Origin of the sequence: Corynebacterium parakroppenstedtii (assembly GCF_019754935.1) — a bacterium.
Lineage (GTDB): Bacteria > Actinomycetota > Actinomycetes > Mycobacteriales > Mycobacteriaceae > Corynebacterium > Corynebacterium parakroppenstedtii.
On the sequence record NZ_JAGSOA010000001.1, the window covers coordinates 634,385 to 749,727 of the forward strand.

95 protein-coding genes, 6 tRNA genes, 1 other RNA gene and 2 pseudogenes (2 of these 104 running past the window's edge) are annotated in these 115,343 nt (G+C 55.4%); 39 read left to right on the forward strand and 65 right to left on the reverse strand.

Annotated features, from left to right (window positions below; all coding sequences use genetic code 11):
* Positions 1–440: the 5' portion of a ribose-5-phosphate isomerase gene (locus KCQ76_RS02640; protein ID WP_046202577.1), read on the reverse strand. The gene continues 37 nt to the left of window position 1, outside the view; the window shows 440 of its 477 coding nt (coding positions 1–440); the start codon lies at positions 438–440; its stop codon lies off the left edge, out of view.
* Between the two features lie 4 nt (positions 441–444).
* Positions 445–1,086 carry a mycothiol-dependent nitroreductase Rv2466c family protein gene (locus KCQ76_RS02645; protein WP_046202578.1) on the reverse strand — a complete coding sequence of 214 codons (642 nt, stop codon included), beginning with the start codon at positions 1,084–1,086 and terminating at the stop codon, positions 445–447.
* Positions 1,087–1,234: 148 nt separating this feature from the next.
* Here KCQ76_RS02645 and pepN point away from each other — a divergent pair, with 148 nt between their 5' ends.
* A complete protein-coding gene (gene pepN / locus KCQ76_RS02650; RefSeq protein WP_046202579.1) occupies positions 1,235–3,955 on the forward strand; it encodes an aminopeptidase N in 2,721 nt (906 codons plus the stop codon).
* Between the two features lie 66 nt (positions 3,956–4,021).
* Here the strand turns inward: pepN and KCQ76_RS02655 are convergent, their stop codons facing one another.
* From KCQ76_RS02655 to KCQ76_RS02680, 6 genes are all read right to left on the reverse strand, one after another.
* Entirely contained in the window at positions 4,022–4,738 is a 717-nt protein-coding gene (locus tag KCQ76_RS02655) for a DUF8185 domain-containing protein (RefSeq protein ID WP_046202580.1), read from the reverse strand.
* A gap of 26 nt (positions 4,739–4,764) precedes the next feature.
* On the reverse strand, positions 4,765–5,277 hold the full coding sequence (locus KCQ76_RS02660; RefSeq protein WP_046202581.1) for an acyl-CoA thioesterase: 513 nt from the start codon (positions 5,275–5,277) through the stop codon (positions 4,765–4,767).
* Positions 5,278–5,298: 21 nt separating this feature from the next.
* Positions 5,299–6,969 carry an energy-dependent translational throttle protein EttA gene (gene ettA, locus KCQ76_RS02665; protein WP_012732008.1) on the reverse strand — a complete coding sequence of 557 codons (1,671 nt, stop codon included), beginning with the start codon at positions 6,967–6,969 and terminating at the stop codon, positions 5,299–5,301.
* A 232-nt stretch (positions 6,970–7,201) separates the two neighbouring features.
* Entirely contained in the window at positions 7,202–7,819 is a 618-nt protein-coding gene (locus tag KCQ76_RS02670; protein ID WP_046205119.1) for a single-stranded DNA-binding protein, read from the reverse strand.
* A 477-nt stretch (positions 7,820–8,296) separates the two neighbouring features.
* On the reverse strand, positions 8,297–8,824 hold the full coding sequence (locus KCQ76_RS02675; protein ID WP_102215086.1) for a Dps family protein: 528 nt from the start codon (positions 8,822–8,824) through the stop codon (positions 8,297–8,299).
* Positions 8,825–9,024: 200 nt separating this feature from the next.
* On the reverse strand, positions 9,025–11,247 hold the full coding sequence (locus KCQ76_RS02680; RefSeq protein WP_046202583.1) for a bifunctional copper resistance protein CopD/cytochrome c oxidase assembly protein: 2,223 nt from the start codon (positions 11,245–11,247) through the stop codon (positions 9,025–9,027).
* A gap of 127 nt (positions 11,248–11,374) precedes the next feature.
* Here KCQ76_RS02680 and KCQ76_RS02685 point away from each other — a divergent pair.
* A tRNA-Arg gene (locus KCQ76_RS02685) sits at positions 11,375–11,451 on the forward strand.
* A 98-nt stretch (positions 11,452–11,549) separates the two neighbouring features.
* Here KCQ76_RS02685 and KCQ76_RS02690 read toward each other — a convergent pair.
* The gene (locus KCQ76_RS02690; RefSeq protein ID WP_046202584.1) at positions 11,550–11,747 is read right to left on the reverse strand and encodes a hypothetical protein; all 198 of its coding nucleotides are present in this window, start codon (positions 11,745–11,747) and stop codon (positions 11,550–11,552) included.
* Positions 11,748–12,342: 595 nt separating this feature from the next.
* Here KCQ76_RS02690 and KCQ76_RS02695 point away from each other — a divergent pair.
* Entirely contained in the window at positions 12,343–13,278 is a 936-nt protein-coding gene (locus KCQ76_RS02695; protein ID WP_046202585.1) for a sugar-binding transcriptional regulator, read from the forward strand.
* 66 nt (positions 13,279–13,344) lie between these two features.
* Here the strand turns inward: KCQ76_RS02695 and KCQ76_RS02700 are convergent, their stop codons facing one another.
* Positions 13,345–14,559, reverse strand: coding sequence for a NupC/NupG family nucleoside CNT transporter (locus tag KCQ76_RS02700; RefSeq protein WP_046202586.1), 1,215 nt, complete (start codon positions 14,557–14,559; stop codon positions 13,345–13,347).
* 2 nt (positions 14,560–14,561) lie between these two features.
* Positions 14,562–15,014, reverse strand: coding sequence for a cytidine deaminase (locus tag KCQ76_RS02705; RefSeq protein WP_180962445.1), 453 nt, complete (start codon positions 15,012–15,014; stop codon positions 14,562–14,564).
* A gap of 223 nt (positions 15,015–15,237) precedes the next feature.
* On the opposite strand from KCQ76_RS02705, the gene KCQ76_RS02710 reads away from it, so the two are divergent.
* Together KCQ76_RS02710 and deoC are read left to right on the forward strand one after the other, a co-directional pair.
* A complete protein-coding gene (locus KCQ76_RS02710; protein ID WP_046202587.1) occupies positions 15,238–16,533 on the forward strand; it encodes a thymidine phosphorylase in 1,296 nt (431 codons plus the stop codon).
* 67 nt (positions 16,534–16,600) lie between these two features.
* On the forward strand, positions 16,601–19,153 hold the full coding sequence (gene deoC / locus KCQ76_RS02715; protein WP_082090316.1) for a deoxyribose-phosphate aldolase: 2,553 nt from the start codon (positions 16,601–16,603) through the stop codon (positions 19,151–19,153).
* A 183-nt stretch (positions 19,154–19,336) separates the two neighbouring features.
* On the opposite strand, the gene KCQ76_RS02720 is transcribed toward deoC, so the two are convergent.
* Positions 19,337–19,409 (reverse strand) — tRNA-Lys (locus KCQ76_RS02720).
* A 497-nt stretch (positions 19,410–19,906) separates the two neighbouring features.
* Here KCQ76_RS02720 and KCQ76_RS02725 point away from each other — a divergent pair.
* Positions 19,907–21,109 (forward strand): L,D-transpeptidase, encoded by a 1,203-nt coding sequence (locus KCQ76_RS02725; RefSeq protein WP_046202588.1) that lies wholly within the window; start codon positions 19,907–19,909, stop codon positions 21,107–21,109.
* Positions 21,110–21,247: 138 nt separating this feature from the next.
* On the opposite strand, the gene KCQ76_RS02730 is transcribed toward KCQ76_RS02725, so the two are convergent.
* A complete protein-coding gene (locus tag KCQ76_RS02730) occupies positions 21,248–22,165 on the reverse strand; it encodes an HAD-IIB family hydrolase (RefSeq protein ID WP_046202589.1) in 918 nt (305 codons plus the stop codon).
* Positions 22,166–22,312: 147 nt separating this feature from the next.
* Here KCQ76_RS02730 and orn point away from each other — a divergent pair, with 147 nt between their 5' ends.
* Positions 22,313–22,981: an oligoribonuclease gene (orn, locus tag KCQ76_RS02735; protein ID WP_046202590.1), complete on the forward strand. Its 669-nt coding sequence runs from the start codon at positions 22,313–22,315 to the stop codon at positions 22,979–22,981.
* Positions 22,982–23,073: 92 nt separating this feature from the next.
* Positions 23,074–23,149 (forward strand) — tRNA-His (locus tag KCQ76_RS02740).
* A gap of 147 nt (positions 23,150–23,296) precedes the next feature.
* On the opposite strand, the gene KCQ76_RS02745 is transcribed toward KCQ76_RS02740, so the two are convergent.
* Positions 23,297–23,581, reverse strand: coding sequence for a DUF3618 domain-containing protein (locus tag KCQ76_RS02745; RefSeq protein WP_046202591.1), 285 nt, complete (start codon positions 23,579–23,581; stop codon positions 23,297–23,299).
* Between the two features lie 285 nt (positions 23,582–23,866).
* Between KCQ76_RS02745 and bcp the strand changes: the two genes are divergently transcribed.
* Positions 23,867–24,394, forward strand: coding sequence for a thioredoxin-dependent thiol peroxidase (bcp, locus tag KCQ76_RS02750; RefSeq protein ID WP_046202592.1), 528 nt, complete (start codon positions 23,867–23,869; stop codon positions 24,392–24,394).
* Positions 24,395–24,456: 62 nt separating this feature from the next.
* Here the strand turns inward: bcp and KCQ76_RS02755 are convergent, their stop codons facing one another.
* A complete protein-coding gene (locus KCQ76_RS02755; RefSeq protein ID WP_052722192.1) occupies positions 24,457–25,335 on the reverse strand; it encodes a glutamine amidotransferase in 879 nt (292 codons plus the stop codon).
* Positions 25,336–25,461: 126 nt separating this feature from the next.
* Here KCQ76_RS02755 and KCQ76_RS02760 point away from each other — a divergent pair, with 126 nt between their 5' ends.
* Entirely contained in the window at positions 25,462–26,625 is a 1,164-nt protein-coding gene (locus KCQ76_RS02760) for a DUF4272 domain-containing protein (protein ID WP_046202593.1), read from the forward strand.
* A 90-nt stretch (positions 26,626–26,715) separates the two neighbouring features.
* On the opposite strand, the gene KCQ76_RS02765 is transcribed toward KCQ76_RS02760, so the two are convergent.
* Positions 26,716–26,797, reverse strand: a tRNA-Leu gene (locus KCQ76_RS02765).
* Positions 26,798–26,990: 193 nt separating this feature from the next.
* Here KCQ76_RS02765 and KCQ76_RS02770 point away from each other — a divergent pair.
* Both KCQ76_RS02770 and KCQ76_RS02775 read left to right on the forward strand, forming a co-directional pair.
* Positions 26,991–27,488 carry a hypothetical protein gene (locus tag KCQ76_RS02770; RefSeq protein WP_052722191.1) on the forward strand — a complete coding sequence of 166 codons (498 nt, stop codon included), beginning with the start codon at positions 26,991–26,993 and terminating at the stop codon, positions 27,486–27,488.
* A 24-nt stretch (positions 27,489–27,512) separates the two neighbouring features.
* On the forward strand, positions 27,513–27,977 hold the full coding sequence (locus tag KCQ76_RS02775; RefSeq protein ID WP_306421798.1) for a DUF3817 domain-containing protein: 465 nt from the start codon (positions 27,513–27,515) through the stop codon (positions 27,975–27,977).
* 12 nt (positions 27,978–27,989) lie between these two features.
* On the opposite strand, the gene KCQ76_RS02780 is transcribed toward KCQ76_RS02775, so the two are convergent.
* The 6 genes from KCQ76_RS02780 to clpS form a co-directional block, all read right to left on the reverse strand.
* Positions 27,990–28,793, reverse strand: coding sequence for a non-canonical purine NTP pyrophosphatase (locus KCQ76_RS02780; RefSeq protein ID WP_231725264.1), 804 nt, complete (start codon positions 28,791–28,793; stop codon positions 27,990–27,992).
* A gap of 33 nt (positions 28,794–28,826) precedes the next feature.
* Positions 28,827–29,591 (reverse strand): ribonuclease PH, encoded by a 765-nt coding sequence (gene rph / locus KCQ76_RS02785; protein ID WP_046202594.1) that lies wholly within the window; start codon positions 29,589–29,591, stop codon positions 28,827–28,829.
* 35 nt (positions 29,592–29,626) lie between these two features.
* Positions 29,627–30,397: an MBL fold metallo-hydrolase gene (locus tag KCQ76_RS02790; RefSeq protein WP_046202595.1), complete on the reverse strand. Its 771-nt coding sequence runs from the start codon at positions 30,395–30,397 to the stop codon at positions 29,627–29,629.
* Between the two features lie 108 nt (positions 30,398–30,505).
* A complete protein-coding gene (gene murI, locus KCQ76_RS02795; protein WP_046202777.1) occupies positions 30,506–31,372 on the reverse strand; it encodes a glutamate racemase in 867 nt (288 codons plus the stop codon).
* On the reverse strand, positions 31,369–31,926 hold the full coding sequence (locus KCQ76_RS02800; protein ID WP_046205118.1) for a DUF2017 domain-containing protein: 558 nt from the start codon (positions 31,924–31,926) through the stop codon (positions 31,369–31,371). Before KCQ76_RS02800 ends, murI begins: the two co-directional genes overlap by 4 nt.
* Positions 31,927–32,000: 74 nt before the next feature.
* Complete coding sequence (clpS, locus tag KCQ76_RS02805; RefSeq protein WP_041629461.1) at positions 32,001–32,300, reverse strand: ATP-dependent Clp protease adapter ClpS; 300 nt, start codon at positions 32,298–32,300, stop codon at positions 32,001–32,003.
* A gap of 134 nt (positions 32,301–32,434) precedes the next feature.
* Here clpS and KCQ76_RS02810 point away from each other — a divergent pair, with 134 nt between their 5' ends.
* Together KCQ76_RS02810 and KCQ76_RS02815 are read left to right on the forward strand one after the other, a co-directional pair.
* A complete protein-coding gene (locus tag KCQ76_RS02810) occupies positions 32,435–33,763 on the forward strand; it encodes a nicotinate phosphoribosyltransferase (protein ID WP_046202597.1) in 1,329 nt (442 codons plus the stop codon).
* Between the two features lie 18 nt (positions 33,764–33,781).
* Positions 33,782–35,788: an ATP-dependent DNA helicase gene (locus tag KCQ76_RS02815; protein ID WP_082089767.1), complete on the forward strand. Its 2,007-nt coding sequence runs from the start codon at positions 33,782–33,784 to the stop codon at positions 35,786–35,788.
* Here the strand turns inward: KCQ76_RS02815 and KCQ76_RS02820 are convergent.
* From KCQ76_RS02820 to nrdF, 4 genes are all read right to left on the reverse strand, one after another.
* Positions 35,778–36,581: an aminoacyl-tRNA hydrolase gene (locus KCQ76_RS02820; protein ID WP_046202598.1), complete on the reverse strand. Its 804-nt coding sequence runs from the start codon at positions 36,579–36,581 to the stop codon at positions 35,778–35,780. The two genes, KCQ76_RS02815 and KCQ76_RS02820, sit on opposite strands and share 11 nt — an antisense overlap.
* Positions 36,574–37,860 carry a phosphoserine phosphatase SerB gene (gene serB, locus KCQ76_RS02825; RefSeq protein ID WP_221914783.1) on the reverse strand — a complete coding sequence of 429 codons (1,287 nt, stop codon included), beginning with the start codon at positions 37,858–37,860 and terminating at the stop codon, positions 36,574–36,576. The genes KCQ76_RS02820 and serB overlap by 8 nt, the downstream gene beginning before the upstream one ends.
* A 189-nt stretch (positions 37,861–38,049) precedes the next feature.
* Positions 38,050–39,747, reverse strand: coding sequence for an aa3-type cytochrome oxidase subunit I (gene ctaD / locus KCQ76_RS02830; protein ID WP_046205117.1), 1,698 nt, complete (start codon positions 39,745–39,747; stop codon positions 38,050–38,052).
* A 364-nt stretch (positions 39,748–40,111) separates the two neighbouring features.
* A complete protein-coding gene (gene nrdF / locus KCQ76_RS02835) occupies positions 40,112–41,122 on the reverse strand; it encodes a class 1b ribonucleoside-diphosphate reductase subunit beta (RefSeq protein ID WP_046202600.1) in 1,011 nt (336 codons plus the stop codon).
* Positions 41,123–41,529: 407 nt separating this feature from the next.
* Here nrdF and KCQ76_RS02840 point away from each other — a divergent pair, with 407 nt between their 5' ends.
* Positions 41,530–42,018, forward strand: a complete 489-nt coding sequence (locus KCQ76_RS02840; RefSeq protein ID WP_041628867.1) for a ferritin — start codon at positions 41,530–41,532, stop codon at positions 42,016–42,018.
* Positions 42,019–42,175: 157 nt separating this feature from the next.
* Here KCQ76_RS02840 and nrdE read toward each other — a convergent pair whose 3' ends face one another.
* The 4 genes from nrdE to ykgO form a co-directional block, all read right to left on the reverse strand.
* Entirely contained in the window at positions 42,176–44,332 is a 2,157-nt protein-coding gene (gene nrdE / locus KCQ76_RS02845; protein WP_046202602.1) for a class 1b ribonucleoside-diphosphate reductase subunit alpha, read from the reverse strand.
* A gap of 97 nt (positions 44,333–44,429) precedes the next feature.
* Positions 44,430–44,861 carry a class Ib ribonucleoside-diphosphate reductase assembly flavoprotein NrdI gene (nrdI, locus tag KCQ76_RS02850; protein ID WP_046202603.1) on the reverse strand — a complete coding sequence of 144 codons (432 nt, stop codon included), beginning with the start codon at positions 44,859–44,861 and terminating at the stop codon, positions 44,430–44,432.
* A gap of 187 nt (positions 44,862–45,048) precedes the next feature.
* A complete protein-coding gene (gene nrdH, locus KCQ76_RS02855; protein WP_046205115.1) occupies positions 45,049–45,282 on the reverse strand; it encodes a glutaredoxin-like protein NrdH in 234 nt (77 codons plus the stop codon).
* Between the two features lie 827 nt (positions 45,283–46,109).
* Complete coding sequence (gene ykgO / locus KCQ76_RS02860; protein WP_012732041.1) at positions 46,110–46,232, reverse strand: type B 50S ribosomal protein L36; 123 nt, start codon at positions 46,230–46,232, stop codon at positions 46,110–46,112.
* Between the two features lie 261 nt (positions 46,233–46,493).
* On the opposite strand from ykgO, the gene nadE reads away from it, so the two are divergent.
* Entirely contained in the window at positions 46,494–47,330 is an 837-nt protein-coding gene (gene nadE / locus KCQ76_RS02865; protein WP_221914784.1) for an NAD(+) synthase, read from the forward strand.
* Between the two features lie 6 nt (positions 47,331–47,336).
* On the opposite strand, the gene KCQ76_RS02870 is transcribed toward nadE, so the two are convergent.
* The 4 genes from KCQ76_RS02870 to KCQ76_RS02885 form a co-directional block, all read right to left on the reverse strand.
* Positions 47,337–47,789 carry a pyridoxamine 5'-phosphate oxidase family protein gene (locus KCQ76_RS02870; protein WP_046202606.1) on the reverse strand — a complete coding sequence of 151 codons (453 nt, stop codon included), beginning with the start codon at positions 47,787–47,789 and terminating at the stop codon, positions 47,337–47,339.
* Between the two features lie 104 nt (positions 47,790–47,893).
* Positions 47,894–48,745: a hypothetical protein gene (locus KCQ76_RS02875; protein ID WP_082089766.1), complete on the reverse strand. Its 852-nt coding sequence runs from the start codon at positions 48,743–48,745 to the stop codon at positions 47,894–47,896.
* Entirely contained in the window at positions 48,729–49,625 is an 897-nt protein-coding gene (locus KCQ76_RS02880; RefSeq protein WP_052722190.1) for an ABC transporter ATP-binding protein, read from the reverse strand. Before KCQ76_RS02880 ends, KCQ76_RS02875 begins: the two co-directional genes overlap by 17 nt.
* A 51-nt stretch (positions 49,626–49,676) precedes the next feature.
* On the reverse strand, positions 49,677–50,693 hold the full coding sequence (locus KCQ76_RS02885; protein WP_052722189.1) for an MTB12 C-terminal domain-containing protein: 1,017 nt from the start codon (positions 50,691–50,693) through the stop codon (positions 49,677–49,679).
* A gap of 204 nt (positions 50,694–50,897) precedes the next feature.
* Here KCQ76_RS02885 and KCQ76_RS02890 point away from each other — a divergent pair, with 204 nt between their 5' ends.
* Positions 50,898–52,061 carry a Gfo/Idh/MocA family protein gene (locus KCQ76_RS02890; RefSeq protein ID WP_046202608.1) on the forward strand — a complete coding sequence of 388 codons (1,164 nt, stop codon included), beginning with the start codon at positions 50,898–50,900 and terminating at the stop codon, positions 52,059–52,061.
* Positions 52,062–52,101: 40 nt separating this feature from the next.
* On the opposite strand, the gene KCQ76_RS02895 is transcribed toward KCQ76_RS02890, so the two are convergent.
* The 3 genes from KCQ76_RS02895 to KCQ76_RS02905 all read right to left on the reverse strand — a co-directional run bounded on the left by KCQ76_RS02895 (position 52,102) and on the right by KCQ76_RS02905 (position 54,820).
* The gene (locus KCQ76_RS02895; RefSeq protein ID WP_046202609.1) at positions 52,102–52,752 is read right to left on the reverse strand and encodes a CE1759 family FMN reductase; all 651 of its coding nucleotides are present in this window, start codon (positions 52,750–52,752) and stop codon (positions 52,102–52,104) included.
* A 61-nt stretch (positions 52,753–52,813) separates the two neighbouring features.
* Complete coding sequence (locus tag KCQ76_RS02900; RefSeq protein WP_046202610.1) at positions 52,814–53,941, reverse strand: LLM class flavin-dependent oxidoreductase; 1,128 nt, start codon at positions 53,939–53,941, stop codon at positions 52,814–52,816.
* Between the two features lie 111 nt (positions 53,942–54,052).
* Positions 54,053–54,820 (reverse strand): (S)-acetoin forming diacetyl reductase, encoded by a 768-nt coding sequence (locus KCQ76_RS02905; protein WP_046202611.1) that lies wholly within the window; start codon positions 54,818–54,820, stop codon positions 54,053–54,055.
* A 282-nt stretch (positions 54,821–55,102) separates the two neighbouring features.
* Here KCQ76_RS02905 and KCQ76_RS02910 point away from each other — a divergent pair.
* A tRNA-Ala gene (locus KCQ76_RS02910) sits at positions 55,103–55,175 on the forward strand.
* A 55-nt stretch (positions 55,176–55,230) separates the two neighbouring features.
* Here the strand turns inward: KCQ76_RS02910 and pgm are convergent.
* From pgm to KCQ76_RS02925, 3 genes are all read right to left on the reverse strand, one after another.
* A complete protein-coding gene (gene pgm, locus KCQ76_RS02915) occupies positions 55,231–56,862 on the reverse strand; it encodes a phosphoglucomutase (alpha-D-glucose-1,6-bisphosphate-dependent) (RefSeq protein WP_046202612.1) in 1,632 nt (543 codons plus the stop codon).
* A 312-nt stretch (positions 56,863–57,174) separates the two neighbouring features.
* The gene (locus KCQ76_RS02920; RefSeq protein ID WP_046202613.1) at positions 57,175–57,948 is read right to left on the reverse strand and encodes a DsbA family protein; all 774 of its coding nucleotides are present in this window, start codon (positions 57,946–57,948) and stop codon (positions 57,175–57,177) included.
* Positions 57,949–58,077: 129 nt separating this feature from the next.
* Entirely contained in the window at positions 58,078–58,575 is a 498-nt protein-coding gene (locus tag KCQ76_RS02925; RefSeq protein WP_046202614.1) for a MauE/DoxX family redox-associated membrane protein, read from the reverse strand.
* A gap of 262 nt (positions 58,576–58,837) precedes the next feature.
* Between KCQ76_RS02925 and KCQ76_RS02930 the strand changes: the two genes are divergently transcribed.
* The 3 genes from KCQ76_RS02930 to KCQ76_RS02940 all read left to right on the forward strand — a co-directional run bounded on the left by KCQ76_RS02930 (position 58,838) and on the right by KCQ76_RS02940 (position 61,848).
* Entirely contained in the window at positions 58,838–60,256 is a 1,419-nt protein-coding gene (locus tag KCQ76_RS02930; protein WP_046202615.1) for an alanine/glycine:cation symporter family protein, read from the forward strand.
* Between the two features lie 89 nt (positions 60,257–60,345).
* Positions 60,346–60,975 carry a DNA-3-methyladenine glycosylase I gene (locus KCQ76_RS02935; RefSeq protein ID WP_046202616.1) on the forward strand — a complete coding sequence of 210 codons (630 nt, stop codon included), beginning with the start codon at positions 60,346–60,348 and terminating at the stop codon, positions 60,973–60,975.
* A gap of 75 nt (positions 60,976–61,050) precedes the next feature.
* Positions 61,051–61,848, forward strand: a complete 798-nt coding sequence (locus tag KCQ76_RS02940; RefSeq protein WP_046202617.1) for an HdeD family acid-resistance protein — start codon at positions 61,051–61,053, stop codon at positions 61,846–61,848.
* A 35-nt stretch (positions 61,849–61,883) separates the two neighbouring features.
* Here the strand turns inward: KCQ76_RS02940 and KCQ76_RS02945 are convergent, their stop codons facing one another.
* The 7 genes from KCQ76_RS02945 to prfB all read right to left on the reverse strand — a co-directional run bounded on the left by KCQ76_RS02945 (position 61,884) and on the right by prfB (position 68,665).
* The gene (locus KCQ76_RS02945) at positions 61,884–63,365 is read right to left on the reverse strand and encodes a glycosyltransferase 87 family protein (protein ID WP_052722188.1); all 1,482 of its coding nucleotides are present in this window, start codon (positions 63,363–63,365) and stop codon (positions 61,884–61,886) included.
* Between the two features lie 119 nt (positions 63,366–63,484).
* Positions 63,485–63,862, reverse strand: a transfer-messenger RNA (tmRNA) gene (gene ssrA / locus KCQ76_RS02950).
* A 50-nt stretch (positions 63,863–63,912) separates the two neighbouring features.
* Positions 63,913–65,118 carry a hypothetical protein gene (locus tag KCQ76_RS02955; protein WP_152646997.1) on the reverse strand — a complete coding sequence of 402 codons (1,206 nt, stop codon included), beginning with the start codon at positions 65,116–65,118 and terminating at the stop codon, positions 63,913–63,915.
* An 87-nt stretch (positions 65,119–65,205) separates the two neighbouring features.
* Positions 65,206–65,757, reverse strand: coding sequence for an SsrA-binding protein SmpB (gene smpB, locus KCQ76_RS02960; RefSeq protein WP_046202618.1), 552 nt, complete (start codon positions 65,755–65,757; stop codon positions 65,206–65,208).
* A gap of 96 nt (positions 65,758–65,853) precedes the next feature.
* On the reverse strand, positions 65,854–66,756 hold the full coding sequence (ftsX, locus tag KCQ76_RS02965) for a permease-like cell division protein FtsX (RefSeq protein ID WP_046202619.1): 903 nt from the start codon (positions 66,754–66,756) through the stop codon (positions 65,854–65,856).
* An 11-nt stretch (positions 66,757–66,767) separates the two neighbouring features.
* Positions 66,768–67,457: a cell division ATP-binding protein FtsE gene (gene ftsE / locus KCQ76_RS02970; protein ID WP_046202620.1), complete on the reverse strand. Its 690-nt coding sequence runs from the start codon at positions 67,455–67,457 to the stop codon at positions 66,768–66,770.
* A 68-nt stretch (positions 67,458–67,525) separates the two neighbouring features.
* Positions 67,526–68,665 carry a peptide chain release factor 2 gene (prfB, locus tag KCQ76_RS02975; RefSeq protein WP_046202621.1) on the reverse strand — a complete coding sequence of 380 codons (1,140 nt, stop codon included), beginning with the start codon at positions 68,663–68,665 and terminating at the stop codon, positions 67,526–67,528.
* A gap of 89 nt (positions 68,666–68,754) precedes the next feature.
* Between prfB and KCQ76_RS02980 the strand changes: the two are divergent.
* A pseudogene (locus KCQ76_RS02980) lies at positions 68,755–69,543 on the forward strand (inositol monophosphatase family protein); the annotation flags it as partial.
* Positions 69,544–69,651: 108 nt separating this feature from the next.
* The gene (gene hisN, locus KCQ76_RS02985; RefSeq protein ID WP_046202785.1) at positions 69,652–70,482 is read left to right on the forward strand and encodes a histidinol-phosphatase; all 831 of its coding nucleotides are present in this window, start codon (positions 69,652–69,654) and stop codon (positions 70,480–70,482) included.
* A gap of 83 nt (positions 70,483–70,565) precedes the next feature.
* Here the strand turns inward: hisN and KCQ76_RS02990 are convergent, their stop codons facing one another.
* Positions 70,566–71,495, reverse strand: coding sequence for a chymotrypsin family serine protease (locus KCQ76_RS02990; protein WP_052722186.1), 930 nt, complete (start codon positions 71,493–71,495; stop codon positions 70,566–70,568).
* 347 nt (positions 71,496–71,842) lie between these two features.
* Between KCQ76_RS02990 and KCQ76_RS02995 the strand changes: the two genes are divergently transcribed.
* Together KCQ76_RS02995 and chcB1 are read left to right on the forward strand one after the other, a co-directional pair.
* On the forward strand, positions 71,843–75,082 hold the full coding sequence (locus KCQ76_RS02995; protein ID WP_052722185.1) for an acyltransferase family protein: 3,240 nt from the start codon (positions 71,843–71,845) through the stop codon (positions 75,080–75,082).
* Positions 75,083–75,171: 89 nt separating this feature from the next.
* A complete protein-coding gene (gene chcB1 / locus KCQ76_RS03000; RefSeq protein WP_046202622.1) occupies positions 75,172–75,942 on the forward strand; it encodes a trans-4-hydroxycyclohexanecarboxylate dehydrogenase in 771 nt (256 codons plus the stop codon).
* 198 nt (positions 75,943–76,140) lie between these two features.
* Here chcB1 and KCQ76_RS03005 read toward each other — a convergent pair whose 3' ends face one another.
* Complete coding sequence (locus KCQ76_RS03005; protein ID WP_102215068.1) at positions 76,141–76,632, reverse strand: MarR family winged helix-turn-helix transcriptional regulator; 492 nt, start codon at positions 76,630–76,632, stop codon at positions 76,141–76,143.
* A 229-nt stretch (positions 76,633–76,861) separates the two neighbouring features.
* On the opposite strand from KCQ76_RS03005, the gene KCQ76_RS10950 reads away from it, so the two are divergent.
* The 6 genes and pseudogenes from KCQ76_RS10950 to KCQ76_RS03025 all read left to right on the forward strand — a co-directional run bounded on the left by KCQ76_RS10950 (position 76,862) and on the right by KCQ76_RS03025 (position 81,902).
* Positions 76,862–76,984 (forward strand): hypothetical protein, encoded by a 123-nt coding sequence (locus KCQ76_RS10950; protein ID WP_257994309.1) that lies wholly within the window; start codon positions 76,862–76,864, stop codon positions 76,982–76,984.
* A gap of 283 nt (positions 76,985–77,267) precedes the next feature.
* The gene (gene ribB, locus KCQ76_RS03010; RefSeq protein ID WP_046202624.1) at positions 77,268–78,020 is read left to right on the forward strand and encodes a 3,4-dihydroxy-2-butanone-4-phosphate synthase; all 753 of its coding nucleotides are present in this window, start codon (positions 77,268–77,270) and stop codon (positions 78,018–78,020) included.
* A gap of 78 nt (positions 78,021–78,098) precedes the next feature.
* A pseudogene (locus tag KCQ76_RS10750) lies at positions 78,099–78,482 on the forward strand (lysophospholipid acyltransferase family protein); the annotation flags it as partial.
* A gap of 597 nt (positions 78,483–79,079) precedes the next feature.
* On the forward strand, positions 79,080–79,268 hold the full coding sequence (locus tag KCQ76_RS10755) for a hypothetical protein (protein WP_231725312.1): 189 nt from the start codon (positions 79,080–79,082) through the stop codon (positions 79,266–79,268).
* A gap of 3 nt (positions 79,269–79,271) precedes the next feature.
* The gene (locus KCQ76_RS03020) at positions 79,272–81,428 is read left to right on the forward strand and encodes an MMPL family transporter (protein WP_046202626.1); all 2,157 of its coding nucleotides are present in this window, start codon (positions 79,272–79,274) and stop codon (positions 81,426–81,428) included.
* Positions 81,429–81,566: 138 nt separating this feature from the next.
* Positions 81,567–81,902: an SDR family oxidoreductase gene (locus KCQ76_RS03025; RefSeq protein ID WP_231725323.1), complete on the forward strand. Its 336-nt coding sequence runs from the start codon at positions 81,567–81,569 to the stop codon at positions 81,900–81,902.
* 99 nt (positions 81,903–82,001) lie between these two features.
* Here KCQ76_RS03025 and KCQ76_RS03030 read toward each other — a convergent pair whose 3' ends face one another.
* The 7 genes from KCQ76_RS03030 to KCQ76_RS03060 form a co-directional block, all read right to left on the reverse strand.
* Complete coding sequence (locus KCQ76_RS03030) at positions 82,002–83,474, reverse strand: MATE family efflux transporter (protein ID WP_231725325.1); 1,473 nt, start codon at positions 83,472–83,474, stop codon at positions 82,002–82,004.
* Entirely contained in the window at positions 83,464–84,630 is a 1,167-nt protein-coding gene (locus tag KCQ76_RS03035) for a PLP-dependent cysteine synthase family protein (protein ID WP_082089765.1), read from the reverse strand. Before KCQ76_RS03035 ends, KCQ76_RS03030 begins: the two co-directional genes overlap by 11 nt.
* Complete coding sequence (locus tag KCQ76_RS03040) at positions 84,627–86,183, reverse strand: type III PLP-dependent enzyme domain-containing protein (RefSeq protein ID WP_052722184.1); 1,557 nt, start codon at positions 86,181–86,183, stop codon at positions 84,627–84,629. The genes KCQ76_RS03035 and KCQ76_RS03040 overlap by 4 nt, the downstream gene beginning before the upstream one ends.
* Positions 86,174–87,175, reverse strand: coding sequence for an ornithine cyclodeaminase (locus tag KCQ76_RS03045; protein WP_046202628.1), 1,002 nt, complete (start codon positions 87,173–87,175; stop codon positions 86,174–86,176). Before KCQ76_RS03045 ends, KCQ76_RS03040 begins: the two co-directional genes overlap by 10 nt.
* Before the next feature lie 102 nt (positions 87,176–87,277).
* Entirely contained in the window at positions 87,278–88,099 is an 822-nt protein-coding gene (locus tag KCQ76_RS03050; protein ID WP_082089764.1) for an ABC transporter ATP-binding protein, read from the reverse strand.
* 14 nt (positions 88,100–88,113) lie between these two features.
* Positions 88,114–89,214 (reverse strand): FecCD family ABC transporter permease, encoded by a 1,101-nt coding sequence (locus KCQ76_RS03055; RefSeq protein WP_221914785.1) that lies wholly within the window; start codon positions 89,212–89,214, stop codon positions 88,114–88,116.
* Complete coding sequence (locus tag KCQ76_RS03060) at positions 89,211–90,326, reverse strand: ABC transporter substrate-binding protein (protein WP_052722183.1); 1,116 nt, start codon at positions 90,324–90,326, stop codon at positions 89,211–89,213. Before KCQ76_RS03060 ends, KCQ76_RS03055 begins: the two co-directional genes overlap by 4 nt.
* Positions 90,327–90,743: 417 nt before the next feature.
* Here KCQ76_RS03060 and KCQ76_RS03065 point away from each other — a divergent pair, with 417 nt between their 5' ends.
* Genes KCQ76_RS03065 through KCQ76_RS03080 form a run of 4 tightly spaced genes read left to right on the forward strand, consistent with a single transcriptional unit; the run spans position 90,744 to position 96,099 of the window.
* Positions 90,744–92,423, forward strand: coding sequence for an ABC transporter substrate-binding protein (locus KCQ76_RS03065; protein WP_052723058.1), 1,680 nt, complete (start codon positions 90,744–90,746; stop codon positions 92,421–92,423).
* A gap of 3 nt (positions 92,424–92,426) precedes the next feature.
* Complete coding sequence (locus KCQ76_RS03070; RefSeq protein WP_231725327.1) at positions 92,427–93,503, forward strand: ABC transporter permease; 1,077 nt, start codon at positions 92,427–92,429, stop codon at positions 93,501–93,503.
* Positions 93,496–94,341, forward strand: coding sequence for an ABC transporter permease (locus KCQ76_RS03075; protein WP_046202632.1), 846 nt, complete (start codon positions 93,496–93,498; stop codon positions 94,339–94,341). The genes KCQ76_RS03070 and KCQ76_RS03075 overlap by 8 nt, the downstream gene beginning before the upstream one ends.
* A 3-nt stretch (positions 94,342–94,344) precedes the next feature.
* The gene (locus KCQ76_RS03080; RefSeq protein ID WP_052722181.1) at positions 94,345–96,099 is read left to right on the forward strand and encodes an ABC transporter ATP-binding protein; all 1,755 of its coding nucleotides are present in this window, start codon (positions 94,345–94,347) and stop codon (positions 96,097–96,099) included.
* Between the two features lie 62 nt (positions 96,100–96,161).
* Here KCQ76_RS03080 and KCQ76_RS03085 read toward each other — a convergent pair.
* Both KCQ76_RS03085 and KCQ76_RS03090 read right to left on the reverse strand, forming a co-directional pair.
* Positions 96,162–96,235 (reverse strand) — tRNA-Met (locus KCQ76_RS03085).
* Positions 96,236–96,321: 86 nt separating this feature from the next.
* Positions 96,322–99,381: a UPF0182 family protein gene (locus KCQ76_RS03090; RefSeq protein ID WP_046202633.1), complete on the reverse strand. Its 3,060-nt coding sequence runs from the start codon at positions 99,379–99,381 to the stop codon at positions 96,322–96,324.
* 287 nt (positions 99,382–99,668) lie between these two features.
* Here KCQ76_RS03090 and KCQ76_RS03095 point away from each other — a divergent pair, with 287 nt between their 5' ends.
* The gene (locus tag KCQ76_RS03095; RefSeq protein ID WP_046202634.1) at positions 99,669–100,196 is read left to right on the forward strand and encodes a PPA1309 family protein; all 528 of its coding nucleotides are present in this window, start codon (positions 99,669–99,671) and stop codon (positions 100,194–100,196) included.
* A 129-nt stretch (positions 100,197–100,325) separates the two neighbouring features.
* On the opposite strand, the gene KCQ76_RS03100 is transcribed toward KCQ76_RS03095, so the two are convergent.
* From KCQ76_RS03100 to KCQ76_RS03110, 3 genes are all read right to left on the reverse strand, one after another.
* Complete coding sequence (locus KCQ76_RS03100; protein WP_046202635.1) at positions 100,326–102,767, reverse strand: YhgE/Pip domain-containing protein; 2,442 nt, start codon at positions 102,765–102,767, stop codon at positions 100,326–100,328.
* The gene (locus KCQ76_RS03105) at positions 102,767–103,717 is read right to left on the reverse strand and encodes an ATP-binding cassette domain-containing protein (RefSeq protein ID WP_052722180.1); all 951 of its coding nucleotides are present in this window, start codon (positions 103,715–103,717) and stop codon (positions 102,767–102,769) included. The genes KCQ76_RS03100 and KCQ76_RS03105 overlap by 1 nt, the downstream gene beginning before the upstream one ends.
* 474 nt (positions 103,718–104,191) lie before the next feature.
* Entirely contained in the window at positions 104,192–105,235 is a 1,044-nt protein-coding gene (locus KCQ76_RS03110) for a YlbL family protein (RefSeq protein ID WP_046202636.1), read from the reverse strand.
* Between the two features lie 97 nt (positions 105,236–105,332).
* Between KCQ76_RS03110 and KCQ76_RS03115 the strand changes: the two genes are divergently transcribed.
* Entirely contained in the window at positions 105,333–107,003 is a 1,671-nt protein-coding gene (locus KCQ76_RS03115; protein WP_046202796.1) for a zinc-dependent metalloprotease, read from the forward strand.
* Between the two features lie 48 nt (positions 107,004–107,051).
* Complete coding sequence (gene bluB / locus KCQ76_RS03120; protein WP_197416782.1) at positions 107,052–108,857, forward strand: 5,6-dimethylbenzimidazole synthase; 1,806 nt, start codon at positions 107,052–107,054, stop codon at positions 108,855–108,857.
* A gap of 79 nt (positions 108,858–108,936) precedes the next feature.
* Here bluB and KCQ76_RS03125 read toward each other — a convergent pair whose 3' ends face one another.
* Positions 108,937–109,491, reverse strand: coding sequence for a M48 metallopeptidase family protein (locus KCQ76_RS03125; protein WP_046202637.1), 555 nt, complete (start codon positions 109,489–109,491; stop codon positions 108,937–108,939).
* A 116-nt stretch (positions 109,492–109,607) separates the two neighbouring features.
* On the opposite strand from KCQ76_RS03125, the gene KCQ76_RS03130 reads away from it, so the two are divergent.
* On the forward strand, positions 109,608–110,555 hold the full coding sequence (locus KCQ76_RS03130) for a bacteriocin biosynthesis cyclodehydratase domain-containing protein (RefSeq protein WP_146003192.1): 948 nt from the start codon (positions 109,608–109,610) through the stop codon (positions 110,553–110,555).
* Positions 110,556–110,607: 52 nt separating this feature from the next.
* Here the strand turns inward: KCQ76_RS03130 and KCQ76_RS03135 are convergent, their stop codons facing one another.
* The 3 genes from KCQ76_RS03135 to KCQ76_RS03145 all read right to left on the reverse strand — a co-directional run.
* A complete protein-coding gene (locus KCQ76_RS03135) occupies positions 110,608–112,725 on the reverse strand; it encodes a UvrD-helicase domain-containing protein (RefSeq protein WP_046202639.1) in 2,118 nt (705 codons plus the stop codon).
* Positions 112,726–112,765: 40 nt separating this feature from the next.
* Positions 112,766–113,908 (reverse strand): potassium channel family protein, encoded by a 1,143-nt coding sequence (locus KCQ76_RS03140; RefSeq protein WP_046202640.1) that lies wholly within the window; start codon positions 113,906–113,908, stop codon positions 112,766–112,768.
* A gap of 150 nt (positions 113,909–114,058) precedes the next feature.
* Positions 114,059–115,343 carry the final stretch of an ATP-dependent helicase gene (locus tag KCQ76_RS03145; protein WP_060941912.1) on the reverse strand. Its footprint extends 2,321 nt past the window's final position, so only the last 1,285 of its 3,606 coding nucleotides appear in the window; its start codon lies off the right edge, out of view; the stop codon is at positions 114,059–114,061.

Here is a 115,343-nt window from a genome sequence, read left to right on the forward strand (position 1 = left end):
CGTTCATACTCCGCGAGAATGTCAAGCCGCCGCTGGTGGCGTTCCTCATTCGACCACGGCGTTTCGATGAAAGCGTCGACAATCTCAAGGGCTTCCTCCTCGGAGTGCTGACGAGCCCCTAAACCGATGAGCTGTGCATTGTTGTGCTCCCGGGCAAGCTTGGCCGTCTCCACGGACCATGCCAAAGCACAACGGGCTCCCTTGACCTTGTTGGCAGCGATCTGCTCACCATTCCCAGAACCGCCGATCACGATGCCCAATGATCCGGGATCATTCACGACCCGGGCAGAGGCCTCGATGCAGTAAGCAGGGTAATCATCCTTGGGATCAAAGGAATGAGCCCCGCAATCGACGATCTCGTGGCCGTTCTTTTCCAAATGAGCAGCAATAGTATTCTTCAACTCGAACCCAGCGTGGTCCGCACCAAGATAAACGCGCATAGTTCTAGGGTAGCTCAGCAGTCGTGTTTTCTGGCATCTCTGTGCGAGATCGTTTCAATTCGAAGAAGTGCGGGAACGCCGCCAAGGCCACTGCCCCATCAAAGATTCGTCCAGCGTCTTCCCCGCGCGGTACACGGGTGATCACGGGCCCAAAGAACGCGTTGTCGCCCAACTTCAGCACGGGCGTCCCCACGTCGTCGCCGACCGCGTCCATCGCACCCTGGTGGTGACGGCGTAGCGAATCGTCCTTCTCCGTGGAGTGCGCCACGTCGAGGTACGACGCCGGAAGACCAATCTCGTCCAGGGCGTCTCGGAGCACGTCGTCGAATCCCTCACCGGCGTGCGCGTCGACTTCTTTCTTATCGTGAATCCGCGTGCCCATTGCGGTGTAGTACGCGTCTAACTTCTCCGGATTCTCATCGGCGATGAGGGCAGCAACGCGAGCGGGGCCCCACGTCTGCTTCATCATCTTCTTGTAATCGTCGGGAAGATCATCATTGTTTTCATTGAGAACCGACAAGCTCATAGGATGCCAAACAACAGTGATATCCCGGACTTTTTCTACCTCTTTAATCCACCGGGATGTTACCCAGCAAAACGGGCACGAGACATCAAACCAAAAATCGACTCGTTGTTTATCGGCCATGTCATTACCTCCATGATCTGTACGTTGGCGCTGTGCTCACCGAGAGCTCATTGCTCCCGCGATTCTTCATCACCTAGTAGTCTCAATATCTGGGAACTTTATGCTCTCGCATATCCAAAGCCCTCCAGTGAAAGGACACAACGCAGGAATGTCATCAACTAATCTCACCTGGCAAGAGGCCAAGGACCGGGCCGCACTCATTGGAGTGGACCGGTACTCCATAATTTTAGACCTCACTAACGGACATGGGCTTCCTGGAGAAAAAACCTTTACATCGAAGACCACAGTGTGGTTCCACACACGCGACGGTGTGTCGGAGGGCGATCTGGAGCAAGGAACCTTCCTGGACCTCCGCGCCTCGCGGGTAACATCTGTGCAGCTCAACGGGACCGATGTCACGACCGACGCGATCCGTTATTCGGATAACCAGTATGACGAAGAAGCCGGCATTCAGCTTCGCAATCTGGAACCTGGCGACAACCGCGTCACGGTGTGCGCCGAATGCCGCTACTCAACCTCAGGTGAGGGACTTCACCGTTTCGTCGATCCATCGGATAATGCGGTCTACCTGTACACACAATTTGAAACTGCCGACGCCAAACGCGTCTTCGCGTGCTTTGACCAGCCGGATCTCAAAGCGAGGTACCGAGTGCAGGTCATCACGCCCGATTCGTGGCGGCTCATTACCAATGGCCCTATCAGCACAACTGTGACGTCTCCCCGCGCGGGAATTCTGACGACCGATGGCGAAAACTCTCAGACGACGGTCGCTATTCATGAAGCTGAGGTTGACTACCCTCTCTCTACCTATTTAATTGCGTTTATGGCGGGGCCGTACACCGAGGCCACCGATGTGTGGCGCGGAACCATTACCCCGCACCCCGAAACGTCGGACGATTCAGCCAGCCAGGAAGTCGAAATTCCACTCGGACTTTATTGCCGGCGGGCGTTAGCCGAGCACCTCGATTCTGAAGAACTGTTTAAGGAAACAAAACAGGGATTCGATTTCTACGCTAAGCACTTCGGCATCCCGTATCCATTTAAGAAATACGACCAGGTTTTCTGCCCCGAATACAACATGGGGGCAATGGAAAACGCCGGCGCCGTCACTATCCGTGAGGATTATGTGTTCCGGTCGGCCACTACTCGATATCTCTACGAGCGCCGCAATGACACCATCCTCCACGAGATGGCGCATATGTGGTTCGGAGATCTCGTCACCATGAAGTGGTGGAATGACCTCTGGCTCAATGAATCGTTCGCCACCTGGTCTTCAGCGCAGGCACAAACTGAGGTCAGTGAATACACCACTGCTTGGGTCACATTTGCCCACGTCGAAAAGGCTTGGGCGTACGCGCAAGACCAGTTGTCGTCTACGCACCCGATTTCGACGGACGCGTCGGATATCGAAACTGTTGACCAGAACTTCGACGGAATCACCTATGCCAAGGGCGCATCTGTTCTCAAGCAGCTAGCCGCTTATGTCGGGCTCGACGAATTCTTCGCCGGGGTGCGGCTCCACTTCCAGCGGCATCAGTACGACAATGCCACGTTCGACGATCTCCTCGACGCGCTCGAGGAATCGTCGGGACGCGATCTGTCCCAGTGGGCTGACCAATGGCTCAAGACCACCGGCGTCAATACCTTGTCCGTAGATGCGCATACTAAGGACGGGGTCTACGCCTCCGTTGCTGTCAAACAAAGTGGCGCGCAACCGGGTGAAGGCGAACACCGCGATCACCGCATCGGCGTCGGCGTCTATTCCCTCAAGGATGGTGAGGTCGTTCGCACGGCTCACACCGAGCTGGATATCCACGGTGAGAGCACCGAGGTTCCTGAGCTGGTCGGCACTCCCGTGGGCGATCTCATTCTGCCCAATGATGGGGATCTGACGTATGCGCTCATCGATCTCGATGATGCTTCCAACGAGTTTGTCCTGAATCACCTGCCGACAATTAAGGATCCCATGGCTCGCGCTCTGTGCTGGTCGGCGGAGTGGGAGCGTCTGCGCGCTGGTCGTTTGCGCGCACGCGATTTCATCGCGTTGGTTGAACGCGGCCTGCCTCACGAGACCGAGACCGCCGTCGTTCAGCAATTAGTTCGACAAGTTGTGGCCGCAGCGAGGAACTATGCCGACCCGACGTGGCTTGCCGACGAAGGCTGGGATGCGGTTGCCAATGCTTTGGTATCGACGGCACGCGCGGCTGCTCCGGGGAGCGATACCCAGCTCGCGGCGGTCAAGGAGCTGTCTAATGTGGAGCCCACCGCCGAGACTGTTGCTATTGCGCGTGCGATTGTCGATGGCACTCCGGAGGCTGTCGAGCTGGACGGTCTCTCCATCGATACCGATATGACGTGGCTTGCTATCAAGATGCTCGCTGCTGCCAGCGGTTCCCACGGAGTGTCAGAGGACGAGGTCACAACGCTTATCGACGAAACCTCAGCGAACGACCGTTCATCCTTGGGCGAACAAGCAGCCATTGCGGCGCGGGCCCTCGTACCGACGGCCGACAACAAGTCTCGCGTGTGGGATGACATCATGAGCGAGGATGCGTCGACGCTGTCGAACCGCCAGCTGTTGTCGAATGTCGCTGGATTCAGGACTGCCGGCAGTGATGAGCTCTTAGCCGGTTACCGCAATCGTTACTTCGATGAAGCTCTCGGCGTCTGGGAGAACCTCAATGGCGAAATGGCTTTGCGGGTGCTCGCGGGGATGTATCCGTCATGGGATACCTCGGACGAGGCCATCGCTCGAGCCGAAAAACTGGTTGCCGACGAAGACCTGCCTGCTGGTTTCCGCCGACTGATCACGGAGGGTAAGGATAATCAGCGCCGCTTCGCTGCAGCGCGCGAGCACGACCGGAGCTAAAGGCTACGGCCTCGATAAATCCTGCAACTGGGGACGCCGAGGCCTCTTCGGATATACCGGCTGGGCCTACATATTAAGTAGGTTCAGCCGGTTCCTGCGTTGTGCAAGGACCGTTCCCAGCCTTGTGTCCGTCCTCACCCACAGAGGCGATACGGAAACCCGCATGACATCGCCTCCAATGAACCCGAGGCTCCCCAGGGCGATAATGGCTCGCGACGTCAACTGAGCCGTCTGTTCCGCCGTCGGCGATTCGACGGTCATAATCTTCTGGTCCAACAGCGATTGGGCTATCCCCGCTGGCCCCGATTCTGCCGTGGCTGTGTCACGGACGTCGTTATATAACGCGGCAACGGTGTCTATCGCTACGTCATCGATGTGGGTAAATGTCTCGGTCAGGGGCACAGGCCCGGGCCACATTCCCGGCGTACCGGGATGCTCCAGCGACAGGGTTATGGGACCACCCTGCGTCGAATGAAAATCGGTCGACGCATCTATAGCTCGCCGCACATTCGAACAGTGGGTGATGACGTCACGGACTGAATCATCACCCCACACTGCGCGGACTCGTCGCAGCCCAAAAGGGCCAAGCGGAGTGGTGACATAAACATCGAACCACTGATGGCGCTGGTCACGAGACTCTACCGCAGCACCCGCGGCATTAGGTTGACGCGACCGGGTATCCGAGGGATGAATCCGGACCAGCGCCGTCGAATCGAGGCGCTCAGCTCGAGACATGAAGGTGAAGAGGTCCCGAGCAACGCCGTGCTCAATAGTTATCGGCATGGTGTCCCCTGGATGAGGCCGATGGATTACTCGGTGGAATCCGGAGGCACGAGTTGGTCGATATCGGGTTCATTATCTTGCCCGCGTTCGATCTCTTTCACGGGGCGGGTGATCATGGACTCGAGGACCTGCCGTTCGCTATCCGTAATTTCGCGCGGGGAACTTGACCGCAGGTCGACGGCAACCTGCGTGATCTTCACTTCGCAACACACGATCCCGTCGCTATCGAGGATCAGTTGGCGAACACCAAACGACGTCCGGCCAATCCGGGTCACTTCTGAGTTCACGGTCACGGTGCGGCTGGATGGCGAAATCCCGCGTCGGTAATCCAATTCGGCATGACGCACGAACACCTGGGGCACCGACCCTTTACCGGCGATCGACTCCATTTCTTTCAGGAATGCGACGCGGGAATCCTGCGAAAACTCAAGATAAGCCGAGTTATTAACGTGCCCATACATATCGAAGTCGGACCAACGGAGCGGCAGTGACAGTGTATGAACCCGGCCTGTGCGTCCGAGTACTTCACGAAACGGCATATTTCACCACGACCTAACGAGTTAGCGAGTTAACTTCCGGTGAGTCACACGGTGGGGACGCGCAGCTTCTTCACCGAGCCTATCGACCTTGTTCTTCTCATAATCCTCGAAGTTGCCTTCAAACCAATACCACTGGCCTTCGGCAACATTGCCTTCCCAGGCGAGAATGTGCGTACACGTGCGGTCCAAGAACCACCTATCGTGGGAGATCACAACAGCGCACCCTGGGAATTGTTCGAGAGCGTTCTCCAAGCTGGAGAGAGTTTCGACATCCAGATCGTTGGTGGGCTCATCCAATAGGATCAGGTTACCACCCTGTTTAAGGGTCAGCGCCAGGTTCAAACGGTTACGCTCACCGCCGGAGAGCACCTTGGCTGGCTTTTGCTGATCGGCACCTTTGAAACCGAAAGCCGAAATATAAGCGCGCGATGGCATTTCGTTCTGGCCGACGATAATGTAGTCCAGCCCGTCAGAGACGACTTCCCACACGGTCTTTTCGGGGTCAATGTTCTCACGGTTCTGGTCCACATAGCTGATGTCGACAGTTTTACCGACCTTCACCTCGCCGGAATCCGGCTCTTCAAGCCCCACAATCGTCTTGAACAAGGTGGACTTACCCACACCGTTCGGACCGATAACACCGACGATGCCGTTACGAGGCAGGGTGAAGGACAAGTCCTTAATCAGGGTACGGCCGTCGAAGCCTTTGTTGAGGTGGCTGACCTCCACAACCTGGTTACCCAGACGCTGCGGGGTCGGAATCTGGATTTCCTCAAAGTCGAGCTTCTTGTACTTCTCGGCCTCCGCAGCCATCTCCTCATAACGCTGCAAACGAGCCTTATTCTTCGCCTGACGTGCCTTCGCACCCGAGCGCACCCACTGCAGTTCTTGCTTCAACCGCTTCTGCAGCTTGGCGTCCTTCTTACCCGCAACCTGCAGACGCTCGGACTTCTTCTCCAGGTACGTGGAGTAGTTACCTTCGTAGGGGTACAGCTTCCCGCGATCGACCTCACAAATCCACTGGGCAACGTGGTCGAGGAAGTAACGGTCGTGGGTAACAGCCAACACGGCACCTGGATAGTTACGCAGATGCTGCTCCAGCCAGAGCACAGATTCGGCGTCCAAGTGGTTGGTGGGCTCATCGAGCAGCAATAGATCTGGCTCAGCCAAAAGAAGCTTGGCCAGTGCCACACGACGACGCTCACCACCGGATAGCGTCGTCACTGGCGAGTCTGACGGCGGACACCGCAGCGCATCCATGGCCTGGTCAATCTTCGAATCCAATTCCCAGGCATCGGCAGTGTCAATCTTTTCCTGCAGGACAGTCATGCGTTCCATGAGCTCATCGGAATAATCCGTCGCCATTTTTTCGGCGATTTCTTCATATTCACGCTTGACTTCCCAGATCTCTCCGAGGCCTTCTTCCACGTTGCCGCGGACGGTCTTTTCCTCGTTGAGTGGAGGCTCCTGGAGCAAGATCCCCACAGAAGCGCCGGGATCGAGGAACGCCTCACCATTGGACGGCTGATCAATCCCCGCCATAATTTTCAAGATCGACGATTTTCCGGCACCGTTTGGTCCCACCACGCCGATCTTGGCCCCCGGATAAAAAGCCATGGTGACGTCGTCAAGAATGACTTTTTCTCCATGCGCCTTGCGCACGTTTTTCATTGTGTAAATGAATTCACCCATACAGTCCTCAACTCATTTTTCTATGCCGCACGAACCTAGCATTCTCTGCCCACCTACTATGGCCGATAACCATAGGGTTCACCACCTCGGGAGTTAATCTCAAGGATCAACCTCGAGAGTTAAGAGGTGGGACGGTCCCCGCGCCAGTTCCTCAGCAAAGTCTAACCGTTGAGGGTACGCAAGCACGGTGCTAACAACAACCAGCTACGACGGCTCACTCGCGGGAGCACGCTCATGCGCTAGCCAAGGCAGCCTCCTGGCTGTATGGTTCTCGCTGTTCGGTCAGAGTTGCGGAGTCTCTCAGGGATGTGGAGTCAGAGGAAGTGCTCGAATTTGCCGACGACCCCTCGGGGAATGGATTTTCGTCCGCAACTACGGTCCCGTCCCAATCTGTGGAGATACTCGTGGCCTCCCCTGATCCCTTGGCTGCTCCGGAAGCGGAGCCGATTTCCAACGGAACCAAACGTCCTAGACGACTCGCCATCGCGGAAGTGATGACGATCTTGTTGAGGTCAACCCCAACGTGTGAGGCCTTAATCCTCACCGAGCTCCGCGTGATTTTCTCCCCCGAATCCAGCGTCGCCTCCCACGAATGAGTGATCAGGCGGCCGTATATAACGACTGGCATCCCCTTCGTTACCGATTTCAGGCAGTGTGTGGCCAGCGAGCCTGACATCTGGACGTCGATAAATAATGAATCGGATGACTGCCATACGCCGTCGTCGTCACGCCATCGACGATCCGACGCAACGCGCATGGTTGCGAAAGGGGTTCGACCTGATGGTGTTCGATCAACTGGGTCACTGACGACGTTTCCCACGACGGTGACCATTGCAGAATTTTGTGCCATGACGTACCTACTCTCCCTCCCACGAAGGGCGCTCCCGGTAGAGGCTGCTTAGCGCGATACCGTGAAGTCCGCATCGATAGAGACGACCTGAAAATGACACACTCAGAGTGGCACACCGTGATCCGGAAATTGGACCCGTGAAGGGCTCATCGCGTGGACGCTGTGGATAACCAAAGTTATCCACAGATTTTTATACGCCCGGTTTTTAACCGCACCTTTTCTTACCCTCACGTTCTTACCCTCACGGTGAAACCAACGATCGCCCCAAGGTGAAAGACGAGATACGGCCGACGGGAAACGTCGTCGATACTAACGAGTAACGGCATAACGATAAAGAAAAACCGGACCGCGCTATCGCACAGTCCGGCTCGTGTCATTTGTGAGGCCTCGTCATGACCTCCAGTGACAAACAGGGAAACACCCTGCTGGAGCCCGGTTCACGGGTTCAGCTAGGCGCACAGTGATAATCGATGCGTACTACTTTCCGGAAGGAGTACGGGTCTCGGCGCTGATGAACCAAGCCTGCTGCTCGAGCTGCTTGATGTATTCGTGCAGCAGATCAGCACTCGTCGGGTCAGCCTCGTCAACGCGATCGTGAACTTCACGCATGGTGTTGGTCGTAGCGTTAATAGCCTCGACGACGTGGGAAATAGCGTCGTGAGTAAGGATTTCTCCTGCCGGGAACTCCGGAAGGGAAGAACCTGCGGCTACAACGGCCGTGCGACCATCAGGAATGCCATTCAAAGCACGCATACGCTCAGCGATCTCATCGGTGCCTTCACGGGCAACCGAAACAAGCTCGTCAAGGTTCAAGTGCAGGTCGCGGAAGTTCGGTCCGAGAATGTTCCAGTGAGCTTCCTTAGCAACCAGGCTCAAATCGATGAAATCAACGAGAACCTTCTGCAGATCAGAAACAACGTCGCTAGGAGCGGTAAAAGCTGGGGTTGTTTGAATGGTGCTTTCAGCAGAAGCTGAACGCCCAACAGATGCTTGCGCGGAAGTCATGTCCTTTTCCTTCTCTCGATAAGTTGGTTTGTCGTCTCAGAGCTACGTGGGCTGTGCCCGCTACCGGGCTTTTCCTTCGCTCTACCCCTAGTTATACACCCTTCCTATACGCGTGGCAACTATTAATAAGCTGGCTTTAGATAGGGCTTAGCTATTGCCGACTTCGGGCCCCGGCCAGGCTAATCCAGCCGGTTACCAGCTCAGTCCCCTTCGCCGGACCTACCGTTCCCTGACCTATCTCCGGTGCCTTCCTGCTGCTCAGTGTCAACACTGCCGGTTGGTTTATCAGCGGAAGTTTTCGCTGATGAACGCCGTTTCTTCGGTACGTTATGGTGCTCAAATTTCTTCTGGTGGAAGTAACTCCGTACCTCGTCAGAGGAATAATCTGAGCCGTAATAGTCCTGTAGTTCCCGGTCCCCCGCGCCGGAGTGCAGCGCTGCAAGCATCTCGTTGTAGGCATTGAGTTCGGCCTCGTGGGTGCGGTCAGCCCGACGCTCATAGCGTGCTGTTTCTTTACTATCTTCCCGACGCCACTGCAAGAAGTGTGCTGCCGTAACGATCAATAATGGGATCTCGCCGGTTGCCCACGCGATCTTGCCTCCCAGGTTCTGGTCAGCCATGTAATCGATATGCCAGGGAATACCGAAGGTTTCATACATCGGTTGCCCGAGCGGGTAATTCAACTGCATGAGGGCAATCGCAAACCAAGCGTGGAACGGCATTGTTCCTAAGATGGTTACCATTTTGATGAACGGAGAGGTGTGGCGAGGTGCCGCGTCGATACCAATTGATATCCAGTAGAAAATGTATCCGGAGACCAAGAAGTGGGCGATCATGAATAGGTGACCGAAGTGATACTTCATCAAAGCCTCAAATAGAGGTGTGAAGTACATAATGTAGAACCCAATAACGAATTGCGCAGCAGCCACAACGGGGTTCGTTAAAAACCGCGACACCGGGTTATTGATAAAAGCCACAATCCATTCACGTGGCCCCGGGACGCCATCGCGTCCTGCAACGGGTAAGGCGCGGAGGAATAAGGTCACTGGACCAGCCAAAACCCAGGCGATGGGAATCGCCATCGACAAAATCATGTGCTGGATCATGTGCATCGAGAACGACACCATCGCGTACATCCCGAGTCCCGACGACGTCGCGAAAAGTAGAAGAATATTCCCTAACGTCCACCACAACACTCGGCTAAACGGCCACTCCCCGCCCTTTTTCCGGAGATGGACGTAGGCCCACACATATAAAACTTCAGCGATGATTGCGACGGTGCCGTAAATCATGTCGAACCGCACCATGCCAAACAGACCACCCCACGACGGTGGTTTCGTCAGGCTGAAGCCCAGCTCGAGCTCCATGACGTTGAGGTTCAGCTCTTTCGGCAACGGTGGCGGAATGCGAGACAAAGACACTGCGACGCCGATCGTCGCTGCCATCACAATCAGTTCCACGATCGCGATTTGCGAGAAGGCAAGTCGGTCTGACGGATCCTTTTCGAGCTTCGGAATCGTCATTCGTCGGTGGAGGAATCCAAAAATCCCCAGGACGATGAGCAAAACCGCTTTGGCTGTAATTACTCGGCCATAATTACTGGTCAGGAGTTCATCGACGCGAATGCGGAGCAACGCATTAACTACTCCTGAGATTGCCAAAACAATAATCGACACCAATGCTAAGAAGCTGTATCGCTTGACAATAACGTCCATGTGAGGCCCTTTGCGCAGGGCGTGCTGGATCATTGCCGCCAGGCCGCCGACCCACAATGCACAAAACACGAAGTGCCACAGGTACGAATTAACGCCATAGTCGTGGTTACCGCCGGCCGCTGAGTGCCCCTCGAGGCTGATAGGAATCAGCGTCACCAGGGAGAACGCGAAGAACAGCATCTGGAAAATCCAGCGCCGCGTGCCCAAGGACCACACCACAGTGATCAGCGCGAAGATAGCGACCCACATCCAGGAACGCGCCACGGATACTTGGTCAATCGCTTCGCCCCAGTGTGCTGGGCTGAGCGTCGTCGATAATGGGGCTCCGGAAACGTCCGACAAACTCATCGGTATGAGGAGCAGCGCGAGAACGGCCCATATAAATAAGCACCATGTGCCGGTTCTGCTTGCTTTATATCCGTCGACGTCGAGGAAACCATCTTTTCGTGGAGGGGTACCAAATGCCGACATCAAGAATGATCCGACCCCGATGAAGCCGAACATCGTGGCTAAACCACGGACAAACGGGAGGCCGAACGATACCGAGAAACCCGGATCGGGAATTCCTAGAGCAGACAGTGATTCGCTGTACAAGGAATATCCAATGGCCGCCCCCACTATTCCGGCCACAAGTCCGGCGAGTACAAAGTAACCGGTAGCTGACCGGACAGGCACCGAAGAACCAGCTTTCGTCTTTACCTCCGTCATACTCCCAACACTACCCAGCGCGGAGACAATCTCATCAACCCGAAGGACCAGTTATCAGCAAAGAGTTCAGTACTGTTATATTCGTCTAGTGGATTGCGACGAAAGCGCAACCCACGATTGATAAAATGCCCCTGTAGCTCAGTGGATTAGAGCATCCGGCTTCTACCCGGAGTGGCGCGGGTTCGAATCCTGCCAGGGGCACCACACTACCCCGTTATGACCGAGTACACGGTCTGGACGACGTGGTTTTATTTATGAGGCTTGACGAGTTCCGACAATCATTGGCCTACATATGGATAGCCCTATTTCTTAGGTCGGCTATAAATCCAATATAAGACCCCGACGAGGGTTCCGAACAAGACCGTTTTGCCCCATTCCTCCCATGAAAACGAGTCATCTTTGAAGACCAAGGACCACAGGTAGAAGAAAACCAAGAGTCCGACGGCCATTCCAATCCACCATCGAATAGCTTTCAGAACCTCACCGGTTCGCTTCTGCATCGAACTCTCCTTTCGGCTAAGCCGCCTACGTCGAAAAACCGCAGCTAGCCCTGTCAATGAATGTTGAGAGCATAAGGCATGGACTACTTTAACCTTAGGTAAGAAGCCTAAGCTGTCTATATAGATGTCAAACGAGTTTTTATTGAATCCTGGAATGGAAACCCCCCTTAGCCTTCCTTAGTGGCTTTCTGATTGTCCCTTGACACACATCAACCGGACAATGACGCTCGCCACGGCGCTGTTATCTAGTTGAGAGTGGAAGCACTCCAGCGAGATCACGCAACAGAAGATCCTCCTGCTTGGGAATAATTGTCGGTCGTGCCGCAACACCGATAAATGCCCGCATTGTGAAAGCTTCCCTTCTCGTGGCACCCATCCGTATAGTGCTCAGAGGCGGATCGATACTAGGCGTGCGCCTTGCCCTCACGATTGGGTTGGAGGAGTAAACCACGCCCGGAAAGCTATTCGCTGTGAGTACCCGTCGATCACCGTAAACCCAGCTATATCAGGCAAAATGGCTTTATCAGGAAAAATAATGGCAAGTTAAATAAAGCATGCGTACAAGCACTCAGCATTAACTGATTGAGGTTGAACTGTGGACAGTCGTGATGAGCAATCCCTACGCGCGGCAAAAATGTACTACCGCGACAACCTTAGCCAAGCAGAGGTTGCTTTGGCTTTAGGTATTTCGCGACCAACAACATCCAAGCTCATTCAGCATGCCCGCGACCGCGGCTTCGTAAGCATTACCATTCGAGATCCACGTGAAGCATCGTCCACCACAGCTACAGCATTAGCAACAAAATACGGCTTAACATCTGTGCGGCTCGCGCAACCGGTATCGCAGACCACCGACGATATCGTCGATGCCCTCGGTCATGTTGGTGCGCAAGCCCTCCGCTCCCTTGTCGTCGATGGGTCCAGTGTCGGTGTGTCGTGGGGACGAACAATGTATTCCATTGCCCAGCATCTCACCGAGAAAAACGTTCACGATGTAACGATCGTTCAGCTTAAAGGCGGGATGTCATATACCGACCGGAAAACGAACGATATCGAAACGATCACGTTGTTTTGTAAAGCCTTTCACGCGTATGCGCATACCCTACCCCTCCCCGTCATTTTTGATAATGCCGAGACGAAAGAACTTGTAGAAAAGGACCGGTTTATTGCCAATGTTCTCGAGCAAGGGAGGAAAACTGACATCGCCGTTTTCACGGTGGGATCAGCGGGAGAAAACAGCCTTGCTCTCAATCTTGGCAGCGTTACGCCCTCTGAGCGCGCCCTGCTTCGTCAACGGGCGGTGGGTGATATTTGCTCGCGGTTTTTCGACGCCGACGCATCCATCGCGGTGCAGTCGGTGGACGACCGTACCGTCGGAATCACTATGGAAGATCTGGCGCAGCGCCCGGTTCGACTGCTCGTCGCGGGCGGATTACACAAAGTGCGCGCCTTGAAAGTTGCGCTCCACGCTGGAATGGCAACGCACTTAGTCACTGATCAAGCATGCGCAGAACGCCTACTTGAGGAATGATTGCCGATCGTGGGGCCGGATCCTGATGTACTTTCGGAATCTCGCGGCCCCAGCGTCGGTTGACCATTAACTTGCGACGACTCCCACGATTGCAGCGTTAATCATGTTGACGCAGAAACCTGCAAGAAGGGCAAACAATCCGAATTTGGCTATCTCACCGCGACGTTCTGGTGCTAATCCACCCATCGATCCCATTTGGATTGCAATGGAAGAGAAGTTGGCAAACCCAGCCAGTGCAAAGGTTGAGATCATGACAGCCTTGTCGGAAAGCTCATCAACGTGCTTACCGAACGAGGTGTAGCCCACGAACTCGTTGAGCACCGTCTTCTGCCCGATAAAATTACCGACGTCAACGGCGTCGTGCCATGGAACGCCGATAGCCCAGGCGAATGGGGCCAGCGCCCAACCGAATATTCCTTCTAGGCTCCATTCAGAATGGCCGAACCAGCTACCTATTCCCCCAATAATTGCTGACAAGAATGCAATGACCGCGATAAAGGCGATCAAAAGGCATCCCACTGTGACAGCGATGCGTCCACCATTCATGGCACCGCGGCCAAGAGCATCGATGACGTTCTTTGATTCCTCATCGCGGACATCTCGGACGGTTGCGTCCAGTTGGCTCTCTTCTGTCTCAGGGAAGAATGCCTTAGCCATGAGTAGCGACCCTGGGGCGTTCATAACGCTTGCAGCCAAGAGGTATGGGAGTGGAGCACCCAAGAGGGAGTAGCCAATCAAGGTTGATCCCGCGACGGAGGCAAAACCACCAGTCATACAGGTGAATAATTCGGACTTCGTCAGCTTCTTGATATACGGCTGAATGAGGAGCGGTGCTTCACTCTGCCCCAAAAAAATAACAGTTGCGGCGAAAACCGATTCAACCTTGGACGTACCCATAAGTTTCCCGAGGGCACCACCAACGTATTCAACAACAATTTGAATGACCCGGAGATAGTACAGAACACCAATGATCGCACCGAGGAAAATAATGACTGGGAGAACATTGAGTGCAAAGACGAACCCGATTTTGTCCCCAAACAATGGCCCAAAAACGAATTCTGTTCCTTTGTCGGTATAGCCGATGAGCTGGTCGATGCCCTCAGCCAACCACTTGAGAGCGTGATATCCGGGCCCCCACTTCAGGACTAAGAGAGCCAGAATTACTTGGAGAGCAAGGCCGGTGCCCAGGGTCCGCCAGTTAATTTTGGATCGGTGTTTAGATAACGCAATGTCGAGAGCAAGGATAATGGCAATACCAATTAGCCCTTGAAATCTTTCCATGATTACCCCTCCAGGTCTTCAGGGCCGAAGGAAAATGGGAGAATTGATTCAAAGGGTAATACAAATGGACGCGATTCTTTCTCCACGATGACACGGGAACAGCCGAATTCCCTCAAAACCTGCCGGCACGCACCACAAGGCCAACACGGTTCAGCCTTAAGACCGACGATGGCAACTGTGTCGATACGGGGAACGTCTCCACTTTCCGCAATCATACGAAAGGATGCTGTTCGTTCCGCGCAGTTCGTTAAACCATAGCTGGCGTTTTCTATGTTGCACCCAGTGATGGTCTTCCCCTCCGTGGTGCGAATAGCAGCACCGACGGGGAACTCACTGTATGGCACATATGCACCTTTGGCAGCGTCACGCGCTTGTTCTAGCAGTGCGATATCCGCTGCAGCATCAGAAAATTCACCCCGAGAACTGCCGACGTCGGAAGCGTTCTTTTCAATCATGATGTGTCCTCACGATCAAGGAGCCACGAAGGGTGGCATCGTCAAGTAAGCCTGCGAACATATGTAAAAAAAGATATTGACATACGTTCCGACTGTTATGATAATTGAGATCACAACGGGGAAACAAGAGTTGGTTACGTCACACTTTATGCCTTATGACTCATCCCCACTCCCGCCTCACAGGTGACCTCACGGTACACCGGAACACTGATTGGAGTACTACATGGCTGAGCATTTCGATGCCGTCGACGTTATCCGCACCAAAAGAGATAAGGGGGAGCTTTCCCAAGACCAAATAAATTGGGTTATCGACGCATATACCCGCGGAGTCGTCGCTGATGAACAAATGTCCGCTCTCGCAATGGCTATCTTCCTCAATGGGATGAACCGGCGAGAGATCGCGCAATGGACTCAGGCGATGATTAACTCCGGTGAGACGATGTCCTTTAGCTCACTGTCGCGTCCAACAGCGGATAAGCACTCGACCGGCGGTGTGGGTGACAAAATCACCCTCCCCCTCGCTCCACTAGTGGCATCGTTCGGAGTCTCCGTTCCACAGCTCTCCGGACGAGGGCTCGGCCACACTGGCGGCACGCTAGACAAATTGGAATCGATCCCAGGCTGGCAGGCAAACCTGTCTAACGATCGCATGATGCAGATGCTCGAAGACCCCGGATGCGTCATCTGCGCCGCCGGCTCAGGGCTCGCACCAGCGGATAAAAAGCTCTACGCACTGCGTGACATCACCAGCACCGTCGATTGCATCCCTCTGATTGCAAGTTCAATCATGAGCAAAAAGATCGCGGAGGGCACGGGCGCGCTCGTCCTCGATGTCAAAGTTGGTTCAGGAGCTTTCATGAAAACTCTTGACGACGCTCGCGAACTGGCTCAAACAATGGTGAACTTAGGAACTGACGCCGGAGTCAAAACCGTCGCACTGCTCACCGATATGTCCACGCCACTAGGAAAGACCGTGGGAAATGCCCTTGAGGTTAGAGAATCGCTAGACGTTCTCGCCGGTGGAGGCCCTACTGACGTCGTAGAGCTCACCTGTGAATTAGCCCGTGAAATGCTGAGCCTGGCCGGAGTTCACGACGCTGACGTTGAAGAAGCTTTGAAGAATGGCCGTGCAATGGACACCTGGAAGTCCATGATCCGCGCCCAAGGTGGTGATCCCGATGCTCCGCTGCCCACCGCGAAACACACAGAAACTGTGTACGCGGATGCAGATGGCGTGATCACCGAACTCGACGCTCTTGCCATCGGTGTGGCTAGCTGGCGATTGGGTGCCGGCCGTGCACGCAAAGAAGATCCGGTTCACGCTGGCGCTGGGATTGAAATCTTGGTGGACCGCGGCCAAAAGGTCACGAAAGGCACACCCTTGTTCACGCTTCATTCTGACGACACGGACCGGTTCGAACGCGCTCTGGAATCACTCAACCAAGGCTGGAGTATCGCTCCTAGCGAGGAGGGCGTTCCTACACCACGTCAGTCCGTCGTTATCGAAAAAATCAACTAGCCACCAGCCGTTGTTCAGTGCCCATAAGGGGCATTGAACACCTTTTGTTCAATCTTTAGGAGAAACTGTGCCTACTACGCCAGACAGTCTTTCATCTGGTACGAACACACCCTCGCGCGACGAGGTCGCCTCCATCGTCGACCACACTCTTCTCAAACCTGAATCAACGCATCACGACGTCGACGAGCTGATCCACGAGGCAATTGAACTCGGGACGTATTCCATCTGTGTCTCCCCATCGATGCTTCCCGTCACCGTTCCCGACAAACTCCATGTGGCAGCGGTATGTGGCTTCCCTTCCGGAGCCCACGCCAGTGAGATCAAAGCCGATGAAGCCCGCCTGGCAGTTAACAATGGCGCAGATGAAATCGACATGGTCATCAACCTGGCAGCAGCAGCCGAAGGTGATTGGGCCACCGTCGAAAAGGACATTCGCGCTGTCCGGGATGCCGTTCCCTCGCCCACTGTCCTTAAAGTCATCCTAGAAACTGCTCTTCTTTCCGACGACGATATTATCGCCGCATGTAACGCTGCGAAAAATGCAGGCGCGGATTTCGTCAAGACATCGACAGGTTTCCACCCGAGTGGTGGTGCGAGTGCTCACGCCATTCGCCTCATGCGCGAGACCGTCGGGCCTGACATGGGAGTTAAAGCGTCTGGCGGAATTCGAACAGCAGAAAAAGCACTAGAAATGATTGCTGCGGGAGCAAACCGCCTAGGGCTTTCTGGAACACGAGCTGTTCTGGATGGCCTCGCGACGTCTCCTGAAAGTGAAGACGCTACGCACAACGACATCCTCGCCCACGCGGAAAAATGGGCAGATAGCGACGTTGATTCCACAGACGCTGAGACGATCCGTGAACTCGTCAAAACTCGGAGCTTCGACGAATTAACCGCTCGCTTCTCTGGACCACTGCAATTCGGAACCGCTGGTTTACGTGGGGAAATCGGCGCCGGGGAATCACGGATGAACCGGTCCGTCGTCATCAAAGCCACCGCCGGTCTCGTATCGTATTTAACCGAATCCATCGGATCCGCACCTGTCGTCGTTATTGGCCATGATGCTCGCCACGGGTCGGCAGAATTCGCTACCGATGCGGCTGAGGTCATTAGTGCTGCTGGGGGCCATGCGCTACGTTTACCGAGCCATTTGCCTACCCCGTTACTCGCGTTCGCAGTTCGGCATTTGAAGGCTGATGCCGGCATTATGGTGACCGCTTCTCACAATCCACCACGGGATAATGGATACAAGGTCTATCTAGGTGGACGCATGACCGACCAGTGGGGCAACGGCGTACAAATCGTTCCGCCGGACGACAGCAATATTGCTAACGCAATCGCACAAACGGGTCCGGCGAAGGACATCCCGCGTTCGTCAGAGGGTATTACCTTCCTTGGTGAGGAAGTACGTGAAGCCTATCTCGCGGCTCTCGAGACAGAAACGGAACCATTCCGCACGTCGGAAACCGCCAGCAAGGGCGATGACTTCTCCACATCCGACGAATCCCACAGTTCGTTCCACAGTGATATTTCCATCACGCTCACCGCAATGCATGGCGTTGGGGCCGAAACCGCCACAAAGGCGCTCAACAAAGCGGGGTTCACCAATATCACCCTCGTCAAGGAACAAGCTGAACCAGACCCGGACTTCCCCACCGTTTCATTCCCCAATCCGGAAGAAAAGGGAGCCCTGGATCTCGCTCTCAGCACCGCTCAACGCAGTCACGCTGACGTCGTAATCGCCCTGGACCCCGACGCTGATCGATGCTCCGTCGCCATCCCGACGCAGACCAGCGACGCCAACGCAACGGATGAGGCATCGACGAAACCGACGTATCGCCAGCTGACTGGCGACCAAATTGGTGGTCTGCTCGGTGACTTCGTCGCACGCACAAAGTTGCGCCCGGTTCACCAGGATTCAGGCTCGGATGCAGACACAGCGTCAGACGATGCCACCGCTGAGACGTCGGATCCAGTCTTTGCCAACTCCATCGTCTCGTCTCGTCTATTGGGAGCTATTGCAAGCAAGTATGGCCTCAATTACGGCCCTACCTTGACGGGCTTCAAATGGATCGGGCGTACCCCGGACTTGGCATTCGGTTACGAAGAAGCCATTGGCTACTGCACCTACCCACGCATCGTCCGGGACAAAGATGGGGTGTCGGCAGCCGTTACCGTCGCTTACCTCGTCGATTCTCTGCATCGGGAAGGCAAAACGGTAGACGATCGGCTCACGGAGATTGCTCGCGACAACGGCGTCTACGCCACGACTCAGGCCGCGTTCCGGGTTGAGAACCGCCAACGAATCGTCGATGGCATGTCCAAGCTAAGGACAACCCCGCCGGCTGAATTTGCGGGATCACCCATCACGGAGTCCGCGGACCTCGCGGACGGTTACCACGGTTTGCCGGGGACAAATGGTGTCCTGTTCCTCACGGAGGACAACACACGCGTCATCTGTCGGCCTTCTGGGACTGAGCCGAAACTCAAGTGCTATCTCGAGGTTGTCTTACCCGTCGAGGAGGACGCGACCGCAACCAAAATCACGGCACTACAGACTAAAGCTCAGGCAAAGCTCGAGCAGGTCCGGGCAGAAATAACCGTAGCGACCGGGTTCTAAGCACCCGCCTGAATGAAGGCCTTTATGGGTTTCCGGTCCCCGCCGACAACAGGTTTCGCACCGATTGTTTAATCAATCGGTGCAATCCGGTGCATGTCGTATAACCCCCATATTTTATGGAGACTTTTGGGTATAAAGAATCCCCAGCTAGAGGCTTAAACGCTGTTCTAGCTGGGGTTTTCGTGCGCCATCAGGGACTCGAACCCCGAACCCGCTGATTAAGAGTCAGCTGCTCTGCCAGTTGAGCTAATGGCGCAGAAAAACAACGATCACCTTGGTGATAAACGTCGCATTGTTGCATTACAAGAACCGGGTAAATCCGCGGTGTTGCAACGAGGAAGAACTATAGCAACCTCTCCCAAAACCAACAAATGTCCAGCTCATTACGATATAAAACGACACCGAACAATCGTCGGCAACAAAAATCATACCGGCTATGTAGCCCATCTCGCTCGCGGGAAACTCAACAGACCGATCAATCATGAGCCCCACACAGAGTGTTTGAGCAACCACATTGAATTCCACACAAAGCGTTATGGAGTCGTTCAAGGATTGTTCCCAAGTTGTTACCGCGCAAACACCCCGATTCTTCACGACGCCGCTTAAAGTTCTCTAGTACGATAAGAATCAACTTTATGGACACATCACTGAAGGCGAGTGATCCAGAAGGTGTAACGCGAGAACCCCTCGCTGATATATCGTGTATGAACGGCTGCACACACGCAGCGAATGACGAATGTGTAAGGGTGGAAAATGCCACAACGTAGGTTCATGCGTAGCAAGCACGCACGCATGATCATTTCCGCTTTGGTGGTCACCGGAGTGATCGGAGTATCGGGCTGCACACTCCAAAAGGTTGAAAGCGGAAGTACGTCCAACAGAGCGAAAACCTCTGAGATGAAAGAGGACGCCAAGCCTGTTGCCAGCGTCTCCGACGGCGATACCGATGTTTCGGTCATTGATCCCGTCACCGTTAAGGCTGGTAGCAAGCTATCCGACGTCTCACTCACCTCTTCGGATGGGACAGAAGTTAAAGGTCAATCAGAAAACGACGGAAAGTCGTGGAAAACTGACGAGGACCTTGGCTACGGCAAGACCTATACCTTGACCGCCACGGCCAAAGACAAGAAGCTTAATTCGACGTTCACGACGGTGTCTCCAACCTATCCAATGTCTCCAACCGTCACCCCTGGTGATGGCATGAAGGTCGGCGTTGGACAGCCCTTGAGTATCGACTTCGGTGACTACGTCACCAACAAGAAGAAGATCGAAGACAACGTTGAAGTCACTACAGAACCCCACGTCGACGGGTCCTTCTATTGGGTGAACGAACGCCTCCTGCGTTGGCGCCCGAAGGATTACTGGCAGCCAGGCACAAAAGTCACCGTGAAAACCAAGCTCTACGGTAAAGATCTCGGCGAAGGCTCCTATGTCAACGACGATGTCAGCTCCAGCTTCACCATCGGCGATCAGATTATTGCCACTGCCGACGACAACACCAAAGAAATGGTTGTCAAGAAGAACGGCGAAGTTGTGAAGACGATGCCCATCTCCATGGGTTCGGCCTCCTACCCCACTCCGAATGGCGTGTACTTCCTGGGAGACCACAACCCCTCCATGATCATGGACTCCTCGACGTTCGGTCTGCCGACCACTGCGGCTGGCGGATACCGCAGCACGGTGAACTACGCGACCCAGATGTCGTTCTCCGGCATCTACGTCCACTCGGCACCGTGGTCGATCGCGCAACAGGGAAATACGAACGTTTCCCACGGTTGCTTGAACGTTAGCCCCGAGAACGCGAAGTGGTTCCTCGAGAACACCACCATTGGTGACATCGTCGAGGTAAAGAACACACAAGGCGGACAACTTTCTGGTACCGACGGACTCGGCGACTGGAACATTCCTTACGACAAGATCGTGGAAAGCGGTAAGAACGGGACAGTAGTCCAGTAATTACCTATTACCCTTCACCCTAAAGATGGCCGACAGCTACGCCCCCTAGCTGCCGGCCATCATTGCATTCGTACGCCGTGCAGACTGTTCCTCGCACAGTCTGCAGGCATCTCCGCGCATCACCCGCCCACGGGTGAACTAGTGCGCCTCAGAGGTGTCGTCGAAAAGATGACGAAGGACCTGAACAACCCCCGCCTCCGTATTTGCCGGAGCGCAATAGTTCGCTTCCTCCATGATCGTGGGATGCGCGTTCTCCATCGCGAACGAGTACTGCCCCTCGGCGATCATTTCGCGGTCATTGAGATAATCACCAAACACTGCCGTCTGCTCGCGAGTCACCCCCAAAGACTCTTGTAACCGACGCAGCGCCACCCCCTTATTCACGCTGCTATCCATAACGTCGATCCAATGCTGCCCGGACACCACCGGTCGGTAACGGTCATCGAGCGCCCCAAAGACGCTCTCTGCCGCGGACTCGGCATCGTCGAAATCATAAATAGCGAACTTGAGGAAATCATCCTCAACATCGGCAACATCGGGGACGATGTCTAACGAGGCGTAGTACTTACGCGCTTCGGCCAAGAAAGCGTCGTCGTCCCTATCGACATACGCACCGTCTGCAGCGCACATAACCAACCCCAGGTTGCGCCCCTCATCGGCTCCCCGACGGACGGCGCTAATCACTTCTTGGGCGATTGATTCGGGAATAACGCTCTGCCACACTCTCTCACCCGAGTGGATAACGAGATTCCCGTTCTCGGCGATAAAGTCGTTCGTCTGAGGCAGAGAATCCTCTGAGTGGGCACCCTGAGCATCTTCCGGGCCTTCCGCACCGCCGTCGGTCGGCTGAAACATCTTGGTCAACGTCGCTAATTGACGACCGCTAGCTGGCACAAACGTGACATTGTGCTCGGTTAACAGCCGATAAACCTCCCAAAAGCCCTCGGGAAGTTGCGAACCGCCATCCAACAGGGTGCCATCCATATCGCACACAACGAGGCGAATATCGAGCTCACGGGGATCTATATCCCTCCACATAATTCCGCGATGCTGCATAATCCACAGCTTACGGAAAAGCTATATTGCAGTGTCACCGTGCCCTCACCATTGGGCGGACTTTGCCATCGGGGCGAACTACACTGACAGCGGATGGAAACCACACACCAACTAACGACGAGCAGTACACATAGGAGAGCAGCAATAATGACAGAATCCAACGAATCAAATACCACCGACGCGGCAGCACGCAAACCTGAGGACTCGAAGCTGGACCGCATTGTGTGGATCGACTGCGAGATGACGGGCCTCGATCCCAGCACACACGTTCTCGTCGAAATCGCCGCCATCGTTACCGACGCAAACCTCACTATCCTTGACGAGGGCCTGGATATTGTCATTCACGCCACTGATGACGAGCTGGCGAAGATGGACGATTTTGTTACCCAGATGCACACCAAGAACGGCCTCACTGATGAGATCCGTCAGTCCCCTGTGTCCGTGGGTGAGGCAGAGAATGCGGTTCTCGATTACGTCAAGAAGTGGGTCAACGCGCCACGGACGGCACCGCTAGCAGGTAATTCCATCGCTAGTGACCGGAAATTCATTGCAGCTTACATGCCGAGGCTGGACGAATTCTTGCACTACCGCATGATTGACGTCAGCTCCATTAAAGAACTCGCCCACCGTTGGTACCCCAAGGTGTATCAGAACCAGCCCAAGAAGGGACTGGCCCACAGAGCATTAGCCGACATCAAAGAGTCAATCAGAGAACTGGACTATTACCGCCGAGCCGTCTTCATCACAGATGATCAGGATGCCGACGAGCGAATCAAATCAGCGGCAGATGAGGCCTCTCGACGCTACCCGATTTAGCAGTTCACGACGTGATTTGGGAACTGCCCACCATCTGTTCTAGTATTTACAGCGCTGCGCAGCGTTCTTGTGAGAACAGCGTCGCAGCAATGGTGACTGTAGTTCAGCTGGTAGAGCACCAGGTTGTGATCCTGGGTGTCGCGGGTTCGAGCCCCGTCAGTCACCCCAACTAGTCCCTCCAGCACTTCAGTGCTGGAGGGACTTCCGTCATTCCGAGGCCGCTCTGCGGTAAGAACCTCGCAGCCCCACACAATAAAACGGCACAACAAAACCGCACTCCATGATGAAGTGCGGTTACTGTAAACCTGCTAAAGACTAATTATTCCTATGAGCTGCCAGGAGCTTCTGGATTTCCTTAATCTCCTTGGATTGCTTCCTCTTGCTCCGCATTGTTAGCAGAACCATGCCAGCCACGGCAACGCCGATACCGATGAGGACTTTTTGAACCTTCGGGTCCTGAATCAGCGATGTTGCCTTTTCTTTGGCGTCGTCGGCAATCGTATTCGGGTTAGCCCGATCTGCAAGCTCATCGAGGGTGCTGGCTAATTGGCTACGAGTACGTTCAAGATCACTCTGGATTGCATCAATGCTGCGAGCCACAGGGTCTCCTTAATCCGGTCACGGATGCTAGTCCCACGGGCATTACATGGCCCACGAAATAGCACTTTTCTGCTCTTACTCTACGGTAATGGACAACCACAATGCACGACTAACCAGGGTGCGCCGACACCGAAATTTCGCAAAACAGAAAACTGCTTGTTCGACCGTCAGAACCAAGACGAAGTCCCCCCGGGAAAGTCCCATGCTACATCTGGTCGCGATGCACGCACTCCCCGATGAGATGGATCGGCCCCGAGCATTCACTTCCGGGTACCCTCAAAAGCTATGAGTGGTTCAGAGTCACATACACAGCCATCGGCCGAGCAGAAATCGTCGACCCCACGTCGGCTAGAAAAAGGCGATCCTGCCCCGCAGTTTTCGTTGACCTCAGACGCGCAAACGCAGGTGTCGCTCTCGGATTATTCGGGCAAGAAAGTCCTGGTCTACTTCTACCCCCGCGCGAACACACCCGGATGCACTAAGGAAGCATGCGATTTCCGCGACAATCTGTCTGTGCTTGCCGACGCGGGAATTGACGTCGTCGGCATTTCCCCCGATTCCCCCGAGAAGCTCACGAGATTCAAGGAGAAGTACGAGCTTCCTTTCCCCTTGCTATCGGATCCTGACAAAGAAGTTATGAAAGCATGGGGCGCGTTTGGAGCGAAGAAGAATTACGGCAAGCTTATCCACGGTGTCATTCGCTCCACCTTCGTCGTTGGTGAGGATCAGACCATCGAGTTGGCCAAGTACAACGTCCGAGCTACGGGCCATGTTGTGCGCATTCTGAAGGATCTTGGCCTGAGCGATAAATAGTTCATGGCGGTCTCCGACCCAAGTGTCTTACCCCACAAGTGCTTTTATTTTCGCGAACCCGGCTACTCCACGAGCCCGGCGCGGCGGAGCCATTCCGTCACCATTACTGTCGACGCACTCCTCACGGCTTGTCCTTTGTTAGCCGCGTCGCTCCGTAGAGACACAATGTCAACCCCTTGGGCGCGCAGGTCACTCGTATGACCTATTAACCACTTTTCAACGACAGACGAGTCGAATTCCGGGTGGAATTGGAGGCCCAGCGCCCAGGCGCCAATCGCGAAGGCTTGATTGGGATACCCAGGCGTGTTAGCGAGGTTCACCGTGCCCGGGGGCGTCGAAAAACAATCACCGTGCCAATGAAGGACGTCAACGCCCGCAAGCGCTTTCAGAGGCGACTGAGCACCATCCTCGGTGACGTTGAGAGGCGAAAACCCGATCTCCATTGCCCCGGGTGAACCGCCTAATCCGCTCCCGGCCGGCTTAACCTCGCCTCCCGCAGCTAGCGCCATTAGTTGAGCGCCCAGGCAGATTCCGATGATCGGTGCCTTCTGCGACATCCGTCGCTTGATCGCGCTTTCTTCGTCGGCAAGAAATGGGTACAGCTCTTTATCGTGAACACCGATGGGGCCGCCAAGGACGATCAGCAAAGCTGCATTCATGACCCGGTTTTCATCGATAGGATCGACACCCATGTCAACGTAGGTAACGCGAAAGCCCAGTTGAGAGAGGTTTTCTTCCCAAGTTCCCAGGTCCTCAAACGCTAAATGTCGCAGAACGAGAACCTCACGTGGTGATGCACCCTGACTAGGGTTATCGTGACCTGACTGTAATTGTTCCGAACCTTTATGTATTTTATGACCCTGTAACGGATCTTTCTGAGGATCGGCGCTGGTACATTTGCCGGGCTGTGAATGAGAGTTCTGGGCGGAGGCCGTATTCATGGGCTTATTCTAACTGCGAAACGCTCTACTCTGGAGTGCTTAGCGTGGCTGGAATGCTTAGCGTGACATATTCACACGAGACGGATCCACTTAATAGATGAAGAACGCGAATCGGAGATTATGATAATGGAAATTAATGCCTACTCCACTCTCACGGAATACAGTGAGCCACGGGTGGCATCTAGCCCTGTACAAAGCCAGGGTTTGCCCCATATTAATCCCACTAATTCTTCATCTGATTATCCGGCTGGCTTAGAAAGCTCGGATAACGTCGAATCCCTCTCGGCGACATCAGAGGGGCCGAATTCGAGCGAAGCCACAGAAAATCAAAAGCAGCCGAGCACTCTCGATTATGAAGCGCTCAACACTTTTAGCGCTCACATTCACGAGCTTTATGAATACATTTTTTCTCGTTTTAACGTCAGTGCGGGAAGTGGGCAATTCCCTCAAGAAGCTTTAGATCTTCTGGAACACTTACGGTCGACGCAATGGCATTACAGTTTCGAAGCCAATGCATCTGATCCTTCTACGTATCGTCAGCTTTTGCAGTGGTCGGCACAAAACAATGCTGTGCTTCTTATGGAAGACGGAATGTTTATTGATCCCACCGGGCAGCCGTTGCTTCCTACGCCCAGTGTCACGACTCTAGGCCATCCGCCCATCATTGATTCTGCTCAAGAGCGGTTCACAACAATCCAAAACCAGATTCGCACCAATATCGGCGTCGATATTCCCGATACATTCACCCCTGTGCGCGCGCCGGAAGAACTCGCGATTAAGCCAGCGGAAGATATTCAACTGCGCTCTATTGCCCTGTGCATGGTCGCGGATTACGCGGATTCTGTTCTCCGCGGCGATCCGATTGACCCCGCGCTCATGGAGGAAACGTCCCCCGAAGGGTTTGCAGCACGGACCAAAGAAGAAAAGAAGCTCTTCGAGACCGCAGATCCGGGGCTAGCAGAAAAGCTGTCCTGGCGAAGCGAGGCCGTTGGGGCCCTGACCTGGGCGCTCGGTCGATATGAACTGCCCTCGGCTTTCACCGGGGAACCAACCGACGGTGCAGCAGCGTTCCCCACCGCTTTGAATATGGATGAGACCCCCACCGTCCGCGATATCGACGAACTGCTCGACGCACAGCAGACGTACCGGAGCCTCATGGCAGCTGCGCGGCGCGGAATGGTCAGGGGCACGAACTTTGACCCTAACAGCGGCATTGAGCGTCTATGGGCTCTTAACTGGCTGCTCGACGGACACACCTTGGAGTGGGACACCACCGACGTATCGGTGTAGCAGCTGCGGTCGTGAGATTCACGACCTGATACAGTCCGTTCTGAAACGTTAAAAATTACCCCTCACCTGCACGAACAGGGAGGGGTTCTGTGCGCTTGGGGGGACTTGAACCCCCACGTCAAAAGACACTGGAACCTAAATCCAGCGCGTCTGCCAATTCCGCCACAAGCGCAAAACACATGAACACCCGAACCAATCAGCCACAGCACCTCACGGCGCACCAGCTGTTTGAGAATTCGGAGATACGGGCCGACTAATTGACCCGAACATGCGCGACGTAATACTAGCTGACAGCACCAGCCAATGGAAACCTCCAGCACAAACACCACTCACACCCTGGCACAGCAACGGGTAGACTGTGGCACGTGAGTACAGAGGACAAAGCCGACCGCGTGCACGGGGATGATACCCTGACCAGTGCAGACGGAGGACAGCAAGAGGTGCAGCCTCAGCACACGATGCCGTCCGTCCGGGTTCGCATTGTTCAGATCATTTTTCTCATCGCAGCAGTGGCCGCAACCTTATTCCTCGCCCACTGGCAATGGGACCGGTACACGTCGGACTCGGGTACCGCTCAAAATCTTGGCTATGTTTTACAATGGCCGGCAATTGGGGCCTTTTTCATTATCGCGTATCGTAAGTATCTCCAGTACGAACGTGAACTCGCGGAAGGTAATACTGAACCCGGCGCGAGGCGTGAGCCCTCGCGTTCTCGCCGTAAAGGGTCATCGCGAAAAGGGGCGGCAAACGCAACCTCCCGCGAGGACGATGCTCCTATGCGGGAGATACCTGAGGATTTCTTGCCTCAGCGATCCCGCCCCCAGCCTGAGCAAACCCCGGAGCACCCCAGAAAAACTCATTAAACGTAGGTACGCAGGAATTCCACTATGACTAACAACACCCCTGTGAATGACGCGCAGTCGACTGGTGCGTCCAATAACGATTCACGCCAAGCCGATGCACAATCATCTGACGGAAATAGCGCAGCCAATCAGCGACGACGCGACACGCCGCGGATCAATCCCGCTCGGCAAGCACGGGTCGCTTCCGCACTAAAGCGCTACTCGGTGGCCGCCTACGTCACAGGCGTGTGGCTGCTCCTCCTCTGCGTGGAGATAGTTTTCGACCACCTGATTCTTGATAATCCCCCCGACTGGTTCATGTATATTGGCATGGCCCACGGTTTCTTCTTCATGGTCTACCTCATCATGACGCTAGACCTCGGAACCAAAGCACGGTGGAAGCCAGTCAAATGGCTCACCACATGCTTAGCAGGAACCGTCCCGTTCCTCTCTTTCGTGGTAGAAGCACGTCGTCGGCACGAGGTCCAGAAGACATTTAATCTCTCATAGCGCCGCCAGCGCCTACATATCCCCTATCGATCGCAAAATCGGCACCAACTGAGCCAGAGCTCGTCCTCGATGCGATTGAGCATCCTTCTCTTCAGCAGATAGCTCGGCAGAGGTCCGCGGCGCAACGCGAGGCCGTCGGCTCTTCCCCGAGTGATCCGACTGATTAACACCTTCGCCATCCTCATCACCCGCATCCCTCGGGGAATGTTGAATCTGGGCGCGGGTGTCTTCCTCCTCGGGAACGAAAATCGGGTCATAGCCGAAGCCATTCGTGCCCCGAGGCTCGCGAATAATACGTCCCCGCCACTGGCCACGAACCACAAACTCTCCAGGTTCAGCGGGAGCCGAAAGAGAAACGCCCTCACTGAACTTTTGTAGCGAAGGAACCGTCAGGCCTGCCGCCTTCGCCCGAGGCATCAGGCTCTCCGGAATAACTAAGGCGCACACCGAAACGAACGCAGCCCCACGTCGTTCATCGGGAACATCATTCATCTGCCCCAAAACCAAGTTCGTATTGGCATCATCATCGCCATGCTTACCTGACCACCGAGCTGAGAGCACCCCGGGCATGCCATTGAGCTCGTCGATACTCAAGCCGGAATCGTCCGCAATCGACACCAAATTAGTGTGCTTGGCAGCTTCCCTAGCCTTCAACAGAGCATTATCACCGAACGTCCGGCCGGTCTCTGGTGCCTCAGGATACTCAACGACATCCTTCAAGCTGAGCAATTCGATCCCAGCAACATGCCGCGTATCCAGGACCCTTTGGAGCTCCCTCAGTTTTTTAGCGTTCCGACTGGCAACAAGGATCTGCACATTTCCTCCTCGTCCTCTGTTACGCGTTCTTCGTTAAGCGTTCTTCCGGTTCGGCAAAGGCTTCGGATACGGCTTCGACAGAGCTTCCTTCTGAGCACGAATCAGCTCCGAGCATCCTTTTTCTGCCGCATCCATAAACTGCATCAAATGCTCACGAGAAAATGTGCTGTGTTCACCCGTGCCCTGGATCTCCACGAACTCGCCCGATTCCGTCATCACGACGTTCATATCGACCTCCGCGCGAGAATCCTCCTCATACGGCAGGTCCAGGCACACATGCCCGTCGATAAGACCGACGGACACCGCGGCAACAGGAGGAAGCAAGGCATTCTTAGACACCAGCCCCTCTGCTTCCAAGTACGTCAACGCATCGGCGAGAGCAACATATGCGCCGGTAATAGAGGCAGTCCGGGTACCACCATCAGCCTGAAGGACATCGCAGTCCAAGGCAATCGTGTTCTCCCCCAGCGCTTTCAAATCGATCGCAGCTCGAAGCGAACGCCCCACCAGACGGGAAATCTCATGCGTCCGCCCCTTGACCTTTCCCCGCATTGACTCGCGCGGCATCCGCTCCGCCGTCGCCGAGGGAAGCATCGAATACTCGGCCGTCAACCAGCCTTCACCGCTGTCCTTTTTAAAGCGAGGCACACGGTCCTCCACCGAGGCTGTACACATCACACGTGTGTTTCCGAATTCCACTAAGACAGACCCGGCGGGATTCGTCGTAAAACCACGAACAATACGGACAGGGCGCATTTCATCAAGGACACGGCCATCAGCGCGTACAAAATCACTCATGCTCCCCACCCTACCGGTCCCCCCGGACACGACCGCTAAAACTCGTACGTCTTCTTCGGGGTCGCCACATCGATCTCGCCCGAAAAATGATCCTGAGCAGCACCAACAGTGGCCAGCGCATCAATCCACGGCGGGATGTGGGTTAAAATCAACCGCTTCACACCAGCCCGCGTTGCCGTCTTCGCCGCCTCCGGGCCACTCATATGCATGTCAGGTGCAGCATTCTCCGACGACACTCCCCACGACGCCTCACACAAGAGCGTGTGCGCGCCCTTGGCCAAGTCGACCAGCTGGTCGCAGTAGGCGGTGTCCGCAGAGAACACCAAGGTGTGACCAGTCTCCCGCTCAACGGCCCGCAAAGCGTACGTCTCCGTCGGATGGATGACGCGCACCGGCGTAAAATCAAATGCCCCCACCGACTGAACAACACCCTCGCGCCAACTATGGATGACGAAGCTATCGGAGAAATCGTCCACGTCGCCTGGTGCGTCGGCACTGGCTAGCCCCAAATGCTCAGCAGAAAAATCCGGGCCGACGAAGGTATGTTTGGACTTCGCTGCTAATTGGGGATGAAACCGACGCCACACCAGCAGCGACGGAAAATCCAGGCAGTGGTCAGCGTGCAAGTGGGAAAAGACGATATGCGCTCGACCAGGGTCGGTGACCTGCGGGAGAACCCCCATCGCCCCGGGCCCCAGATCCATGATGACGGGATCCGACCCATCGTCCGGCGTCAACAAATAACTCGATGCCGGAGACTGCGGACCAGCGAGGCTTCCTGAAGAACCGATAATCGTCAACCGCATGTGTTTATAGTGCCAGACCAGCGCACATCATGGCGATTAAAGCTGCAATTTTGAGCGCTTTTGTCTCGATGATCACTCCGTCAACCGGGTGAGATGAAGATCACGGTTCTACATATCCGTCAGGCCCTCGACGTGGCTTACTTGGGTAATCGACGGGCCCAAGAAACGCCTGGCCAGCCTAGCGAAACGATGGGGGTCACCGGTCGACTCAAATGTCCGGGCAGGTTCAGGGCCGGCATAGTCATTCACGACGTTGGCATCAACCACATCCAACGACTCCGCCTCAGGGTTCGCGTCGTTAAACAAATCCTCCTGATAAAGGACCCGCGGAACCTCCTTACCCTCCTCCTCGGAGCTGCTCACCAGGGTCACGTTATCCCCCATCACCAGCTGAATCACCCCGGTAAGCAGCGGATAATGAGTACACCCCAGCACCACAGTGTCGACGCCGACATCCTGCAAGGGCTCCAAATACGCCTCCGCTAAGCCCATAATCTGCCGGCCTGTCGTGATGCCACGCTCGACGAAGGGCACGAATTGCGGGCAATCAACGGCATAGATCTCGATGTTCGGATCGAGATTCGCTATGCACCGCTGATACGCTCCCGACGCGATCGTTCCCGTCGTTCCAATCACCCCGACGCGGCCATTCCGCGTTGCTGCGACCGCGCGTCGCGAAGCCGGCTCGATCACCCCCACAACGGGGACGTCGTAAAGCTCCCGCGCTTTATCCAAAAACACCGACGCAGCCGTATTACACGCGATCACGATCATTTTGGCGCCACGGGCGACGAGGTCGTCGGCAATCGCCGTCGAATACCGGATAACATCTTCGCGGGGCTTGGGGCCGTACGGAGCGTGCGCGGTGTCGCCGACATACATGATCGACTCGGTTGGGGCTTGGTCCACAATGGTCCGGGCAACCGTTAACCCGCCTACCCCGGAATCAAAAACTCCGATGGGGCTATTTTTCATGAGCGCCACGCTTCAAGTAAGGACTCCTGGCACACCGCCAGCCATTCGACGAAATTCCGATCAAACCCTGCGTCGGGGCCAGCTTCGGGCAAATGCCCCTCGTCGTCGATAAAGGCTGCGGCCTTATAGGTGCGGATGTCGTTCAGCCCGGCTAACCAGCGTGGGACGTCGTCATAGGTCAACGACACATTCACCGAACCATCGGGGCCTAAAGCGTCGACAATATAACGAAGATTAGTGAGCTTCTGGGAAATAATATCCGGTTCGTGAAGCTGACGGAGCATCCCATTGTCGCCCTCAAACTCTTCGGCCTCCGACGTTTCAAAGTCGGGAAGCAGCCGCGCCAAGCCCGGATCCTCCGGTTTTTCGGAGTGGCCCGAACTGATCCCCGTCATCTCCTCGAGCACATCCTTGGGGGCGCTCCGCTGGCGTTCAATTAATGCATTGCACAGGTCTGCCGCCGCGTCGCCCAGAAGTTCCCGCTCCATGGGCTCAAAGGTCGTGTTTATTGTCCTCTTCTTCAGCAACCCTTTACGGGGTTTCCACGGCTCCACAGCTTATCCCTCACGTGATTCGTCGGTACGTCATACGAAGCGAGTACAACTACAAGCAGCTTACCGCCCTAGCTTTAGCCCTCAGAACGCTGCATGGTAGCCCATAAACCCGCAGTCTGCAGCTTCTTGACATCGACTTCTACCTTATCGCGCTCCCCCGACGACACGACCGCCTTGCCCTCCGTATGCACTTTCATCATCAGCTCCGTCGCTCGAGCACGCCCATAGCCCAGCACAGTTTCAAACACATAGGTGACGTAACTCATCAGATTGACGGGGTCATCCCACACGATGCACAGCCATGGAAGATCAGGTTCTGTCATCGTCTGTGTGTCTGTTTCGGGGGTAGCTAAGGGAGCTGCGGCAGGACTCATGGTGTCCACTTTAGCCAGAAACCATGCCGACTCACAGGAACCCAGCGAACCGTGCCGACGCCTCACACGGCGACCGGGTGGGCGGGTTGTCCATTCATATACGTTTGTCCCCGGCAGCCACTATCATGATCGCCATGAACGCTTCCCACTCCCAGGACACCACTCGACGCTCCAGCGCACTGCTCACCGACAAATACGAACTCACGATGCTTGACGCTGCCATTAAAGATGGCACAGCGGATCGACAAGTGAGTTTCGAAGTTTTCGCCCGACGGCTCCCCGGGCAACGTCGGTACGGAGTTGTTGCAGGTACCGACCGAGTTTTACGCACTGTCCGCGATTTCGTCTTTACCGACGAACAACTCGAATACCTCGACTTCCTTAGCGACGAAACAATTGAATACCTGCGCAATTACCGTTTCTCAGGCCATATCGACGGATACTCCGAAGGCGAACTCTACTTCCCGTACTCCCCCATTTTGACGGTCCGCGGGACATTCGCTGAGTGCGTGGTGCTGGAAACAGTCATTCTGTCCATCATGAACGCCGATTCGGCCGTCGCAACGGCAGCAGCGCGAATGGTCACCGCCGCGGAGGGACGGCCCATCATGGAGATGGGATCCCGACGCACCCACGAATATGCCGCGGTCACCGCCACCCGCGCCGCCTACCTCGCAGGCTTCTCCTCCACCAGCAACTTGGAGGCCGCGTACCGCTACAACATCCCCTCAGCGGGAACGGCAGCGCACGCATGGACTTTGGCACACACCACCAGCGAGGGCGCCCATGAGGACGAGGCGTTCCGCACGCAGATCGACACCCTCGGCATCGGAACGACGCTTCTTGTCGACACCTACGACATCGCCGCCGGAGTGCGCACCGCCATCGATGTCGCCGGCACTGACCTAGGCGGCATCAGGATTGACTCTGGCGAACTAGGCGTTTTAGCCCGTCAGGTTCGCGATCAGCTGGATTCCTTAGGAGCGACGAACACGAAGATTGTCGTGTCCTCCGACCTCGACGAATTCGCAATTGCTGCGCTGCGTTCCGAGCCCGTCGACGCGTACGGCGTCGGCACGTCTGTGGTGACCGGTTCTGGGCACCCCACCGCCGAAATGGTGTACAAGCTCGTTGAGGTCGACGGGCTGCCCGTGGCGAAACGCTCAAGCCACAAGATCTCGCACGGCGGCACCAAGCGTGCCTACCGTGCCGTCCGAGAATCTGGTACTGCAGTTGAGGAAGTTATTACGCATTTCGACGACGACGCGCCGAAACTGTACAACGGCCTGCATGCGCGCCCGTTGACTGTGGCCCTGATGCGTGACGGCGAAATGACAGGCAACCTTCCCTCCCTCGAGGCGTGCCGCGAGTACCTCTCTCAAGCGCTCATCACGCTGCCATGGGAAGGCCTTGCCCTGTCCGCCGATGAACCTGCTATTTCCACCCGGTTCGTCGGGTTCTAGGCGGCTCACCGGAAGCATATGGGTTCGAAGACTCGTCAAACCGATGCTCAGCCGAGCAATGATAATGGAAAGTACGACGCTGAGCGCCTACTCGACACCGTCGTTACCGCGATGGGAGGTGCCCGGCGCGATGGCCAATCGCGGATGACCTCCTCCATCCAAAAAGCGATCAGGATGGAGAAGCATCTGGCGGTACAGGCTGGTACCGGAACGGGCAAGTCGATGGCTTACCTTATTCCGGCGATCGCGCATGCCGTCGAAACGGATACCACGATCGTCGTGTCGACAGCGACGATTGCGCTGCAGCGTCAGCTGATTTCCCGAGACCTTCCCCGCATTGCAGAGGCATTGAAGCCCACGTTGGGCAAGATCAACTTCGCGATCCTCAAGGGACGGTCCAATTACCTGTGCCTGAATAAGCTCGGCGTCGAGGCCGACAGCGAAAGTCCACTGATAGATCCCGGTCAGATTTCGCGCGTCGGACGGCAGGTCAAGGAATTGCACGAATGGGCATCTGACACCGACGACGGCGACCGCGACAGCTTGGAGAGCAGTGTTTCAGATCTGGCGTGGAAGCAAGTCAGTGTGACAGCAAGTGAGTGCATTGGTGCGTCGCGATGCCCACATGGCGAGGATTGTTTCGCGGAGCGTGCGCGCGCTAAAACGCGTGACGCACATGTCATCGTCACGAACCATGCCCTGCTCGCCATCGATGCTTTGTCCGACGGGCATATCCTGCCCGAACATGACATCGTTATTGTCGACGAGGCGCACGAACTGGACGGGCGTATCACGTCGGTGGCAACGCAGGAGCTGGCAGCACCGGGGATGAGGGCGACGGCACGTCGTGTCGCCAAGTTTGATGACGAGGCGTCATCGTCGCTGATGAATAGCATTGACGATTGGCAGTCGTACGTCGACGTTGTTGTTGATGACGGGCGGTGGAAGCCATTTCCGGATGATGCGGCCGGCAATGTGGAGGATTTGCGTAAACATCTCAACACGGCGTTTACGGCGGTGCATAGTGTGTCTGCCGATTCTTTGTCGAATGATCCGGAGAAGGCCGCGGAACGGCAGGCGGTGCTGTCGGCTCTGGATGAGCTGCAGCACACCTGCACGCGGATTCTTTCGTATGGCAATCAGCTCGAGCAACAAGGTCGGAGTACGTCACTGGAACCGGACGATGTGGTGTGGAAAGAAAACGGTGAGAACGGCAGAGTGATGGTCGCGCCACTCTCGGTCGCACCACTGCTGAGCAAGAATCTTTTCGACGCCAATACCGTGATCTTAACCTCGGCCACGCTGGCCCTGGGTGGGAAGTTCGATGCCATGGCGGCGCAGTGGGGTTTGCGGAAAAACACCTACACCACGCTCGACGTGGGGACGCCTTTTGATGCGCGGCGCTCGGGAATCCTGTACGTGGCCGACCATTTACCGCCTCCCGGCCGGGACGGTATGTCGCAGCAGGCTGTTGAGGAAATGCGCACCCTTATTACCGCTGCTGGGGGGAGGACATTGGGCTTGTTTTCGTCCCGACGGGCTGCGGACTCTGCCGCACACGCGATGCGGGAAGTCCTACCTTTCGACATCTATTGTCAAGGCGAGGACTCGATAGGTGCCCTCGTCACGTCATTTTCTAACAATGAGAACTCGGTGTTGTTCGGGACGTTGTCGTTATGGCAGGGCGTCGATGTCCCCGGGCCATCGTTATCTTTGGTTATTATCGACCGGCTTCCGTTTCCCCGTCCCGACGATCCCCTTTTAAAAGCTCGTTCCGACGCGGCCAACGCGGCGGGGCGCAATGGTTTCATGGAGGTCTCAGCAGCGCACGCGGCGCTTCTGATGGCGCAGGGCTCCGGGCGGCTTTTACGATCTGTGAATGATCGTGGTGTCGTCGCTGTTCTGGACCCGAGGCTCGCGACGAAACGCTATGGTTCGTTTATCGCAGCGTCCATGCCGGACTTGTGGCGCACGACCTCGCTAGAACAAACGCGAGATGCGCTCAAGCGGCTTGTCAAGAAATAGCCACGTCAGGATCAAACGCGACCGCGGTTCTGCTACCTGGGGCTACTTCGGTGAAACCAGCATCAACAACCTCGACATAGTGGCCAGCCCCATAGCGACGGGCAGCGGCCTCCAGCTCGCTACTCGGCACCTCGACGATGGTGAACCGCGGTTCATGGAGCCACCGTTCAACAGTCGGAAATGACGCATGAGCAGCCCATAACATCGCTGCGTGTCCCACTTGAGCTGCAGCTTTTCCGACCGACATCTCCAAGTCCTCATTCAGCGCGATTGTTGGATGCAGAGTATCGCTACCGCCTATCCGCTCAGTCTGGTCGTCGTCCCCGCGCGGGAGATCAGTACCGGAAATCTGCAGTTTTCCGATTCTCGGATCAACATCGCGGACCGGACCGGGAAGAAAAGCACGCGCAGACGACTCTCCAATCGTGACCGTCACGCCCGGAATGCTCTGTACTTTCGACCACTGCCCCGACGTCCGAGCACGTCGCGCAATTTTCCGGATTCGTGCTCCGTACCACCGAGATAGCGATTCTCGCCATGCCCCGTCACTCCCAGCACGAGAGTCGAGGCACACGAGTGCCGACGCTAACGCCGCGGCTTCCAACAGTTCCTGCCGAGGGGGTGGCGACGATTTCGGCATGTTCAGGACAATCGGCATCGCTTGAACAGTGTTGGGATCACTGGGATCTTCCCCATCGGGCTGGTTGACGCCATCACCGAGAACCGACGCTAAGAGCGAGTGTGCGTCTCTGACGCCGGGTGCGGATTCCGTGCGTCCATCGTCATCAGTCATGAGTTGCCTCCTGGGACGTCGCGTCTTCATCGCCAGTTCCTTCGTCGGCGGTTTCTTTGGCATCGGAAGCGGCATCAATGTCGTCGCGGTCGATTCCCAAAATGCTCAACACCTCATCAAGGAATGGGAAGTTCACGGACGCGTCCGCTACCTCTTGCAACGCTTTCTTAGCGTTAAAGGCGATACCGAGCCCCGCCGCGGACAACATGTCGATATCATTCGCGCCGTCCCCCACGGCAACGGTCTGATACATCGCCAGTTTCGAGGTTGCGGCGAATTCCTTAAGGTATCGTGCTTTCGCTTCCCGGCCCACAATGTCGCCGACGACTTTTCCGGTCAGCTTGCCGTCCACAATTTCCAGTGTGTTGGCACGGACGAAATCGATATCGAGGTCATCAATCATTGGTTGGATAACCTGGATAAACCCTCCTGAGACGACCGCGGTGCGGTACCCCATTCGCTTGAGGGTTCGGATCGTCGTTCGTGCCCCTGGGGTGAGGACGATATTTTTCGCTACCTCGTCGATAACCGAGCTGTCCAAACCGCGCAGAGTAGCGACGCGCTCCCGTAACGATTCTTCGAAGTCGATTTCTCCCCGCATCGCTCGTGCCGTCACTTCTGCTACTTCTTTTTCTCGGCCGGCGTGGGCAGCGAGCATCTCGATGACTTCGCCCCGGATCAACGTCGAATCGCAATCGAAGCAGATGAGGCGCTTCGACCGCCGAGCCAAGCCCGCGCGCTCAATAGCGATGTCGACCCCGATCCGCGTGCTGAGCTCAGCGAGAGCTTTGCGGAGCGCAATACCGCCACCCGGGCGGGGATCCCGGACCGACACTTTGAGCTCAACACCGGTGACTGGATAATCAGAAATGCCCCGGTAGGTATCAATATTTGTCCCGTAATCAGCGAGGACTTGGCCGATCTGCGAAATGTGATCCGCAGTAACTGGATTACCAAGAACGACGACGGCATGGCTGGAATATGGACGCGACGGGACCGCCTGGTCGTCAAATTCAATCTCAACGGTGCAGTCGTAGGTGGCTAGCGTTTCGACGAGATCGTCACGAAGACGACCAATTTTGTGGGACGAGCATCCGACGAGTGCGGCCAGGGACAAGTGCCCACGGAAGATGGACTGTTCGATGTCGAGGAGTTGACTGCCATGTGCCGCGAGGACGCGGAACAGTGCCGCACTGACCCCCGGTCGGTCGGGGCCGGAGGCGATGATGACGGCGGGGCGAAAACCGTCAATGAGATTAATGGAGAGCTTGGGGGCCATGGTTTACTTCAGTTGCTCCTAGGAGTGGGTGACGAGGTCGGCGGTTTAAACAGGTCTTGTAAACGTGCGTGGGTGGCGTGGGATAGCAGAAACGGCCCCCACCCATGTGGATGGGGGCCGTCTCATTTATTCAGGAGGTCTGAATCCTTTGTTTCTCACGTTTAGCGAGCAAATACGCAACCACTCTCATTAAATCTGCCGACCGATGTGGGCTTCAGCTCGCATCTTTTCAACCATCTGCGGATGGTGAAGCTCGAAGGCTGGGCGCTCGGAACGAATGCGAGGCAGCGAGGTGAAGTTGTGGGCCGGGGGCGGGCAGGACGTAGCCCATTCGAGAGAGTTTCCGTAACCCCACGGATCATCGACGGTCACGATTTCGCCGTAGCGGAACGACTTGAACACGTTCCAGATGAACGGCAGGAAACCGATGCCGAGGATGAAGGAGAAGATCGTGGAGAACTGGTTCAAACCTGTGAATCCATCGGTCGGAAGGTAGTCAGCGTAACGACGTGGCATACCTTCGTCACCGAGCCAGTGCTGGACCAAGAATGTTCCATTGAATCCGATGACTGTTAGCCAGAAGTGGATCTTACCGAGGCGCTCGTCCAACATCCGCCCCGTCATCTTCGGGAACCAGTAGTAGACGCCTGCACACGAAGCGAACACGATGGTACCGAACAGGGTGTAGTGGAAGTGAGCGACCACGAAGTAGGTATCCGACACGTGGAAGTCCAGCGGCGGTGAAGCCAGCATGATGCCGGTCAAGCCACCGAAGAGGAACGTCACCAAGAAGCCCATTGTCCAGAGCATCGGGGTCTCAAAGGTGATATGTCCACGCCACATCGTTCCTACCCAGTTGAAGAACTTCACACCGGTGGGCACCGAGATCAGGTACGTCATGAATGAGAAGAACGGAAGCAGGATAGCGCCGGTGACGAACATGTGGTGAGCCCACACAGCAACCGACAAAGCGGCGATCGACAGGGTTGCGAAAACCAGCCCGGCGTAACCGAACATCGGCTTGCGGGAGAAGACCGGGACAATCTCGGACACAATACCGAAGAACGGGAGGGCCAAGACGTAAACCTCAGGGTGACCGAAGAACCAGAACAGGTGCTGCCACAGAATTGCACCACCATTAGCAGGGTCGTAAATGTGGCCACCGAGTTTGCGGTCGTACAGCACACCGAGGGCAGCCGCGGTCAGCATTGGGAAGATCAACAGAACGATAATCGAGGTAACCAGGACGTTCCAGGTGAAGATCGGCAGACGGAACATTGTCATGCCCGGGGCACGGAGGCACACGATCGTCGTGATCATGTTAATAGCCGACGCGATGGTTCCGACACCACCAGCACCGACGCCGACGATCCACATGTCGGAACCGATGCCCGGCGAGTGAAGAGCGTCGGACAGCGGCGAGTAAATGGTCCAGCCGAAGTCAGCGGCTCCACCAGGGGTAAAGAAGCCCGACAGCATCAGAATGCCGCCACCGAGTGTGAGCCAGAAGCCCAGAGCATTCAACCTTGGGAATGCCACATCGGGTGCGCCGATCTGCAACGGCATGATGTAGTTCGCGAAGCCCCACACCACAGGCGTGCCGTATAGCAGCAACATGACGGTGCCGTGCATGGTAAACAGCTGGTTGAACTGTTCATTGGACAAGAACTGAAGACCCGGGCTGAAGAGCTCAGCACGGATCAATAGGGCCATGAGACCACCGAGGAAGAAGAAACAGAACGACGTGATGATGTACATCATCCCGAGCTGCTTATGGTCCGTCGTGGTCAGCATGCGCCAGGCAAATCCCCCCTTCGGGGTGGTTCCTGACGGCTTTGGCCTAGCAGGGGCGACCGGTTGGTCAACCTTAGGCGCTACAGCAGTCATACTTTCCTCCTGAATTCGGAAGCTGCTTCGTGCCTTCACGTGAAGCAGATTCCTCGTCATTGTCGTTGCCGGCGTGCATCGACCACGCCCCACCCTAACCACTCAGAACACTGTCACCAGCGCAAACAACGTCGAACAGGTTGTTGCGATGTCCAACAACTCAACGAGGGCGCCTGAAAGTTTTCTGAAGATCGGCGGACAATAGCCTTAAGTACACCAACGATGTTCAATATAGTAACGCTGTGTCCCACATAAAGGCCAGCCCTTTCGGCCATCTTCCACACAGTAGGGGGAAGAGACGTGTCGGCCTCAGGAACTAAAAACAGATTGTGGGCGTTATCTCCGACGCTGGCTTCGAGCTGCCTTAGAAATCCCAGTCTTCGTCGGTCGTGGATTCGGCCTTACCTATTACATAGGAGGATCCCGATCCCGAGAAGAAGTCGTGGTTTTCGTCGGCTCCGGGGTTAAGGGACGAGATGATCGCCGGACTGACGCGAGTTTCGTCGGCAGGGAACAACGCTTCGTACCCCAGATTGTTTAAGGCCTTGTTGGCGTTGTAGCGCAAGAAACGCTTGACGTCCTCCGTCCACCCCAGCTCGTCATAGAGATCTTCGGTGTACTGCGTTTCATTATCATACAGCTCGTAGAGAAGATCGAAGGTGTATTCTTTCAGGCCATCGCGCTCGGACTGTGTCAGGGCCTCCTGCCCGCGCTGGTACTTATAACCGATGTAGTAGCCGTGGACTGCTTCGTCGCGAATAATCAGGCGAATAACGTCGGCAGTGTTGGTGAGCTTGCCGTGGCTGGACCAGTACATCGGCAAGTAGAAGCCCGAGTAGAAGAGGAAAGACTCAAGAAGTGTCGACGCCACCTTCCGCTTGAAGGGGTTATCACCCTCGTAGTAGTCGAGAACAATCCGGGCTTTGTCTTGGAGGTTCTCGTTCTCCTCGGACCACCGGAAGGCGTCGTTGATTTCCGGTGTCGACGACAACGTCATGAAGATCGACGAGTAGGAGCGGGCGTGGACCGATTCCATGAACGCAATATTGGTGTAGACGGCTTCTTCGTGCGGCGTGAGGGCGTCGGGAATGAGAGAAACCGCGCCGACGGTGCCCTGGATGGTGTCCAGCATGGTGAGGCCGGTGAATACGCGCATCGTGGTGCGCTGTTCCAGCTCGTTGAGGGTGCCCCAGCTCTTGATGTCATTAGAAAGCGGAACTTTCTCTGGTAGCCAGAAGTTCCCTGTCAGCCTGTCCCACACCTCTTGGTCTTTGTCATCGGGAATGGTGTTCCAATCGATGGCAGCGATGGGGCGATCGTGGTTGTTTGCGTTTGTCCCCCATCGGACCGGTGTGATTGCGTTGGTCTTCTTCATAAAAGTGCCCCTTTCAACACTGTAAATATCAACTGCCAGTATCCGTCAGTCCCGTACCGGCCAAGTCTAGCCCTTACCCGACGACATAGGCTCCCCTGTCATCGTGCGAATCAAATCTTTAGCGTAAGTGGCGGTTTTGTGTGTGAAAATTGTTCGACCTCCTTTGGTTAAAGCCGCGAATTTTAGATTCATAGGACAACGCCAACTTTCTTAAAAACTAGACGTAGGTTTAATTCTAAAATTGTGAATCTGGAGAGAGGGTAATGAAATATCGTGGAGAATAAATCGGACGGTAGCGAACCCTAAAACCCGCATTCCGGTTGTTTTTTGCTTAAACTAAAAAATTCAGTCATAAAATTTTTTCAAAAATAATTGGCCAAAACAAAAAAGTTTTATATAATCGGGGCATGGCTATCAGTGACACAATGCAGAAAGCATTCAATGACCAATTCAACGCCGAACTCCAGGCGGCACTCGTTTACAAGCAACTAGGGCTGGAGCTTGATCGCCTCAGCTTGGTAGGCATGCGGGACTGGATGCGCGAACAAGTCGATGAGGAATTCGGACATGCTCACGCTTTCAGCGACCACATCTTGGCTCGCGGTGGTCAGGTGACCATCTCGACCCTTTCCGTTCCTGAGCTCAACATTCAGTCGGCAAAGGACGCATTCCAGGCTGCTCTTGAGCATGAGAAGAAGGTATCGGGCCTGATTCGCGATCTTGCTAAGACTGCAGATGCTGAAGGTGACCTTGATTCCCGCCAGTTAATCGACCGCTTCTTGACCGAACAGATCGAAGAAGAGGACACGGTTAACGAGATTCTCGATCGCCTTGAGCTTGTTGGCGATGACGGTGCGGGCATTCTCCGCCTCGATGCTGAGCTTGGTCAGCGCTAAAACCAAGTAGGAAAAACTAGTTGGCCTGCGCCGGCTAGTTAGATAACCAACGGCCTCATATCGTCACGATATGGGGCCTGTTTTTATGCCCGCTTCGGCCCCACTTGTTACGGCACGGCTGTGACAGCGCGCATCGCGCACCGTTACAGCCCAGCCGTTACAGCATGCAGGAGACACAACCTTCGACCTCTGTGCCTTCCAATGCCGCCTGCCGCAGACGAATGTAATACAGGGTCTTAATCCCGTTCTTCCACGCATAAATCTGTGCGCGGTTAATATCGCGCGTCGTTGCGGTGTCTTTAAAGAACAAGGTAAGCGACAGCCCTTGGTCGACGTATTTCGTCGCTACCGCATACGTATCGATAACCTTTTCATATCCTATTTCATAAGCATCTTTGAAATAATCAAGGTTGTCATTGTTCATATGTGGTGCGGGATAGTACACGCGCCCAATCTTGCCCTCTTTACGGATTTCAATTCTCGACGCGATCGGGTGAATCGACGATGTCGAGTTGTTGATATACGAAATAGAACCCGTTGGAGGAATAGCCTGAAGGTTTCGGTTGTAGAGGCCGTACTGCTGGATATCCTCCCGTAACTGGGCCCACTCCTCAGGCGTCGTTACCGAAATCGACGATTCCTCAAAGATGCGCTTGACCTTCTCTGTTTTCGGCGCGAAGTCCTTCGGATCATACCGATCAAAGAAGGCACCCGACGCGTAATCGGAGTCCTCAAAGCCGGTGAACGTCACGCCCCGTTCCTTGGCGAGGCGATTGGATGCCTTGAGGCAGGCCACCATGACGGCAGCGAAGTACGCGTTGGTGAAATCGAGCGCTTCTTCGCTGCCATAGTAAATATGCTCGCGACCCAAGTAGCCGTGCAGATTCATTTGTCCCAAGCCGATCGCGTGGGAATGCTCGTTGCCCTGCCGGACGGATGGCACCGAATCGATCGACGTCTGATCCGAGACCGCAGTCAACCCACGGATAGCGGTGTCGATGGTTCCATCGAAGTCATCGCTATCCATGACCATTGCAATGTTCAGCGAACCGAGGTTGCACGAGATATCGTCACCGATATGTTCGTAGGTCAGGTCCGCGTTAAATTCCGACGGGCTATTGACCTGGAGAATCTCTGAGCAGAGGTTAGACATATTAATGCGCCCAGCAATGGGATTCGCGCGATTAACTGTATCCTCAAACATAATGTACGGGTAACCGGACTCAAATTGAATCTCGGCCAATGTCTGGAAGAACTGCCGCGCATTAATTTTCGATTTCTTAATGCGAGGATCTTCCACCATCTCGTCGTAGTGCTCAGAGATGCCGATGTCCGAGAATGGCTTCCCATAGACTCGTTCAACGTCATACGGCGAGAACAAGTACATATCATCATTACGCTTGGCCAATTCAAACGTAATATCAGGGATAACTACACCCAGTGACAAGGTTTTAATACGGATCTTTTCGTCCGCATTTTCACGCTTGGTATCCAAGAATCGCAAAATATCCGGATGGTGTGCGTGTAGATAAACCGCACCGGCTCCCTGACGCGCACCCAACTGGTTGGCGTAAGAGAAGGAATCCTCCAGGAGCTTCATTACTGGAATGACGCCGGACGATTGGTTCTCAATCTTCTTGATCGGAGCGCCTTGTTCACGCAGGTTAGACAGGAGGAGCGCTACTCCCCCGCCACGCTTAGATAGCTGCAAAGCAGAGTTGATAGAGCGACCAATCGACTCCATATTGTCTTCGATACGAAGAAGGAAGCATGAAACCGGCTCACCACGCTGAGCTTTACCGATATTGAGGAACGTCGGGGTTGCTGGCTGAAAACGGCCCTGAATAATTTCGTCGACGAGCCGGCGTGCTAGCGAAATATCACCGTCAGCAAGCCCCAAGGCAACCATGCATACTCGGTCCTCATACCGCTCTAAGTAACGGTTTCCATCAAAAGTGCGCAACGTGTATGAGGTGTAATACTTGTATGCGCCTAAAAACGTCTTGAAGCGAAACTTATAGCTATAGGCTTGCTTGAACAGATCTTTAATGTCGGAAAATTCATATTTCTCGACAACGTCACCGTTGTAATAGTTGTTCTTGATCAAGTAATCAAATTTTTCTTCCAGATCATGGAAGAACACCGTGTTCTGATTAACATGCTGAAGGAAAAATTGATTAGCCGCTTCGCGGTCTTTATCGAACTGAATCTTGCCATTCTCGTCATAGAGGTTAAGCATGGCATTCAGAGCGTGGAAATCTAACTGCTCTGTAGACCGAACAGGTTCTGCTACTGTTTTGCCGAGATCTGACACCTAGAAACTCCTAATAGTTGAGAGGGAACTTCTGTACTGACTTTTCGTAATTGATGTTCGGTCTGTGATGAGAGTCCATACAGGCGATTCGCATTACTTATGCTGCGTGCCGCCTCATCCCATTGGCCTCAAATGCAGCGAGGCCCTGTTTCACGATGGCCACGTCCTCCTGAGTTCCCATCAATTCGAACCGATAGAGATAAGGAACGTGACACTTTTCTGCGATAATATCGCCCGCGACCCCATAATCTGGGCCAAAGTTGGTGTTACCCGATGCGATAACACCCCGAATCAAGCTGCGGTTTTGCTCATTGTTCAGGAAATGAATCACCTGGGTGGGCACAGGCCTCGTTTCCTGCCGGCTTATCGACGCCCCACCGCCATATGTTGGGCAAATCAAGACATATGGCTCGTCGACGATCAGGTCAGGTTCGGTACGTCGAAGCGGTATCCGGTCTGCCCGCATACCCAACTTATCGACGAACCGCTGCGTGTTATTCGTCGCCGAAGAAAAATAGACGAGGTACATGATTATTTTTCATCTTTTCTGGTGACTGAAACTGTTAAAACGAACTGTTAAAACGGAAAGAAAAATGAAAATGAGGCGGGGCCACGCATTGCAGGGAACCACCTATTAACTCTGCAGAACAACCAAAAGATAAGGTTTCGCGCCACGCGAGTCCTCGTCGAACGGCGACGACGTGTACTGCGGCGCCTTATGCAGCGGAGGCGACCAGGCTCTTAATGCGATCCGGACGAAACCCCGACCAGTGCTCATCCTGAGCGACAACAACAGGGGCCTGCAGGTAACCCAGAGCCATCACGTAGTCGCGAGCGTCGCTGTCCATGGCGATATCGACAGTTTCGTAGTCCACGCCCGCACGATCGAGAGCCTTCTTTGTAGCAGTGCACTGAACACAGGCGGGCTTGGTGTAGACGGTGACGGCCATAGAAAATTCTCCCTCTGTTGATGCACTACTTTTGCTGCGGCAATTGTTTATCGACGGGCACTTTTACCGCGAGAACGAAGTGATTATCCGGCGGATCCTCACCCTTTGTTCGGCCCGTGCAACGGGAATTAACTCTATCCCACCGACGGCAAAAACACAATAGATAGAATTTGAATCGGCTCAACACCACTACATATAGTAATTACAAAGACGAAATTCCAAGGTCGTCACTATTACGAATCACTACATGTATGCCGGCCCGATTTAAGCATCAGTTTTACTACATAGATGTTCATCATCCGCGAACCGCACAACCTCGTCCGTGAAGCACGATGTTTCACCCATGTGCCAGAGCGCCCACCGGGTGATCGATGCGGACAGAATCCTGGAGGATTGTGCCCTCGTGACTAACCGTAAATACACCCCTGGAAGAACCCATTTCCTGGGGCGCGACGCACCGACGCGCGGAAGAAGAAGTCGGTAGACGGAAAACTGCGGGAAAGCTACACCTGGAGCCCAAAAGTGCGGGGGAATATGCCCCCTCAAATAAAAGTGCGGGAGAATATGGTCAATTTTCGGCCCTTTTTCGCCCGTATTCCCCCGCAGTTTTCACCACCGACCTTGATACACCCCCGCAGTTTTCCCGCACGCGGACACACTTTTGTCGTAAAACCAGAGCACCCACCACCCTGCCAACGGAACGCAAAAACCGGCAACCTTCCCTAACGGAAAGCTGCCGGTTCGGCGCTACTTCAGTGCTCAGCTCAATGACGACCGTCGGCTTCTATACAGCACTTGCTGACTGCCAGCTACGGCCACTGAGTCAATTAACCCTGGCGGGCCTTGAAACGAGGATCCTTCTTGTTGATCACAAAAACTTTGCCGTGACGGCGCACAACCTGAGCGCCCGGCTTGTTCTTCAGCGACCGAAGGGACTTACGGACCTTCATCGGGCGCTCCTTTCTTCGTCGGCTGGGCTAGTAAAAGCCAACCACCTGTGGTGATCGGCCACTACACAACACAGTCTGGTGCGGATAATCCCTGAGAAATCATCGCAGTTCACCCACATGACTATGACACGAACCGCTATGGTACCGCGACCAGGCCGAAATCCAAAACTTTATGCCCAATCCCTCACCTACCCCACACCGGTGTACGTGAATTAGCGACACCAGTGTACATCAGCAGCCCAACCGTTTTACCATGGTGGAATGACAAGCGATCTTCGCGACGACATACGACGCTCCCTTGGCGTCCAGTCCACCATTGATCCACAGGAAGAAATCGAACGACGAGTTTCATTCCTGGCCGAGTACCTGATCTCCACGCAGGCTAAGGGCTTTATCCTGGGCATTTCGGGAGGCCAGGATTCGACGCTAGCTGGCCGCCTGGCCCAACTCGCCGTCGAGCGTGTCCGCGAGCAAGAAGGAACCAAGGTACGTTTCCACGCGGTGCGGCTCCCCTACGGTGAGCAAGCAGATGAGGACGACGCCCAGCGCGCCCTGAACTTCATCGAGCCGGATCGAACCGTCGCCATCAATATCAAAGATGCGGCCCAAGCGTTAACAAAGACTGTATCGGCGTCGCTAGGAATTCACTGTCTCACAGATTTCAACCGTGGAAATGTCAAAGCACGCATCCGCATGGTTGCCCAATATGCGGCGGCCGGGCAGCTTGGCCTCCTCGTCGTCGGCACTGACCATGCTGCAGAAGCCGTAACCGGTTTTTACACCAAGTACGGCGACGGCGGCGCGGATGTTCTCCCCCTCTCAGGTCTAACAAAACGGCAGGGTGCAGCGCTGCTTCAGGAACTCGGCGCACCCCCCAGCACGTGGAGCAAGGTTCCCACAGCGGACCTGGAAGACAACCGACCTGCGCTCCCCGATGAAGACGCACTCGGCGTGACCTACTCACAGATCGACGACTACCTCGAAGGCGTCGACCGGCTGCCCCAGGAAGCCATCGATCGCATCGAGCATCTCTACACGGTGAGCCGCCATAAGCGCAGCATGCCGGTCGCTCCTACCGACACGTGGTGGAAGCAATAATCTGTGCTAGTATTTCGTGCTCATATACCGGTCAGGTTCGTCGCCAAGTTTGAAGTGACGGCCTGACACGGAGTCTGGGACGACCCGTACATAGTTGTATTTCAGCGTGGGAAGCCACGGCTTAAGCTCAAGTTTGTCTGCTTCGTTGATCTCTGCGGTGCTGGTCAGGCGATGTGCCCGACCGCGAATGACGACCGATGTGGCGTCGGACTCGTCAAAAGAGTCAACCTCGAAAAGGACCTTATCGTTGACGGTCAGCGAGACTAGCTTTGACCCCTCTGACGTGCGAAAAAGGATGGACTTCGGACGGTCGCCGTCGCCGGGATCAACAACGTAATTGACCGGGTAAATGTCAATGTCCTCACCGGACCTGACAACCAGGCGCCCTAGCTTTACAGAAGAGAGGAAGTCGAAGACTTCCTCGTCGGACAGTTCAGTGATGATGTTCTCGTCGCTCATGTGTCTATTCTGCTCTAAAAACACGTTCGCCACAGCGAAATCCCCCTTTCGGGTGCCAACGCGACACGACGAACCCCCTAGTCCTGGTGCATGTTAGGCGCCTGCTAGCGGGGCCGACGCGACCGTCTAACCGCTGAGCAGGTGCCCAAAAGCATAATCACTGCAGCCCACCCCATGACGTAGAGCGACGAGCCGTTACTGCTCCACGGCGGCTCGAGAGCTATCTCTTGACCTGTGCCATAAATTCCGTTCAGAAACGGCATCCACCCCACAAGTTCACCCCCGCGAGGGACGAACACGATGGCGTTCTCGATCAAGAGCGACCACACCGTGATAACGGTAATCGCGGCCGCCGGGACCGCAACGAGCGCGCCGATTCCCACACCGATCCCGCACGCCGCGACCGCATAGAGGGGCGCCCCCCACAAGAACCGCACACCCTCGACGCTTGAGGCGGACACAGATCCGTACACCTGCGGGTATAACGCCGGCAAGGCAACCATCACCATAAGGACGGAGAAAAACGATCCGATGGCCGCAGCGACCGAAACGACTAGCCAGCGAGCGATGATCGACGGGACTGGTTGTGGGTGCAGTACGGAGTCCAGCTCGCCAACGGGCCCTCGCATCGAGGAGGCTTGGGCGTAGGTCGCGACGACAGCATACATGGTTATTCCCAGGTAGATCACCCAATAGTTCGCGTTCGGCGTCGATACTTCACGAACCTGAATCAAGCCACCGTTACCGTGCAGCGATTCCGCGACACCGCCGATGACCAGCGTCACCACCAAGGGAAGAATGATGCCCAATGGCACGAGAACACGTATAAAAGGTCCTCGCCAGCCGCTTAGCCGCACCCACTCTGAGGTCCATGCGGAATAGAACGCGCGCCAGGGAAACGGTCCCGACTTACTCGTGGCATTGTTCATCTGGGCGCTGTCAGATCTGGCCGGCATGGCCACTCCCCCTCCCAGCATTATTGTGGCCGACGGGCATCACGCCGTTGCTCCCAACTGCTACCGCGTGATTGAGCGCGCGGGGAATCGCGTCGATAAACGCTTCCTCCAACGAAGCATGAGCCCCGACCACATCGCGTACCGAACCTTGCGACACGATAGTCCCGCCCTCGAGCAAAACAACCCGATCCGCAGTCCGCTCCACATCTGCGAAATGGTGGGAGGCCACCACAACGCAGTGACCACGCTCGGCCAGATCCCGCATCAAGGACCGCAACCACAACATGCCCGCGAGGTCCAAGCCATTCATCGGCTCGTCCATAATGATGTTCCGCGGCCACCCGAGCAGCGCAGTCGCAACGCCCAACCGCTGACGCATACCGAGCGAATAACTGAGCACTGGCCTATCTGCCACGGCCTCGAGCCCAACCCGCACAATCATGTCGTCGGCTTCATCCCAAGACAGCCGTTTTGCCGACGCTACCCAATGCAAATGATGACGCCCCGACTGCTTCATTTCGCTCGCCGTTGTATCCAGGAACACTCCCAATGAGCGGCCGGGCCCTTCCCATTTCCGCGGTTCAGCGCCATCCACGCTGACCACTCCCGACGCGACCGGCACAATGCCAGCCATAATTTTTAACAGCGTCGATTTGCCCACACCATTAAGGCCGACGAGGTACGTAATCGTGGAATTATCGAAACGCAGTGACACATCCGACAATGCGAAGTCGGGCCGACTACCTCGTGTAGCGACATTCCGGCCCTGACTCGACCCGCGATGTGCGCCTGATTCACGGTGTTTACTACTCGTCGTCCTGGACCATAGCCGACGGCTACCTGGGCCGACTTCATAACGAATGTTATCCAGCAGTATCACGACGCTGACCTTTTCTGAACACTCATCACGCTGATTACCTCAGCGTTTTCCCTAAGCGTTGCAATAGATCGGAAGACCAACGGTTTTCACACCCTGACACATTGATGAACTAGCCAACCGCCAATTCCCGTCTTTGTAGACAAAGTTGATAGGCATTGAAATGTCGGGAATCCCTGCAGAGAAAGAGTGAAGCTGAACAGTAATGGTGTCGCCGTTTCGCTCCATGGGTCCGGTTAGCCGGCTCCCACCACGTGGAGCACGGAATAGACCGATCCTCGAGACAGTCTTTGGAACGACCACAGCATCGGGTGCCTCAATATTCGCTTTCTTAGCTTCATCCGAGGCATCCGTCGCAGTCAGGAAGTACACAATCCCGTTGAGCTCGTCGAGCGAAGGATTGGGATCCGTCACCGTGTAGTTGGCCGGCAACGGTGACGACGGCGTCCACCTGCGGTTTCCGGAATCCGAGTCCGATACGCTGCTATCGTCGGCATCATTATCTCCGGCATCAGACTCATCCTGCCCGTTCTGAGACGAATCAGAATCCGAGCCATTATCATTGCCATTCGATCCGGACCCCGAACTCGAATCCGAGTTTCCGCCCGACGACGACGCTTTCTTCCCCTCAGTCGGAGCACCCAGGGCTCCGCCAGTGGATCCCTTGTCAGTCTTATTCTTATCGTGCGAATTTTTCCCGGAAGCATCTTTCGATTTCTTCGCACTCGACGGGACCGGCGACTTCTTGATGACCTTATGCCCCTGCGCATCGGTGGTCTCTTCCGCGACGTAGGCGGCTGAATTGTCGTCTCCGTGGCGAGACAAACCGACGACGCCAATCGCCAAGATGACCGCCGCAACGATAGCCGCTACCCCGCCGGCCATCATGACGGTCGGCCAGTTCACGCGACGGTTCGCACCGCTCTGCTGAGCACTCTCCTCCAGGCTGAAGTTATCCGTCGGGGGATTATCCGACTGGCCGCTGTAATCTGACTGGCTGTCGGAGCCCGACTGGGGTGGATCGAATTCTGACGGGCTGGACTGATCTGGGCCCAGGGGTTTGGAGGACATGAGGGGCGCCGCCTATGTGCAGTTTAACCTTGAACAAAAAGGGAGATGTGTGTAGATTAGCCTAATTTTTTAAATACGCATAGTAATTTCTCATTTAATATCGCGGACTTCACACTGCTTACACACCCCAGCTTCCCGTACACCCTCCAGCTCCCGAGCACTCACACTCGACGCGATCGAGGATTCAGACCTACCCTGGCGTCTATGTCGAATAACACATTGGAAAACACATCATCGAACAAACCAGGATCACCCGACCTCCCCTATCGCTTCGCTGTCGTCGGGCTCGGGCAGATCGCGCAGCAAGCCTTCCTTCCGGGACTCGCACAGTTACCGGAAGCGCAGCTCGCCGCCGTCGTCACGTCGGATCCCGGAAAGGCCGAGCGTTATGACGTCCCCGGCTATTCCTATGACCACTACCAGGAACTCCTCAACTCCGGCGATATCGACGCTGTTTACGTTGCGACGCCGGTCGATCGCCATCGTGAATTCACCATCCCCGCACTTCACGCCGGGATTCCCGTGTTGTGTGAAAAGCCCATGGCCCCGTCGGTCGACGATTGCCAGGCTATGATCGCCGCGGCCAACGAGACGGGCACGACGCTCATGCTCGCCTATCGGATGCACACCGACCCGTTCATGATTGACCTGGTCGAGCTTGTCCGCTCTGGCAAACTCGGCGATGCGCGTTACTTCACATCGCAGTTCAGCCACACAATTAACCCGGAGAATCACCGCGCGAACCACGGGTTCTGGGGTGGCCCGGTTCCCGATCTCGGGGTCTACCCGCTCAACATGGTTCGCAATCTGTATGAAGAAGAACCGACGACCGTTTACGCGATCGGCGGCCACCACGAGGGCACCGGTCTGGACACCACCCCAACCGTCAGCATTTCTCTTGGATTCGACAGCGGACGGACTGCCCAATTTACGGCGAGTTACTCGACGTCCTCAGCCGAGGGCTTCACACTAGCAGCCTCTAAGGGGACGGTCGTGTCCCCGTCGTCGTACATGTGGGGTGAAGGCTCCGATCTTCACGCGACTGTGTCGCTTGCCGACAAAGAAGGCAGCGGGACTGATACCACCCACGAATGGCACTACGACGCCAAGGATCAATTCGCTGGTGAAACCCGCTATTTCCTCACGTGCGTCCGCGAAAATAAACAGCCCGAGCCCGACGGCGAAGAGGGCCTGCTCGATATCCGCGTCTGTGAGGCGGTCAAAGAGTCGCTGGAAACCGGACGTCCTGTTTCGCTTGAGCCTCGGACGCGGGAACGCCGAATTAGCGCTGACGAAGCACAAGAAATCCCCGCCCCGTCAAAGCCGGGCGAGGATGACATCGCTGTGAAAGCACCTGAGGAACTCTAGCTCACCGGGGGTTTATTCTCCCGGCGCCCCTCGCCAGCGGTTACCCCTCGTGACCGCGCAAAAGATCCTCAAAGTCGCGGGAGTGGGAAACGTTGACACCGTCCTTGCGCTCGGGGGCCGACTCCGTCAGGTCGGGGCCGAATCCTTCCACAGCTCCCGTCGTCGCCAAGAGATAACCAGCAAGCTCCGACGCTGCGCGGTTGGCCCGGCGCGTGAGGTCAGTCTCTTGGCCGAAGTCCTCAGTGGCTGCGAAGACACCCGTAGGCATGACCGTAGCGCGCAAGTATGTGAACAGCGGGCGCATCGCGTAGTCGAGCATGAGGGCATGGCGAGGAGAGCCCGCTGTCGCCGCGATCAGCACCGGCATGCCGTTGAGAGCATTGGTGTCTAGGGAATCCATGAACATCTTGAATAGCCCGGTGTAGCTCGAGGTAAATACCGGGGAGGCGGCGATGACGCCGTCGGCAGCCGAGAGCGTTTTCTTCGCTTGTGTGAGTTTTTCACCGGCCATACCGGTCGTCATCACTGTGGCTAGTTCATTAGCAAGGGGCCGCAGGTTAATGATCTCAATCTCGACCGCGTCGCCACGCTTGGACACCTGAGACTCTAATGCGCCAGTAATGGAATCAATGAGCATCTTGGTGTTCGAGGGCGTTCCCACCCCTGCGTTAATAACCGCGACTTTCTTCATTATCCGTTATGCCTTTCTGATTCGCCGATGTATTAATAGCTAGCTAAGAATGCACGGTAGCTTAACTATTTTCTTCATATGCCTTAACCGGCTGAACCAGATGGAACGGAGAATCCGGACCTTCAGCAACCAGCGATGCATGCGTCGGCGGATCTGACGGGACGTGCGCTGGACGTCGTGCCTCAAACTCGCGACGCAACACCGGGACAACTTCCTTACCCAGGATTTCGATCTGCTCCAGCACGTTCTCCAGTGGAACACCAGCGTGATCCACCAGGAATAGCTGACGCTGATAGTCCCCGACAGCATCGGCGTACCCGAGGTATTTCTCGATAACCTGCTCTGGCGTGCCCACCGTCAACGGTGTCATGGCTTCGAATTCTTCGAGCGACGGGCCATGGCCATAGACAGGTGCGTTATCAAAGTAGGGGCGGAAGAACTTCTTGGCTTCTGCTTCGGTATCCGCCATAAAGACGTGACCACCAAGGCCGACGATTGCCTGGTCAGCAGATCCGTGCCCGTAGTGCTCATAGCGCTCACGGTAGAGCTTCACCATCTGCTGTGTGTGTTCGATATTCCAGAATATGTTGTTGTGGAAGAAGCCGTCGCCATAATAGGCAGCCTGCTCTGCGATTTCCGGCGAGCGGATGGAACCGTGCCACACAAATGGTGGCGTATCGTCCAACGGCCGCGGAGTGCTGGTGAAGCTTTGAAGCGAGGTGCGGAACTCGCCCTTCCAATTCACCACCTCTTCACGCCACAACCGACGCAGCAGGTGATAGTTCTCGATAGCCAGCGGGATTCCCTTGCGGATATCTTTTCCGAACCACGGGTATACCGCACCGGTGTTACCGCGGCCCATCATGAGATCGATGTTGCCGTCGGTGAGATGCTGCAGCATGGCGTAATCTTCAGCGATCTTCACCGGATCATTTGTGGTGATCAGCGTCGTCGACGTTGAATACCGGAGTTTCGGGTATTTGGCCGCGAGGTGCGCCAGTGCCGTCGTGGGGCTCGAGGAGAAGAACGGAGGGTTGTGGTGCTCGCCGATAGCGAAGACATCTAAGCCAACTTCTTCCGCTTTCTTGGCCATCGCGTCCCACGCCAGGATGCGCTCATGCTCGGTGGGCGCCTTTCCGGTGGTGGGATCCGTCGTGATGTCGCTAACAGTGAATAGTCCGAACTGCATCATTCAATCCTTCCCTCGATAATGGGCAAAACCGTTTACATGACATATCAACAAAACATCATGAAAAGTATTCCCACATCCCACTGACTGGCAAAATCGCAGCTAGTAGGCCTAGTTAAAGACCATGCCACCATCAATCAGGAGTGCCTGCCCTGTCATGTAATCCGAATCCGGACCAGCAAGATAGGAGACACATGCGGCCACATCCTCAGGCTTCGACAAACGGCCCAACGTAATGTTCTGCGCGAACTGCTCCATGCCCCACTCGAATGGCTTGCCAGCGTTATCAGCAACTTCCTGAGCAATGCCACGCATCATCGGCGTATCCACAATGCCCGGGCAGTACGCGTTCACCGTGATCCCATACTTCGCAAGATCACGAGCAGCGGTCTGCGTAATACCCCGAATAGCGAACTTCGTCGCACCGTAAACGGCCAATTCTGGGTTGCCCACCTGACCTGCCTGCGACGACGCGTTAATGATCTTCCCGCCGGTCTCTTTCATGTACTTCATCGCGGCCTGAATTCCCCACAGGGTTCCGCCCACGTTGACGTCGAACACCTTGTGGTACAGCTCGGGGGTGATGTCTTCCAGCGGGGTCGTCGGGCCAAGACCAGCATTATTAACGACGACGTCCAGACGCCCCAGTTTCTCGACGGTCTCGTCGACAGCGGAAAAGACGGAATCGCGATCCGACGCATCGACGTGCACGGCGACGGCCTTGCCACCATCCTGCGCCGAAATGTCCTTGGCGACTTTTTCCGCGGTGTCATTATTAAAGTCCGCGACTGCGATGGCGAAACCATCGTTGGCCAAGCGCTTTGCGATAGCCTCACCAATGCCCTGACCAGCGCCGGTGATGAATGCGACCTTCTGCATCATGAATCCTTCCAAAACGCTGCTTCCCCACTCATTCGAAGCAGCATGACATCGATATCGGGGGGTAAGTGACCAGAACGACACAACAAGTGAGTGGACACTTACTTACACACTCAGTGTACGCGGAAAAGGAGGACCCAGACCGATAAAAAATTGCGCACTCACGACGACGTTCTATCAACTCGTTGGTCACTCGTTGGCAACGCACTGCCAGCGAAATCAACGTACCCACCTGGTGATTTGTCTAATATCTTCCCGATGAGTAAATTAATCGTGGTCTAAGGGGCTATGGCGCAGCTGGTAGCGCACCACACTGGCAGTGTGGGGGTCACGGGTTCGAGTCCCGTTAGCTCCACAAAAAATTCCCTGGTCAGCGATGACCAGGGAATTCGTCGTATGTGCTCAAGATTTTACTTGCCCAGCACGTCTTCAACGAGTTGCTGCGCCTCGCGCTGAACTTCAGCCAAGTGGTCGTCGCCCTTGAAGGACTCCGCATAAATCTTGTATTTATCTTCGGTGCCCGACGGCCGAGCAGCGAACCACGCGTTCTCGGTCACGACTTTCAGACCACCAATCGCCGCATTGTTACCAGGCGCTTCGGTCAACTTGTTAGTGATCTCCTCCCCGGCCAAGGTCGTCGCGGTGACGTCCGACGGAGACAACTTCTTCAGCCGATCCTTCTGCTCACGGTTGGCCTCAGCGTCGGTACGCGCATAGGCCGGAGCACCGAACTCCTCCGCCAATTCCGCATACCGCTCGGACGGCGTCTTTCCCGTGACCGCTTTGATCTCGCTGGCCAGCAGGTTGAGGATCAGCCCGTCCTTATCCGTCGACCATACGGTTCCGTCGAAACGAAGGAATGAAGCCCCGGCCGACTCTTCCCCACCAAAGCCAATCTCGCCTGAGATCAGCCCCGGGACAAACCACTTAAACCCAACAGGAACTTCAACAAGCTTACGGCCCAATTTTTCGACGACACGGTCAATCATCGACGACGACACCACCGTCTTCCCGACGGCCGTCGAGTCCGCCCACTCCGGGCGATGCGCGAAGAGGTAATCAATGACGACGGCCAGATAGTGGTTCGGATTCATGAGGCCAGCGTCAGGAGTGACGATGCCGTGACGGTCAGAATCGGCGTCGTTACCCGTCGCGATGTCGTACTTATCGCGATTATGCACCAAGGACGCCATGGAATTCGGGCTAGAGCAATCCATACGGATTTTGCCGTCGGTGTCCAAGGTCATGAACCGCCATGTCGCGTCGACCAGCGGGTTAACCACGGTGAGATCCAGCCGATGCTTATCCGCGATCGCACCCCAGTAATCCACCGATGCGCCACCCATCGGGTCAGCACCAATGCGGACTCCCGCATCGCGAATCGCATCAAGATTCACAATCGACGGAAGGTCATCAATGTAATCCGACATGAAATCGAAGGGCTTGAGGTAGTCCCCCCAATCCGTCACTCCACTGACGGGCGTGCGCGTGACCCCCTTGAGCCCCTGCGCGATGTACTCATTGGCACGATCCGCGATCCACCCCGTCGCGTCCGTCCCGGCAGGGCCACCCGTCGGCGGATTGTATTTAAATCCCCCATCGCGCGGCGGATTGTGGGACGGCGTGATCACAATGCCATCAGCCTTCGGGTGCTCATGCGTCAAAATCGCGTGGGACACAGCAGGCGTCGGCGTGTACTTCCCCGCTGAATCCGCAAGCGTCGTCACTTTATTGCCGACGAGAACCTCCAGGGCGGAAATCATCGCTGGCTCTGACAAGCCATGCGTATCGCGGCCGACGAAAAGCGGGCCGTCGATGCCTTCCTTTTTGCGGTAATCGACGATCGCTTGCGTCGTCGCGAGGATGTGATCCTCGTTAAAGGCGGTGTCCAGCGATGACCCCCGGTGCCCCGACGTGCCAAAAACGACCTGCTGATCGATGTTTTCCGGATCCGGATGTTTCGTGTAATACGCAGTGACGAGTTCGGCGAGGTCAATAAGATCCTCGGGCTGAGCTAGCTGGCCGGCGCGGGGGTGTGCCATGATGGGCCTCCTCAGAGATAAGACAACGCTGATAATCGGCGACAATTAAAACTTTCATCCCCTAGTTTCCCCCTTTTCGACGAAAGCTGCACCCCTGTATCCCCACGTGGGGGCTTTCCCGATCGTGTTGTGTATTGAGCCAAAGAGGTGAATGTATCCGCCACAGCGGACGCCAACGAGAACAGGACGGATATCGAAAAAAGGGAGCCAGTCTCCTTTTTGACTGGCTCCCTTAATGGTGCGTCTGAAACGAGGGGCCGGAAATTAACCGAAAGTCCCCTACGGACTCAGCGAATACCGGTTATTCGACGCTTATTCGACCTTGCCTGTTTCAGCCTGAGGCACCCAATCCTCGAATGCGTGCTGGTCAGAGGACTGCAACTTGAGTTCTTTACCGTTGACGAAGACGCGCGGGCTAGACACCTGCCCATCGCCTTCCTTGGTTAGCTTCTTTTCATTGTCCTCAGCCAATTTCAGGGCGTCCTTGTGATACTTCGCGTCCTTGATGTCTTTCACGACACCCTTGGATGCGCCCATATCCTTGGCAAGGTCTGCAAAGTTGTCATAGCCCCACGAACCATAAACTTTCTGCTGGTTTTCAAACAGGCTGGCTCGATAGTTCCAATACAGCTTTCCGTCACCCGACTTGGCCACCGCGTACAGCGCCGTCAAAGCCTTGGTTGCTGGGCCCTGCTCGTCAAGCTTTCCGTTCTGACCTTTATCCAGGAAGTTCATCGTGCGGATGTTCAGGTTCAGTTTCCCCTGGTTAACAGCGTCGAGAAGAGACTGTCCAGTGCTCGACTCCAGGTCAGCACAGTGGGGGCACGTTAAGTCGTCATACAGATCGACGGTGGGAACGTCTGACTTAGCGTCGCTGCTCTTGAAGTTCGCTGTCGAGCCGTCAAGATTGAACTCTGCGGTGACGTCGGCTTGGTCTTTGGCGGCGTCGCTTGAGGACGAGCTGTTGTTCTTGTCATTAATAATGACAAAGCCAATCACCACGGCGATAATAATAACGATGACGGCAATCGCCCAGATAAAACCGTTATTCTTCTCATTTGGCGCTTTAATCTTGTTACTACTCAATGAAGTCCTCGCAGTTTACTTTTCACATGGTGACGCGAACCAGCATCGCGCCCATAGCTTTACCTAGTTTACGGATTCCTTTCATAGATGGAACCCACCGGTACCATCTTTGGAACTCCGCAATGAAAACTACGGATGCAATGCGAACCTCTTAAACGGCCGCCACACGGTCCATACCGAAAGTACTATAAACCCAAGGTCGCGTCCTATCTCGGTCAGATAGGTGGAGGGTCCCGCATTGGGATTCGCTCCGCCACCGCCGAAACATCCGCAATCAATGCTGAGCCCTCGGGCCCACGCGGAAATGATCGCGATAATAAATACAGTCAACAGACCGATGGAGACCACCGCAGCTGGGCGCAGGAAAATCCCGAGTAGCAACAGCACGCCCAGCGCGATTTCGAACACCGGCAGCCCTGCCGCGAGTGGTGAAATGACATCTCTGGGAAGAATTTCATAAGCATTGATTGCTTGCTGAGTTTGCAGTGAATCACGTAGTTTCGAAATTCCACTGATAATCCATACTGCGGCCATAGCCAGACGGGTAATCAGGCTGATGATATCGAGAATGAGAGTCTTGTGGCCGTCTTGTGAGCCCGCGTTTCCGCTCTGCACCACCGTATCCATGTACTTCCATCTTTCCTGTGATCGGCACATCCGTTTCCGGGCGCCTCGCAATGGAGCTCCAGCATAGCCTCACGCGCAGCACCACGGTAACCCGCTCCTAGCCGTGCTTCCTCGTCGTTCTTTATCGTCGGAACTCTTATTTTTGATTGAGCCTGGTAGCAACCGTGTCGCTGACGTGTCTCGATGCTACAACTATGTTAATTCTTCACATTTTCTGAGGATTTAATAAGTTTTTTCACAGCCAATCTGTATCTTTTTATCCATGGATTCCTTCTCCTCCTGGCTTTCCGACGTTGACTCCGTCGTATGGGGCCCATTCGTCCTCATCCCCCTGCTGCTGGGAACTGGCCTATGGCTCACCTATCGTCTACGAGCCGTCCAGTTCCGCAAAATCTTCTCGGCCTTGCGGCTAGGGCTGCTCGACCGCGAAGACGATGGCGGAGAAGGCGACATCACGCAATACCAAGCATTGACGACGGCCCTCGCGGCGACCGTCGGCGTCGGCAATATTGTCGGTGTCGCGACGGCTATTTCGGTGGGTGGTCCCGGCGCGTTGGTGTGGATGTGGATCACCGGCCTCGTGGGGATGGCCTCGAAGTATTCCGAAGCCTTCCTCGGTGTGCGGTTCCGCGAAACCGACAGCCAGGGCACGATGTCCGGTGGCCCGATGCGATACCTCACCAAAGGAATCCCCAACGGTTTCGGCGCATTCTTGGGATGGTTCTTCACCATCGCCGCGATTATCGCCAGCTTCGGTATCGGCAACTTGACCCAAGCCAACGCTATTGCGACAGGGCTTGAGGACTCCTTCCAGATTGACCCATGGGTGTCGGGAATCTTCATGTTTATCCTGGTCGGCGCGGTATTGCTCGGCGGAATCCAGGCGATCGGGAAAATCACGTCCGGCTTCGTCCCACTGATGATCCTGGTGTACATCGTCGGCGGCACGGTGGTCCTAGCTATGAAAGCTGACCAGATCCCTCACGCACTCAGCCTCATTTTTACCGACGCCTTCACGGGTACCGCTGCGGTCGGCGGATTCGCTGGATCGTCGATCATCATTGCCATTCAGATGGGTGTTGCGCGAGGTATCTTCTCTAACGAATCCGGTATGGGTTCTGCAGCGATCGCCGCTGGAGCTGCGAAAACGACTCACCCGGTGCGACAGGGCCTCGTGTCTATGACTCAGACCTTTATCGACACGATCATCGTGGTGACGTTCACCGGGCTCGTCGTCATTACCACGGGGGTGTGGAACCATGGTGAAGACGCTGCTGGCACCATGACAGCCGACGCGTTCTCGACCGCGCTACCTGGCCAATGGGGCGGAACAATCGTGTCATTGTCCATCGTGTTCTTCGCCTTTTCCACGATCTTGGGGTGGTCCTACTACGGCGAACGGTGTGCGCAGCGGGCATTCGGGCGCTGGGGATCCCTCCCCTACCGGATGGTGTTCACCGCCGTTGTGTTCGTCGGTGCGACGACAGAGCTGAGTACCGTGTGGACCTTCGCCGACCTCGCAAACGGTCTGATGGCCATTCCTAACTTGATCGGTCTTCTCGTGCTGTCCGGGCTCATCGCCCGCGAGACCAAGGCTTACCTCGACTGGGATCCGCGTTTGAAAGCAAATGCGGAGCAATGTGCGGCATTCCTTAAGGAACAGGGAACCGACTGGCGGTAGTCCGCTGGCGGTGGCTTACACGGCCCGAGCGTCGAACCGCACAGCCCTACTGCAAGCACACCGCGATCAAGATATGCCACACTCGAAGTATGTCTGGTCTACACGATGGGGATACCGCGCAGGGTCGTCGCTCTCCTGACCTCGTGATGGGTGAGGACGGGCGAGCGCGTCCTCCATGGGCAGCGTCGGACCCGCTGCTGATGGAGTATTACGACACCGAATGGGGCATGCCGGTGAAAACAGAATCGGGCGTGTTCGAGCGCCTCTCCCTCGAGGCGTTTCAATCCGGCCTTTCATGGTCAACCATTTTGCGTAAACGACCGGCTTTTCGGGAAGCGTTCGCCAACTTTGATCCAGATATCGTCGCCACTTTCGACGAGGATGCGGTGGCGTCGCTCATGGCAAACCCGGCAATCATTCGTAATGAACGAAAGCTTCGGGCGACTATTAGGAACGCACAGGCAACTCTTAAACTCCACGAAGAAAATTCTTATCTCTCCGACGTGGTCTGGTCTTATGCTTCCACCCCACTGCCCAGGCCTTTTCGGTTATCCGACATCCCTTCGCGTACGCCGGAATCAGCAGCGCTAGCGAAGACGTTGAAGAAGAAAGGCTTTTCTTTCGTCGGCCCGACCACGATGTTTGCGCTTATGGAAGCATTAGGAATCGTGGATACGCATCTCGTCGGTGCTTATCACCCCTTGGATTCCGTCGATTAATTACCTTCCTTACGGGAATACTCGGGTTCGGTAATAATAAAAATAGGAACAACAGTACTAGAGAAATGGAGAATCATGACTAATAATTCATCAACACCAGGCGATAACAACAAGAAAGGAAAGGGGACTCCCGACGATCCTTTCGAGCCCGACGCCGTCTACGGTGCCGATGGCCGACGGGCCGACGGTGGCTCCTCAGCTAGTAACGACGACCGGTCCTCAGCTGGTTATGACCGCGCCGGAGGATTTTCCTCAGGATATGCCTCTGCGTTTGGGAATAGCCCCGGCTTTGGTGGGCTTGGGTCATTAATGAGCGAAAGCCCAGTCGCTGCCGTCGCCTCCAAAGGATCGGGATGGCTAGCAGCGTTAGGAGGACTAGCCACCGTTGTCGGCCTTGTCGTGGCGATCTGGCCTCATGCTGGAATTAGCGTCTTTGCGTGGGCCGCGGGGATCTTCTCCATTTTGGCCGGAGGTGCACTTGTCTGGTTCGGTCTCACCACCAAATCTATCCCCGTCCTCCCTGGCATTGGCGCCTTCTTCGGCATCCTCCTCGTCCTCGCCGGCATCGGCGCCCTGATCTCACCGCAGAGTTTCGGTGCCGTCATCGTGATCGCCATCGGTTTCATGGCTTTAGCTCAAGGGCTCACGACGTTTAGCACCGGCCGAGTGATCTCCCGGATGTCCGGGTCCTCCAGCTACCTGACGTGGAGCGGCATCCTGTCCATCGTCTTGGGCGTTATCTTTATCATCGCTCCCCTGACGAGCCTCTACAGCCTGACCATCTTGATGGGCATCATGCTCGCCGCCTTTGGGATCATGATGATCATCGCTGGCGTCCGCGGCCGCAGGTTCTTCTCATCGTCTCGCCGCTAGCGCGCGGACGTAACATCACCTCATCTTCGTGAGCATCACTTGTCGTCTGGGCCATAATAGGCCCAGGCTTCATGCTCTCTGAAGTCACTTTGCCCCTGGGACACCATGACCAGGGGCTCTTTTTCGTTTCCGCCCGCTCCGTCGCCGAACCACGTGTTTTCTGGCGAGGCAGCCTGCTCATCGCGGCCGCGGATTGCGTCGATAACCAAAACCACCGAATACCACAACGCAACGACAACGAGAATAGCGATACCGGTGTACACAAAACTTCCACGAACAATCGCTGGGTCCGAGGACTCATTCTGCTGAAGGTGCTTAAACGCCGGCACACTGTACTGGCTGACAAACGGGATGTAGATCACGCTGACGAGAGCGACCGCACACAACCCCGCCACCTGGTCTAAAGACCACCGCACACGTTTGTTCTGAATCAACCTGATCGGCGCCGTGAGACCGCGCGCAATAGCGTCGATAAGCAAGACTGCTAGGGGGACGAGGAAAACCCAATGGTGGAACCATGAAAATGGGGCAATAATTGGTGCGGTTATTCCCGACAGACACAGGGCCATCGCGACATTACCGCGTTTGATCGCGCCGAAAGCTGCGATGCAGAACACCAGGACGATCGCGATGGATAGCTCGATCCATACCATCATTTGGTTGTCGATATGCAGCCGGTACAGCACTCCCCGGAGCGACTGGGCCCCTGGATTACTTTGGGGCCCGATCCGGTCCGTATTGAACATGTAATGGGTCCAATACTTCGATCCGTCCGGAATGATGATGCACCCGGCAACGATTGTTGCAGCAAAAACGACGACAGCGGTGATCAAGGCTTTCCAGCGCCGCTCGATGATAAAAATGAGTACCGAGAACGCAGGCGTAAGTTTTATACCTGCAGCGAGCCCCGTTCCTATTCCGCGTCCAAAGTTCGTTTTGCGACGAAGAAAGTCCAGGGCAACGAGGCCCATCAAATAAATATTGACCTGGCCGAAAAAGAATGTGCCATGAATTGCCGAGAGATTAAATGAAGCAAATACCGTGGCAAGGGAAATGATAATCAGTGAAAAAGACCATTTATAGCCACGTTGTCTCAAAATCCCGATGATCACCGCGAAAAGGACAATCAGGGAGCCTATCTGCCAATACACAGCAAGTGTTTTGCGATCAACCAGCGTCATCGGGGTGAACGCGACGGCCGCGAAGGGCGGGTAGGTAAAGGGCAAGTTGAAAATATAGTCCTTGCCATACAAATTGTGCCCCTCGGAAACGTGCTGGACAGCCTTGTAATAAACGGAAAAGTCCAAGGGCCACACAAACAAATTGCCGAGATTTTTATTCCGCACACTCGACGAGGTGTAACGAATAATCGCCCAGACCGCTAAAAAGATCAATCCGAGAGATATGCCAAGCCCACCTCGGATGGGCTTTCTCTCTGGAGCCGGTTCTTGAGTCGGCTCATATTTTTGCGGACGACGAATTTGCACAGCGTCGATAATATATTGTGACCTCGCCACGTCCTAGCCCAGCCCGACCTCACTCATAAACACCCTTGAAGCACGTTCGATACAACGTTGATGACTGGGGATTATGACTTGTACGACGAAACCCCGGTCTGTTACGACCGGGGTGTGTCTGGTGGAGCCGCCGAGAATCGAACTCGGGTCCTCCGTCATCGCGCCAGGGCTTCTCCGTGCGCAGTTCGCGCGGAGTCTCTACTCGGCCTTCCAGATCAGGCGAACTTGTCTGGATGACAGGCCCAGTTGTCAGTAAGAAGTCCCACAACGCCCCGACAACACAACGGTGTGGCAAGTTCCCTCAACGATGCCAGGATCCAGGCCGGGAACGAACCTGGGCTGACAGACACGCTTCGCTAGATTAAGCAGCGAGAGCGTAGTCGCGCTGAGTATTCTCGGCGCTTATCAATGTGCTACGACGCTTAACGGTGGTCTCTAGCCTGCACCGGCACGCTTCCCCTGGCTTGAAGAACGGAGTCGAAACCAAAATCGGCCCCTCATCACACGTTTGCGGGTACGCATGCGAAACAAACGTGGAGAATCGAAGTTACTCCGGGTTCTCAGATGAGTCAAGGGGCTGGGAACTTCGCTCGTCCTTCTCGACGACGTCTCTTTCCTTGGGCGTCTTGGCAGGAGGCGTGTTGTTAGAAGAGGCGTTGTCGGACTGATTGACCGCGAGGTTGTTTTTTGTGTTCTTCTTCGCGCGTTCCGATTTCCTATGATTCCGCCACGCCGTCACACCGACGACGAGCCCGATAACGATGGGAACCCACATCCTCGGATGGTCGATGAGGAAAACAACCCAATCCGGCAGAGGGATTGACGGTAGGTTCCAATGCGGCCACGGGATGCGAGGCCATGAAATATGTGGCCAGGGAATATGCGGCAACGATATCGACGGCCAGGGAATATGCGGCAACGGTATGGACGGCCACGGAATATTGAAGTCAGGCAATAGACCAAGAAGCCAATCCATGATTCGGCCGAGGAGCGGAAGAACAATGAAGACAAAGATCGCCCATCCAGCCTTTGATGTGCCCGCGATCATGGGATAGAGAAATCCCTTCCAGGGCGATTCTTGCATCTCCGTAAAACGGCGTGCTGACCGGGAATCTTCAGGCGGTTCGAGGGCTAAAACAGTATCCTTATCCTCCTTATAGAAGGCCGACATCAGCTCCCCCAAAGGATTCACATCGACCTGAACACGCGGTTTATCTCGGGGAGAGCGACTATTGGTGTATTCACCGGGCTTGAGGGGCTTCTCAGCGGGCAATACATATTTCGACAGCTTCTCTAAACGGGCATAGGGTTCGTCTTCAATCTCGAGAAGTAATCCTTTAGATGGCGACGCTTCCCATCGTTCAAGAAAGCTTCCTGTTTTGCGCCCTATTCTCCCCCGCTTCGTGACCCATTTGATTCGCCGCGCCATCGAAGTCTTAAACTCGCGGTCGGATTTCGCGAACGCTTGGGCAACTTTTACTTGACTCTGTCGCTTCTCTTCTTCCTTATCCTCTAGGCCGTCCTTGTCTTTTTCGACGTCCTCGCCGACCCCCTTGTCGACGCCGTTCGAACCGCCCTTATCCTTGTCGCGGTCTTTCCCGTCCTCGTCTTTGTCGTCGGTGATGATCTCCGGCCAACCCGCGTCGATAGTGCGCAGATGTTCAGGGGTAGCGATGGTTAACTTGATGGCACCACGGGTCGGATGCTGGGCGGTCCATACTTCGGGAGCGAACAGATCTGAGTCCCCCATCATTGCTCCTCCCTCAAGTAGGCCAGTACAGCTAAGTATTTTTCATACTCAATCACATCTGGCCAGCAATTACTACCCCGAAACCGGCCCCTAGCCCGTCAGGCCCTTCACGCGCCTGCCGAGGGCACGAGTTGCCTCCCGCTCTTCGGTCCGACGCTTGATATCTTGGCGACGGTCATAGTCCTGTTTACCGCGGCCCAGAGCTAATTCCACTTTCAATTTCCCGTCGGAAAAATACAGGCTCAACGGAATCAGCGTGTTATTGCCGTCGCGCACCTTGCCCATGATGGAATCAATCTCGTTGCGGTGGAGCAGCAACTTTCGCGTCCGCCGGGGCGAATGGTTAGTCCAGTGCCCCTTCGAGTACTCCGGAATGTGGAGGTGCTGCAACCACACTTCGCCGTCGTCAATCGTCGCGAAGGAATCAATTAACGACGCTTTCCCCTCGCGGAGGGACTTCACCTCAGTCCCGACGAGCTGAATCCCAGCTTCCCACGTATCAAGGATGGTGTAGTCGTGACGCGCCCGCCGGTTAGTAGCAACAACCAACCGTTTGTTCGCGTTCTTTTTCGACGCCTTCGACTGGGCTTTCTTTTTACCCTTAGCCGCCCCGTGGTCAACTAATGTCGCTTTTTTCGCCACGTCGAACTCCTCACAACTACATTTCCATCATCGACACAGTGCGCACCGAACGCGATGCGCACAACGCACATCGCGCTACGTGCTACGCACAGCGTGCTAATCCCTTACGTACCAGCGCAATGTTGCTTGCGCGGTAATGGCCGCAAACACTACGCCCACAATAATGATGATCGGCGAGACCATTCCAATATCGGCTAAAGTCAGCCGCGCAATCAAACGGGAATCATACAAGCTCTTGAGCGTCTTATCGAGAACAAATTCCTTGCCCAAGATAAGCCCACCGATTGCCACCAGCGATCCCAGGAATGACGCCAACACCGCTTCCAAGACGAACGGGGCTTGAGTAAACCACCGAGTAGCACCCACCATCCGCATGATCGTTGTTTCTTGCCGTCGGGAATAAGCCGCAATCTGGACCATGTTCACGATCAAGAACACCGCAGCGATCGCCTGTACAAACGCCACCACGAAGGTCGCATTTCTAATGGCATTGAGGTTATTCGTGGCACCGCGGAGGTCATCAACCTGGTCAACGACCTCGGAGACCTGTGGCATATCCTTCACGCCATCAAGAGGCTTCGTATCCAGCGGATCTTTCAACCGCACGTGTAAGGCGGCCGGTAGAGCGTCAGGGCTCGTATCTGCTACAAGACGGGGATCAGAGTCCTGAAACAGCTCCTTGAAATGCTCATAGGACTGCTCGCGGCTACGGAATGTCACCGATTCGACACCGTCATCGGACTTCAGCTTATCCTGAACTTCCTTACATTCCGTGCTGGAGCAGTTCTTGTCGTTGGCCGAAATGTTGTCATCAAGCTGGACCATGACCTCAACGCGATCCAGGTAAATGTCCTTGGTTTTTGCCGTCACAGAAGTCACCAAGAACCCGGTGGCCAGCAAAGCCAAGGAGATCGCCGTCGTAATAATCATGGCGATAGTCATCGTCATGTTACGGGTCAGGCCCGAAAATGCCTCACGGAAAACGAATCTAGTCTTCATTGCGCCCTCCCCTACTTTCCGACGCCATACAGGCCACGGGCATCGTCACGAACGAGCTTTCCAGAGTGGAGCTCCAACACACGCTGGCGCATAGCGTTCACAGCACCGGCGTCGTGTGTCGACATGATCACCGTCGTCCCCATCTGGTTGATGCGGTTGAGCAGCGTCAAGATATCGGCACTGGTGTCCGGGTCAAGGTTGCCCGTGGGCTCGTCGGCAAGAAGAACTAAGGGGCGGTTGACGGAGGCTCGGGCGATAGCGACGCGCTGCTGCTCACCCCCGGACAGCTCATTCGGCATACGGTTGCGCTTGCTCCCCAACCCCACAAGGTCAAGCACTTCCTTCACTCGCTTATCAATGGCCGAGCGTCGTGTCCCAATCACTTCCAGGGCGAACGCCACATTGTCATAGACATTCTTCTTCGGCAGCAGCCGAAAATCCTGGAACACGTAGCCCACCTTTTGGCGTAGCTGTGGCACCTTCTTTCTGGGCAATTTATTGACGTGGAAATCCTCAACCCACAAGTCCCCGCTACTGACATTCTGTTCCTTCAACATGAGCTGAAGGAAGGTGGATTTGCCGGATCCCGATGGTCCAATCAGGAAGACAAATTCGCCTTTGTCAATGGTCACAGAGACGGCATCCAGGGCCGGGCGGGTGGACGTCCGGTACATCTTGGTAACCGCGTCATACTTAATCACGCAGCCAGACTAACGCACTGCTGGGACAATTGGTAACCCCTGTTGTGAATGTGAATCATGTGGGAAAGCTAGTTTTCGTCGTCCCCGCGCTGCTGAGCCATCCGCCACCGAATCCCCGCTTCCAGGAAGCCATCAAGGTCCCCATCCAGCACCTTCGACGGATCATTGACCTCATAATTCGTGCGCAAATCCTTCACCATCTGGTAGGGATGCAGCACATAGGAGCGCATCTGGTTCCCCCATGAATTGGAACCATCACCCTTCAGCGCGTTCATCTCCGCCTGCTCTTCTTCACGCTTCCGCTCTAAGAGCTTCGCGGCCAAGACTCGCATCGCCGACGCCTTGTTCTGGATCTGGGATTTTTCGTTCTGGCACGTCACAACAATCCCCGTCGGAATATGCGTCAACCGCACGGCCGAGTCCGTCGTGTTCACCGACTGCCCACCCGGACCCGAGGATCGGTACACATCAACCCGGACATCATTCTCATCAATATCAATATGGTCAGTTTTCTCCACGACGGGCAGCACTTCGACCTCAGCGAACGATGTTTGCCGACGCCCCTGGTTATCAAAAGGACTGATCCGAACGAGGCGGTGGGTCCCCTGCTCAACAGACAGCTGACCGTACATGTAATCGCCATGCACGATGAACGTAGCGGACTTGATACCAGCCTCTTCGGCGTACGAAATATCGAACACGTCGATCTTATGCCCATGCTGTTCCGCCCACCGCGTGTACATGCGCATCAACATCTCCGCCCAGTCCGCGGCATCCACACCACCTGCAGCTGACCGGATATTAACGACGGCCTCACGCTCATCGTATTCCCCCGACAACATCGTCTGGACCTCGAGGGATTCGATCTCGTGGCGCAAGGTTTCGCGCTCACTATCTGCCATCTCGCGCGCTTCGTCGGCAGCGTCGGTATCGCCCGCCTCGGTGGCATCGTCGGCAAGCTCATACATCACGGGCATATCGTCGACACGCTGGCGCAACGTCGTAACTTTCTTAATCTGTGCTTGCACATGGCTCAGTTTCGACGTCACCTGCTGAGCGTGATCGGGGTCATCCCACAAGGAGGGATCGGACGCCTGTGCTTCAAGTTCGCGTACCTGATCCTTGAGGTCATCGACGTCCACCACTTTTTCAATGGTCGTCAGGGTGGAATTGAGGTCTTCGAGATCTTGAGAAACGTCCGGATTCACGTGGGTAATCCTAACAGTGTGTCACAGGGGTAGTGCACAATAAGAGTATGGAATCTTCGGAGGAGCAGGTACCGCACACCATGACGGAGATGGTCAGCGCGCTGGCTAAAACCTTCGCCATCGCCCGCGAGGGGGTGGATGACCAACGGCTCGCACGGGACATCGTGTACAACGCTGGGCGCCTGGCGTGGCGTTTACGCGAAGGAAAGCAGGCTCGCGGCGGGTTGGCCACGGAGTACAAAACGTCGGTGTCCGACGTTGTGACCGAAGCTGACCGGGCGGCGGAACAATTTGTCGCTGAGGTACTGGAACTATTGCGGGCCGACGATGGTGTCGTCGGTGAAGAAGGAGCGTCGCGCCCCTCACAGTCTGGCCGGGTGTGGGTGATCGATCCCGTCGATGGTACCTACAACTTCACTCGCGGATCAGATTACTGGTGTTCTGCGATTGCGCTGGTGGAAGGAGGTGATGACACCCCCGAAGCCGTTGCCGAGAATCCTGATCGGCTGATTTTGGGAGCCGTCCACCGCCCGGCGATGGGATATACCTGGATCGGCGGCCCCTCCATTCCCACCACTCTGGATGATAAAGCGCTGCCCCGGCTTGATTCCACGGCTCACTCGGCAGATCGCGAATGCTTGGGCACATATTTGCACCCCACTTTTATGAAGCAGCCGGATATTAGGTCCGCGTGGATGGGTGTTGTCGAAGAGTTCGCCAGTGTGCGGATGTTGGGGTCTGGGTCGGTCGATTTGGCGTCGGTGGCCCACGGTGAACTCGGCGCGTGGATTCAGCACTCGGTGAAATCATGGGATTGGCTTCCGGGGAAAGCGCTGGTCGAAGGTGTAGGGGGGACGGCCCGCCGTGTTGACGCCCAGGGAGTGACCTGGTCTATTGCTGGTCCTGAGGGGGTCGTTGACACGATTGAGCGCGCGCTTCGTACGGGTGGGGCTAATTCGTCTACTTCTTCGTCTACTTCGACCCCGTTGCCGTGGGCGAGCAGCAAGTATGGCGATGATGTTGACCGTGCTCTTCGGCTGGCAGATGCGGCCGACGCGATCACGATGAAGCGATTCCTCTCCTCCGAGCTGCAGGTCAGCGCTAAACCGGATATGACCCCTGTGTCCGACGCGGATTTGGACACCGAGCGCACCCTCCGTGGGCTATTGAGTACGGAGTGCCCTGATGACGAGGTCCTTGGGGAGGAGTTCGGTGGCGAGCCGGTCTTGTCGGGCCGCCAGTGGGTGATTGACCCCATCGATGGGACGAAGAACTATGTTCGCGGGGTCCCCGTGTGGGCGACGCTCATTTCGTTGATGGTGGACGGGTACCCGCAGGTTGGTGTTGTGTCTGCCCCGGCGCTCGGCCGCAGATGGATTGGCATCACGGGTGAAGCTGCCTGGGCTCTTGGTAACGGTGCAACGCCGAGCGGCACAGTGCCGAGTGCCGCACTGCGGAAACTGTCGGTGTCCACGGTGGGCAATGTGGGCGATAGCTCGATCTCCATGTCATCGCTTGGGGGTTGGAAAGATCGAGGCCTACGAGATGCGTTTGTATCTCTTACCGACGACGCCTGGCGCTTGCGAGGATTCGGCGATTTTTACTCCTACTGCCTGGTTGCGGAGGGTGCCGTCGACATCGCCGCGGAACCGGAAGTGTCGCTGTGGGATTTAGCTGCGCTGGTGCCCGTGGTTGAGGGAGCTGGCGGAACGTTTACATCCCTTGCCGGTGAGCGCGGTCCGCATGGTGGCGATGCTGTGGCCACGAACGGGATTCTCCACGAGACCGTCCGTCGTCGGTTAACCGACGAGGATTAACCCCGGCGCGCCCGATCGTGGCGCGGTAGGCCACAGTTCGCCAGGCCGAGCGAGCCATGCCGCGGCGTATCCAGCGGACACCACTACCCCAGGCGGAATCCGTTTCCAGGGCCGGCCGTCGCGTTGAGCGAATTCAAGATGGCCTGCATGTCGATGACATCGGTCGGCGTGAAGAGGGAGCCCTGCGCTGGGAAGCGGCAAGAAATCGGTCCCGGGCTTCCTTCGACAAGTCCAACAATCCGGTTCCCTAGCAGAACTGGGGCTCCGGAGTCGCCGTGCGTTGCGCATACTTGCGTGAGATAGTGCGAATCTGCGGGGGCCTCCCACGCCTGTCCGCATGTCCAGCCGGTGGAAATACCGTTCTTGCACAATTGGACTCCCGGCGCGACACCGCCACCACCGATGCCGTCAGCAGTAACTTGTCCATAGGACGATGTCACTCGGGCATTGTCTTTAAGCTCAATGACGGAGTACTTGGGGTTCTCGCTGGTACGGACGACAGTGCCTGATACTCCGACGTCCTGCGAGTCCATCGAAGTCACAGGACTTCCGACCGGTCCGCAGTGCCCAGCGGTGATAGCCATAGCCCGCCCATTAGAGTCGTGGCCGGCTGCGGTGACTGTACAAATCGCGTTGCCCACAAACACCGGGGTTCCCGGGCCATAGAGGGAAATTCCCTGCTTAGCGAGCTCTACCGCCTCAGCAGGTGCCGGCGGAGAGGGGAAATAAACGCCTTGAATTCGATGCTCGCCAGCCATTCCGGTCTGGGCGACGATGTCGTCGAAAAGACCGTACTCCGTGGAAGACTCCGTCGAAGGTGCAGCATCGGATGCCGTAGCTGCAGTGTCGGGGTCAGCGTCGTTAATTATCGGTGACTCGGAAGCGGCCGGATTATCTGCCGGGGTATCCGTCGGCGCGTCTGATGCATGAGCTACCCCACCAACACCGACACACAACGCCGCCGAGGCGAGCACTGCTAAACCAGCACGACTTATTGAGTTAACCAAAGACATAACGACATCCTTGCTGTACATGTCTGTATATAGCGGACCGAAAACCACTGGAATAAGTCCAGAAAACATGGCTACACAGGGAATACCCTATGCTGCGACAAGCTCAGTATATCCCTCTATTCACAGCATTCCCCTATCTTCTATGCAACAAATTAATAACATTGTGACAACGCGACATTGAAGATGCACGAGGCTGCTTCTGAAGGGGGCTACGATCAAATCCGTCTCCCATTCCGACAGGGTCATATGCGGCAACATTGGCCCTATCGGCGCGTATGTGGTCAGCGGCCAAAGTGCGTTAGACTTTGCACTCTGCCATCTCACTCACGAGCTAAACGAAACCTAGAATGCGTCTTCCAAAACTCTCACCTGCAGGTTTGGGCAAAGCCACCCGCCGAGCGGCACAAGCGGTGCAATCCGCTGCTCAACAGGGAGGATCCTTGTTGAGGTCTGCCTCCACCATCGGTAATTCACCGAGACCTAGCCAGTCCGCAACGGCTCAGCAGTCCGATCCTGAGCCAGGTCATTCCGGTTCTTCCACTTCATCCGCGAGCGCGTCTTCCGGTGCCCCTGCGGCGGAATCGTCCGAGGTTGGGTCGTCCAAGGCTGGATCGTCTACGACACGCTCGTCCGGCTCAGCAAAAAGTGGTTCGTCGGCCTCATCACAACAATCGACGACGCCTGACGACGGGGCTGCTGACGAAACCAGACGAGCAAGTAACAACGGCGAGCGGCAAGGCCGTGGTGAGGTTCGACGCCGTGACAGCCGGAACGACGATCACGCCGGTGTAGAGACGCATTTTCCTGTTTCCCGCACGTCAACGCCCGTGAGTGCGCGACGTCGCACATCGGGGTCGCAGAGTTCAACCCGTGAGAGTGACACACCATCTTTTCGGCACGTCGGCCGTGCTCCGGCCGGTGCTCGTCGTTTAGCTGACGCGCGGACTACTCCTTCGGGAACGTCCGGGATCACGGGCGCAGGTTCCGTCGGGAAGAAAAATGCTGGGCGCAGCCGTGCTGCAGGATCAGCCCTGTCACGATCACACAGATCGTCTGAGGTTAGTGGTGCTCCGCGGCCCTCATTACGACGGCCGAAACCGCAAGTGTCGGGATCCAGACCAGACGCATCAGTCTCCGCTGAGCAACGGAGTACCCGGCCTAAGGGTTCGTCAGATAAAAAATCGGCACAGACGACCGGTGCCAAGAAAGCCAGCAGCGCTCCGGTAAAGAGACAAACGGAGGCCGCACAAGACAAAGCGGACGCCACACAAGCGCACCCTACCGATGAAGACGCGAACGCTTCGCAAGAAATTGCGACGGCTCCACAAGAAACTGCGAAGGCTTCAGGACCAGAAAAGGTATCTGAGGGAAGTACTCCTGAGGTAAGCCGAAAGTCGTCCGCTCCCCCGAGACCGTCTAAAGCCGACTACGTCCCCGTCAAAGTCCCACGGTCCACCGGGATATCGCGCTTTACACAGGGCACCGCGCTTCCACAGCGGATCGAACCGCGGTCGGAGCGCAAATCAGGCAAGGGACGCCGAAAGAAATCATCGCGCGCAGAGTCATCGCGGGCGGGCGTGTCCGCCTCCCCATCGAGAGATGGATCGCAAAGCGTTAGGTCTTCCACGGGAACACCGTCGGCAAGAACTCAGACCGCAGTCGCACCACAACCCAGCCCGGCCAAAGGCAAAGCCGCCGAAAGAAAGACGTCAACCAAGGGCGCTCCGACAGGGATTAGACATGTCCCCGGGATTGATGGGCTCCGTGGGCTCGCCGTTATTTCGGTGGTGATTTACCACCTTTTCGGCAACGTACTCCCCGGCGGTTATCTGGGCGTCGACGTATTCTTCGTACTCAGTGGATTCCTCATCACATCCCTGCTGCTTCGGGAATTCGTTTATTCCCGCACCATTAGCCTTAAGAACTTCTGGATACGCCGCGTAAGGCGTATTGCCCCCGCAGCCATCAGCACGCTTGTCATTTGCGCAGCTATCGCGGGAGTAATCGGCGGCGACGTCAATGTGAACCTGGGCAGACAGTTCTGGTCGTCGGCACTCTTTGTGAACAACTGGGTTCAGATCGCCCACTCGCAGAGCTATTTCGCACAGTCTGAGCTGCCGATCTTCGCTCACTACTGGTCCCTCTCGGTTGAGGAACAGTTCTACATTATTTGGCCGCTCATCGTTTCACTATTGCTCGTGATCTTACGCAAAACACCGCGGCTGATCGGGAAACTGGCCCTCCTGGGTGCCGTTGTGTCTGCGCTAGCGATGGCCATCATTGTCGACCCCGGACACGACGCAACCCGCGTGTACTACGGCACCGACACCCACGCATTCGGGCTGCTCATCGGCGCGGCTTTGGCGTCGATCACCATTTCGTCGTCAACCGAAAAACGTGGCGACACCTGGGGATACCGCGAGGGGCTCCTGCAACATGGGCGGATCTTAAGTCTTTTGGCTATTCCCGCGCTCGCGGTGCAGATCTTCTACTTCTTCTGGCTTGGTGACCAAGACACCTTCACGTACCGAGGCGGCCTCATCAGCAGTTCCTTGATCGTCGCCATCATCATTGCATCTGTCGTCCGGAACAATGGCCCGGTAGCGGCGATTTTCCGGAACAAGGTTTTGCGCCACCTCGGTTTCATTTCGTTCTCGCTGTATTTGTGGCACGTCCCGGCCAATCTGTTCATCGTGACGCTGTTCCAGGATTACGAGTGGGGTCGGAAGAAATGGATCACGGGGCTCATCGCGATCGTCATTTCGTTAGTCGCGGCTGAGCTGAGCTTCCGCTTCATCGAGACACCGATCCGCCGGTACGGGTTCATCGAAAGTACACGGAAACTGAGCTACGCGATTTTCGGCGAGCGTTCCACCAGCCGGCAACGGTTCGGCGGCGCGATGGTGCCCGCAGCCATGATCCTGTGCTGTGTTTTCGCAGGTCTGGCTATTCACAACACCAGTCACGGAACCGCGCTGGAATCCGAGTTGGAGCGTTTACAAGCGGAAAACCGCTCTGAACGAAGCGCTGTCAAACCGGCTCCCAAAGTCGTGACACATGACGTGCCTAAAGACGGGACAAATATCAACGCGATTGGGGATTCCGTCATGCTCGCTTCCCAGGCCGAGCTGCAAAAGCGCTTCCCCGGTATCGACATCAACGCCGAGGTTTCCCGCCACTACCAGGCCGCTCCCGCGATCATAGCCGACCTCAAAGCCCAGGACGCGCTGCGTCAATTCGTCTTCCTGGGGTTCGGCACGAATGGGCAAGCATTCCCCGGCCAGCTGGACGAGATCATCAAGTCGATCGGCCCGAAACACACCATCGTTATCGCGATGCCCTATGGCGACCGTTGGTACATGCAAGACGCTCAACAACAAGTTGTCGACGCTGCCAAGAAGTACCCGAACGTCTACGCGGCGGACTGGTGTGCGTACGCCGACGACCACGTCAGTGAACTCGCGAGCGATGAGATACACCCGCGCGGGAACGCCACGGTGGGGTATACCAATGCGTTCGTCGCTGCACTCAAGCAGTGGGCAAGTGGAAAGAAAGATGTACCACCGATTTGCCCGCCGGCAGCATAAGACAATAATCCCGGAGTTCACTACTTTCGGGGGCGACAAACAGATAGTTGCTATGTCCGTCATGTGGGTAAAGAGCCTGCGGTAAGGGTATGGATACCAAACAAGGACGCGTTCAAGACAAAGTCACACTGATCACCGGAGCTGCCTCGGGCATGGGTGAGTCCCACGCCCGGGTATTGGCTTCGCAGGGAGCCAAGGTAGCCCTGGCAGATATCGCAGATGACAAGGGCACCGAGCTCGCCAAGGACCTCAACGAGAAGTACGGCGACGGCACAGCTGTTTTTGTCCACCTCGATGTCACCGATTTCGATAACTGGACCGAGGCAGTGGAGAAAACCGTAGAGGCCTTCGGACACCTGGATGTTTTGGTCAATAATGCCGGGGTTTTCACCGCAGGCGACGTGGAAGAGGCTTCGCTGAAGGACTGGGACCTGACCCTGGCCATCGACCTCACCGGGACGTTCTACGGCATGAAGGCTGCGGTTCCGGAGCTCAAGAAGAGGGAAACCTCCTCGATCATTAACATTTCTTCCATCGCGGGGCTCGTCGGCTTTAAACACCGTGCGGCCTACGCCACCGCTAAGTGGGGTGTTCAAGGCCTAACCAAGACCTCGGCTCTGGACCTGGGTAAGTACGGCATCCGAGTCAACTCTGTCCACCCCGGCAGCGTGAATACTCCGTTGACCGCGAACCTCAAGCGCGGCTTCGGCCAGATTCCGCTAGACCGCGCTGCCGAACCGACCGAAATCTCCCAGCTCATCGTGTACTTAGCTTCCGACGAATCTACGTTCGCCTCCGGCGGATCCTTCGTCCTGGACGGCGGAGAAACCGCAGGAAACAACTTGCGTGACGATCAATAAAGCGCGAATGAACGTAATAACCAGAGGTTATACGGACTATAGACTAGCCATTCGAGTGCGCATATTTGTCGGTGGACACTACCGAATGGTCTAACGAAATCTGGTTGATTTACGGAGGTTGCGCAGAAGTGCGCAATAGCGTCCACACGGTGTGATTAGCTTTAGGTTCAAGAGTTGACCCCATCCCAGCTTTGTGGCTTAAAGCCTGGAAAAAAGACGTGGATAGCGATTCTTCAAAGCCATAACTAGATCTGGATCCTCCAGAAGAAACGTTAGCTGCGTGAGCAAATCTTCTGGATACCGGTTCTCAACCTCCGCTAATGAAGCAGCGAGTTCGTCCTGGAAAGACCTTTTTAGATCCTTGATTCTTTCCACCATCTCGCGCCCCTTGGGCGTTAGGGCGTGAAGAGTTGCTCTTCTATCAGTCACAGACCGGGAGGTCACGGTGAGACCCTTTGCTGCAAGCGTTGCCAGGAGTCGACTTGGACTACCCGATTCACAAATTAAATACTCCCCAACCTCGCGGGTACTCATCGGACCATACATTCCGATGACTTCTATCGTTTCGGACTGGGAAGTAGTTAGATCTAATTGCGCGAATAGGTTGTTGAGTTTGCGGTTACCTTGCCTCTGAAGCGCCAAGATGAGGTAGCGAATTTCCTCCGGGTAACTAGCTAGGGTCTCAGCCAAAGGACACGTTCCTTTCATCTGCGGAGTTATCCAAATAACAAGCTAGTCGTGCGAGACGTTTAGCCGGCACGTTCGAGTTCTCCGCAGCTCCGATAAGGGCGACGAGGAATCCTCGTTGCACAATTGTATGAGTTACTTGAGTGCCCTGCGATTGAGGCGAAAGCCGGAATGATGTTTCCTCAGTTAATCCTGGGACGGTAATAGACATGTTGATGGTGTGAAGGTCTGAGTGGCCATAGACCAGGATCCCCCTGAGCAGTCGGTGGACGCTGATCACGAAGGTGCCGGTCGTGTCGGATTCCTCGACGGTACTGATTGCAGGATTCCATTCGGGAAGAACCCTACCATCTAAGAGTAGACGACAAATTGACTGCACATCATGATAAAAGAATTCAGATGACGAATATCTCAATTTCCATGACATATCATAGAGTTTACTTTTCCTCCTAAAGTACACAAGATCAACACCTTACCCCTTCCGATCATAAGGTCTACAACGGCGCTTATATGCACATTTTACCCCCATATTAAGGGTATTTAGGTGAGCAACTCGCAATCCGCACGAAGCCTATGTATATATATCCATGACGCGACATACATGTCGTGTCATGGGTTTGTGGATAAAGGAGCCTAAAATGACCCAAGCTGTACCTTTCGACTCACGAAGCGGAGAAGCTAAATCCTCCGCCCGCCTGAAAGCAGAATCCCACCTAGCTCCCATTGAGACCGTTGTGGGGGATATCGCATCCGGAAAAATGGTCGCACTCGTCGATGACGAAGACCGAGAAAACGAAGGAGATTTAATAATTGCTGCTGAGGCGATCACGCCTGAGGCAGTTAATTTCATGATAACCCAGGCCAAGGGGCTTTTATGCGTGCCGATGCCAGCAAAGCTGGCCACTAAATTGAACCTTTCACCGATGGTCAACAGTAATCAGGATGGCTTTGGTACAGCTTTCACTGTATCGTGCGACGCTTCTCCTCGATTCGGTGTGACCACAGGTATTTGTGCTAGCGACCGGGCTTCTACTATCCGGTTGTTGGCTTCAAACGGCACTGCAGCGGATTTTCATCGGCCTGGGCATGTTTTCCCACTCATTGCGCGGGAAGGTGGGGTACTTACTCGAATCGGCCACACCGAAGCAGGAAGCGACTTAGCCGCCATGGCTGGCTATGCCCCGGTTGCCGCCATCATCGAGATTATTGATGAGGATGGAGAAATGATTCGTTTGCCCGAACTACTCGGTTGGTGTGAGGAACGTGGCATTAGTCTCTCAACAATTGAGCGCCTACGTGCTTATCGGAGCGCCCAAGTGAAGGCTGGCGTAAAGATTACACAATGCCCCGATGGATCCCCTCTCCCAAGCACAACTACCGTGAAGGAGTAGACACCAATGGGCACCCATAACGATAATGCCGGCCAACTAACGCGGAGTATAGCCACCCCACTCATCCACGAGCTGGTCATGCGTCATTTGTCTTATATCGACGGCTTGGAGAACATACCCCGACGTGGTCCTGTGATCTTGGTAGCAAACCACTCGTCGTATATGGATCATTTTGTCACAAAGACAATAGCTGAATCGGTGCGAAATGCTCGTGTTTGGTTTCCCACAAAAGCGGAAGCTTTCGAAAAACCTCTTTCCAGAATCTGGCATCAGTCCATGGACTGTTACCCAGTAAATCGAAATGCTCCCGGTGAAGAAATTTTTCAACGCGCTAAGGAAGTACTCGATCGTGAGGAAACCCTCGTGCTTTATCCAGAGGGTACCCGTAACACAACCGGAGGACTGCTGCCATTTAAGACCGGAGCATTCCGAATGGCGCTCGCCAACAACGCGCCCGTAGTACCTGTCGGTATGACCGGAGTCTCTGATGTACTACCGAAAGGGGCTAGGGTTCCGCGACGAAAACTGCTTTCAGTGGCTGTCGGTAAACCCCTACTACCCCCGCAGATTAGTGACCAGCGGGCGGCTGCGCGCACGATGAGAGATGATGCAGTCACCGCCATCGAGCGGCTTAAAGAACGTAGCGCGCGACCGACACCAAGCTCCTGTGGGGAGTCTTCATCCAGCATCGTAAGTCTAGCGCAACACATCATTACTGAGAATCTATCTCCCGATGGCCGCCTACATGATGACGCTTTGAGCCGAATCGAATTGTTGCTAAGAATAGCCGATAGGATTTCCGGCAGACACCTAGATCTTGATGTAGAAAAGGCTAGACTGAACGGATTCAAGGCAATTAGTTCAACGAATTATCTGGCAAGAACCGGCCGGATCTTTATCGTTACCCACCGAGCTTCTCGGCTAACGGACCTCCATAACTCAAACGACTTCGCCCCCTATTTAGCCGGCAGGAGTTCTCTCCTGTTACCAAACTTCCTTGGCGGAGGCCCACGAAAGGCACAAAAGTACTTCGAGGAAGCCGTCAGTCGTGGAGGCCAGATGACCTCACAGGCATACGTTGGCCTAGCAGAGGCCTTGTCGCAAGAAGGAAAGCTGAGAGACGCGGAAAAGGCATACAAGAACGCCCAGGAGAATATATCTCCTGAGGATCCCCGGGGATCTGCACGGGCTACCAAGATTACCGGAGCTCTAGCAAACCTGAGTGATCGCAACGAAGGGAAGCAATAGAGAATGGTGTTTTCACTCGTCCGACGCCACCCTAAGCTGACCGTCCTAGCGTGGATACTCTTTTTTGCGGTAACAGCCATTGGCGCAGGGCAACTCAATAATGCGGTTAAGGCAGGCGGGTTTAATAATCAGCATGGAAGGTCTTTCGAGGGTGTCGAGATCAACCGCGAGGCTCTCGATGATCCCGAAAACGAACTCTCGGTTGTACTGAAATCTAGTTCCGAGATCACGCCATCCGTTCTTGACTCCGTAGAAGCCTCCATTACCCAGTTACCTCACGTCAAGAACGTCATGGACGGACGAGAGGTCCAACAACTCAGATCTAGCACGGGGCAGACACAAATTATTCAGGTCGGAATTGACGCAAGCAATACGACGACGCAGAATATGGTCCCCACGTTACGAGAGAAAGTTTCAGACTCCCTCAAAGAAACTGAAATTGAGAGTCACGTTACAGGCGCACCTGCCCTTGATTACGACCTCAACATTCAATCACAGAAGGACGCACTCCACGCTGAAATGATCGCGTTTCCCCTGTTGATCCTTGTTCTCCTATTAATATATCGGTCAATAGGGCCCACGATCATAACCCTTGCCATCGCAGGGGTCTGTTTGGTCGGTACACAAGGCGTAGGAGCGTTGCTATCGAAGATTACCGACGTATCAAACATGTACATCACAGGGGCGTCCCTCATCGGACTAGCAGTTTCTGTTGACTATTGTCTCTTTCTGATCGCCCGCTACAGAGAAAACCTACAGAGGGGCGAAACCCCGGTTCGCGCACTCGAGCTAGCCACACATACGGTAGGGCATGCGATCCGCTTCGGTGGACTTAGCGTCATTGCCGCGCTATGCGCTCTTTTCATACCTCGTAACATGGTCTTCAGCTCGATCGCCCTAGCTGGTATTGTTGTAACCTCTATTGCACTTGCAGCTATTGCGACTTTACTGCCGGCTGCACTTACACTACTTGGTAATCACGTTTTCTTTGGGCAACTAACGAGAGCTAAGAAACGGAATTATCTCTCGGGGAAAAAATTCTCAAGATCATTGCAGATATCCGTCACTCGGCCAATCCTCGTAGCGGTAGCTGTGGTAGTGCCCTTGTTAATCGTCACGACACCCCTAGCGTCGCTTAAATTACAGGTACCGGTAGCAAGCGCGTCGATTCTTCCAGAAGCGAAAGACTCCAGGGAAGGCATCGAAGCTATCCAGTCCGAGCTCAATGCACGTGAGCTCTTTCCCACCAGTGTTACGTTTCGAGGTCAACGTGGGGAATCATCCGAAGAAGTCAACAAACGAGCACAGGTATTGGCCGAAAAATTAACCTCCATCAATGGAGTTGATCAGGTTTTAGCGCCTGGCTCACCGGAAGAAAGCTTTTCTCCGTACCCGTTAACTGGCTCCTTCAACGGATTGAATTATGCCCGTATATTAGTCACGTCGACTGAGTTACCAGATTCCGACAAAGCACATGAGATGGTCTATCAATTAATGGAATTAACGAAAGATAAATCAGGTGTCTTTGTTACTGGTGCAACTGCGCAGGGCATGGAATTTGATCAGTTGGTCGAAACGTCTATTCCGTGGATAATTGGTGTCGTCTTCTTAATCTCGCTGGCACTATTGAGCTGGGCATTTCGATCTTGGCAACTGCCCACCTTGGCTGTAATTCTGAATGGTTTAGTAGTTTCCTCTGCTATGGGATTACTTTCCTTAGTTTGGAAAATATCAACGGGCAACTCGATCAATTCGGTAACGCCCGTTGTTATATTTGCGATCGTATTCGGATTATCCATTGATTATATGGTTTTAATGGCCAGCCGGATGCGAGAGGAATTCACTAAATCTCACAAACATGTGGAATCTATTACCAGAGGTGTTAGCAAAACATCGCGGCTGGTAATTTCCGCGGCCATAATTATGATCGGCGTTTTCCTTTCCTTCATGGTTGCGGAGATCAGTATTGTCCGTGAACTTGGCCTAGGGCTGGCTATGGCAGTAGCTATAGATGCCCTTATTGTGCGACCCTTCCTTTTACCGTCAACTATCACGCTATTGGGCCCCAAAATCTGGGCTTCAGCCGAAACTAAAACCCGAAAACAAGGAGGTGAGAATATTGAATCAGGAAGCGGAAGATCAGAATCGATGGCCTTTTGATGACGACGATATCGTAAACATCTATCCGGTAAAGCTAGCCATAGTTGAAGACGAATCATAGCGAATAGACGGTGTGTGACCCACACCCCGGCCGGCATTCAGGAAGTCCAACTACGACGACATTGAATATCGCACACCATGATTGTACTGCCCCCGCCAGGAACTCTGCTGCAATCGTTGATGCAGATGATGGCAACGTGGCTTCAGCTGACACTAACCAAGACCTCGGCCCTGGATCTGGGTAAGGACGGCATCCGAGTCAATTCCGTCCACCCCGGCAGCGTGAACACCCCATTGACCGTGAACCTCAAGCGCGGGTTCGGCCAAATTCCGCTCGACCGAGCTGCCGAGCCGACCGAAATCTCCCAGCTCATCGTCTACCTAGCCTCCGACGAATCCACGTTCGCATCCGGTGGATCCTTCGTCCTGGACGGCGGAGAAACCGCAGGAAACAACTTGCGCGACGATAAATAAATAGCGAGCGCTTTCTTCACCGACCAAGCGTCCTATCTGCCAGCGTTACTACTGATAGGTGGGACGTTTCTAAAGAGATATGGGTATGCTCGTAGCCCTTTAGCCCAAGCTTGAGTTTTGCGTGGCGGGGAGCACCCGAACCCTTCGACGAAGTACGCGCATCAACAGCAACGTCGTCGTTCCGAAGCCGAGGATCAACCCGAGCCAAACTCCGTACGCTTCCCAACGGAGGCCTAATCCGAGTATGAATAGTGCAGGAATTCCCACACACCAGTATCCGATTAATGTGGCTTTGAGCCCCGAACTTGTATCGCGCAGCCCGCGCAATAGGCCTACCGCAACATTCTGGGAGCCCTTAGCGAACTGCTGCAGGATGGCAAAGAACATCAAGATTATTGCGACGGTCATAACTTCGTCAGTTGCCTTCCAGGCAAAGATTCGGACGACCCACCGTCCACAGGTCGCCCATACAAGCCCTATAAAGCCCAGGTAGATACCCACAAGGATCGCCACTCGACGCACGGTCTCAGTGATAACAACGCGCGGATGGTTCGCCTGGAGTCCCCTACTCACGAGTATCGAACTTCCATGAGAAAACCCGATACAAACTTGATACACGATATAAGCGATCTGATTAACGACAGTATGGGCTGCAAGCATCGTCGGGCTAACCATGGACATTGCAATCCCAGCGATCGTAGTCAAAGCGGCTTCCGAACCATAGGTTAAGGAGACAGGCCACCCGATACGGAGTAGCTCACGTGCTGCTGTCATATCTCCTGTTTGAGGTCTAAATTCCACGTAGTCACCAAGATCAGGATCTTTTCGAATCTTGAGAGAAAATGCCACCAAAGTAAAAACCTGGACAACCGTAGTCGAGAGACCAATTCCGGCCACTGCCCAGGCTGTAGTCGGGGCAACGGTCACCATCAACCAGTTCACCGCAGCATTGACCGCTATTGACCACAAGGTAACGACGAGTAACGATCCCGGCTTTCGCATCCCTACCGCGTACTGTCGTAACACGTTCAGCCACAGCATTGGAACCAGTCCCGGGGCCAATGCGACCGTCATACCGAAAGCTATTCGGGCAGTGTCACCATGGACCGGTAAAACAAATAGACTCACCCCCAGAAGAGCAACAATAATCGCACCCAATGCAGATATGACCGTCGCTACTTCAAATGAGACTCGTACCTGCTTGCTAATTCCTGCTTTAAGAACGTCACGGCGAGAATCATCGATTGCCCCTCGCGCCTCTGCGTTCTCTAGTTTTGCGACTGCTTCAGCGACCTTATTTCCGCTAGCGGTAACCATACCGACGCACATAGTCCGAATTTGGTTATAAAACTGCATTGCCAATCCCCCGGCTCCGATAGCCACCACACTCAGCGTGCCCAGCATGGCCACATCGGTCGAGGTCAATGCCACTGTGGCTAGCTGAACTCCGGCAATAGGCAACGAAAGCCTAGAGATCTCCAGATAACTTGGGATCTGGACGTCTAAAAGCTCCTTTTCACCGGAACTCTTCTTTCGGTCATAGCTTGTTTCAACACGATCTTTAGAGCCCACGCGCAGAAGCTCCCTCTGCCGTAGAACAATATCTATTCAGATTCGCTGTCTGACGGTTAGATAGGGCAATAGAGTCATTAAAAGCCCTTAACATTCCACTAACCTGATGTTCTGCAATATCCGATAATAATTTATTGGCAATCATCCACCGGTCATCAAATATCGTATTTTGATACTTTTCACCGGCATCGCAGGCAATCACGACCATCGTCGTACCAGCAGGAAAACTCGCCAACTGTCTCAGCGCCTCATAGATAGCTGCTCCCGAGGTACCGCCTAGCATCAGCCCTTTCTCGCGTGCTAAGACTCGGGAGGTGGCAAAGGCTTTCACATCGTTTATCTTTAAACCTTGGTCAATAGCTTCGGTGTCGACGTTGCAGCCGACCGGAAAACCTCCTGGAGCTCCAGCACCGCTTTGCTTGTACGCCCCGGCTGGCGGACCAAATATGATCGAGCCTTCTGGTTCAACTCCAATCGTTATTAATGAATGGCCTAGCTCGCGCAAACGGCGCGCCGTTCCACAAAGGGTTCCACCTGTGCCCACCGAAGCAACCAGAACGTCGATATTGGCCGAAATAGCACTATCCAATTCCTCAGCTAGGTGTGAATAGCCTAAAGGATTATTCGGATTATTATGCTGATCAGGCCACCAAACATATGGACACGAGGAACAAATCTCCTCAGCCTTCTTTCGTCGAAGCATTGTCGAGGGACGATCTGACGGACCATCAACAACTACTAGTTCCGCCCCATATGCCTTCATAGCTGCCAATTTCGATGGTGCCGCGTGGGAATCGACCACCCCAATGAATTTATAGCCCAGTTGAGCCGCAGCAATAGCCAGTCCTAGCCCGGTATTCCCCGAAGTGGGCTCCACAATGGTATATCCCGGTTTAATCTCTCCCCGACGCTCAGCACTGCGCACCATGGCTAGCGCCATCCGAATTTTTGCCGATCCAGTTGGATTAAAACACTCCAACTTAATCAATAGGCGGCTTCCGTTTCCTGCCCTAGCTAGCTCAAGAAGCGGTGTTCTGCCGACAAGATCACATACCGAACGAGGAAGGCTGGAATCTTTAGGCACTTTTCGTACGCGGCTTGAGCCTAAATTGCTTGGCGGCAGCACATGGTTCTGATCTTTAGGTCGGTTGCTCATAGCCAGCCTCTCTCCACTAGTGGTCGATCAATTCGTAGAGTCCACAGATCTGTCCAATTGGAATTACCTAAACGGCCAGACGTTGGCGCAGATTCACTGACTGTGTCTGGCAACATGCCGTCTTTGGACACCTCTTCGAGAACGAACCGGGTGGGTAAAGGTAATTGGTGGAATTGACTCTCGTTCTTATCCATTTGGTAGCCGGCGGTGTTGTGATAAATGAGCAGATCACCGACTTCTGCTGGCCTGTCGAACAACACCTTTCGCCAAGTCAACATGTCGTATTCCATGCAGCTCGCTCCCCCTACCGCAGCGCGCCATGACTTTGTCTTTGTGTTACCGATTGATCGTTGTTCTCTCTGCCGCGGTTCTCTGGGCCATAGCGTCGGATCGGGAGAAAACTCCCGTCCTTTCCACTGCTCAGACAGACTCATCGATAGCCCATCCACAACGATGAGCGAATATGGGTCCGGCAGACTAACTGATCCCCCCGGTTCTGAATTGAGACAAGGTTCGATTTCTGAGTTCACCCGATCTTTGACACCTTGCACGGAGAAGACCGTATCGCCAGCCCCAGCTAAAAGGCCACGGCCAGGTTCTATGCATACGGAAATACTGTTCTCACGTAAGGCCGGGCCCACTTCGTCAAAGATTGAACTCAACATCGCGGAGCCCGTAGGAAGTGGATTACCGTAGGGATATGTGCCTGAAGGGACCCGGCCAGCGTGGTAATCCCCGGTACTTATCGTGCTCTGAAAACTCTCCCACTCATCATGGCCTGTATATGGAACAGTGAAGCCGCCCCCAATGTCGACGGTGACTGCGGAGTGCCCTCGTCGTCGCAGCTCAGCAATCTGATCGACGGCTCTGCGAATGGCGCGTACACGTTCGTCTATGTCGTAGCCATCGAGATGGAAGCAGACCCCCTCTATAGATAAGCAGCCATTCTCAGTAGGATCTTCCGATGAGAAACTCGATGTTAAACGCTGTGCCACACTTTCATGGCTCAGCCATTCAGAAAACGAAAGACCGAATCTTGTGTTCGGCTGAGTATCAGGCCGTAGTCGTAGAAGAACCCGAGCAACTCGGGAACTTTGGCTCGCGATTTTTCTTACACGTTCGAGTTCAACCAACGAGTCAAGCGCAAAAAGGCACCCATGCCGTATACCCAGCCAAAAGAGGGTTTCACTTTTATCGGCACCGGTGATGGTGAGCCGACTCGGGTCAATACCTTCAGCTAGGGTCCCCACGAGTTCAGGCCCACTCGCAACATCACACCCCTGTTCAGAAAGCGCTACCTCATGAAGCCAGCACTGGGCTTTATTGGCTTTTCGTGCAAAGAGAACGTGTCCTTCCACTCCATGATGGTCAAACACATCAATGTATGCGGCTAAGTTTTTACTGAATGTAGCCGGATGTAAAAGGTGAAAAGGTTTTCCAGACAATCTGCGGAGAAAATACAGGAAATGCGGGTCATCTATTACTTCTTCCTCCCAGCTTTCCAACATGGGCTCGAGGCACGGGGGTGGAGCCTCATGTTCCGCTAATCCCATAGCTGTATCTCCTGCCCTCGTCCAGCTGCCAGCGCCCTCATAGCAAGCTCATCAGCAACTGGGATATCAGTCACGATCATCCCCGAACTAAAAGCGAACACTTTCTCGTCGGCATGACTTCGGATGGTTCGGCCTGATGAAATGAGTTCTGGAAGTACACCGTCGAGCTGGTTGCTACCCTGGCGTAGACGTTTTCCGACTAAGGCATATTGCCCCTCACTCGTGGCCACGACACGATCAACTTCTGCAACTGCCCCATCTGCTACGCCCTTTGATGCCACTGAAATGAGTAGGCCACCCTTGGGAAGCCAGTCAGTATGGATGGGTGGATGACATGCGCGACCGGAAGCGACTACAACGATGTCAGATTCCTGAACCACCTTTTTAACATCCTCTGTGAACCTGAGTTTCCGATCCGGATACCATCTACGGAAGCGCTCATGAGTCGAGTGGATACCACCTTCGTGAGTTCCGTGAAAGGTGAATGTGGACAAGGACGGTAGCGCTGTCGCCAGGTAAGGCAAGGTGTTGACGGCTTGAATTCCGGTCCCCAACATCAACACCGACTGAGGATCGGGTTTACTGCACTGTCGAGCTATGAGTGCAGTCGTCGCAGGCGTTCGGAGTGCTCCTACTTTCTGGCAGTCCATCAGGACATACGGCAAACCTGTTGAATCGTCGTACAAGGTGATGGTTGTGTAGTAATGATCGGGATTATCGCCACCCTTTCGATACGACGTTTTGTAGCCGACAAGGTCTCGGTAACCATCGAAGCCAAGCATCGAAAACGCAATCGAATCCCGGCTTTTAACTGGTAAATCAATCATCATTTTCGTAGGGCATCGAGATTGACCTTGCTCCAGGGCCCGATAGCCGTCTTCGACAAGTTCAATAACCTTTGACGGTTCAAGCTCTATGTCTTTTAAATCCGATCTCGTCAGTAGACGAAGGCTCCGGTCGGAGCGGAGTTCTGGTGTTTCAATGGCGGACATGGATTTCCCCTCCTTGGGATGAGGAAAGCGGGTGGTGCGGCGTGTATTTAGGTGAGGGTTTGCAAAGTAAGGCAAAGTAAGAAATGACCAGGCAATGGCCAGCTAGGTCAACGGAGATAGAGCGTCGATGAATAATCCAGCCTCCCCTCGAGTGACATGGGAGCGGACGCGATACACCGAGGAGAGCATGGATTCGGTGATGGTCTCTTCAGGTAAGCCTGAGCCGACGTTTCTCCCCTGGTCAAGGACTACTACTTGGTCAGCAATTCTGGCGGCCTGGGTAAGGTCATGAACCGTGAGGACCACTGCAGCTGGTGTTGTCACCGCATAATCACGAACCCACTCCAGTAGCGATAGTTGGTTTTTCAAGTCCAGAGCGCTCGTAGGTTCGTCGAGTAACAAAATCTTAGGGCACCGAATCAAGGCTTGTGCACAGCTGACAAGCTGACGTTGTCCTCCCGAGAGCTGTCCCATCGGCCGATGCTCTAATTCAGCTAGCCCCATTGTGGCGAGCACAGTTCGAACTTTGGCGCGGGTTTCCGGCGATACGCGCAACCCCGCGAATCCTTTAAGACTTTGCTGGTGGGCTAGCAGAACGGTCTCAAACACAGTTAAGGCACTTTTAGGAGGAGGATCTTGCGGAAGATACAAGGCTTTCGGCCCTACTACGGTTCCTTCGCTTTTCTCTAGCCCAGCTAGGCATCTCAATAGGGTTGACTTGCCTGAGCCATTCGGCCCAATCAACGCCGTAATAGTTCCCGGTGAGCACGGTGGGATCGTGACATCCTGAAGTGTTGGAGTCGCCTCTCTGGGGGAATAGGAAAAGGTGATATTGCGACCCTGGAAAAACTGTTCTTTACCGTCGATCGTCGTTACAGATCGAGTATTGAAACGACGACTCCTAGAAGCTGGCTCATGTGACATGGTCGATACCTCTACTAGGACCAGTTTCGCGTTCGGGAGGAGGCAATAATGGCTACGAAGACAGGTACGCCAACAATGGCGGTAATGATTCCTACAGGAAGAATCACCCCGGGCTGGATGAGCTTTGCGCACACCGAGGCGCTCACCAGCAACACCGAGCCCGACAGAACGGAAGCGGTCAGGAAGTACCGCTGATCCTCCCCGACCATAATTCGCGCGATATGCGGCCCAACCAACCCGATGAAACCGATAGTTCCGGCCATAGCAACTGACGTCGCAGCCAATAAGCTAACGGCCACCAAAGTTACATTGCGGACGCGAGGGACATTGATGCCCATCGACATTGCCCTGTCATCGCCCAACCTGAAGGCTGTAAGGACCCACGCATTGCGGTAAAAGCCTGCTAGGCAAATCACTAGGAGAACAGCGAGGACTCCAATTTGCGGCCACGTCGCACGCGTTAAACTGCCTAGGGTCCAGAAAACGACTTGCTCAAGCTGCACTTCAGAGGCCATGTACTGCATCAGAGCGAGCATCGCGTCAAAGAAAAATACGATCGCGATACCAAGCAAGATCATTGTCTCGGCTCCGCTTCCACGCAGCCGAGAAAAGATGATGATGATTCCGCACGCGGCGATCCCAAAGATCCACGCCGCCCCAGACATTCCCAGTGTGCCACCGATCGTGGTAGCCGAGAAGCCGGTGACTACTGCCAGCGCTGCGCCAAAGCTGGCCGCTGCGGATATGCCCAATGTGTAGGGTTCCGCGAGCGGATTTCCCAGAATTGTTTGTATTTGGGCGCCGGCGGCTGCAAGTGCTCCTCCCACGAGCACAGCAGTTACTGTCATCGGTAGGCGAATATCCCAAATTATCTGATAGTCAATGGGCCGTGAGTGACTCGGATTGAAAAGTGTCGATAGCGCATCGGAAGCAGGCATCGAGCCTCCGCCTATCAAGAAATCGCAGACAGTGAAAATGACTAGTGCGACAGCCAGAACTGCGATAAATAAAAGCTTTTTCCGAGACGAAGCAGCATAAAGTTCTTCTTCCATTTCGTCGTCAGAAAGGGCATTAACGGCGGAGGCTACCGACGGCTCAAACTCAACTGAACTCATGACAACTGAGTCCAGAATGTACCTGAGTATTTCACAGGCAAGAACTGCTCATGCAGCGTCTTCATGTCAGCATCAGGATCCAGGTCCCCAAAGAGTTCCGGATGCATCGCCTTAGCCATCCATTCAATGGCGATGACGTTGTAAGGGGAATCGTAAAAGTGGTGCCACATGGCATAAGTGCGGTGGTTTTTCACGGCGTCAACCTGAGAAACAGCAGCTTGACTGGAGACAACCTCGCTAAGTTGTTGTTTGGCCTTATCTGCGGGTTCGTCATAACCAAGGGCCACGTACTTCTTTCCCTTGACGGGTGAACGATCTGGCGACCAATCCGCACCGGTAGCCACGATCACATCTGGGTTCTTCCCGGCGAGGGATTCGGGAGAGACTTGCCCTTGTTTAGTATCAATCATGCTGTCACCAAGATTGTTACCACCAGCTTCGTTCACTAACGTCGCCAAGTTCGATTTATTGAAGGTTGAACAGCAATCAAAGTAGCCCGGTGCCCGCCACAAGAACGTGTCTGTCGCCGGTTGATTAGAGTCCTTCAGACGTTTTTGAACTCGATCGAGTTTCTCCTGATAAAAATCCGTGTAGTTCTTGGCTTCATCGGTGTGCCCCGTGAGTTTCCCCATCAACGTGACCGAAGGAACCGTATTTTTCGCGGGATCGATGAAATAATCGACCGTGACGGTCGGCACACCGGCTTTCTCAAGTCCCTCGATTAACCCAGCTTCTTTGGCAGCATCAAAACTTCCCGCACTGACGACGAAGACGTCTGGACGAGCCTGGAGAGCTTGCTCTAGTGACATCGAGCCGTCCCACACTTCACCAGTCTTCGTGATGTTGGCTATATCTGGGAATTTCTCTCTGTATTTCTTGTATGTAGCCATGTCATTTTGTTCGAGATCATCTGGCCAGGCGACGATGTTCTCAAGCGGATTTTCTTTATCGAGTAGTGCAGTGGTGTACAGCAACCGTTGACCACCGAATAGAAGTCGCTCTGGGTGAGCCGGTATCTCAACGGTCCTGCCCATCACGTCTTTCACAGACTGCTTTTCATCCGCCTTGGAGTCATTGTCAGAATTCGGGCCCGAACACCCTGCTATAGCCATCGATGCGGCAAGGATACTAGCGAGGATTGCCCTCCTAGCTCGACGTTTTGACGTATTCAGTATTTTCACAATTCTTCCTGGGGAGCATTAGTTCTACGAGGGATCACGTGAGAAACAAAAGTATTGGAGCCTTACCTAAGTAAGTCAACAGGTTTCTGAGATTTCTTTAGAGTGAGACTCCACCTAGCGACGAACACTCCCCTAATTACAGCGGCTTGTAAGCCCTAATGCGTCAGCTAACACCTCCAATGACCTGCGAATTCGCAAATCGGACTTTAGTTCATAACCTAATGTTTTATCGAATTATATTTTCACCCCCATACGTGGTTGGTAAGATTTGACCAGGCGGAACTTCCTTAGCATGCTCTAACTCACATCACTTTTCATTTCCAATGTCTCCCCTGCGAAAGACCTGCCGTGTCCCGAACTCACTCCTCACCCAGCTTCCGCTCTCCCCTGAAGAAGTCACGAAGCCGCCACTTCACCACCGCACTTGCCGCCGTAGCATCCCTCTCCCTGGCCCTTTCAGCATGCTCAACGCCGTCCACCGGCGGAGACGGCGAAAGCTCAGACAAATCCACCAAGCAATTCGTCGTCCTGGAAAATATGGAGCTCGGTAACTACAACCCACTTCTTGGACACGGACGAAACGGAGAGTCCCACATCTACGACTCGCTCTACCGTGTTTCCCCAGGAAAAAACTCCAAGCCGAAGCCGGTGCTCGCCGATGGCGAAGCCAAATCCAACGATGATTTGACGGAATGGACCGTCCCGTTGAAGAAAGACATTTCCTTCTCGGACGGATCGTCCTTCGGGCCGGAGGATGTCGTCGCCACTTATAAAGCGATCATCGATCCGCGCTTCGCCTCCACAGAGGCCACGGCAGTTGAATCAATCGACGACGTCACACCGGACGGGGACCACGCCGTCAAGTTCCACCTCAAGCACCCTGATTCCGAGTTCGACCGTCGCATCTACCGAGCTATCGCTCCGTCTGAAGCCTTCGATTTCACCAACCCGGCGAAGGCAGAGGACATGAAGATTAACTCAGATCCCATTGGAACGGGCCCATACAAGGTCACCTCTCTACGTCCAGATGAAGCGATCCTCGAGGCGCGCGATGGCTACTGGGGCGATGCCCCCGAGACCGAGAAGATCGTCATCCGGCACAACACCGACGACAACACCCGGGCGCAGCAGATGCGCGTCGGCGAAGGCGATGGCACTATGCTCGAAGCCAAGCTGGCCGACACCGTCGCCAAATCCAAGGACATTTCCGCGGAGCATATTGATTCCCTGGATTGGCGGGGCATCTCCCTTCCCGCTGCTCACCCCGTCGCCGGTGACGACGCGATCCGCATGGCCATGAACCTCAGCGTCGATCGACAAAAGATGATTGACGACATTTATGCAGGCCACGGAACCCCAACCAGTACCTTCATCACCGACGCCTATGGCGATGCCTACGACAAAGATTCGGAGATCCCCCACGACACAAAGAAGGCGGAAAAAATTCTCGACGACGCCGGTTGGGTTAAAGAATCCGACGGCATCAGAGTCAAGGACGGCCAGCGGGCGGAAATGGATGTTATCTACTTCCCTAACCGCGATGCCGCCCGAAAGGATTTAACCCTCGCCGCAGCCTCGGACCTGAAGGCCATTGGCATTCAGATCAACCCGGTGGCCAAGGACTCCAGCGCGGTGACCGAAGAGGTGTACAACTCCACGCCGGTCATGCTGGGCGGCGGCGGTGAGCCTTACACCATCGACGGACAGATCTATCATATTTTGCATTCGAAGTATGCAGCCGATGGCGTCGGGGCAAAGTGGGATAACGCGTCGGACTACGTCAATCCAGAAATCGACAAGCTGCTGGACCAGGCGCGATCCGAGTCCGACAAGGACAAGCGCAACAAGATCTACAAAAAAGTCCAACAGGAGTATCGGAAGAAGCCAGCCATGCTCGCACTCACGTACGGCGCTCACTCCTACGTGCTCAATAGCCATGGCATGAAAACTGGCGACCAGATTGTCGAACCGCATTCCCACGGCTCCTTGTTCGGGCCTTGGTACAACATTGAGGAATGGCACAACTAAACCGTGTCTACACCGAGACTGCGCCGAATTTCCCCAGGTCAAAAGCCTATCGATAATCCGACCGATCGCCATCGTCGACGATCGATCTCGGCGTCTAGCCACAGCCGCCGGCGTGACATAGGAATCCTTATGCTCCGCCGGATCTGTTCCCTGCCGCTTCTCGCGTTGGCCGTCACGGCCGCGATGTTTTTCTTGGCATCGCTAAGCCCCTTCGACCCGCTCGAAGCCTATACCCACGGCAACGCCGGTGCTTTAACCGACGAACAACGTGAGGATCTGATCCGGACCCTCAACATTGAAGGCCCCTGGTACGCCTCCTGGTGGTCATGGGTGACCAGCGTCTGCACAGGTGACCTGGGAACATCACGGTTCTACCGCATGCCAGTAGCCGACGTCCTAGCGCAGCGTCTGGGGTGGTCAATTCTACTGGGAGCGCTGGCTTTAACCCTTACTCTGGTCGTCTCATTCGTGCTCGGTGTCGTGGCTGGCCTTCGTGAAGGTGGTCTTGTCGACCGAATCGCCGGGTTTATCGCCACTTTGCTTCAGTCCCTCCCCCCCTTTGTCCTTGCCCTTGTTGCTCTATTGGTCTTTTGTTTGTGGATCCCTATCGCTCCTGCTGGTGGGCTCACAGATCCAGGACAACCTGTTACGTTCGCTGGCACTCTCCGCCATGTCGCTCTCCCCGCAGTCATCCTGGGAATCAGCCAGCTGCCCTGGTTCCTTTTGAGCCTCAGAGCCTCCGTTCGCGAAGCAATTCAATCCGAAGCAATGACTGGTACCCGTGTCCGTGGGCTTGATCGACGCACGGTAATGCTGCACCACATCGTTCCGCTGTCATTACCCTCGTACTTTGCGCTCATCGGATCTCGGTTACCGGAACTCATTGTCGGATCAACCATTATCGAATCGATTTTCGGCTGGCCGGGCCTTGGCCAGGCGATGGTCGACTCCGCGAAATCCCTCGATTTCATGTTGTTATCGACGCTGACCCTCCTCATCACCATCGCAGTACTAATCGGAAACATGCTTGCCGACGCCTGCGTCGTCCTCACAGATCCGAGGGTCGATGCCAATGTTTAAGCACCTAGTTAAGGGTCGATCGTCGGGTCTATTACTCGCCTGGATTTCAGTGCTCACGATTGTGGTGATCGTTGCCTATGCGATCGTCGTGCCCATTGCCCTGCCGGAGGATCAAACGACGGTTAACTTCGCTAACGCGTACAGTCCCCCGAGCTCGGACTACTGGTTTGGTACTGATTCCGGCGGGCATGATCTTTTCGTCCGCACCGCACAGGCGCTGAGGATTTCGCTCATCATCGCGGTCGTCACGGCTGTGTTCTCCGCGATAATTGGGACGTTAATTGGGGTTACCGCTGCTCTCGCCGGCGGGTTCCTTGATCGCCTGACCATGCGTTTCGTTGATGGAATGAATTCGCTACCCCATCTGATTCTCGTCCTTGTTGTGGTCTCTTTTTTCAAAGGATCAGCCACCGCGATCGTGCTGGCTCTCGTTGCCACCCACTGGATTCCTATCGCCCGTATTACCCGCGCGCAAGTGCTCACTATTAGACACTCGGATTACATCCAAGCTGCTTACCTCGGCGGACGTGGTCACCTGTGGGTAATCGGACACCACCTTGTCCCAGCTGCATTAAGCCAATCTGTCGTGGGACTTATTCTATTAGTCCCTCATGCGATTTGGCATGAATCGACCTTGTCGTTCCTGGGGGTCGGACTTCCCGCACACAGAGCCGCCCTCGGCACTCTCCTCCGCGATGCTCAAGGCGGAGTACTGCTTGGCAGCTGGTGGATTCTGGTCTTCCCAGCATTGTTCCTCGTCGTTTTTTCGTTAGCAGTATCAAACGTCGGGCACTCGCTAGTTTCCCGTGTTAATGACTATGGCGAAGGGAAGGTCTAGCTAATGTCTGCCCCCCTTGACGAAACTCTCACCCCTAATCAAGGGCGTATCCCCTCGGTCGACATCCGGCATCTGAGCGTGAGAATTCCTGCCCCCGGCCACCGTGGGCGGTTCCACGGTCGCGGCCATGCGGACCGTGGCTGGGTTCATGCGAACACAGACATTTCCCTCACCGTATGCCCAGGTGAAGTCCATGCGGTGATCGGCGAATCCGGGTGCGGTAAGTCCATCATCGCGAATACCGTCGTCGGCACGGTGCCGTCGTCTGCCCACGTGGAAGGCACGGTCATTGTTCAAGAATCGTCGCCATCGCCGGGCTGGTCCCAAGACATGGTTGCCTACCACCACGCCAAGCACGGCGATTGGCGGGACAAGCCGAGTCCCCTCGCCGGCCACCACGTCGGCCTGATCCCGCAGTCCGCGGCAACTTTTCTCACCCCGGTCCGGACCGTCGGTAGCCAGCTTCTCGAGACGATCACCGAGCTCACCCCTTCTGCCGACGCACCTCAGAGAATCGAGACGCTGCTGGATCAGGTCCACCTGCCGAACCGAGTGGCGAACCTTTACCCCCACGAGCTGTCCGGCGGAATGGCCCAACGAGTAGCCGTCGCCTTCGCCCTTGCCGGCGATCCCGAGGTCGTGATTGCCGACGAGCCCACGGCCTCCTTGGACCCCGAATTGAAATCCTCCCTGTTCTCGCTTTTGCGAGATATTGCCGACGCTGACCGCGCGGTCCTTTTGATCACGCACGATGTGACGGAGCTGCGGGACGCTGCCATCGCCGACCGGTTAAGCGTGATGTACGCCTCCCGTTTTGTTGAACAAGGCGCAGCGTCAACAATCCTGGACCACCCTCATGACCCATATACTCGGGCTCTGCTTGCCGCGCTTCCCTCCGGCGGCATGGTTCCGATCCCTGGCTTCCCTCCCTCGCTGGTGGACCTGGACGACTCCGTCACCTTCGAATCACGTCTGAAGGAAGCAGAGGAACTCTCCACTGCTTCACACGACGCTTCACCCACCGCACATGACGATGGTTCGAGCGCGTCACGCGAAAGCTCGCCGGCAGAGTTAGCGTCGGAAAGAAAAATGCATCCCAAAGTGTGGGAGGGGTCGAAGATCACGAAGAGCTTTAGCGGCAAGAAAGCGTCGATCCCCGTTCTGAACCAACTGGATATTTCTATCCACTCTGGAGAAATTGTGGGGCTCGCAGGCCCGTCAGGATCCGGTAAGACGACGCTGGCCAGGATCATGTGTGGGCTGCTTGATACTGACCACGGAACCGTGACATGCGGCGGAGAGGAAATCCGGAATATTACGTCCGTTATCGGGGGCCGGAGGCAGGCGCGTGGAAAGATCAATATGCTCTTTCAGTCGCCGCGGAAGGCGTGCAATCCGCGGTTCACTCTGCGGCAAATCATCGAAGAAACCAGCCACGGAATGACGGCCGAAGAAGCGGCGATGGAAGTCCAGGTGACACCGGACCTGCTGGATCGTCGCCCCTCCCAGGTTTCAGACGGGCAGCTCCAGCGAGCAATATTGGCGCGTGTGTTGGCAAGCGAACCGGACTTCGTCGTCTGCGATGAGGTCACCGCCATGCTGGACCCGGGAACAGCTGCGCACACGATGACCATGCTGACGTCCTGGGCGCGCGACGGCGGAATTGGGATTCTGATCATCAGCCATAGCCCCGAGCTTCTTCGCACCTGTTGCGACCGGCAGATTCATATCGAGAGCCTTGCGCAAAGCCACGATTGACAGCAGCGCTTAGCGACGAAAACCCCCTACCGGCATTACCTGCCGATAGAGGGCTTGTTTTGTAGCGGGGGACGGATTCGAACCATCGACCTCTGGGTTATGAGCCCAGCGAGCTACCGAGCTGCTCCACCCCGCGACAGTCGCACGGAGACCGTGTCTCCGTCAGCGACAAGAGATAATTTAACGCATCGCGGAACAAATGTGAAATCGCCTGCGCACTGGCTATGAACCACTACCGGATGGCTTCGGCCCCTCGGTATCTGTCAGCTGTGTCGACCCACTAGAGCCAGTGTCGCTCTGGTATTTCTCCAAGGCCTTTTGCAGCTCGTCCAAGGCTTTACCGTAGTCCTCGAACGATCCACTGTTTTTCGCGTCGCGGACCTTCTGAACAGCGTCATCAAGTTCCTTCACATCATCGCTGGATGGGCTGACCGCGGTGGAACTCGAGTCGTTCTTATCAGAGTCGTCCTTGTTATCACCAGAGTTGTCATCGGAGTTGGATCCGGAATCGGAATCCGAATCATTCTGGTCGGACTTATCCTTATTGGATCCGTCCACTTCCTTCGTTGTCGTGGTTTCCTTCGGGTCGATGCCGACCTGGCTCAACGCCTCACCGATCGTCGGCGCGTACCCAACCTGCCCGTTGTAGAACACGAGCACACGCAGCAGCTTCGGGAAAGCAGATTCCTGCTCCTTACGCTTCGAATAAACCGGCTCAACATAAAGGATCCCGCCGTCGCCCACAGGCAAGGTCAGCAAGTTCCCGTTAATCAACGTGCTGGAGCCCTCGAGCAAGGTGCGCTCACGCGAAATCTGGTCAGATGACATCATCGTGTCCTGAGCCTGCTTCGGCCCCTGCGTCTGGGTGTCCGTCGGCAAGACACGAACCGTGATCTTCCCGTATGTCTTCGGGTCCGACGACACCGCCATGTGAGCAGAGAGGAACTCGCGCTTCAACCCGCGCAACGGGGTAATCAGCTGGAAACTGGGATCCCCGGTCTTCGGATCCGACGCGACGACGTAGTAGGGCGGCTGGTTCTTATCCCTCAGCCCCTGCTCAGAAGCAGTCGGGTCCAGGGGAACCGACCAGAACGAGTCGTTCGTGAAGAACACGCCCGGGTCCGACACGTGATACCGCGTTAACAATTCACGCTGAATCTTAAACAGATCCTCCGGGTAGCGGAGGTGCTTCATCAACTCGTCAGAAATATCGGACTTCGGCTTCACCGTCCCCGGGAAACTGCGCCGCCACGACTTCAAAATCGGGTCAGATTCATCAAAGGCATAGAGGTCAACTGTCCCGTCATAAGCATCCACCGTCGCCTTCACAGAGTTACGGATGTAACTCACACTATTGCCGACGGTGTTCTGCTCCGTCCCACCAGGGTTGAGAGAATCCTCCGTCGCGCCCGAAATCTGAGTGTGCTCCGAATAAGGCAAGTTATTCACGGACGTATATCCGTCGACAATCCACTTAATACGACCATCAATAACAGCCGGGTACGTTTGCGAATCCGTCGTCAACCACGGAGCTACCTTATGCACGCGATCGCGAGGGTCACGGTCATATACAATCTTCGAATCGTTGCCCACGGCTTCCGATAACAACAGATTCATCGACTGATACTTCAGGGAATACATGGCACGCGACACGATGTTTCCGATTCCGACGCCACCTTTGCCCTTGTAGGTGTAGTTCGACCCATCAGTGTCGTACTCGCGCGGTTTCCCGGCCCCGTCGCCACCGACGATGGCGTAATCCTGATCGGTATCAGCCACCACAGGGCCATAGTAAATACGCGGCTGGTCAACCTTGATCTTCAGCGTATCCGGGTCGTCGGACTTGGTGCGGTCCTTCGACTGCAGGTCAGCGACGGTATAGATCGGATACCCACCGCGGGACGATCCGACATCGCGGGCGACCTCGTCGACTTTGTTCGCCGGCGCGGCTATGAACCCGTTACCGTGCGTGTACACCGTGTGCTTGTTGATCCAGTCCTGCTGGTTACCGGAAAGCGACTTGGGATCGAGCTCGCGGGCCGCGACCACATAATCCTGCATCTCACCGTTGTGCTCATAGCGGTCAATGCTCAGATCACTCGGGAACCCGTAGAAATTCTTCAACTGCTGCTGCTGGGTAAATGTCGCCGAGATCGCTTCGGGGTCCAGCAGCCGGATGTTCGAAATGGTCGCCGAATCATTCGCTACCGACTCGTTTTGATCCGACTTCGATTTCTCATCAGCACCCCAATTGCGGTCGTAGGTGACGTGCTCGTCAGTCAGGCCATAGTTGTACCGCGTCGACTTAATATTCCGCTCAATGTAGTCGCGTTCTTTGGCAGCACGGTTCGGGGACACATTGAACTGCTCCACCACCAAGGGCCATGCGACTCCAATAATTCCTGCCGACGCCACCATCAGCACCGCTGCCATCGCGGGAATCCTGAGATCCCGGAGGAAAATTGCCGCGAAGAACGCTGCGGCCACTACAACAGAAACGACGAGCAAGACAATCTTTGCGGGCAACACAGCATTGATGTCGGTGAAGGAGCCGCCCGTGAATGTCGAATGGTCCTTAGACAGCAAGCGATAGCGATCGAACCAATAGTCGACGGCCTTCACGACCATGAAAATTCCGGCGATCGACGCCATCTGCACGCGAGCTTGGCTCATCACCGTCGCCCGCTTACCGGCGCGGGGATCCCCCGTCCGGATACCCCCCAACAGCCAGTTCATGACGAGGTTAACGACGAACGCCACAACCGTCAGCGTCAACAGGACCGAGAGCAGCCATGACCAGAACGGCACGCTAAATGCATAGAACCCGTAGTCGTGGTGGAACTGCGGATCCGATTCGCCGAAGCTCTCACGATGCATAAACATCAAGATCATGCGCCACTCGGACTGTGCAGCTAATCCGGCGAATAGCCCGACGACCAGCGGCAAACCCACCAGAACAGCCCGTGAGGATCGAACAATAACCTGCCGATAGGCCTCAAGCGGACTGTGGGGGTCTGCGTCTTCGGGAACAAGAGGGCGATACTTAATGGCTACCCACGCGGCTGCCCATATCGACGCGCCGGCAAGCAACCCAACGACAACAAACAGCACGATCCGAGTGACGAGTTCGGTGACGTACACTCGGCCAAAGTTCATGGAGTTAAACCATGCGACATCAGTAAAAACAGCTACTGCGACAGGCAACAGCATGACGACAATGGCCAGTACCACCGCTACAACGGCCCACCGGCGGGGAGCCTTTCGCTTAACCGACTTGGGCACCTTTTCGCTTCTCCTAATCAGAGGGTCATTGCTGTTCACTGTACTTGAACCTGGGCCGGCGTCGATAACCTAGGAGCTCGACGTACGCCTAAGTCCGACAAAAGTGTTTCTTGCAAGCCAACCGGCACGGCATGAATACTTTCTATATGTCCGAATTTAGTCCTTTTTCCTCGTCATCAGACTCGTCATCAACGCCTGCTACATCACCCAATACGACGCGATCTTCAACTCATACTTCGCATTTCACCCGGCACCAACCCACCACACAGCAGCTCCTAGAACGAGCGATGCGTGAAGCTGTTGACTTTATTCACGCCGAAGGGTGGGATCAGCCCCCAACATTGTTTGGCTTAGTTCCGGGGACAATTATTGCCCGAGAAACGGGAAACCTCATTAATGAGGAGGAGGAACAAAATTTAACGCTCGTTGTCCAAGACCTACCGGAGATCGGCTCCGGAGACGAGCTTCACGATTACGTCGCCCGGACCGCCTGGCCGCCAACCGTGGCTGGCGCGATCCTGGCCCACGAAATTATGTTCACGAATGCCGCGGAGCCAGGTTCACGTCCTCGCAAAGCTCGGCTATTTAGCGGGATGATTAACGGCGGGCCCGACCTTACCTTGCTTCAGCTACGGCCTACCGAAGAAGAATTGGATGCAGCCGGCGCGTTCGGTCAAGACAACATCGAACTCCTTGGAGGTCCCGATATCGCTCCCGAGATTGTTGAGCTCCTGCGTTCGACGTTTGAGCCTGTCGAAGACAGTGACGAGACGCCCGTCGATAACGCCTCCTTCACGACTGACTCGGACTACTAGAGCCTTACTCCCCTGTTGGTTGCCCGTATTACATCCCAACTGATGACACCGAGTAGTAACTAAGCAGTAGCTACCAAACCTAAAAAGAGCGCCCCGGCTATACAGCTGGGGCGCTCTGACATCAGCACACTAAATATCGATCGCGGGGTGTAACCGCTCCACCGTCCACTTCCGGTCACGGTAGGCACACAGCGCGGTGATGCCAATACAAATGGCACCAACGATGATAAGCGCCAGTATTGATTGAGGCAGACGCTGATCAATGTTGCCGTACATCAATTGGCGGAACCCGTTCACTGAGTAAGTCCAGGGGTTAACTGGGTGTAGCCACTGGAAAAGTTTAGGCTCCGTCTCAACAGGGTAGAGTCCGTTTGACGAAAGAATCTGCAACATCAGCAACGCCATCGCTGCAACCTTACCGGGCCCAGGCCCCAATGCGACGTTCAACATTTGGTTAATAGCAGCGAACACAATGGAAACGCCGATTGAGAAGATCCATAGTGCCCACGGGTGTGCCACATCCATTCCCACTAGAGTTAGCGTGACCACAATAATCATCGTCGCTTGAAGGATAGCGATGATGCTAGCCGGCCATAGGCCATCAAGCGCCGCGCGCAAGGGGGCAACACCCGATGCTACGGCCCGGTTCTGAAGTGGCCGGAGCAATAAGAATGTAATGAGGCCACCGATGAACATTGCTAATGAGAAGAAGAACGGAGCTAGGCCGGAACCGAAGACTTGATCCCCTGAAAAATCCTTTGCTGACAACTTTGCAGGATCAGACATGACGCGCGCTGACGCCTCACGCTGAGGTGTCGTCCATGAGGGAACCTTCTTAGCCCCATCGCCCAACTTGTCCTTCAACTCACCCAAGCCGGTGGAAATCTTACCTGAGCCATCCTGTAACTTGCCGGCACCATCGGAAAGCTTATGCGCTCCCTGTTGAAGCCGGATAGTGCCGCTTGACAATTGAGTAGCACCATCTTTAAGCCGATTCGTGCCAGCGGCCAGTTGCTTACCCCCATCGGCTAGTTTCGCAGATCCTTGAACAGCCTGGGGCATTCCTGCCTTAAGAGTCTGGGCACCAGAATCCAACTGTCCCAAACCGGAACTTAACTGACCCGAAGCGTTAACAAGGGGTGTTGTGCCCTCCTTACGCAGCTGACTTGACCCTGATGCCACAGTGTTAGCGCCTTCACTTAACTGGTCAAGCCCCGTGTTGAGCTCATTAATTTTACTCTGAATTGGTCCTGCACCATTAGCAAGCTGGTTAATCCCACCACGGAACTCAGCAGAAGGATCGTTAAGCTGATAAGCCAGCGCAGACGTCCCCTGTGAAAGCTGGTTAACTTTGGCGAGGTTTTCTGAATTCTTACCTAACCCCTGCGAGTCAATTTGCACCGCGAGCCCGTCGAGCTGGTTCGCAACGTTCTGTGCTGTAGGATCTGACGATTTATGCAGCTGACTAGCGATAGCCCTAACTTTGTCTGACTGACCAGTTTGGGCCTTCGACACTTGCTGGGCGATACCGTTGATTTGCTGAACGCCACCGTTGACTTGCGTTGCGACGGTACCGAGCTGATCGAGGCCACCAGTGAGCTGCCCCATTTTTGCATCGATCCCTGCCAACGGCGCAGTACTTTGCTGGACCTGGGCCTTTATCTGGTCTGCGCCCGCCGCAACTTTAGCTGATCCCTCAGAAACCTCACCGAGTTTTTGATCAACCTGACCAATGCCGTCGTGAATCTTATCTGAGCCTGCTTTGGCCTCACCCATCTTTTCCGAAAGAGTGTTCACGCCTGTGCTGGCCTCGGCCAACTTGTCGTGCAGCGTCGATGCCCCTTGGGAAAGATCATTTGCCCCGCTACTCACTTTTGTTGCACCTGACGCTAATTGATTCGCGCCATCATGCGCGTTGCCGAGACCAGAATCTAGTTGATCAGCTCCATCCTTAAGATCTCCCAGTTTGTCCCCAACTTGATTAGATCCATCCTGCAACTTGTCAGCAGCGTCAGCGGCCTGGCCAATCCCTGCACCAGCTTCTTGCATACTGACCAAAACTTTTCCTACAACCTGTTCTCCAAGGGTTGATGAAATCACGGGCACCATTTCACGCATGGTGTTCTGTCCGATCAGCGTTGCCAGGTAGCCGTTAGTCGTGTTGTAGTTAGTTTGAATAACGGCCTGCTCAGCTTTTGTACCACTGGGGGATGCGACTGCTTTAGAAAAGTCCGGCGTAAGACGGACCATAAAGTAATAGTCTCCGTCTTCAACCCCCTTCGTGGCCTTATCATTACTGACAAAGTCAAAGTCAATGCGCTTATCGTCTTTTAACTTATCGGAAATCTGGTCACCAGCACGTAACTCTTTTCCCTGAACATTCGCACCTTTATCGTCGTTAACGAATGCAACAGGAAGCTTCTCCACGTGCCCAAAAGGGTTCCAAAAAGCCCACAAATAAAGGCAGGAATAAAGAAGAGGAATAAAGATAATGGCACCAACTGCCAGACGCCCCAATTTGGAACGACGAAAACGGCGGAGCTCTGAGCCCAAATTCAAACCAGAAATCATTAAAGTGTCTCCTCATCGGATCCAGCGGCTACCGCATCAAACCTGGCAGTCTCGTTATTATTTATATCGTCCTGGGTATCAGGGGATGGATTAACGGATACAGAATCAGTGGAACGGGCAGTGTTTCTGTCTTGCAGAACCCCCGGGGGTAACTCCTCAACTATTGGAACAACGCTGTCGTTATCCGTATTAAAGAGTTCAATCAACGTGTGATCTGGCATGAGTGAATCTGGAATCGGATTGACCGTATTCACGATCACTGGCATTCGTTGAGCTAATCTCGAGAGAACATGAATGAGAATAAGGCGCAAATCATACTCTCGAACTTGCTCGAGATCATCCATGACCAATAGTCCGATTTCTTCGGAATTTGCCGGAGCCAGCGCAAGAGAAATTCTGATCAATATGTTGTCCAGGCTGGTCAATTCAGCGACATAAGAGTCTAATGATGGTAAGGCTCGGTCGCCGAAGACATCCCCGCACAAAGATTCATAGTATTCCTGATCAGCGGGCTTCGTCCACACTATCCATGGGTGTGACCAACTCTTATGCTCAGTCAACACCGTTCGGAGACGAACATCACCATCCAGGCCATCGATCTCATCGACCCCGGCAATTGCCACCATTTTATTAATTTTGTTAGGCTTTCGCTCCCCAAGCACAGTCAACGTACCAGCGTCCAACTTCATCCGCCCAGAAATACTCAACGCTAGTGATGTTCGGCCTGATCCTCCGCGGCCGGAAAGAATAGTCAACCCGCTACCGGGCACGGTGAAATTAAGATGCCCAAATACTCGGCCTTCGGCAGCTGACAGCGCGATATCTTCCGCGACCACTGCTGGAGCACTTTCGCCGTCGGCATGAGATTTTCTGTGTGTTCGAGCCGACGTCGCGGCAAATTTACCCACGCCTTTGATGGGCTGACTTCCGTCAGATTGACGCTCTCGCACGTTAACTCCTTCGTATAAAACGAAACTGTGAATCACGGGGCAACCCTGACTCCACAGCTCTTCAGATCTGACTAGACCAATTTAGCTATAAAGATATAAGCGTACTCATTGGGGGTTTGGCAAACGATACATGCCACTCTATTCCCACCATGTCCTTCCAGCACCATCCAAAGCTGTGTTACTCGATATGTCTCCCGCATCGCGACTCGCCACCGGGGTTGAATACTGCTGCTCGACCACAAATGTACTCGGCCACGCCATGACGTTTCATGGATGTACCGCACGCATTTGTAGAAACTTAGCATCCAGTACGAAAGCCTTCTTTCCGCATGATAACCCCCATCTCTCCACGATCACACAGCATTATGGCGGCACACAACATCCTGAGAGAGCGGACGTTGTACATTTTCTCTGATCACTAACGATCGCCAACCGCTTGCCACAGGACACGCCGATTGCCAATACCGCGGTCCGTTACTCCGAACAGCTCTTCGGCTTCTTGCCCGCCTTGACCTCTTTCAACGCGGCAACAGCGTCGGAAAGGTTATTGACCTTCGCCAGCACAACGCCATCATGGTCACCCGACAGCGCCTCCGTACAGTTATCGGACGGAGTCATAAACATCGTCGCCCCCGCCTTCTTCGCAGCGTCAATCTTGTGGGAGACTCCACCGATCGGCCCAACGTCACCGTTCGCGTCGATCGTGCCCGTCCCTGCGATGAATTTTCCATCGGTAAGGTTGTCGGGGGTCAGCTTGTCGACGACCGCCAAAGTAAACATCAGCCCCGCTGATGGGCCACCAATGTCGTCCAGGTGGTAGTCGATCGTCGTCCCGTCGGCAGGCTCTTGTTTGATGGTGATGCCCAAAATCGGAGTGTCATCAGACTCCCCTTGTCGCACGGGAACGGAGACGTCCTCGGATTTGCCATCACGCTGAACCTGAAGGGTGACCTGATCTCCCACTTTATGGTCACGTACAACCTTGACCAGATCCTGCGGCTGGTCGATTTTCTTGCCATCGATCCCCTCAATGATGTCCCCCTTATGGATCTGATTGGACCCCTCGGGCTGGGACATCACCGTGACCGCCATCGGTCGATGAAGGTACTTCATCGCTGCGGACGTCGCATTATTTTCCGACGACGCAAACGCGGCCTGATTTTCCTTATTCACTTCCTCCGGCGACTGATTGGAGGGGAAAATCTGCTCAATCGGAACCAGTGTGTCGTTCGTTGTTGCCCATCGAGTAATCGCCTGTGGCAGCGACATGCCATGACGAACAGACACCGTGGTCATATTCAAATGGCCGGACGTCGGATAGGTTTTTGTTCCCGAAATGTCGACGACACTCTTACCGCCCGTTGTGCCCAGCGTATTAAATGTCGGACCAGGACCTTCTGCAGCATAGGGCACAGAAAGATCAATCGAGGTGCCGGGGATTTCCGTCAAACTCAGTGCAACAGCAGACGCAACCACGGGAATTGCACCGAGAATAATTGTCTTGTTGCGCAGACTCACAGCGATCAAGCGTACCGGATGCCGCACCAGCAACGACGACGGCCGTTCGCTAATAGCATGTGGAGAGATGCTTTCCAAAGCCGGTACCGTAGAGGGTATGAGTAACCACGGCTTCGGTTTTTCTTCGAACAATAACGACAACAACGACGGTAACGACCACAGCGACAAGAACAACAATAACCAGAACGGCGATAGCGGCCAGGGCAATCCTTCTAGCGGAAACAGTGGTCGCGGGGATAGTAGTCGCGGCGATAGTGGCAATGATGGCGCCAACTCCCCTGGTGGCAGCGGTAACCCCTTTGAGGCATTCTTCAATATGGGTGGTGGCTCGGGTGGTGATATACCCGGTTTTAGCGCATTTCCCGGCGGTTTCGCTGTAAGTGGATCCTCTGGTCAGGGCGGTTTAGGTGACATTCTTAGCCAGTTCGGGACGATGCTGTCTGGGATGGGGTCTTCGATGAACTCCCCTGATGCCAAAGGCCCCATCAATTTTGCCATGGCCGATAAGATTGCCCGCCAGACCATTAAGCAATCCAACCCGGCACCTGTCCGACAGTCTGATCAGAAGGCTGTCGAAGATTCCACGAGCCTGGTCGAATTGTGGCTCAGCAATGCGACGATCCTGCCGAGCAACGGAAGAGTCCCTGAAGTATGGGATCCGTCGGAGTGGCTGTCCCGCACGCTCCCCACCTGGAAGCGCTTTATAAATCCTGTGGCAGAAAGCCTTAATGAAGCACAAAAGGATGCCCTCCCCGAAGAAGCGAAGCAGATGGCTGGTTCGCTGCTCGGCATGTTAGCCCAGGTCGGTGGCATGAACATGGGGATGCAACTGGGACGCATCTTGGGGGATATTGCCACCTCTGTCACGAGCGTCTCCGAGTGGGGGTTCTCCTTAGATGAGAAGCATGGCAGCGCACTGCTCACTGGCCAGCTGAGCACTCTTGCCGAGGAATTTAACAAACCCAAGCGTGAGGTGCTTATTTACCTGTGCGCACGGGAACTAGCCCACCAGCGACTATTCGCCTACGTTCCGTGGCTCGAAGAGCGTCTGCTTCTCGCCGTCGAAACGTATTCACGTGGACTGTCGCTGGATACGTCCGCGATGGAAGAAGCCTCCCGGTCCATTGACCCCGAGGCACTCTCGGACCCATCGCGGATGCAAGACATGTTCCAGCAGATTCAAAACATGGATCTCTCGCCCCAAATTGTCGCCTCGAATGAACACGCGGGCATCCAGTTAGACACCATGCTGTCCCTCGTTGAAGGCTGGGTGGACAACGTCCTTGCCGACGCACTCTTCGACCGCATCCCGGTCATGGAGTCGATCCAAAAATCCTGGTCAGCCCGGCGCGCGATGAAACCCGGATTGGAAAACATGGCGGGGAACACCGGACTGGACTTCTCTGCTAGCCACGCCGACGAAGCGGCAGAACTGTGGCGGCGGCTCACTGTTGCGGTGGGGATTGATCGACGTGACCATGTGTGGGACCACCCCGATTTCCTTCCCACGGCTGACGATATCGCCCATCCGGCCGAATTCATCGACGGCATTCTGGGAGAATCGGACGACGACGAGTTCAACCCTATTAGCGAAATTGAAAAATTAGAGCGTGAACTCAATGAACAGTCCGGTAACACACCTGGTGGTGATGGTGACGAGGATGGGTCCGGCAGCGGTTCTGGCGCCGACTCGGACGATCGCGGGACCGATACTGACGGGTCTGGCGAGGACGGCGCCAGCGAGGATGGCTCCGGCGACGAGAAATAGTCACTCGCACTAGATATACGCACTGATTATTCGCACTAGACATTAACAGTGGAAGACACGCAGCACATGAATACGGACCGTCGATGGGAACGCCCAACCCCCGTCATTGGCGATACAACATCAGCCGCCGAGCGCGCTGAAAAACCCGACGGATGGGCATTGCCAGACGACGTGCGTGCTGCATTGGATCGCGTGATCGGAGCCCGGCGCGATATACGCCGCTACCGCCCTGAACCGGTGCCTGACCACCTTGTGCGAACTATCATCGACGCTGGCCATGCTGCACCTAGCGTCGGGCATAGCCAGCCCTGGCGGTTCATCATCGTTGATGATCCTGCTCTTCGGGATAAAGCAGCCGTGCTGGCCGACGTCGAAAAGCTAAAACAAGCCGAGCTGCTGACACCCGATAGGAAACAGCGGCTGCTTGACCTGCAGCTCGACGGGATTAAGGAAGCGCCGCTGGGAATTGTGGTCGCGTGTGATCGGCGGACGCCTGCGTCCGGGGTTTTGGGGCGTAACACTTTTATTGATACCGACCTGTGGAGTTGCGCGGCGGCCATCGAGAACATGTGGTTGACGGCGCGGGCCTACGGGCTTGGTATGGGATGGGTGACGTTATTCCGCCCCGATGACCTGGCCGAACTACTGCATCTGCCCGACGGCGTTGAAACGCTGGGGTGGATGTGTATGGGGTGGCCGGACGAGCGCCCGCCTTCGCCTGGGCTCGAGCGGCGTGCGTGGTCCAAGAAACTTCCCGTTGAGAACCTCATTATGCGGAATGGCTGGCGTGAGGGGGCTGCGTCGCCGGCGAACGCGATCGCTACTCCCGGTGATGGCCACATGCCGGACCAGGCTCATGTTGTCGCAGCTCACGATTCTTCCGACCAGCTGCTGACTCCGCCCGGTTCGCTGGGAATCCTGGATACAACTATGGATAAAGTCGCCGCGGTTGGTGATATCCATCATGCCCAGCACATTCTTATCGGGGCTGACCATCCCGTGACGAAGCATGGGGTCTCGTCGTTTTCACCGTCCGTCACGCGGGAGATTATGGACGCGTCAGCCGTTGGTGAAAGCCTGGGGGTGACGACGGCAGCGGGGGCTGGAATACCGTCGCTTCTTATCGACGCGGGGGTTGACGGTGATTCGGGGCGTGAGGGCCAAAGTGACCGTGAGACTCGTGAGGGACGTGACGATTCTGCCCACGCTATTCGTTATGTCCACGCTCATGATGTGCGCGGGGATATTGCTACGACTCCGGCCCTATCCGCCGAGGACACACGTGCGTTTATTGACTATGGCCGGAAACTAGCCGGCGAATTCACTGAGCCCACGTTGTTTGCCGTCGGTGAGGTCGGGATCGGCAACACCACTCCGGCCTCCATTTTGGCAGCGCATTTCACCGGGCTTGATGTGAACGATGCCGTCGGCATTGGTGCCCATTCCGATACCGCCATGATGGAGCGGAAACGTGAGGTGGCCCGGCAGGCCCTGTCGCGCGTCCAGCCGTCCTCCCCCATTGATGCTCTTGCCGAGTTCGGCGGGCCCGAGTTCGCGGTTACGACGGGATTGTGCTTAGGTGCATTGGATAATCACCATGTCGTTGTCCTCGATGGCCTCGCTATTTCCGTGGCCGCATTGGCTGCGGTGCAGATTAATCCCGCGGTTCAATCGCACCTGGTCGCGGGGCATGTGAGCAGGGAGATCGCGCATCGCACCGTCATTACGCATTTGGGGTTGGAGCCTCTGCTCGCTCTTCGGTTCCGATGCGGTGAAGGTGTCGGCGCCATTCTGGCGACACAAATGATCATGACGGGGCTTAGTGCCCGACGCCACACCGGACGCACCGCTTAGGTCGGCTTTCGACCGGGCGCGGATAATTGCGCGCGGACCGTCGTCGATCCTGCAGCGCGGACCGTCGTCGCTAGTACTACTAAGACTGACCGCCTCCACGGCCCCAACGCTGGTAAGCCTCCAAGTAGCCGTCGGCACGCTCCCAATAATCCACGCGATGCGCCCACGCCCAGAACTCCGCCGAATGGTTCGGAATGAACGTGTGCACCAGCTCGTGAACAATTACCTGGTCAAGGACGTAATCGGGAACGTCCTTCAGATAATGACTGATCCGAATCCGCCCCGTATCCGTGGAACATGACGCCCAGCGGCGCTCCATATTGGTCACCCACCGGATATCCGTCCACTCCGCGCGGTTCTCCAAATACTTCGCATTCAGACGACGGGCCCGCCAGTGCAGATCCTCATCCGACTTATCCGCGACGGATGACTTCTTCTCCACCCGGCGAACAAGTGACTCCACAGAATCACGCAACGCTGCGGCCGACATCCGCGCCGGTGCCATGACGACGATCCGGCCGGACTCACGGCGGGCGGACAGGGTTTTCTTCCTCCGCGACGACAGGCGAATTTCCACCTCTGGCGCAAAGTCCTCCACGACCGCAGCGACGTCTCGCTTGACTCTGTGGGGCATAGTTTCACTCTACAGTGTGGTCGGAGGGCTGCCGGTACACTACACATAGCGCTGTGCTGGAGCGCAGCCGGGGGAATTCACGACACCGAGTCATTCACAAGCCGAGGGGGAGCACCGTGCGGTGGCCACACACTATCTGTTTATCATCCGGGACCCGCGTGTTTGTTCGCCCCGACGGGTGGCTCCGCGTCGGTGCAGATACCTCCACCGCGGTCGTGGTCCCCATGGCCGACCGACCCACCGCTCAGCGCGTCGCCCGAGCACTCCTCACTTGTTCATCCCCACAGCAGACGTCGGCAATAATCAGCAGAATCGAGCAGGCGGTATCCCGATCTTTCGCACTCACCCTTATCGACGAACTTTTGCGCACTCCTTTGCTGGTCACCGGGAGTGTCCGGCCCGGGCGGAGTAGAACGAGCCTCGCTCCCCCGCACAGGATTATTGCCGTGGAGCCGTTATCCCACATGCTTGGCGATATATTTCCTGGTCAGTCCGTGCTTTCCCCCAGCATTGTCGAGACGACCGACGAAGCGCTGGCATCCCACATGGGCTTGCCTAGGCTGCCTGAGTCGGATGAGCCGTCCGAGCCACAAGGTCCGGAACGCACTGCCCCTTGGGCGAGCATCGTTGCGGTGGCAACGCCCTCCCCTGGCCTGCTCGCCGCCGTCAATGAGCCATATTTATTCGTGACTATTCGTGATGGTGCGCTCAGGATCGGCCCTGCGATGACCGGAGCAACGGCACATCCGGCGGGCGATGCCACCGGGTGCCCACTGTGTATGCATATGGCGACGGTATCTCCTGACCTGGTCAACGAGGCGATCTCTGGCCGCCGTACTGACACGCTGACGCTCACGCATGAGATGGTCACTGTCGCCCGCGGGATCATCGCAGCGCAGTGGTCGGCGTTTAACGACTGGCTTGCGGTGCCGTCGCTTCCGGCCCCGCCGACGGTGGGGGCATCGGTAAGCATTAATCCTCGGACGTTGGAGGTCGTGCGGTCGCCGATTGCCAGAGACCCTCATTGCCCTGTGTGCGGCATCATCGGGCCGCGGTGGCAATAACAAGCGCAGTGAAACTGACATTGCGACCAACTGGCTACGTCAATCCTCCGTCTTAAGTTGATTCAGCAACGATGCGAAGAATATCGTCCCCGTAGAGTTCCAATTTCGCGGGACCAATACCGCTGATATCCAGGAGTTCTTCCGCGGTGGATGGTTGCCGTCCGGCGATGGCCATCATGGTGGCGTTGCTGAACACCGTGTAGCTGGGTGTTCCCTGCTGGTGCGCCCGCCGCGACCTCCAGCGCTGCAAAGCGTCAACCAGCTCGGCATCAACGTCACCGCCACAATTGGCACAATGCCCCATCACCTTCTCGGCCGGGGTTTGTAGCGTGGCCCCACACTCCGAACACAGCCGTGAGCTGCGCTTCCCCTTCCGCGGGTGATCAGCCGAACTCTTCGACGTGGGCGCAATACCGCCGAGAAACCGCGTGCGTTTCCGAGACGCCCTACCCCCGGACTCGCGCGCCAGCGACCAGCTCAGTTGCAGATGCTCACGCGCACGGGTCACCGCCACATACAGCAACCGCCGTTCTTCTTCGATCGCCGACGAACCCAGCGCGATAGCTTGCCGAATGGGTAGTGTTCCTTCCACAAGGCCAACGACAAACACGGCGTCCCACTCCAGGCCTTTTGCAGCGTGGATCGTCGCCAGGGTGACGCCTTCTACCCCAGCTGGGGGCCGGTTCGATTGGGCGCGCTCGCGGAGGATGCTCATCACGGCGGGCATGTCCGCGCCGGGCGAGGCGTGAACAATATCCGCGATCAGGTGGTAGAGGGAGGATAACGATTCCCACCGCTCGCGTGCTCGTTCACCAGCCGGGGCTTGGGCGGACAGTCCTTGGCGAGCCAACACGGCCTTGATGTCCGAAACCAGCGCATCGCCGGTGTGAATAGTCCCCGACTCCATGTGAGCACTGGCCAGACGCTCTAAGGCTGCCAGTGAACCGGTGATCTCGGAGCGGTCGAAGAAGCTCTTTCCCCCGCGGACATGGTGCGGGATGTTGGCTTCATCCAAGGCGTGCTCGAACTTCTCCGACTGCGCATTGAGCCGGAACAGTATTGCTATTTCCGACGGCGGAACACCGGATTCAATGAGCCGCCGAATTCTGCGCGCTACGACGGCGGCTTCCAGGGATTCGTCGTCGAATTCTTCAAAGACGGGTTCCGGGCCGGCTGGTCGTTGCCCTTCGAGTGTGAAATCCGCCGTCGACACCTCGTCGCGTGACTGCGAAATGACTTTATTAGCAAGCCCGACGACTTGGGGCGTGGAGCGGTAATCGCGCTGCAACCGGACGACGGTGGCATTCTCGAAGCGTTGGGGGAACCGAAGTAGAAATGATGGATCTGCACCGGTGAACGAGTAGATCGTTTGTTTTGCGTCTCCAACGACGGTGATATCGTCGCGGTCTCCTAACCACCCGTCTAACACGCGTTGTTGCAGTGGGGTGACGTCCTGGAATTCGTCGACCACGAAGCTTCGGTATCGTGCGCGGAATTCCTCTGCGACTTCCGGCAGGTTTTCCATTGCACCGGCGACGTAGAGAAGAAGGTCGTCGAAATCGAGGAAGACGCCTTCCGGTGTCGCCTTAATGTCTTCGTAGACGCGGTACGCGTCGGCAACTTTGTCTGCCGCAATGGGGGGCTCACGGTGGAGTTGTTCGACACGCTTTTCGTAGTCGGCGGCGGAAATCAGCCTAGCTTTGGACCATTCGATTTCGCCGATGACGTCACGGATGGTGTCTTTACCTGCTTTGATTCCGGTGTGGCCGAGTGCCCTGGACACCATGCGGAATTTGTCATCGAGGATTCGCCACGGCAGGTCGCCGGCTATTCGTGGCCAGAAGTAGGAGAGCTGTTTGCGGGCTGCAGCGTGGAATGTTCGTGCTTGGACTGCGCCTGCCCCCATGATGCGGAGGCGCTCTCTCATTTCTTCGGCGGCTTTGGTGGTGAAGGTGACGGCATGGACTTGTTGTGGAGTAACAAATCCTTGATTTATCAGATATGCGATGCGATGGGTGATCGTGCGCGTTTTGCCAGTCCCCGCTCCGGCGATGATGGCGAGGGGACCTCGTGGGGCAGTTGCAGCTTCGTATTGGTCGGAATCGAGTTCCTCGAGTGAGAGGTTAAGGCGATTCCCTGCCCCGCTGCGGGGGCCACGAAAAGAGGCCATCCTTCTCCTTTCCATGGTTGGCCATCGTCGTAGGATCCTGCTATTTCTTTTCCGCCCCGGACTTGCGCGGTTTCACATTTTTCGCGCTCGGATTGCGCGGGGTGTTTCCCTGCCCGTCGCTGCCTTCGGCGGGGTACACGCGCCGCACGTAGAGCAACCGGTCGCCCTGTTCGACGACGTTGGCTTCGGGGGAATCGATGCGGTACAGCTCGCCGGAGCGCACCACACCGAGCACGATGTCGGAGAGGTTTCTTGGGTGGCCGCCGACTTCATCGTCTCGTACGACGCGCTCAGCGATGGAGAATCCTTCGTCGGGGCTGAGCAGGTCTTCCATCATTTCCACAACGGAGGGGGTCATCGTGGCCAAGCCCAACATTCGGCCCGCGGTTTCGGAGGAAATAACAACTGAGTCTGCGCCCGATTGTCGCACCAAGTGGACGTTTTCTGATTCGCGGACACTGGCCACGATAGTGGCGGAGGGGGCAATTTCGCGGACCGATAGCGTGACGAGGACGGCGGTGTCGTCCATGTTGGGTGCGACAACCACGGACCGGGCTCGTGATACACCCGCCAGGCGGAGGACATCGGCTTTGGTGGCGGACCCGTTGACTGTTACGAGACCTCTGTTTTCGGCGGCGGCCAAAGAATCTTTGTCGGTGTCGACGACGACGATCTGGCTCGGGGGAACCCCGTCTTCAACGAGGGCAGAGACGGCGGATCGGCCTTTGGTGCCGTAGCCGACGACGACGGTATGGTTACGCAAGTGTCTCCTCCACCTTTGGATTTGTAATGCTCGACGGGATGCTTCGGTTAAAACGGACAGTGTCGTACCGACCAATAAGACCAGGAATACGATACGCATTGGTGTGATGACCAGGATGTTGACGATGCGCGCGTTTTCTGTGACGGGTGTGATGTCGCCATACCCTGTTGTTGTCAAGGAAACAGTGGAATAGTACAGCGCATCGATGAACGTCAGGTGCTCTGAGTACCCGTCTTTGTCTAACCAACAAATAACCGATGCTACAAGGAGCAGGACCAGCGCATAGAAGAATCGACGAACGATCAGCCACCAAGGACTCAAGGGTGCTTGCGAGGGAATCCGGACGATGTTGACCAGCGCATGCACGGGCAAATTGTTGAGGGGTGCCTGATCCCCGCGCACTTTGAAGCGCTCACGCATTATGTATCACCCGCATGGCGTTTCATTCTCCTTACTCGCTGGTGGTCAATGTTCTGGCGTGGCCATTATCCCCGCATGGGACGCGATTAGCTTGCAGGGGGTTGGCACGCAATGCTCCCCCATAGCTAACCGGCGCGTTCACGCGGTTACTCACTGCATACTATCGCCAGGCTGTTCAATCTCTGAGCTGTCCAGTGTAGAGAGCACGCCATGAGCGAGTTCGTCCGGGGATGGTAGGTCCGCGGGTTCATAGGTCTCGTTGGTCCTGACGTAGTGGAACGCTGCCCTGATCTTGGGGTCGCGTATGCCTTTAGCTACTAATTGTCGACGCAGAGCTTCTTTATACATCGCAAGTTGAATCTCCGCTCGTTTCATGTTTTGACCAGTGGGTTTCTTACCGGTTTTCCAGTCGACGATGAACCACTCTGGTGTGCCATTCTTCTCGCTCTCGAAAACGGCATCCATGCGTCCACGGATGTAGTAGCCTCCCAGGTTCTGGATGAAACCACTTTCGACCTCCCCCGCTGTCTTTCCAGCCCATTCGGACTTCATAAATGCGTCTTTGAGGCTATCGAGTTCGGGCTGAGTGGTGGGTACACCGTCGTCACCGTCATCCATGTCATCTAACAAAGAGTCATCGTCGATGAGCGCGGAGGCTCCGCCCAGCTCTGTCTCCAACCACTCGTGAAACGCCGTGCCTCTCTTGGCGTATGGGTTGGGTTTAAAGGGCACTGGCCGAGCACGACGGCGTGCAAATGCCTCGCGGTCGGCTGACAGTAACATCACTTCGGAGGGAGTCAGTTCCAATCCGAGGTCAACGTCGATGTGGTCCGTGTGGGCTGCTCGGGCTTCTTCGATCAGTGCTGTGGTCTCGTTTTCCCAGGTGGAAGCCAAGGTTCCTGCATCCGCCTTCGGGGTGTAGCCCTTATCCGGGTCAGCGGATTCAGCCTTGAGTTCTTCCATGGCTGCCCGTACTAACTCAGCTGCTTTATCGACAGATTCCCGACGGTCGCCGAGCGGATCGGATGGCCACATAGGGCCTTCTTGTTCGGTGTCATCATCGGGTTTCTCGAAGTGCGGATCTACGAGGTCGATACTCCACGTTGGGTCGTCACCGCCAGAGTTCGCTGTAATACGGACTGGCTCGTCTGCGTCGGCTTTTCTGAGTTCTTCGAAACGTGCGTCGACATCAATGCCCAATTTGTCCGCGACCATGTTTTGGACCTGACAAAAGCGGTGTGACTTGTGACATAGTTTTGTCTTAGCCGGGTCAACGCTGTGCCCGGAGACAAGCAGTCGGCGCGCGCTCCGAGTGATAGCCACGTAAAAGAGGAAATCAGAAGACCTTATATCGACGCTCTCAATCTCTTTTTTGTATTCGTCTTCTGCTGCCTTAATTTCGCCCCGCGTCTCCAGCTCACCATTGTCGAACACA

Excerpts from the sequence above, each read along its gene's own strand:
- KCQ76_RS02645 (WP_046202578.1), bottom strand. The coding sequence starts at position 1,086 with ATGGCCGATAAACAACGAGTCGATTTTTGGTTTGATGTCTCGTGCCCG.
- pepN (WP_046202579.1), top strand. The coding sequence starts at position 1,235 with ATGTCATCAACTAATCTCACCTGGCAAGAGGCCAAGGACCGGGCCGCA.
- KCQ76_RS02655 (WP_046202580.1), bottom strand. The coding sequence starts at position 4,738 with ATGCCGATAACTATTGAGCACGGCGTTGCTCGGGACCTCTTCACCTTC.
- KCQ76_RS02660 (WP_046202581.1), bottom strand. The coding sequence starts at position 5,277 with ATGCCGTTTCGTGAAGTACTCGGACGCACAGGCCGGGTTCATACACTG.
- ettA (WP_012732008.1), bottom strand. The coding sequence starts at position 6,969 with ATGGGTGAATTCATTTACACAATGAAAAACGTGCGCAAGGCGCATGGA.
- KCQ76_RS02670 (WP_046205119.1), bottom strand. The coding sequence starts at position 7,819 with ATGGCACAAAATTCTGCAATGGTCACCGTCGTGGGAAACGTCGTCAGT.
- KCQ76_RS02675 (WP_102215086.1), bottom strand. The coding sequence starts at position 8,824 with ATGACTTCCGCGCAAGCATCTGTTGGGCGTTCAGCTTCTGCTGAAAGC.
- KCQ76_RS02680 (WP_046202583.1), bottom strand. The coding sequence starts at position 11,247 with ATGACGGAGGTAAAGACGAAAGCTGGTTCTTCGGTGCCTGTCCGGTCA.
- KCQ76_RS02690 (WP_046202584.1), bottom strand. The coding sequence starts at position 11,747 with ATGCAGAAGCGAACCGGTGAGGTTCTGAAAGCTATTCGATGGTGGATT.
- KCQ76_RS02700 (WP_046202586.1), bottom strand. The coding sequence starts at position 14,559 with ATGGAAAGATTTCAAGGGCTAATTGGTATTGCCATTATCCTTGCTCTC.
- KCQ76_RS02705 (WP_180962445.1), bottom strand. The coding sequence starts at position 15,014 with ATGATTGAAAAGAACGCTTCCGACGTCGGCAGTTCTCGGGGTGAATTT.
- KCQ76_RS02710 (WP_046202587.1), top strand. The coding sequence starts at position 15,238 with ATGGCTGAGCATTTCGATGCCGTCGACGTTATCCGCACCAAAAGAGAT.
- KCQ76_RS02725 (WP_046202588.1), top strand. The coding sequence starts at position 19,907 with ATGCCACAACGTAGGTTCATGCGTAGCAAGCACGCACGCATGATCATT.
- KCQ76_RS02730 (WP_046202589.1), bottom strand. The coding sequence starts at position 22,165 with ATGCAGCATCGCGGAATTATGTGGAGGGATATAGATCCCCGTGAGCTC.
- orn (WP_046202590.1), top strand. The coding sequence starts at position 22,313 with ATGACAGAATCCAACGAATCAAATACCACCGACGCGGCAGCACGCAAA.
- bcp (WP_046202592.1), top strand. The coding sequence starts at position 23,867 with ATGAGTGGTTCAGAGTCACATACACAGCCATCGGCCGAGCAGAAATCG.
- KCQ76_RS02755 (WP_052722192.1), bottom strand. The coding sequence starts at position 25,335 with ATGAATACGGCCTCCGCCCAGAACTCTCATTCACAGCCCGGCAAATGT.
- KCQ76_RS02760 (WP_046202593.1), top strand. The coding sequence starts at position 25,462 with ATGGAAATTAATGCCTACTCCACTCTCACGGAATACAGTGAGCCACGG.
- KCQ76_RS02775 (WP_306421798.1), top strand. The coding sequence starts at position 27,513 with ATGACTAACAACACCCCTGTGAATGACGCGCAGTCGACTGGTGCGTCC.
- rph (WP_046202594.1), bottom strand. The coding sequence starts at position 29,591 with ATGAGTGATTTTGTACGCGCTGATGGCCGTGTCCTTGATGAAATGCGC.
- KCQ76_RS02790 (WP_046202595.1), bottom strand. The coding sequence starts at position 30,397 with ATGCGGTTGACGATTATCGGTTCTTCAGGAAGCCTCGCTGGTCCGCAG.
- murI (WP_046202777.1), bottom strand. The coding sequence starts at position 31,372 with ATGAAAAATAGCCCCATCGGAGTTTTTGATTCCGGGGTAGGCGGGTTA.
- clpS (WP_041629461.1), bottom strand. The coding sequence starts at position 32,300 with ATGAGTCCTGCCGCAGCTCCCTTAGCTACCCCCGAAACAGACACACAG.
- KCQ76_RS02810 (WP_046202597.1), top strand. The coding sequence starts at position 32,435 with ATGAACGCTTCCCACTCCCAGGACACCACTCGACGCTCCAGCGCACTG.
- KCQ76_RS02815 (WP_082089767.1), top strand. The coding sequence starts at position 33,782 with ATGGGTTCGAAGACTCGTCAAACCGATGCTCAGCCGAGCAATGATAAT.
- KCQ76_RS02820 (WP_046202598.1), bottom strand. The coding sequence starts at position 36,581 with ATGACTGATGACGATGGACGCACGGAATCCGCACCCGGCGTCAGAGAC.
- serB (WP_221914783.1), bottom strand. The coding sequence starts at position 37,860 with ATGGCCCCCAAGCTCTCCATTAATCTCATTGACGGTTTTCGCCCCGCC.
- ctaD (WP_046205117.1), bottom strand. The coding sequence starts at position 39,747 with ATGACTGCTGTAGCGCCTAAGGTTGACCAACCGGTCGCCCCTGCTAGG.
- nrdF (WP_046202600.1), bottom strand. The coding sequence starts at position 41,122 with ATGAAGAAGACCAACGCAATCACACCGGTCCGATGGGGGACAAACGCA.
- KCQ76_RS02840 (WP_041628867.1), top strand. The coding sequence starts at position 41,530 with ATGGCTATCAGTGACACAATGCAGAAAGCATTCAATGACCAATTCAAC.
- nrdI (WP_046202603.1), bottom strand. The coding sequence starts at position 44,861 with ATGTACCTCGTCTATTTTTCTTCGGCGACGAATAACACGCAGCGGTTC.
- nrdH (WP_046205115.1), bottom strand. The coding sequence starts at position 45,282 with ATGGCCGTCACCGTCTACACCAAGCCCGCCTGTGTTCAGTGCACTGCT.
- ykgO (WP_012732041.1), bottom strand. The coding sequence starts at position 46,232 with ATGAAGGTCCGTAAGTCCCTTCGGTCGCTGAAGAACAAGCCGGGCGCT.
- nadE (WP_221914784.1), top strand. The coding sequence starts at position 46,494 with ATGACAAGCGATCTTCGCGACGACATACGACGCTCCCTTGGCGTCCAG.
- KCQ76_RS02870 (WP_046202606.1), bottom strand. The coding sequence starts at position 47,789 with ATGAGCGACGAGAACATCATCACTGAACTGTCCGACGAGGAAGTCTTC.
- KCQ76_RS02875 (WP_082089766.1), bottom strand. The coding sequence starts at position 48,745 with ATGCCGGCCAGATCTGACAGCGCCCAGATGAACAATGCCACGAGTAAG.
- KCQ76_RS02885 (WP_052722189.1), bottom strand. The coding sequence starts at position 50,693 with ATGTCCTCCAAACCCCTGGGCCCAGATCAGTCCAGCCCGTCAGAATTC.
- KCQ76_RS02890 (WP_046202608.1), top strand. The coding sequence starts at position 50,898 with ATGTCGAATAACACATTGGAAAACACATCATCGAACAAACCAGGATCA.
- KCQ76_RS02895 (WP_046202609.1), bottom strand. The coding sequence starts at position 52,752 with ATGAAGAAAGTCGCGGTTATTAACGCAGGGGTGGGAACGCCCTCGAAC.
- KCQ76_RS02900 (WP_046202610.1), bottom strand. The coding sequence starts at position 53,941 with ATGCAGTTCGGACTATTCACTGTTAGCGACATCACGACGGATCCCACC.
- KCQ76_RS02905 (WP_046202611.1), bottom strand. The coding sequence starts at position 54,820 with ATGCAGAAGGTCGCATTCATCACCGGCGCTGGTCAGGGCATTGGTGAG.
- pgm (WP_046202612.1), bottom strand. The coding sequence starts at position 56,862 with ATGGCACACCCCCGCGCCGGCCAGCTAGCTCAGCCCGAGGATCTTATT.
- KCQ76_RS02925 (WP_046202614.1), bottom strand. The coding sequence starts at position 58,575 with ATGGATACGGTGGTGCAGAGCGGAAACGCGGGCTCACAAGACGGCCAC.
- KCQ76_RS02930 (WP_046202615.1), top strand. The coding sequence starts at position 58,838 with ATGGATTCCTTCTCCTCCTGGCTTTCCGACGTTGACTCCGTCGTATGG.
- KCQ76_RS02935 (WP_046202616.1), top strand. The coding sequence starts at position 60,346 with ATGTCTGGTCTACACGATGGGGATACCGCGCAGGGTCGTCGCTCTCCT.
- KCQ76_RS02940 (WP_046202617.1), top strand. The coding sequence starts at position 61,051 with ATGACTAATAATTCATCAACACCAGGCGATAACAACAAGAAAGGAAAG.
- KCQ76_RS02955 (WP_152646997.1), bottom strand. The coding sequence starts at position 65,118 with ATGATGGGGGACTCAGATCTGTTCGCTCCCGAAGTATGGACCGCCCAG.
- ftsX (WP_046202619.1), bottom strand. The coding sequence starts at position 66,756 with ATGAAGACTAGATTCGTTTTCCGTGAGGCATTTTCGGGCCTGACCCGT.
- KCQ76_RS02990 (WP_052722186.1), bottom strand. The coding sequence starts at position 71,495 with ATGTCTTTGGTTAACTCAATAAGTCGTGCTGGTTTAGCAGTGCTCGCC.
- KCQ76_RS02995 (WP_052722185.1), top strand. The coding sequence starts at position 71,843 with ATGCGTCTTCCAAAACTCTCACCTGCAGGTTTGGGCAAAGCCACCCGC.
- chcB1 (WP_046202622.1), top strand. The coding sequence starts at position 75,172 with ATGGATACCAAACAAGGACGCGTTCAAGACAAAGTCACACTGATCACC.
- ribB (WP_046202624.1), top strand. The coding sequence starts at position 77,268 with ATGACCCAAGCTGTACCTTTCGACTCACGAAGCGGAGAAGCTAAATCC.
- KCQ76_RS10755 (WP_231725312.1), top strand. The coding sequence starts at position 79,080 with ATGACCTCACAGGCATACGTTGGCCTAGCAGAGGCCTTGTCGCAAGAA.
- KCQ76_RS03020 (WP_046202626.1), top strand. The coding sequence starts at position 79,272 with ATGGTGTTTTCACTCGTCCGACGCCACCCTAAGCTGACCGTCCTAGCG.
- KCQ76_RS03025 (WP_231725323.1), top strand. The coding sequence starts at position 81,567 with ATGATTGTACTGCCCCCGCCAGGAACTCTGCTGCAATCGTTGATGCAG.
- KCQ76_RS03035 (WP_082089765.1), bottom strand. The coding sequence starts at position 84,630 with ATGAGCAACCGACCTAAAGATCAGAACCATGTGCTGCCGCCAAGCAAT.
- KCQ76_RS03040 (WP_052722184.1), bottom strand. The coding sequence starts at position 86,183 with ATGGGATTAGCGGAACATGAGGCTCCACCCCCGTGCCTCGAGCCCATG.
- KCQ76_RS03045 (WP_046202628.1), bottom strand. The coding sequence starts at position 87,175 with ATGTCCGCCATTGAAACACCAGAACTCCGCTCCGACCGGAGCCTTCGT.
- KCQ76_RS03050 (WP_082089764.1), bottom strand. The coding sequence starts at position 88,099 with ATGTCACATGAGCCAGCTTCTAGGAGTCGTCGTTTCAATACTCGATCT.
- KCQ76_RS03055 (WP_221914785.1), bottom strand. The coding sequence starts at position 89,214 with ATGAGTTCAGTTGAGTTTGAGCCGTCGGTAGCCTCCGCCGTTAATGCC.
- KCQ76_RS03060 (WP_052722183.1), bottom strand. The coding sequence starts at position 90,326 with ATGGCTATAGCAGGGTGTTCGGGCCCGAATTCTGACAATGACTCCAAG.
- KCQ76_RS03075 (WP_046202632.1), top strand. The coding sequence starts at position 93,496 with ATGTTTAAGCACCTAGTTAAGGGTCGATCGTCGGGTCTATTACTCGCC.
- KCQ76_RS03080 (WP_052722181.1), top strand. The coding sequence starts at position 94,345 with ATGTCTGCCCCCCTTGACGAAACTCTCACCCCTAATCAAGGGCGTATC.
- KCQ76_RS03095 (WP_046202634.1), top strand. The coding sequence starts at position 99,669 with ATGCGTGAAGCTGTTGACTTTATTCACGCCGAAGGGTGGGATCAGCCC.
- KCQ76_RS03100 (WP_046202635.1), bottom strand. The coding sequence starts at position 102,767 with ATGATTTCTGGTTTGAATTTGGGCTCAGAGCTCCGCCGTTTTCGTCGT.
- KCQ76_RS03115 (WP_046202796.1), top strand. The coding sequence starts at position 105,333 with ATGAGTAACCACGGCTTCGGTTTTTCTTCGAACAATAACGACAACAAC.
- KCQ76_RS03125 (WP_046202637.1), bottom strand. The coding sequence starts at position 109,491 with ATGCCCCACAGAGTCAAGCGAGACGTCGCTGCGGTCGTGGAGGACTTT.
- KCQ76_RS03135 (WP_046202639.1), bottom strand. The coding sequence starts at position 112,725 with ATGGCCTCTTTTCGTGGCCCCCGCAGCGGGGCAGGGAATCGCCTTAAC.
- KCQ76_RS03140 (WP_046202640.1), bottom strand. The coding sequence starts at position 113,908 with ATGCGTGAGCGCTTCAAAGTGCGCGGGGATCAGGCACCCCTCAACAAT.